Here is a 114,577-nt window from a genome sequence, read left to right on the forward strand (position 1 = left end):
CACCCCACAGGGGCCACCCGCACCCGACGACGAAAGCAGCACGGGTGGTGCGGGCGGGAACGAAACCCCGGCCGAAGGCGAAGCCGAGGCCGACCCCGACCCCGAGCCCGAGCCGGAAACCACGGTCGAGCCGGTGACCGAGCAGCCCGCCGTCCCCACCACCCTCACCACCGCCCACAAGGCAGCCGGCGCCACCCTCGAGCACCACGACCTCACCGGCACCCGCGCCAAGGTCTACCTCGTCCTCGACCGCTCCGCGAGCATGCGCCCGTACTACAAGGACGGCTCCGCCCAGGCCCTCGCCGAGCAGACCCTCGCCCTCGCCGCCCACCTCGACACCGAGGCCACCCTCCACGTCACGTTCTTCTCCACCGAACTGGACGGCACCGGCGAGCTGACCCTCACCGACCACGAGAACAAGATCGACGAGCTGCACGCCGGCCTCGGCCGCATGGGCCGTACCAGCTACCACGCGGCCGTCGAGGCCGTCCTCGCACGGCACGCCGAGGAGCCGGCCGGCACCCCCGCCCTGGTGGTCTTCCAGACGGACGGCGCACCGGACGCCAAGACCCCCGCCACCCAGGCCCTCACCGACGCGGCGAAGAACCACCCCGCCGTCTTCTTCTCCTTCGTCGCCTTCGGCGAGCACGACAACAAGGCCTTCGACTACCTCCGCAAGCTGAAGACGGGGAACACCTCCTTCTTCCACGCGGGCCCCACCCCCCTCGAGCTCACCGACAAGGAGCTCTACGAGGGCGTACTGGCGGCCTGGCGCCCGTAGGACCGGTCCCGCCGTCCAGGGCCGCCCCTTCCCGGCACGTAAAACGGGAAGCGGGCGGTCCTGCCGTTTCGGCTAGGATTTCAAGGTTCGTAGACGACCCGACAACCGACGATCGTCACCACGTACCGACCCGGGAGCAGCCCGCGATGGCTCGACATCTCATCACCAGCGCCCTTCCGTACATCAACGGGATCAAGCACCTGGGCAATATGGTGGGATCGATGCTCCCGGCGGACGTCTACTCCCGCTATCTCCGTCAGCGCGGTCACGAGGTCCTCTACATCTGCGCGACCGACGAGCACGGCACCCCCGCCGAGCTCGCCGCCAAGGAGCAGGGCGTCGCGGTCGACGAGTTCTGCGCCCAGGCGCACCACGCCCAGAAGACGGTCTACGACGGCTTCAGCCTGGCCTTCGACTACTTCGGACGCAGTTCCTCGCCGCAGAACCACGAGATCACGCAGGAGATCGCGCGGGAGCTGAAGGCGAACGGGTTCATCGAGGAGCGGTCGATCCGCCAGGTGTACTCGAACGCCGACGCCCGTTTCCTGCCCGACCGCTACATCATCGGCACCTGCCCGCACTGCGGCTACGACAAGGCCCGCGGCGACCAGTGCGAGAACTGCACCCGTGTCCTGGATCCGACGGACCTGATCGACGCCCGCTCGGCGATCAGCGGCAGCAGCGACCTCGAGGTCCGTGAGACCAAGCACCTCTTCCTCCTCCAGTCGGTCCTCGCCGGTGAGGTCGAGGCCTGGGTCGACGAGCGGGCCGACGACTGGCCCGTCCTCGCCTCCTCCATCGCGCGCAAGTGGCTCACGGAGGGGCTGCACGACCGGGCGATCACCCGTGACCTGGACTGGGGCGTGCCGGTCCCGGCGGACACCTGGCCGGACCTGGCCGCCGAGGGCAAGGTCTTCTACGTCTGGTTCGACGCCCCGATCGAGTACATCGGCGCCACGAAGGAGTGGGCGGACCAGGACCCGGAGAACCGCGACTGGCGTTCCTGGTGGTGGGAGTCGGACGCCGACGTTCACTACACGCAGTTCATGGGCAAGGACAACGTCCCCTTCCACAGCGTGATGTTCCCTGCGACCCTGCTGGGCACCCGCTCGCCGTGGAAGAAGGTCGACGTCATCAAGGCCTTCAACTGGCTGAACTACTACGGCGGGAAGTTCTCCACCTCACAGCGGCGCGGCGTCTTCACGCACGACGCGCTGGAGATCCTGCCCGCCGATTACTGGCGCTACTTCATGATGGCCAACGCCCCCGAGTCGGACGACTCGTCCTTCACGTGGGAGCACTTCACGGCCACCGTGAACAAAGATCTGGCGGACACGCTCGGCAACTTCGTCAACCGCGTCCTGTCCTTCTCCCGCAAGCGCTTCGGCGACGAGGTCCCGGCGGGCGCCGAGCCCGGTGAGGCGGAGTCGAGGCTCGGAGCGGAGATCGCCCGTCTCCTCGCCGAGTACGAGGAGCACATGGAGGCCATCCAGTTCCGCAAGGCGGCGGCGGCGCTGCGCGCCCTGTGGTCGGCCGGCAACTCCTATCTGGAGGAGAAGGCCCCCTGGCTGGAGATCAAGACGAACAAGGAGGGCGCGGCCCTCACGCTCCGCACGGCGATGAACCTCATCCACCTCTACGCGGTGGTCTCCGAGCCCTTCATTCCGGCCTCCGCGGCGGCGATGCGGTCGGCCTTCGCCCTGAAGGACGACACCGCGACCTGGGTGACCCCGGAGGAGGCCCGCGCCCTCACCGCCGTCCCGGCCGGTACGCCCTTCACGGTCCCCCAGGTCCTCTTCGCGAAAATCACCGAAGAGGACCTGGAGACCTACCGGGAGCGCTTCGGCGGCTCCGACCAGTAACGGTCGAACCACCCTCGCCGGCCTCACGGCCCAGGAGGCCGACAGACGCATCACGTACGTCCAGAGGCCCGGAAACGGCATGTTTCCGGGCCTCTGGGCAGTTGAAAGGATCAGCTTCCCGACGCGTGCGCCACGAAGTCGGCCCACGCCTGGCGCGCAAGCGCAAGCTGAGGGCCGCCTATGTGCTTGGAATCGCGGACGCGCACCACGCCAGGGGCCGTGGCGATCTCGATGCAGTCATTGCCGTCGCCACTGCTGCTGTAGCTGCTCTTGAACCAGACCAGCGCAGAAGCGTCGTGGCCGGTGGAGGTGCTGGTCATGTCTCTCCAAGCATCTGTTCGATGAGGGCCCGCGACTCTCGGGGCGTGAGAGCCTGCGCCCGGATCATGCCATAGCGCAGTTCAAGGATCCTGAGCTGCTTCGGGTCGGACACGGGGCGACCGCTGAACGCGCCCTCGGTGCGCCCCACCCCCGTGCCGTCCGGAAACTTGAGCACCTCGATCAGTCCGCCCGTGCCGAAGTGATCCTCGCAGTCAGTCGGCATCACCTGAATCGAGACGTTCCGCAACTGCCCAAGCTCCAAAAGGCGTTCGAGCTGCCGCCGCCAAACCATTCTGCCCCCGACCGGGCGCCGCAGCGTCACCTCTTCCTGGACAAAACTCAGCGTCGGCGCCGGTGACCGCTCGAAGATCGAACGGCGGGCCATCCGCGCGGCCACCATGCGCTCCGTTTCCTCATCCGAGTAGGCGGGAAGCCACGCTTCGAAGAGCGCCCGCATGTGCTCCTCGGTCTGCAACAGACCGTGGATGTTGTGGTTGCTGTACAGCGCAGCCTCAACCGCCTGCGCCTCCAGCTTCTCCAGCGCCCGAACACTCTTCGGGTACCGGACCTTCCGCACGTCCTCCCACGCCGCCGCGATGAGCCCGCCCGCGTCCAACACCTCGTCGGCCCTGCTCAGATACTCCTGTCGGGGAATCCGCTTCCCGCCCTCGATCTTGTAGACCAGGTCGTCCCCGTACTTGACCGCCGCCGCGAAGTCGACGACCCGCATGCCCATCGCCTCCCGCCGCAGCCTCAACTGCCGCCCCACCGTGGTGAGAACGGCCACCCCCCACTCGTCCTCCGGGTCCACCTCCCACCCCGGCTCGTCCTCCTCGGTCCCGGTCCGGAGCCGTACCGCCTCGCCGTCCACCGACATGCCGCACCCCTCTGTCGTACCGCCGTGCTGTGCAACGCCCTTACTCGTAGGCCGGTTTTTCCGACGGTTCGGACAGCGGCCGGCAAGCACCGATAGTCACCCTACGTACCGGTTCCGTCACTGTTCACGGTAAGCACGTCCGGCCACCGTTCCTAGTCAGTGAGCAGGAGTGAGTCTTGGACCCGGACCTGCGCATCTGGCGCATCCCGAACGGTTGTGGATGCACTGGTTGCCCGCGTTCGCTCCGCGTCCGGCGGCACGGATCGGGTCCGTGGTCCGGGAACGCGGGGGCGGGGTCCCTCACGCCCGGGAGTCTCCGGTCCGGCCTGGGCGGTCCGATGCCCGTGCACATCGCTCCGGTGTGCACGGGGCGGTGCCGCCCGACGCCGGAGGGGATGGCCCTGGGCGCGTCGTCCGATCGCGATGCTCGCCGCATCGTGCCGGGTGGTGGTGCGGGTGGGGCTGGTCAGGGGTTTCTGCCAGTGCTGGGCACCCCATTTGGAGGTGTAGGCGGGGTCGACGGCGATGACGGCGATGCCAGTGGCGTCGGCCATGGAGGTCAGGCGGGCGCGGAGCCGGCCGGTGGCCGAGGGCGCGGCACGACGCGCCGTCGAGGACGTCCTGGACATCCTGGAGGTGCGCGGCATCGACATCCCCGACGCGGTCCGGGAACGCGTCACCGGCTGCGGCGACCCCGAGATCCTGCGCCACTGGCACCGTCGTGCCGTCACGGCCCCGACGGCCGCGGAGATCTTCGAGGACGAGTAGTCACGGCTGCCGGAAGGGCCTCTCCACGCCGCCTGCCGGGGATGCACGTCCTCTCGGACCGTCCGGCGGACGCCGTGCGGTGTGGGTGCGCGAGGGCCGGGGGCTCGTGGTCTCCCGGCCCTCGCGCGTCTCGGGTGCTACTGGAGCACGCCCGCCCCCGTCGTCGTCGCCAGCGACGTCGGCAGGTCGCCCGCCGAGGCCTCCAGGCCCGCCGTGAGGGCCGGGGTCCAGTTGACCGTGGTCTTCAGGTCCTTGGACGAGGCGGCGTTGTAGGCGGCGACGAGGTCGGTCACCGTGCCGTTGACCATGTTGCCGCCGCCCGCGATCGCCCCGGTTCCGTCACCGCTGAGGACCTTGGCGGCCTTCGCGCCGGACGGCAGCTTCCAGTAGTTGTTCTCCGCGACGACCTGGGCCTTGGCGCGGGAGTTGATGCTGTACTGCGGCGCGTACCCGTTGAGGGGCGTGACGTCGTAGTAGTTGTTGTAGATGTGAATCTGGCCGATGCGGGCCAGCGGGGCACGCTGCATGATGCCCTTCCACACGTTGTGGTGGAGGGAGACGCGCAGCTTGCCGACGCTGTCGGTGTCGCTGCTGCCGATCAGCATCGTCTTGTCGTGGTTGGTGAACTGGTTGCGCGAGACGGTCACCAGGTCGGAACCCTTGGTGATGTCGAGGGCGCCGTCATGGATCTGGTACTCGCGACCGAAGTACTTCGGGTTGGCGTTGTCGAAGTGCGGCGCGTCGGTGAACGTGTTGTGGTCCGCCCACACGTGGGTCGCCCCGCGCAGGGACACCGAGTCGTAGTTGGAGTTCCAGTTGCCGTCGTCGCCGTCGGTCGGGTCCCACTGGGGGAAGCAGTCCTCGGTGGCGGCGAAGGTCAGGTTGCGGACGATGACGTTGTCCACGTTCTGGATCTGGAGCATGGCCCCGGTGAGGCCCGCGTTCGTGCCGGGCACGCCCACGATCGTCGTGTTGGCGGGGACCTTGAGGACGATGTTCTTGCCCTGCTTGGCCTGGGCGGCGGCGCGTGCCTTCTCCTGGGTGCCGGAGGGCAGCTTGGAGCGGCCGTAGGTGGCCGGGTCGTAGGCCTTGAGGTAGGCCGACAGCGAGTAGCCGGTGCCGGAGGCGTAGTCGGCGCAGGTCAGCTTCTTGCCGCTGTCATCGGTGTTGGCGTCGATCATGCCGCTGACCTTGATGATGCGGGGCGTGGTGTCGGACGCCGAGCCCAGTGCCTTCACGAGCTGCGCGCGGGTGGAGACGGTGAAGGTGTGGGCGGCGTCGGCCTTCGCGCCACCGGTGGTGCCCGTACCGGAGGACGCCCAGCCGTCCTTCGCGGCGAGCGTCTGGTGGTACAGGTCGACGGTCCCGGCATTGGCGTTCATCACGAAGGCACCGGCGCCGACGCCGGCGGCCACGACGGCCGCGCAGACGACGGCGGCACGACGGGAGCGGAGGGACCGGCGGTGGGAACGAGCAGCCACGGGGCTTCCTTACGGGGGAGAAACGGGGTTACGCCCTGTCAGTGGCCGCCGCCCGGCGAAGGGTTGCCGCGTGCGGAGATTTTTCCTCCCCTCCGCCTCCACGGTGCCCCACTCGGTTCCGCTCACCCCAGCTCACCGCGGGCGGCGAGTGCGGTGCGTCGGCGCCGCCGGGGACAGTGGACGTGGGGGTGTCCCGTCCGCCGGGTCGACGGGCGCCGAGGGCGCGGTCCTCTTCCCGCGTCCCGTGGAGACGCCGGCCGCGTAACGCGCTCGCTACAGCAGCGGCCCGGGGAAGGGCGAGCCCTTCTCCCGGGCGCCTCGCCTTGCGAGGATCGCGTGAAGGCGGCCGAGGCCCGGCCGTCATCACTCACGTGGGGGACCCGTCCATGGCACTCTTCGGCAACGCGCACACCGTCGACCCGGCCCAGGCGCAACAGGACTACGCCCGTCTGCTGGGCCACGGCGAGCAGGTGCACGCCGCGTTCCTGCTGATCCGCGACACCATCCTGTTCACCGACCGCCGCCTGATCATGGTCGACAAGCAGGGCATCACCGGCAAGAAGGTGGAGTACCACTCCGTCCCGTACCGCAGCATCACCCACTTCGCGGTGGAGACCGCCGGCACCTTCGACCTCGACGCCGAGCTGAAGATCTGGATCTCCGGCTCCCCCACCCCGGTGGAGAAGACCTTCACCAAGGGCGTCGACATCTACGAGGTCCAGGCCATCCTCACCCAGTTCGTGGCCCGCTGACTCGATCGGGTGATCGTTTCACATATGCCCGGCGCATAGACCATGAGCGCACCAGGCTTGCGCTCATGGTCACAGCGACACACGAGGCCTCCCACCGACTCTTCCAGGAGCATCCGGAGGCCCTCGCCCCCGTCTTCGAGGCACTGGGCCTGCCGCCGCCCGCGAAGACGGACTTCCACGAGCTCTCCACCGACGTCACCGAGATCCGTCCCGTGGAGCGCCGCGCGGACACGGTCCTCAAGTTCGAGCCCGACATGGGTGAGCACTTCGTCCTGGCCGTGGAAGCCCAGACGAAGAAGGACCCGGACAAAGCGAAGAACTGGTCGTACTACGTCGCGTACCTGCACGCGAAGTACGACCTGCCCGTACTGCTGGTCGTGGTCTGCCGCGACCGGTCCACCGCGTCCTGGGCGATGGGCCCCTTCGAATGCGCCGTCGATCCCTGGACGACCCAGGTCACCCGCCCGTTCGTGCTCGGCCCACAGACCGTGCCGGTGGTGACCGACGAGGCGGTGGTGGTCCGGCAACCGGCCCTGGCGGCCCTCTCGGCCATCGTGCACAGCGAAAGCCGGAGGGCGGCCGCCATACTGGAGACGGTCGCCCGCGGGCTCATGTCCTTTGAGCCCGACGTCACGAAGTACTGGTTCGAAGTGGTGGAAGTCGGTCTGGAGTCCACGCCGAGCAGGGAAAACTGGAGGAAGCTGATGCAGAACGTCGTCACCCACTTCCCGGGACACAGGACCCTCTTCGAGGAGAAGTACCTGAAGGGCGTGGCCGAGGGCAAAGCCGAGGGCAAGGCCGAGGACATCCTGCGCGTCCTGTCGGTACGTGGGCTCACGGTCTCCGACGACGACCGCGAACGCATCACCACCTGCACCGACCTCGAAGCGCTCACCACCTGGTTCGACCGCTCTTTGACGGCCATCACGACCGAGGACCTCTTCGCCGAGGAGCAGTCGGCTTCCTGAGCGGCACAACGGTGAAGGGGCCTGGAACCGGTGTCGACACCGGTTCCAGGCCCCTTCACTGCTGCCGGGGTTACTTCGGCTGCGGCTTGCGCACCGTCAGGTGCAGCTCCTTCAGCCGGGCCTCCTCCAGCTCCGTCGGCGCGCCCATCATCAGGTCCTGGGCGTTGCCGTTGAGCGGGAAGGCGATGGTCTCGCGGATGTTGGGCTCGTCGGCGAGGAGCATGACGATGCGGTCCACGCCGGGTGCGATGCCGCCGTGCGGCGGGGCGCCGAAGCGGAACGCGCGGAGCATGCCGGCGAACTTCTCCTCGACCGTCTCACGGTCGTAGCCCGCGATCTCGAACGCCTTGAGCATGATCTCCGGCTCGTGGTTCCGGATCGCGCCCGAGGACAGCTCGACGCCGTTGCAGACGATGTCGTACTGCCAGCCGAGGACGTCCAGCGGGTCCTGGGTCTCCAGGGCCTCCAGGCCGCCCTGCGGCATCGAGAACGGGTTGTGCGAGAAGTCGATCGCGCCGGTGTCCGGGTCCTTCTCGTACATCGGGAAGTCGACGATCCAGCAGAAGCGGAAGACGTCCTCCTCGAAGTGGCCGGCGCGCTTGGCGGCCTCGACCCGCACCGCGCCCATGATCTTCGAGACCTCGTCGAACTCGCCCGCGCCGAAGAACACCGCGTGACCGGGGGCCAGCGCGAGACGCTTGGTCAGCTCGGCGACGTTCTCCTCGGTGAGGAACTTCGCGATCGGACCGGTCAGCGAGCCGTCCTCGCCGACGCGCACCCACGCCAGGCCCTTCGCGCCCTGGGAGACCGCGTAGTCGCCGAGCTGGTCGAAGAACTTGCGGGGCTGGCCGGAGACGTCCGGCACCGGCAGCGCGCGCACGTGCTTGCCGGCGAACGCCTTGAACTCCGAGCCCTCGAAGACGTCCGTGATGTCGACGAGCTCCAGCTGCGCGCGCAGGTCCGGCTTGTCGGAGCCGTACTTGAGCATCGCCTCGCGGAACGGGATCCGCGGGAACGGCGACGTCACGTGACGGCCGTTGCCGAACTCCTCGAACAGCTCGGTCATGAGCTTCTCGATCGGCCGGAAGACGTCCTCCTGCTCGACGAAGCTCATCTCGACGTCGAGCTGGTAGAACTCGCCCGGCGAGCGGTCCGCGCGGGCGTCCTCGTCGCGGAAGCAGGGCGCGATCTGGAAGTAGCGGTCGAAGCCGGAGATCATCAGCAGCTGCTTGAACTGCTGCGGCGCCTGCGGCAGCGCGTAGAACTTGCCGGGGTTCAGGCGGGACGGGACCACGAAGTCGCGAGCGCCCTCGGGGGAGGTGGCGCTCAGGATCGGGGTCGCCATCTCGTTGAAGCCCAGCGCCGTCATCTTCTGGCGGATCGCCGAGATGACCGACGTGCGCAGCAGGATGTTGCGGTGCATGCGCTCGCGGCGCAGGTCCAGGAAGCGGTACTCCAGGCGCCGCTCCTCGTTGACGCCGTCCTCGGCGTTGATGGTGAAGGGGAGCGGGGCGGCGGCGCCCAGCACCTCGACCGTGGAGACCTCGACCTCGACCTCACCGGTCGGCAGCTCGGCGTTGACGTTCTCCGCACCGCGCGAGACGACCTCGCCGTCGATACGGACCACCGTCTCCTTGGAGAGCTTGTCCAGCGCGTCGTAGGCCTCGGTGCCCGGGCGGGCCACGAGCTGCGTGATGCCGTAGTGATCGCGCAGATCGATGAAGAGGATGCCGCCCAGGTCGCGCCGATTGTGCAGCCAGCCACTCAGCCGGACGTCGGTGCCGACGTCAGAGGCGCGGAGCTCGCCGCAGGTGTGGGACCTGTACCGATGCATCGTCGTTCATCCAGCCTTCGCGGATCGGGGTCGTTGTTTCACGTGAAACTCCCCCAAGCCTACCGGCCGGCCCGAGATCGCTTCTCCGTCGTCACGGGCCGGACGAGGTGGCAGTTTTCGCCTCCTTCTTCATAAAGTGGTGCAATGCGCACTGGTGAGCCCCTGCCCGCCCTGGGGGACGTCCTCGCCGCCCTCGACACCGGACTGTGGCACTGGGACACCGCGACCGGGCTGGTCACGGTCGACGCCGTGGCGGCACGGCTGCTCGGACTGCCCGCGGCACAGGTCACCCTCACGGAGGCGCAGATCCGGGCCCGCCTGCACCCCGTCGACTGGAACGAGATCACCGGAGTGGTCCAGCTCGCCGTCGCCGAGGGCACCCTCGCCGAGGTGCGGATCCGGATCATGGACGACCGGAACCGGGTCGCCCGGGTGGTGCGCAGCCGCTCCAAGCCCTCCTTCGACCGCGCACGCAGGGCGTACGTCCTCACCGGCATCCTCCAGGAGGTCGCCGAGCCCCGGCCGGGCACGCCCGCCGCGCGCAGCGCGGTCACCGGCGACTGGCGGCGCTCCCGGGAGGCGTTCCTGCTGGACGCCGGCCGGGCGCTGGCGGAGGCCCGGTCGACACAGGAGGTGCTGCGGGTCGCGGCCAACCTCTCGATGCCGGGCTTCTCACCGGACGGCTTCGCCGTGTTCGGCGTGGAGGGCGACCACCTCACGGTCATCGGCCACCACGGACACGAGCCCGGGTCCGAGCGCCCGTTCACCACCATGTCGCTGAACACGGACTACCCGGGCGCCGAGGTGGTGCGCACGGGCCGCGCGGTCTACCTCTCCTCCCCGGAGCAGTACGCGGCCCGCTACCCGCTCACCTGGCCGCTCGCCCAGCCCTTCGGACGGCAGTCCTGGGCGTACCTGCCGCTGACCGTGTCCGGCCGCACCATGGGCGCCTGGCTGGCGACCTTCGCCTACCCGGTCGCCTTCACCCCCGACGAGCGGTCCGTGCTGACCACGGTCGCCCGGATGCTGGCGCAGGCGCTGTCCCGGGCGGGCACCGCCGAGAGCGAGCGGGCGCTGAGCGAGGACCTGCAGCGCACGATGCTGCCGAAGCTCGGCCCGGGCATCCCCGGCATGAGCGTCGCCGCCCGCTACATCCCCACCGGCGGCGGGCTCCAGGTCGGCGGCGACTGGTACGACGTCGTCCCTCTGCCCGGGGGCGCCTCCCGGACGAAGCCCGGGGGAGGGCGGTTCGCCCTGGTCATCGGGGACGTCCAGGGCCACGACGTACGGGCGGCGGGGCTGATGGGCCAGCTGCGGACGGCGCTGCGGGCGTACGCCTCGGAGGGGCACCGCCCCGACGCCGTCCTGTCCCGCGCCTCCCGCTTCCTGCACGGGATCGGCGAGGCGGACCCCGCCGAGCTCCGCTTCGCGACCTGTCTGTACGTCGAGGTCGACCCGGCGAGCGGGATGCTGGAGGCCGCCCGCGCCGGACACCCGGAACCGGTGATCCGCATGGCCGACAAAACGGTGCTGGCCCGGCCGACGGCGGGCGGACCGCCGCTGGGCGTCGACCCGGACGCCGACTACCCGACCACCCGCTTCGTCCTGGAGTCCGGCGAGACCATGCTGATCTGCACGGACGGGCTGATCGAGACCGGCGGCCACGACCTGGAGACCGGCTGGCGGCGGCTGCGCACCGTCCTCGAGGAACACGAGGGCGACCAGGAGGAACTGGCCGACGCCCTGGTGCAGGCGGTGCACGGCCCCTCCTCGCACCACACCACCGGCCCGCTCGCCGACCGCCGCGAGGACGACATCGCCATGATGCTGCTGTCCCGGCAGGGCGAGGGCGGCGACGCGCGGACGGACCCGACGGCGCCGCCGAGGCGACGCACGGCGCTGACGGTGGCACAGGACGAGCCCGAGCGGATCTCGGTGGCCCGGCAGCAACTGCGCGAGCTGCTGCACGACTGGCCCTCGCCGGACCAGGTGGACTCGGCGGTGCTGCTGCTGTCGGAGCTGCTCACCAACGTCCTCGTGCACACCGACACCGACGCCCTGCTGCTCGCCGAGGTCACCGGCGGGCGGGAGGGCCGCCGGATGCGCATCGAGGTCACCGACGCCGGCGACGACCTGCCGCACGTGCGCAGACCGGGCGAGCTGGCGTCCTCCGGACGCGGTCTGGTCCTGATCGAGCTCCTCGCCCACACCTGGGGCGTCGCCCCGCGCGGCAGGGGCAAGAGCATCTGGTTCGAGCTGTACGAGACGGAGGGGGCCCGCCCCGGCTGAACCGGTGGCTCAGCCGGCCGGGGGACCGCCGTGCCCGGGAAGCCGGCCGCCCGGCGGCACGTACCGCACCCGGCCCGCCGGGTCCGTCACCGGTGTGAACCCGGCGGCCCGCAGGAGGGCGGCGTACCTGGTCCGGTAGCGACGGCGGACGGCGAGTCCGCCGGGGACGAGGGCCATCACCGCCGCCCAGAAGACGACGGTGAGGACGACGGCCGTGGCACCCGAGCCGAGCAGCAGGCCGAGCGGCAGGGCCGGCGGGACGGCGGCGACGCCGGCGAGCAGGATCATCTGCCGGTCGGTGTACATCGTGCTGATGTCGAACGTGATGCGGGCCTTGAGGAGCTCGACCGCCTCGGGCGCGAGGCGCGGCAGCTCGCCGCCGTGGGCGGCCCTCGGATAGCGCGCCCGGTTGCGCGCGGCCCGCTCGCGGGCCGCGGGGCCGGGGTCGGGCACGATCACGACCAGGTACTGGTCGCCCTTCGGCCCGCCGCCCTGCCGTACGTCCGCGTACTGGTATCCGAACTCCTGGGCCATGGCGGCGAACCGGGCGAGCTTCGTCGTGGTCGGCATGGCGCAGGTGACCCGTACGGGCTCCCCGCTCTCCATCCGCCGCAGCATCTTCCGTACCCGGCGCTCGCTCATCGGTGCCCCGCCCTCCCCTCGGCAGACCGGCCGTGCACGGACATCGTCGTGTCCGTGCACGGCCGGGATCACTGCCTGACGCGGGCAGTCTTCAGGCGCCGTCGTTGCCGACCGCCGGTCCGCCCTCGGACATGCCGTGCACCGCCGGGACCGTGCCGAGCCGTCCCTTCTGGAAGTCCTCGAAGGCCTGCTGGAGCTCGTCGCGGGTGTTCATCACGAACGGGCCGTAGTGGGCCATCGGCTCCCGGATCGGCCGGCCGCCGAGGAGGACGACCTCCAGGTCCGGGGTGTGGGAGTCCTGCCTCTCGTCCGCGCGCACGGTCAGCGAGGAGCCGGCCCCGAAGACCGCCGTCTGACCCAGGTGGATCGGACGCCGCTCGGCGCCGACCGCGCCCCTGCCCGCCATGACGTACACCAGGCCGTTGAAGTCCTCCCGCCAGGGCAGGGTGATCTCCGCACCCGGAGCCAGCGTCGCGTGCACCATCGTGATCGGCGTGTGCGTGACGCCGGGGCCCTCGTGGCCGTCCAGCTCACCGGCGATGACCCGCAGCAGCGCGCCGCCGTCGGGGGAGGCGAGCAGCTGGACGCTGCCACCGCGGATGTCCTGGTAGCGCGGCGCCATCATCTTGTCCTTGGCGGGCAGGTTCACCCACAGCTGGAGCCCGTGGAAGAGCCCGCCGGAGACGACGAGCTGCTCCGGCGGCGCCTCGATGTGGAGCAGGCCGCTGCCGGCCGTCATCCACTGGGTGTCGCCGTTGGTGATGGTGCCGCCACCGCCGTGGGAGTCCTGGTGGTCGAAGACCCCGTCGATGATGTAGGTGACGGTCTCGAAGCCGCGGTGCGGGTGCCAGGGCGTTCCCTTCGGCTCTCCCGGCGCGTACTCCACCTCACCCATCTGGTCCATCATGATGAACGGGTCGAGGTGGCGGTAGTTGATCCCGGCGAACGCCCGGCGCACCGGGAAGCCCTCGCCCTCGAAACCGCTCGGCGCGGTCGTGACGGTGAGCACGGGACGTGCCACGGCGTCGGCGGGCGCGGTCACGCGGGGCAGCGTCAACGGGTTCTCGACGGTCACTGCAGGCATGTCGGTACCTCCTTGGGTACGCCCACTTTAGTTGAGCGTTGAACTTCTTGCCACTCCGAACGACGAAGGCCCGGAGGACATTCCCTCCGGGCCCGGCATGGGTATCGCACGTGCCAGCCGTCCGCGCGGCGACGGCTTCAGCCGTACATCCGGCGCATCGCGAACTCGACCATCTGCTCCACGGCCTTGGCGTCGAACACCATCCGGTGCTCGCCCTCCATGTCGAGCACGAAGCCGTACCCCGTGGGCAGCAGGTCGATCACCTCGGCGCCGGTGATCACGAAGTACTTGGACTCCTTGCCCGCGTACCGCCGCAGCTCCTTGAGCGAGGTGAACATCGGGATCACCGGCTGCTGGGTGTTGTGCAGGGCGAGGAATCCGGGGTTGTCCCCGCGCGGGCAGTAGACCTTGGAGGTGGCGAAGATCTGCTGGAAGTCCTCGGCCGCCATCTGCCCCGTGGTGAACGCGCGCACCGCGTCGGCGAGCGAGGGCGCGGACGGCTCCGGATACAGCGGCGCCTGCTGCCCGTACCCGCCCTGCATCTGCTGCTGCGGCGGGACGTAACCCTGCTGTGCCCCTGCGCTCTGGTCGTAGCCGTACATGCCGCACAGACTACTGATCCGGCGGGAGGGCTGGGTCACAGATGTCCGGATCGGGGTTGCTTCTTATTACCGGCGGGTAGCATCATCGGAGCTACTTGCCGGTACGTGAATCAGTTGCGAGGAGTCAGCGCCTCGCCGATACCTCTCTAACGGAGCCGTCGCCATGGGGCACTACAAGTCGAATCTCCGCGACATCGAGTTCAACCTCTTCGAAGTACTCGGGCGCGACAAGCTGTACGGCACGGGCCCGTTCGAGGAGATGGACGTCGAGACCGCGAAGAGCATCCTGGAGGAGCTCACCCGCCTCTCGGAGAACGAACTGGCGGAGTCCTTCACCGACGCCGACCGCAACCCCCCGGTCTTCGACCCGGAGACCAGCACCGCGCCGGTCCCGGCGTCCTTCAGGAAGAGCTACCAGGCCTTCATGGACTCGGAGTACTGGCGCCTGGGCCTGCCCGAGGAGATCGGCGGCACCACCGCCCCCCGCTCCCTCATCTGGGCCTACGCCGAGCTCATCCTCGGCGCCAACCCGGCGGTGTGGATGTACTCCTCCGGCCCCGCCTTCGCCGGCATCCTCTTCGAGGAGGGCAACGAGGTCCAGAAGCACATCGCGAAGTTCGCCACCGAGAAGCAGTGGGGCTCCACGATGGTGCTCACCGAGCCGGACGCCGGCTCGGACGTGGGCGCCGGCCGCACCAAGGCCGTGCGGCAGGAGGACGGCTCCTGGCACATCGAGGGCGTGAAGCGGTTCATCACCTCCGGTGAGCACGACATGTCGGAGAACATCCTCCACTACGTGCTGGCCCGTCCCGAGGGCGCCGGACCCGGCACCAAGGGCCTGTCCCTCTTCCTCGTCCCGAAGTACCTCTTCGACTTCGAGACCGGCGAGCTGGGCGAGCGCAACGGCGTCTACGCCACCAACGTCGAGCACAAGATGGGCCTGAAGGCCTCCAACACCTGCGAGATGACGTTCGGCGACAAGCACCCCGCCAAGGGCTGGCTGATCGGCGACAAGCACGACGGCATCCGCCAGATGTTCCGCATCATCGAGTTCGCCCGCATGATGGTCGGCACGAAGGCGATCTCCACGCTCTCCACCGGCTACCTCAACGCGCTGGAGTACGCCAAGGAGCGCGTCCAGGGTCCCGACCTGGCCGAATTCATGGACAAGTCGGCCCCCAAGGTCACCATCACGCACCACCCGGACGTCCGCCGCTCCCTCATGACGCAGAAGGCCTACGCGGAGGGCATGCGCGCCCTGGTGATGTACACCGCCTCCGTCCAGGACGCCATCCAGGTCAAGGAGGCGAACGGCGAGGACGCCTCCACCGAGCACGCGCTGAACGACCTGCTCCTGCCGATCGTCAAGGGCTACGGCTCCGAGAAGGCCTACGAGCAGCTCGCCCAGTCGCTGCAGACCTTCGGCGGCTCCGGCTTCCTGCAGGAGTACCCGATCGAGCAGTACATCCGGGACTCCAAGATCGACACCCTGTACGAGGGCACCACCGCCATCCAGGGCCAGGACTTCTTCTTCCGGAAGATCGTCCGCAACCAGGGCGCGGCGCTGAACTCGCTGGCCGAGGACATCAAGAAGTTCCTGGCGCTCGGCGAGGGCGGCGAGGAGCTCGGCGCGGCCCGCGAGCACCTGGCCAAGGCGGCCGTCGAGCTGGAGGCCGTCGTCGGCCTGATGCTCACCGACCTCGCGGCCACCGAGCAGGACGTCAAGAACATCTACAAGGTGGGCCTGAACACCACCCGCCTGCTGATGGCCTCCGGTGACGTGATCGTCGGCTACCTGCTCCTCAAGGGCGCGGCGGTCGCTGCCGAGAAGCTCCGGACCGCCTCCACCAAGGACGTGGCCTTCTACACCGGCAAGATCGCGGCGGCGAAGTTCTTCGCGGCCAACGTCCTGCCCGGCGTCACCCTGGCCCGCAAGGTCGCCGAGGGCGTCGAGCTGGACCTGATGGAACTGGACGAGGCGGCCTTCTGAGCCCTTCCGGGACCCCCCGGACCTCCCCGGACAGACCCCACGAGATCCAGCCGGACCCCGCCCGAGGGCCCGCTCCCGCGCAGGGAAGCGGGCCCTCGGCCTCGTTAAGGTGAACCCATGAGCGCTCCCTCCCGCTTCGACCGCGGCCACACCGACGACCTGATGTCCTTCCTGGCGGCGAGTCCCACGCCGTACCACGCCGTGGCGAACGCCGCCGAGCGGCTGGAGAAGGCGGGCTTCCGTCAGGTCGCGGAGACGGACGCCTGGGACGGGTCGGCGGGCGGCAGGTACGTGCTGCGCGGCGGCGCGATCATCGCCTGGTACGTCCCCGAGGGCGCGGACGCGCACACCCCCTTCCGGATCGTCGGCGCCCACACCGACTCGCCCAACCTGCGCGTCAAGCCCCGGCCCGACAGCGGGGCGCACGGCTGGCGCCAGCTGGCCGTGGAGATCTACGGCGGACCGCTGCTCAACTCCTGGCTCGACCGCGACCTGGGGCTGGCCGGCCGGCTGTCCCTGCGCGACGGCTCCACCCGCCTGGTCGACGTCGACCGTCCCCTGCTGCGGGTCCCCCAGCTCGCCGTCCACCTGGACCGCTCCGTCAACTCCGACGGCCTCAAGCTCGACAAGCAGCGGCACATGCAGCCGGTGTGGGGCCTGGGCGACGACGTGCGCGACGGCGACCTGATCGCCTTCCTGGAGGAGACCGCCGGCATCCCGTCCGGCGAGGTCACCGGCTGGGACCTGATGGTCCACTCCGTCGAACCGCCCGCCTACCTGGGCCGCGACCGCGAGCTGGTGGCGGGCCCGCGCATGGACAACCTGCTCTCCGTGCACGCCGGCACGGCCGCGCTCGCCGCGGTGGCCGGCAAGGGCTCCGGCCTCTCCCACATCCCCGTCCTCGCCGCCTTCGACCACGAGGAGAACGGCTCCCAGTCCGACAGCGGCGCGGACGGCCCGCTGCTCGGCGGCGTCCTGGAGCGTTCGGTGTTCGCGCGCGGGGGGTCGTACGAGGACCGGGCCCGCGCCTTCGCCGGCACCGTCTGCCTCTCCTCCGACACCGGTCACGCCGTGCACCCCAACTACGCGGAGCGGCACGACCCGACGCACCACCCGCGCGTCGACGGCGGCCCCCTCCTCAAGGTCAACGTCAACAACCGGTACGCCACGGACGGATTCGGCCGGGCGGTCTTCGCGGCGGCCTGCGAGAAGGCGGGCGTGCCGTTCCAGTCCTTCGTCTCCAACAACGCGATGCCGTGCGGCACCACCATCGGCCCGATCACGGCGGCCCGGCACGGCATCAGGACCGTCGACATCGGCGTGGCCATCCTGTCGATGCACAGCGCCCGCGAACTGTGCGGCGCGAAGGACCCGTTCCTGCTGGCGAACGCCCTCGTCGCGTTCCTCGACGGGTAGTCAACTGCCGTACGGCGCATGGGTGACGCCCGCCCGGGTACCCGGTCCGCACCGGAAACACCGGACAGGGAGGCGACACTCATGGGCCTCGGCGGATGCATCATCCTCATCGCCGTGGGAGCAATCCTCACGTTCGCGACCGACTGGGACATGCAGGGTGTCAACCTTGACCTGGTCGGCATCATCTTCATGATCGTCGGTCTGATCGGCGTCGCGACGTTCAGCAGCATCGCCCGGCGTCGGCGGGTCGTCGTACCCCCCGCCACCCCGGTCGTCGAAGACCCGGCACGTCCCCACACCCGCGACGGCTACAGCGACGGGTACGGGGTCTGACCGGACGGTCACCGCAGGACGGGGCGCGGGGGACGGATTCCCGCGCCCTCGCCGTGCCCGGAGGGCGTCAGCCCCTCGGGCTAGCGTCCGCGTCGTGGGGGCGGGCGCGGGGAAGGGCTGGCGGCATGAGATTCCTCGTACGCGACCGGATCCTCGGGATCGGGGACGACTACTGGATCGAGGACGACCGCGGGAACAAGGTCTTCCTCGTCGACGGCAAGGCCATGCGGCTGCGGGACACCTTCGAGCTGAAGGACACCGAGGGCCGCGTCCTCATCGACATCCGCCAGAAGATGTTCGCCCTGCGGGACACCATGGTGATCGAGCGCGGCGGGCAGCCGCTGGCGACCGTCCGGCGCAAACGGCTGTCGCTACTGCGCAACCACTACCGGGTGGCGCTGGCGGACGGCTGCACCGAACTGGACGTCAGCGGGCGGATCCTCGACCGGGAGTTCGCCGTCGAGTACGACGGCGAACTGCTCGCCGTGATCTCCCGGCGGCTGCTGAGCCTGCGGGACACCTACGCCGTCGACGTGGTGCGCGAGGACGCGGACCCGGCGCTGCTGATCGCGGTGGCGGTGTGCGTGATCAACCTGGCGGAGAAGGAGCGGGAGGACTAGCAGGCCCCGGTCAGCGGCGGGGGCGGTCCAGACCGAGGACGCGGTCCTTGAGGGCCGGGAAGCGTTCGCGGGTGCCCGCGACCGTCGCCGGGTCGAAGTCGACGGTGAGGACCTCCTCGCCGGGGCCCGCCTCCGCCAGGACCTCGCCCCAGGGATCCACCACGATCGAGTGACCCGCCTGCGGAACCCCGGCGTGCGTCCCGGCCGTTCCACACGCGAGGACGAACGCCTGGTTCTCCACCGCCCGCGCGCGGGCCAGCAGCGTCCAGTGGGACCGGCGGCGCTCCGGCCAGCCCGCCGGGACGACGAGGGTCTCGGCGCCGGCGTCGACGAGACCGCGGAAGAGTTCGGGGAAACGGAGGTCGTAGCAGGTCGCCACACCGACGACGGTCTGCGGCAGCCGGACCGTCACCAGCGCGTCGCCCGCCCCCATCAGCACGGCCTCGCCCTTGTCGAAGCCGAAGCGGTGGATCTTGCGGTAGGCGGCGGCGAGGTCGCCGGAGGGGGAGAGGACGAGCGAGGTGTTGTAGAGGGGACCGTCCGGGTCGCGCTCGGGGATCGACCCCGCGTGCAGCCACACGCCCGCGTCGCTCGCGGCCTTGGCCATCGCCTCGAAGGTCGGCCCTTCGAGCGGTTCCGCCTCGCCGCCGAACTCCTCGTACGCGAACGCACCTGTGGTCCACAGCTCCGGCAGCACGACGAGATCGGCCCCGGCCTGATCCCGTACCAGCCCGGCGACCCGGCGTCGGCGCGATGCGACCGGTTCGTCCTCGTTCACCGCGACTTGGAGCAAGGAAGCGCGCACACTACCACCGTCCTGGCATTCGACCCGCGCACACGGGCCTACGATCGTCACACGAAAGCACTGCCGGGGTGCCTCACAGCAGCGTAACTTAGCGTTTCGAGACACCCGCCGAGTGCAGCCACCGCCCACTGGCACCGCCGCCACAACCTGCCCGTGTACCGACCGCCGAGGGGTCCCGTTCCGTGAGCCTGCATCCCACCCTCCAGCCCTACGCCGACGCCTGGTCCCACTCCATCGAGGCGATATCCGAGCTGGTGCAGCCGCTCCCGGAGGCCGACTGGAACCGGCGGACACCGTGCCCGGGCTGGTCGGTCCGCGATGTCGTCTCGCACGTCATCGGCCTGGACTCCGAGATGTACGGCGACCCCCGCCCCATCCACACGCTGCCGCGCGACCTGTTCCACGTCACCAACGACCACCAGCGGTACATGGAGATGCAGGTCGACGTGCGCCGCCACCACACGGCGCCGGAGATGACCTCCGAGCTGGAGCTCATGATCATCCGCCGCAACCGCCAGCTGCGGAACGAGAACCGCGCCCCCGGCGCCACGGTGCGCGGCCCGCTCGGCACGGAGCTGACGCTGGAGGAGTCCATGCGCCGGCACGCCTTCGCCGTGTGGGCGCACGAGCAGGACCTGCGCGCGGCCCTCGGCCACCCCGGCAACCTCGACTCCCCCGGCGCGCACGTCGCCCGCGATGTGCTGCTCGACGAGCTGCCGCGCGTGGTCGCCGAACTCGCGCAGGCGCCGCGCAGCTCGGCCTTCGTCATCGACGTCCACGGCCCGGTGGAGTTCCTCCGCACGATCCGCGTCGACATCCAGGGCCGCGGCACCCTGGAGACGGCCCCGGCCCTCGGCCCGGTCGCCGGTCTCTCCCTCGACTGGGAGACCTACGTCCGTCTGGCCTGCGGCCGGGTGACGGCGGAAGCGGTGAAGGACAGGGTGAAGACGGAGGGCGACCCGGACCTGGCGGCGGCGATCCTGAGGTACTTCGCTGTGACGCCCTAGCCGCGGGCAGTCGTGCCTCCCCCAGTGCCTTGAGGCCTGGGGGAGGCACCCCGGGGCGGCACGGGTGGGCGGTGGGGGTACCTCCCGCTCGAGCGCGGCCGAGAGCAAGGGAGGCCCCCGGCAAGCGCCGGCCGCGGGACCCACCCCCGCCCAGCAGCGACACCGGGCGCCGTCACACGGGCACGTGCACCGAACTCACCCGGCTCGCGACCGACCGCTCCCGCTCCCTGCGCACCGCCCGCCTCCGCAGCCGCAGGATCTGGGTGACCCCCAGCGCCTGCAGCACGAACACGGACGAGAAGGCCACGGCGTAGTCGTCCCCGGTCGCGTCCAGCAGCACACCGACCGCGAACAGCGTCGTCATGGAGGCGACGAAGCCCCCCATGTTGGTGATCCCCGACGCCGTCCCCTGCCGCTCGGGCGGATTCGCCGGCCGTGCGAAGTCGAACCCGATCATCGACGCCGGCCCGCAGGCTCCCAGCACCGCGCACAGCACCACCAGCAGCCACATCGGCGCCGTGTCCGCCGGATAGACCAGAGTGGCCGCCCACAGCACCGCCGTCGCGCCCACCGTCCCCAGCGCCAACGGCAGCCGCGCACCGTGGTGCCGGGCGATGACCTGGCCGTAGACCAGCCCGAAAGCCATGTTGGACAGCACGACGAGGGTGAGCAGCTCACCGGCGGTGGCCCGGGACAGCCCCTGCGCCTCCACCAGGAACGGCATCCCCCACAGCAGCAGGAACACCATCGCCGGGAACTGGGTGGTGAAGTGCACCCACAGCCCCAGCCGCGTCCCCGGCTCCCGCCAGGAGGCGGCGATCTGCCGGCGTACGTAGGCGGCGCCCTGGTGCGGGACGGGCGCCGGCCCCTGCCCCTCGGGATGGTCCTCGAGGAACAGCAGGAGCAGCACGAACACCACGAGGCCGGCCACCGCGCTGCCCGCGAACGCCGCCGTCCAGCCGATGCCGTGCAGCAGCCGGGACAGGACCAGCGTGGAGACGAGGTTGCCGGCCATGCCCGCCAGCCCGGCCATCTGCGCGACCAGCGGCCCGCGCCGGGCCGGGAACCACCGGGTGCCCAGCCGCAGCACGCTGATGAACGTCATCGCGTCACCGCAGCCGAGCAGGGCCCGCGAGGCGAGCGCCATGCCGTACGACGGGGAGAACGCGAAGCCGAGCTGCCCCGCCGTGAACAGCACGACGCCGATGCCCAGCACCTTCTTGGTGCCGAGCCGGTCGACCAGCAGCCCGACGGGTATCTGCATGCCCGCGTAGACCAGCAGCTGGAGGATGGAGAAGGTGGACAGGGCCGAGGCGCCCACGTCGAAGCGGTCGGCGGCGTCGAGGCCGGCCACACCGAGCGACGTACGGAAGATGACGGCGACGAAGTAGACCGAGACGCCGATCCCCCACACGGCGAGGGCGCGCCGTCCGCCTGGGGGCGCCCCCTCCGGGAGAGGATCCCCGGGCAGCGTGCCGCTCATCGCACCTCCCCCCGGGCCAGGTGGGAGAACCATCCGACGTGCCGGTGGACGACGTCGACGGCCGCCTCCGCGTCGCCGGAGCGCAGCGCCCGGAGGATCTCCCCGTGCTCGGCGAGGGTCTTGGCGATCCGGTCCGGGTGGGAGTGCATCACGGCGACGCCCATCCGCAGCTGGCGGTCGCGGAGCTGGTCGTAGAGGCGGGAGAGGATCTCGTTGCCGCCGCTGCGGACGATCTCGGCGTGGAAGCACCGGTCGGTGACGGAGGCCGCGGCGAAGTCGCCGGCGGCGGCCTGCTCCTTCTGCCGGGCGAGCAGCTCCTCCAGACGCTCGACGAGTGCGGGCGGCGCGGGTACGGCCTTCCTGGCGGCGTGCTCCTCGACGAGCAGCCGGGTCTCGACGACGTCGGCGATCTCCTGCGCGGAGACGGGCAGGACGAGGGCGCCCTTCTTCGGATAGAGCCTGATCAGTCCTTCGACCTCCAGCCGCAGCAGCGCCTCGCGCACGGGGGTCCGCGAGACCCCCACGGCCTCGGCCAGCTCGCCTTCGGTGAGCAGCGTCCCGCCCTCGTAACGGCGCTCCAGGACGCCCTGCTTGACGTGGGTGTAGACGCGGTCGGTGGCAGGTGGTTGCTTCGCTGCGGCCATGCTCATGCGGACAGGATAGATACAACACGCACGCATGGAAGAATCCATCCACGATGCGGACCCGGAGAAGTCGGAAGCGACCCCCGATTCACGTACAACCATCCGCACGCACCGCGCGTCAGAAAGACGCGGCCCCTTCATGGGCCGCACCTCAACTCGGCCGCAGGGTACGGCCATTCCAGGCAATCGGGGTATTCGACTTGAAGATCGACATTCAGGGCTTCCGTGTCCGCAGAGCCGTCGGCGTCGCCGTGACCACCGGCGCCCTGCTCGCCTCCGGAGCCCTCTACGCCGCGCCCGCGCAGGCCGCCGCCGCGCCGTCCATCGTCGCCAAGGGCGGCTTCGTGATGAACAACGCGAACGGCAAGTCGCTGTACACGAAGGCGGCGGACACGCGTCGTTCGACCGGCTCGACGACGAAGATCATGACCGCGAAGGTGGTGCTGGCGCAGAAGAACCTGAACCTCGACACCAAGGTCACGATCCAGAAGGCGTACAGCGACTACATCGTGTCGAAGAACGCCTCGTCGGCGCGGCTGATCGTCGGCGACAAGGTCACCGTGCGCCAGCTGCTGTACGGGCTGATGCTGCCGTCCGGCTGCGACGCCGCGTACGCGCTGGCGGACAAGTTCGGTTCGGGCTCGACGCGTGCGGCGCGCGTGAAGTCGTTCATCGGCAAGATGAACTCCGAGGCGACGAAACTGGGGCTGAAGAACACCCACTTCGACTCGTTCGACGGCATCGGGAGCGGCAAGAACTACTCGACGCCGCGCGATCTGACGAAGATCGCGAGCAGCGCGATGAAGAACTCCACGTTCCGCTCGATCGTGAAGACGAAGAAGTACACGGCGAAGACCACGACCAAGACGGGCAGCACCCGCACGATGGCGCCGTGGACCAACACCAACACGCTGCTCAGCAGCTACAGCGGCACGATCGGCGTGAAGACCGGCTCGGGCCCGGAGGCCAAGTACTGCCTGGTCTTCGCCGCGACCCGCAACGGCAAGACGGTCATCGGCACGGTCCTCGCCTCCTCCTCCGCCACCCAGCGCGAGAAGGACGCCAAGAGCCTCCTGGGCTACGGCTTCGGCAAGATCTGACCCACGCGGTCGCATGCGGAAGGGGCCCACCGGTACCGGTGGGCCCCTTCCGCATGCCTCGCTCCGACCTCCGCCCTGCACATGTCCGCCGGTCGACACAGCCGTTTCGGTCGGCTTCGCTCGCAATCGTGAACATCATCGGACCGGCTGGCATATGCGTTCCGACCCGCCCTACGTTCCGCAGCGGAGGTGGTTCACATGAACGAACCCAGCAAACGACAGAACTCCGCCGATCGGCACGAGGCGATCGACGTCAGCGACTTCGTGTACGCGGCGACCGGCGCCCGGGTGCGGAGGCTGACGATGCCGGACGGGACGCACTGGTTCCCGGCGGTGGACGTCTGCAAGGAACTCGGCCACACCAACTCCCGGAAGGCGCTCGCAGACCATGTTCCGGACGAGCACCGAGAGATTCTCGAGACCGTAACTGGAGGTTACGGTCTCAGCGTTCCCGCAGGTAGAGAGTGGCGTCGAGACTTGCAAGTCATCTCTCCGCAAGGTCTCATCCTTCTTGTCAACGCCTGCACCAAACAGGCCTGCGCCCCCTTCAAGCAATGGGTCGCCGAAGTGATCGAGACCGTTCAGCGTGAGGGCTCCTACTCCCTCGACGAGGCCGAGGTGCAGCCCTCCGAGCCCGGTGCCCCCATCGCCTACGCCATGCCGGAACAGGTCGCCGAGGCCATCGTCCGGCTCGAAGCACACCACCTTCAGTTGGACGAGGAGCTGGCGAACGGGCAGCGTGAATCGGTCGCGTTGCAAAGGGAGATGCCGGCCATGCAGCGGGAAACGCCGGTCACGCAACAGGCCACGCTCTCCGTCCAGCAGGCCACCCTCGCCGTGCAACAGGCCATGGTCCGGGCGACGGAACGCATCGCGGACCGGTTCGACACCCTCGTCCTCGCACGTCGGGCGCCCACGGCTCTCCTCACCGCGCGGCCCACCACCGAGTCGGTGCTCGTCGAGAAGGGTGAGCTGCGCGAGCCGCTGGGGTCGATCGCCGCCCGTACGGGCTTTCCGCGCGCCGCGTCAACGAGTGCCTGAGGCTGCTGCGCAGGCACGCCTGTATTCGCTCGCGGGGCGGGGCGGAGGACGCCGCTCCGGTGTACGTGCTCCCGTAGGGCCGGTACAGCAGGAGGGGCGTCGCAATCCGAAGTTGCGGCGCCCCTCCTGTCCCGTGAACCCAGCGGTTCACAGCCCTCATGCCCAGCTGATCAACCGCTTCGGCTGCTCCAGGATCGCCGCCACGTCGGCCAGCACCTTGGAGCCGAGCTCGCCGTCGACCAGGCGGTGGTCGAAGGAGAGGGCCAGGGTGGTGACCTGGCGGGGCTTGACCTTGCCCTTGTGGACCCACGGCTGGGGCTTGATCGCGCCGACCGCGAGGATCGCGGACTCGCCGGGGTTGAGGAGCGGCGTGCCCGTGTCGACGCCGAAGACGCCGACGTTGGTGATCGTGACCGTGCCCGCCTGCATCGCGGACGGGGAGGTCTTGCCCTCCCTGGCCGTGGACACCAGTTCGCCGAGGGACTCGGCCAGTTGCGGCAGCGTCTTGGCGTGGGCGTCCTTGATGTTCGGGACGATCAGGCCGCGCGGGGTGGCCGCCGCGATGCCCAGGTTGACGTAGTGCTTGACCACGATCTCCTGGGCCGCCTCGTCCCACGACGCGTTGATCTCCGGGTTCCGCTTGATCGCGACCAGCAGGGCCTTGGCGATCAGCAGCAGGGGGTTCACGCGCAGGCCCGTGAACTCCTTGTCCTGCTTGAGCTCCTCGACCAGCTTCATGGTGCGCGTCACGTCGACCGTCACGAACTCCGTGACGTGCGGCGCCGTGAACGCCGAGCCGACCATCGCCGCCGCCGTGGCCTTGCGGACCCCCTTGACCGGGATGCGGGTCTCGCGGGCCGTGTCGTACGACACCGGGGCGGCCGAGGCGGCCGGGGTGGCCGGAGCGGGTGCGGACACGGGGGCGGGCTGCTCCTGCGGGGCCTGGACCGCCGCCACCGCCGCGTGGACGTCCTCGCGGGTGATGACGCCGTCCGGGCCGGTCGGGACGACCGTCGTCAGGTCGACGCCCAGGTCCTTCGCCAGCTTGCGCACCGGCGGCTTCGCCAGCGGGCGCGACACGCCTTCGACGGGGGCCGGCGCGTGCCCGTTCAGCTCCTGCTGGACCGCTGCCGCCGCCTGCTGGACAGCGGCGTCCGGGGCCGGCGCCCTGCGGGGGCGGCGGCGCGTCGAGGACGTCGCCACGCCGTAGCCGACCAGGACCGGCTGGCGGGCCGCCGGCTTCTCCTCGGGCTCCGCGGCGGGAGCGGGGGCGGGGGCAGGGGCCTCCTCCGCCGCCGGGGCCGCACCGCCCGCGACGTCCACCGCGATGATGGACGTGCCCACGTCCACCGTGGTGCCCTCGGGGAAGTGCAGCTCGCGGACCACCCCGTCGTAGGGGATGGGCAGTTCGACGGCCGCCTTCGCCGTCTCGACCTCGCAGACCACCTGGCCGTCGGTGACCGTGTCACCCGGCTGGACGTACCACTTGAGGATCTCGGCCTCGGTGAGGCCCTCGCCCACGTCCGGCATCTTGAACTCGCGTACGGACGCGTTCGTCATCGTCGTCACGACCCTCTCCTCAGTACGCCAGCGAGCGGTCGACGGCGTCCAGCACCCGGTCCAGGTCCGGGAGGTAGGACTCCTCCAGGCGGGCCGGCGGGTACGGGGCGTGGTAGCCGCCCACCCGCAGCACCGGGGCCTCCAGGTGGTAGAAGCAGCGCTCCGTGATCCGGGCGGCGATCTCCGCGCCGGAGCCGAAGAACACCGGCGCCTCGTGGACGACGACCAGCCGGCGGGTCTTCTCCACCGACGCCTGGATCGAGTCGAAGTCGAGCGGGGAGACCGAGCGCAGGTCCAGCACCTCCAGGGAGCGGCCCTCCTCGGCCGCCGCGTCGGCGACCTCCTGGCAGAGCTTCACCATCGGGCCGTACGCCACGAGCGTGAGGTCCGTGCCCTCGCGCACCACCCGCGCGGTGTGCAGCGGGCCCGGGATCGCCTCGGTGTCGACCTCGGCCTTGTCCCAGTAGCGCCGCTTGGGCTCGAAGAAGATCACCGGGTCGTCGCTCTGGATGGCCTGCTGCATCATCCAGTAGGCGTCCGACGCGTTCGACGGCGACACGATCTTCAGACCGGCCACGTGCGCGAACAGCGACTCCGGGGACTCCGAGTGGTGCTCCACCGCGCCGATGCCGCCGCCGTACGGGATGCGCACGACGACGGGGAGCTTGACCTTGCCCAGCGAGCGGGCGTGCATCTTCGCGAGCTGCGTGACGATCTGGTCGTACGCCGGGAAGACGAAGCCGTCGAACTGGATCTCCACCACCGGCCGGTAACCGCGCAGGGCCAGGCCGATCGCGGTGCCGACGATGCCCGACTCGGCGAGCGGGGTGTCGATGACACGGCTGTCGCCGAAGTCCTTCTGCAGCCCGTCCGTCACCCGGAACACGCCGCCGAGCTTGCCGACGTCCTCGCCCATGACGAGGACCTTGGGGTCCGCGTCCAGGGCGTGCCGCAACGACTCGTTGATCGCCTTGGCCAGGGCCATGTTCTTGGATGTCACGGTCTCCGCCATGTCACTTACCCCCGTCCGCGTCCGCGAACGACGCCTGGTAGGCGGCGAACTGCGCACGCTCCTCGTCCACGAGCGCGTGTCCGTCCGCGTACACGTTCTCGAAGATGGCGAAGTGGTCCGGGTCCGGCATGGCACGGACCGCTTCGCGCACTCGTTTGCCCAACGCCTCGCTCTCGGTCTCCAGTTCCGCGAAGAATCCCTCGTCCGCGTGGTTTGAGGACTCCAGATAGCGGCGAAGGCGCAGGATCGGGTCCTTGGCCTCCCAGGCCAGGCGCTCCTCGTCGCCCCGGTAGCGGGTCGGGTCGTCGGAGGTGGTGTGCGCGCCCATGCGGTACGTGAACGCCTCGACCAGCGTCGGACCCTCACCGGCGCGCGCCCGCTCCAGGGCCCACTTGGTGACGGCCAGGTTCGCCAGCACGTCGTTGCCGTCCACCCGGACGCCCGGGAAACCGAAGCCCTGCGCGCGCTGGTACAGCGGCACGCGGGACTGCTTCTCGGTCGGCTCGGAGATCGCCCACTGGTTGTTCTGGCAGAAGAACACCACCGGGGCGTTGTAGACCGCGGAGAAGGTGAACGCCTCGGCCACGTCGCCCTGGCTGGACGCGCCGTCGCCGAAGTAGGCGATGACCGCGCTGTCCGCGCCGTCCTTGGTGACGCCCATCGCGTAGCCCGTGGCGTGCAGGGCCTGCGAGCCGATGACGATCGTGTACAGGTGGAAGTTGTTGCCGTTCGGGTCCCAGCCGCCGTTGTTCACGCCGCGGAACATGCCGAGCAGGTTGGTCGGGTCCACCCCGCGGCACCACGCGACGCCGTGCTCGCGGTAGGTGGGGAAGACGTAGTCGTCGTCGCGCAGCGCCCGGCCGGAACCGATCTGCGCCGCCTCCTGTCCGAGCAGCGAGGCCCACAGGCCCAGCTCGCCCTGGCGCTGCAGGGAGGTGGCCTCGGCGTCGAAGCGGCGGGTGAGCACCATGTCGCGGTACAGGCCACGCAGGTCGTCGGCGGTGACGCCGGCGACGTACTGGTCGAACTCGGCGTTCTTGACGCGCTTGCCCTCGGGCGTCAGCAGCTGGACGAGGGCGGGCTCGGCGCTCTTCCCGGCGCCGGCGGCCTTCTTGGTGGTGCGGGTGGTGCGCTTGGTGCCGGTGGTGCCGGCCTTGCTTCCGGCGCTGCGTCGCGGTGTGCGCGCGGCAGTGCTCTCCACGGTCACGTGTGCTCCTCCGTCGGTCCGGCCCCCGGGGTTGCCGGTAGGCCAGTGCGGCTCACCTGTTCTCGACCACCGGGCACGGGGTGGGTGCCACTCGACCGGGAACAGGCGTGACAGGTGCCCCGGCGAGCGCCCTGCAAGAGGAACGTTACCCAGTGCTCCACATCTCTGTGAAACCCCTCTGACCTGCGATTTTGCTTGGATTTCCAAGTAAATCGGGGAAGGTGCCGAAGGTGCGCTGGTCACAGCCTCGCAGGAGGCCGGAGCAACGGCACGTTATCCCGGCCACCCCGGACACGGGAAGGGTCGAGTTTCGCGCCCGGAAGTGGTACGCGGCGCGGGGTGAGCGGGGGTGCGGCCGGAGCCGGCCGGGGTCAGCCGGCGGTCACACCCTCGACGCTGCCCGTGCCGGCGTTCTCGGTGCCGGCGTCCCCGGTGCCGCCGTCTCCGGTACCACCGTCCCCGGTACCACCGTCCCCGGTGCCACCGTCCCCGGTGCCACCGTCCCCGGTACCGCCGTCCCCGGTGCCGCCCGACTGGGTCGGCTGCGAGGACGTCGGCGGGTCGGCCGGCGCCTCGGTCTCCGTCTCCGTCTGCGGCGCCGACGGCGTCACGGGCGGCGTGTACGGCTGGTTCCAGTTCCCGCCGGAGCCCGTGCCCGGGTCGGTCTCGGTCTCCGTGCCCGGGTCGGTGGTCTCCTCGGTCGCCTCGTCGCTCGGGCTCTCGCTGGCCTTCTCGTCCTCGGTGCTCTGCGTCACGGACGGAGACGTGTCGGTCTTGCCGCCGCCCCCACCGCCACCGCTGTTGTTCATCGCCAGCGCCACGCCCGCCGCGACGGCGATCACCGCGAGCACCGCGAGGATCCACAGCTTGCCGCGACCGCTGCCCTTGTTGCCGTGGCCCTCGAAGCCGCCGTCGTCCCCGCCGCCGTACCCGGTGGGCAGGATGGGCTGCGGGATCGCCGCCGTGCCGGAGACGTCCGGGTGCGGCATCGCGGTCGTGCCCGCGAAGCCGGCCGCCGGGGTGCGCGGGCCCTCGTGCATCTCCACCGGGCCGGTGTTCCAGGTGCCGGTGTGGCCGCCCTGCTCGTAGAGCATCTGCAGCGCGTACTGGATCAGCCCGCGCATCTCCTCGGCCGTCTGGAAACGGTCGTCGGGCTCCTTGGCGAGGGAGCGCATGACCAGCCCGTCCAGCTCCGGCGGGCAGGCGTCCGAGGCCTCCGACGGGGGCGTGGGGATGTCCTGGACGTGCTGGTAGACCACCGACAGCGGTGTCTCCCCCGTGAAGGGGGGCCGCAGCGCCAGCAGTTCGTACATCAGGCAGCCGGTGGCGTACAGGTCGGACCGGTGGTCGACGGCCTTGCCGAGGGCCTGCTCCGGCGAGAGGTACTGCGGGGTGCCCATGACCATGCCGGTCTGGGTCATCGTCGTGGACGCGCCGTGCAGCGCGCGGGCGATGCCGAAGTCCATCACCTTCACGGCGCCGTTGTGGGTGATGATGACGTTGGCCGGCTTGATGTCGCGGTGCACGATGCCGTGCTGGTGCGAGTAGGCGAGCGCCTCCAGGACGCCGGAGACGATGATCAGCGCCTGCTCGGGGCCCGGGGCCTCGGCGTTCATCAGCAGGTCGCGGATGGTGCGGCCCTCGACCAGCTCCATCACGATGTACGGCACCGACTGGCCGCCGACGACGTCCTCGCCGGAGTCGTACACGGCGACGATCGCGTGGTGGTTGAGACCGGCCACCGACTGCGCCTCGCGCGTGAAGCGCGCCTTGGAGACGGGGTCCTCGGCGAGGTCGGCGCGCAACAGTTTGACGGCGACGGTGCGCCCGAGGCGTACGTCCTCCGCGGCGAACACCTCGGCCATGCCGCCCCGGCCGAGCCGGTGGGTGAGCCGGTACCGGCCGTCGCCGACGAGCCCGCCGTTGCCCCAGTTGTCCGGCGCGTCCGAGATGCCGCCGCCAGTCGCCTCGGGGTCGGACGGGCCCTGAGCGCGCTGCTGCTGTGCCATCAGTCCTCGCCGTCGTTTCTGCCCGCGGTGCGCGCGGTGTTGTCACGGTCTTCGTCGGCCACGCTACAGCCTCAGCGTGTGCCCCCGGTCCGGGACGGGCTGCCAGGACCGCCACGAGACGGACCGGTCATGAAACCCTCACTCCGTACTGTCGTGCAAATTCCGTGGACCGGCAGTAGGCCCCCTGTAACGCTTCCGCGACGCTTCGTCCGCGTACGGTCACGGAACGGGCACCGCGCTTGACGTGTCCGTGGCCTGGGGCAGACTTGGCCGGGAATGGTGCATCGGACCCACGACGGATCGGTCACCGAAGACGGCGCCGGAGAGGCTACGGGGGAAGCGGAACATGAGCCAGCACGGCGCACAGGGCCGAGGCGCGGGGCGGGCGCTCGCCGGCGGACGCTACCAACTGCGGGACCTGCTCGGCCAGGGCGGCATGGCCTCGGTCCACCTCGCCTACGACAGCGTGCTCGACCGTCAGGTCGCCATCAAGACGTTGCACACGGAACTCGGCCGGGAACAGGCCTTCCGCGAGCGCTTCCGCCGCGAGGCCCAGTCCGTGGCGAAGCTCACGCACACCAACATCGTCTCGGTCTTCGACACCGGCGAGGACGACGTGGACGGCATGACGACGCCGTACATCGTCATGGAGTACGTCGAGGGCCGCCCGCTGGGGTCCGTGCTCGACGAGGACGTGCGGCAGCAGGGCGCGATGCCCGCCGACAAGGCGCTGAAGATCACCGCGGACGTCCTGGCGGCCCTGGAGATCAGTCACGAGATGGGGCTGGTCCACCGCGACATCAAGCCGGGCAACGTGATGACGACCAAGCGCGGTGTGGTCAAGGTCATGGACTTCGGCATCGCCCGCGCCATGCAGTCCGGCGTGACGTCGATGACGCAGACCGGCATGGTCGTCGGCACCCCGCAGTACCTCTCCCCGGAGCAAGCGCTCGGCCGGGGCGTGGACGCCCGTTCCGACCTGTACTCGGTCGGCATCATGCTGTTCCAGCTGGTCACCGGGCGGCTGCCGTTCGACGCGGACTCGCCGCTGGCCATCGCGTACGCGCACGTGCAGGAGGAGCCGCCGGTCGCGTCCTCGGTCAACCGTTCGCTGCCGCCGGCCGTGGACGCGCTGATCGCCCGCGCGCTGAAGAAGAACCCGAACGAACGTTTCCCCAGCGCGGAGTCCATGCGCGCGGAGTGCCTGCGGGTCGCGCAGTCCTTCCACGCGGCCCCGCCGAGCATCGTCCCCGGTGCGCAGGCGCAGAGCGGCGCGGGCGTCGGTTCCGCGGTGTTCCCGCCGGTCGACCAGGCGACCCCGGCGCCCACGGGCACCGTGCAGACGCCGTACCAGCCGGCGCCGGCGCCCCACCCGTACGGCACACCGGCGCCGCCCGCGCCCTCCCCGGCGTACGGCTACCCGCAGCAGGGCGGCTACCAGGCGCCCGTACCGTCGCCCTACGCGCCGCAGCCGGGGCCGCAGACCCCGCCGCCGTACGACCTCACGCCCCAGGCGTCCGGCCCGGGCGGCGGCCGGAACAAGCCGGTGATCATCGGGTCGGTCGTCGTCTCGCTCGTCGCCGTCGGCGGCCTGATCACGACGCTGCTGATGAACGGCGGCGAGGATGATCCGCAGGCCGGCGGCGGAGGCGGCGCTTCGGCCTCGGCGTCGGCGTCGGCGGCCAAGGCGGAGGGCTACCGCGGGCCGGACACGTCGAAGAAGATCGACAAGGAGGAGTGCGAGGAGCCGGAGGAGTCGTACAACGACCCCGACAAGGTCCGGCTGCCGAACTTCAAGTACAAGTACATCGGGTCCGTGAAGGAGTGCTTCCAGGCCGCCGGCTGGAGCGACATCAAGATCCTCAAGGTGGACGAGAACACCTACGGCGAGGGCTCCGTCCGGGAGCAGTACCCGCCGGCGGGCTCGGACGTCGACCCCGAGGACATGCCGCAGATCACGCTCAAGGTCTCCACGGGCAACCCTCCGTCCTGATCCCGGCCGTACGCGGCACGGCGAAGGGGCCCGGCATCCGATGCCGGGCCCCTTCGCGTCGTCCGTGTCGTTCTTCTCGTCCGGGCGGGGAGGGTGGGGCGGTTACAGGTACGGGCCGCCCGAGCGGCCGCCCGGGTGCGGGTCCTCCAGGCCGTCGCCGACACCCGGCGGGAGGGCGCGGCGCATCTGCTCCAGCTGGGCGCGCGCGGCCATCTGCTGGGCGAACAGCGTGGTCTGAATGCCGTGGAACAGGCCCTCCAGCCAGCCCACCAGCTGGGCCTGCGCGATCCGCAGTTCGGCGTCGCTCGGGGTGTTCTCGTCCGTGAAGGGCAGGGAGAGCCGCTCCAGCTCCTCGACCAGCTCCGGGGCCAGACCGTCCTCCAGCTCCTTCACCGAACTGGCGTGGATCTCCTTGAGGCGGACCCGGCTGGCCTCGTCCAGGGGAGCCGCGCGCACCTCTTCCAGCAGCTGCTTGATCATGCTGCCGATCCGCATGACCTTCGCCGGCTGCTCCACCTGCTCCGTGAGCGGGGTCTCGCGCGAGTCCTCGTCCCCGGTGCCGCCGCCGAGCGCCATGCCGTCCTGGCCGACGACCAGGATCTGCGGATTCTCCGGTGATCGTTCGTTCCTCGGCATCTCCATGCCGCCATTGTCGCGCACGCCCGTACCCCGCTCGGGCGGTGCCCCCGGAAGCGGGGCTCTTCCGTGGGGGTCCACCCGACGGCCGTATCCGGAATGCCGGGAGCATCCGGGAATGACAGGCTGTTGGGCGTCCATCCGGCCCATCTTGCCGACGGTGTGACCGAGCACCGGTCGGCGCGGGAGGTCACGGTCGTGACTTCATGGCTGCGTGTAGCGGGGGCGACGGTCGTTCTGGCGGCGGGGGCGGCGGTGATGCCGTACGGCCCTGTCGCGGCGCCCCCGGCGTACGGGATCGACGGCGCCGCCCCCACGTCCCCGTTCCCCTCGTCGACGCCCTGGGCGTCCCCTTCTCCACACTCCTCGCCGCCCTCTTCGTCGCACTCCGGGGAGCCGCCGCGGGCCGGGGACCGGCCGGCTGGGGGCCACGACCGGCCGGGCGAGGACCACGACCGGCCGGGCGAGGACCACGACCGGCCGGATGAGGGCCACGACCGGCCGGATGAGGGCCACGACCGGCCGGGGCGGCACGAGGCGGCCGAGAGGGAGTCGCGGGAGCGTGAGCACCGCGACCGGGACGGAGCGGGCGACGGGGACGCCGGTGCCGTACCGCGGAGGCACGGGCACGCCGAAGGCGTGGGCGACCGGCCCGACGCGGCCGGCGTGCCGCGCCCGGGGGACGCCGGGGCCGGGTCCCGGGCGCCCGGCGGGGACGGCACCGTCCCGCGGACACCGGCGTCGCCGGCAACGGTCCCGACGCCCTCCGCGACCTCACGGGAGGCGGAGTCGCCGAACGCGGCCGCCTCCACCGGGCCCGTCCTGCGCATCCTGCCGCTCGGCAGCGGGCTGATGCTCATCGGACTCGGCTTCGGCCTCGCCGTCGTGGCCCTGCGCATGCGCCAGGGGCGCGGCACTCCCTGAACACCGGGCGGAGCCCCGCCGGGAACCTCCCGACGGGCCACCGGGGCACGCGCACGGCGGTGCCGTCCCCGGTGGGCCGGAAACGGGGACGGACCCCGGCCCGCCGGATTCAGTTCGGCGTGACCAGCAGGACCTTGCCGATGTGGCCGCTCTCCTCCACGACCCGGTGGGCGGTGGCCGCGTCCGGCATCGGGATCTCACGGTCGATGACGGGGCGGACCCGGCCGCCGGCGACGAGCGGCCAGACGTGTTCGCGTACGGCCGCCACGATCGCCGCCTTCTCCTCCTGGGGCCGGGCGCGCAGCGAGGTCGCGCTGACGGCGGCGCGCTTGCCGAGGAGGGCGCCGATGTTCAGCTCGCCCTTCGCACCGCCCTGCATGCCGATGATGGCGAGCCGGCCGTTGACGGCGAGGGCCTGGACGTTGCGGTCCAGGTACTTGGCGCCCATGTTGTCGAGGATGACGTCCGCGCCGGCGCCGTCGGTGGCCTTCTTCAGCTCGGCGACGAAGTCCTGCTCGCGGTAGTTGATCAGGATGTCGGCGCCGAGTTCGGCGCAGCGCTCCAGCTTCTCCGTGGTGCCCGCGGTGACGGCGACCCGCGCGCCGACGGCCTTGGCGAGCTGGATCGCCATGGTGCCGATGCCGCTGGAGCCGCCGTGCACGAGGAGGGTCTCGCCGGGACGGAGGTGGGCGACCATGAAGACGTTGGACCAGACCGTGCAGACGACCTCCGGGAGCGCGGCGGCCTGGTCGACGGTGAGCCCCTGCGGGACGGGCAGCAGCTGCCCGGCCGGAACGGCGACCTTCTCCGCGTAGCCGCCGCCGGCGAGCAGCGCGCAGACCTCGTCGCCGACGGCCCATCCGCTCACCCCCTCGCCGAGCGCGGCGATCCGTCCGGAGCATTCGAGACCGGGGTGGGGGGAGGCGCCGGGCGGGGGGTCGTAGAAGCCCTGCCGCTGGAGGATGTCGGCCCGGTTGACGGCGCCGGCCACCACCTCGACCAGGACCTCGCCGGGACCGGCCACGGGGTCGGGGACCTCGTCCCACACCAGCGCCTCGGGCCCACCGGGTTCGGGAATCGTGATCGCATACATGAAGGGACGGTACCCCTGGGGCGGGAGTGCGTGCCGGATCGAGCCGTTCGGAAATCCGTGTGCGGGAGCGATGAGTCTGCGCGACCGTAGAAGTCTGTCCCCGCGTAGCCCGAGCACGCGGAAGGACCCGAAGCATGAGCACGCAGACGTCCGGCCCGGCGATCGAGACCGCCGGCCCGGTCAAGACCTTCGGTGAGACACGGGCCGTCGACGGCGCCGATCTCGTGGTGCCGGCCGGCACGGTGTACGGGGTCCTCGGACCGAACGGCGCCAGCAGGACCACCACCGTGAAGATGCTCGCCACCCTCCTGCGGCCCGACGGCGGCGAGGCCCACGTCTTCGGTCACGACATCGTGCGCGAGGCCGACGAGGTGCGCGGCCGGGTGAGCCCCACCGGCCAGTACGCGGCCGTGCGGGCGCAGGCAGCCGACCTCAGCCGCGGAACGGGCGGATGTCGGGCGCGATCTGCGTGCCCGGCGTCGCCCGCACGATCGTGATCAGCCGGTCCGTCAGCTCCAGCGTCCCGACGTCCTGATCGTCGTAGCCGAGCACCCGGTGCCCGCGTACGACGCTCACCACCAGGTCGCCGATCTCGCGGGGCACCTTGCCCACCTCGGCCTTTATGACCGGCCGCTCGACGATGTCGAGCCCGGAGCCCTGCTGGATGAGGTCCTCCATGACCATGCCGGCCGAAGGGCTGAGCACGGACAGGCCGAGCAGCCGTCCGGCCGCGCTGGCGCTGGTGATGACCGCGTCGGCGCCCGACTGCTTCAGCAGCGGGGCGTTCTCCTCCTCGCGCACCGCGGCCACGATCTTCGCGCCCCGGTTGAGCTGTCGTGCCGTCAGTGTCACGAGGACCGCCGTGTCGTCGCGCTGTGTCGCGATGATGATCTGCCGGGCCCGCTGCACCTCGGCCCGCTTCAGCACCTCGCTGCGCGTGGCGTCCCCTATGACACCCGCGTAGCCGTCCGCCGTGGCCGCGTCGATCGCCTTCTCGCTGGGGTCGACGACCACGACCTGTTCCTTCCTGAGCCCGGTCGCGCAGACGGTCTTGATCGCGGACCTGCCCTTGGTGCCGAACCCGACGACGACGGTGTGATCGCGCAAGGCGGACCTCCAGCGGTTCAGTCGCCACTCCTCCCGCGTGCGTTCGGTGAGGGCCTCGAGGGTGGTGCCGACCAGGATGATCAGGAACAGCACGCGCAGCGGCGTGATGACGAAGATGTTGGTGAGCCGGGCGCCGTCGCTGACCGGCGTGATGTCGCCGTACCCGGTGGTGGAGAGGGTGACGGTCGCGTAGTAGAACGCGTCGAGGAGATCGATGGACCCGTCGGAGTTGTCGTTGTAACCACCGCGGTCGGCGTACACGACGAACGCCGTCACCACCAGCACCGCCAGGGCCCACGACAGCCGTTTGGCGACCTGGCGGACCGGGTGCTCCACCAGTTTCCTCGGGAGTTTCACCCGATGGGTCACCAGGTGTTCGTCCGCCTGGCGAGCGATGACGTCCTGGCCCGGAAGTTTCACGTGAAACACACCCCGATCCCCCCGGACGTCCAGGGCAGGTCGAGCAGTTCCGTCTCCTGGCCGGGCCGTGCTCCGCCGGGAGGCACGATGGCGAGCGCGTCGGCCGCCGCGATGCCGCGCAGCATGGCCGGGCCGTTGTAGAGCAGCGGCAGCGCCCGGTCACCGTGCAGGGCGACGGGGACCAGCCGGGTGTCGTGCGGGTGCCCCTGCACCCCGTCCCGCAGCGGCAGTGTGTACGGCTCGGGGGCGGGGCGGGCCGCGAGGGTGCGCAGCAGGGGTTCGGCGAGGGTGAGCAGGCCGGACACGGCGGCGAGGGGGTTGCCGGGCAGACCGACGAGGTGCCGGCCGTCCTGGGTGCGGGCCAGGAGCATGGGGTGGCCGGGGCGCACCTTGACGCCGTCCACGAGGAGTTCGGCGCCGATGCGGCGCAGCGCGGGATGCACGTGGTCGACCGGGCCCGCGGCGGTGCCGCCGGTGGTGACGACGACATCGGCGTCGGACGCCGTGATGGCCTCGTACAGCGCCTGTTCGGTGTCGCCGATCCGGCGTACGGCGGTCACCTCCGCGCCGAGTGCGCGCAGCCAGGGCGGCAGCAGCGGGCCGAGCGCGTCCCGGATCAGCCCGTCGTGCGGCAACCCCTCGCCGAGCAGTTCGTCGCCGAGGACGAACACGTCGGCGCGGGGGCGGGGGACGGCGGTGAGCGTGTCGTATCCGGCGGCGGCGGCCATGCCCAGGACGGGCGGGGTCACCGGGGTGCCCACGGGCAGCAGCTGGTCGCCGCTGCGGCACTCCTGGCCGCGGGGGCGGATGTCCTGGCCGTGGGTGACCGTGTGCGGCGGCCGGGCGGCGGCGGTGACGTGCAGCCGGCCCTTGTCGTCGGTACGGCCGTGTTCGCTGCGGAGCACGGCGGTGGTGTCCGGGGGGATACGGGCGCCGGTGGCGATGCGGACGGCCTCGCCGTCGGTGAGCGGCGCGTGCGCGGTGTGCCCGGCGAGGACGCCCTCGTCCCGCACGGACCAGGGGCCGGGGCCGGACACCGCCCAGCCGTCCATCGCGGAGGTGTCGAAGGAGGGCAGATCGGTGAGGGCGGTGAGGGGGGCGGCGAGGGTGAGACCCAGGGCGGAGGCCAGGGGGACGGCGACCGGGGTCAGGCAGCCGGTGCGACCGCCGTGGCGCGGGGCGCGTTCGGCGATGGCGCGGGCGTCGGGCCAGGCAGTGGCGTCGTGGTGCGGGTGGCGGGGGGTGTCCGTGGTGCCGCCGGGGTGCTTCCTCACGAGGGCGAGCGCCTCCTCGACGTCGAGGTCGTCGGCGTTCTTGTCGGCCCGGGCGGCGCGCGGGGTCATCAGGCGTCCGGCCGGGTGTCGGGGGTTTCGGGGGTGGCGTCGGGGGTTTCGGGGGTTTCCTCGTCGGCCCAGCGCAGGGCGAGTGCCGCGGCCTTGCGGGCCGCCTCGGCGACGGCCTCCCGGTCGCCGCCCGCCCGTGCGGCCGCGTAACCGACGAGGAAGGTGGTCAGCGGCGCGGCGGGCCGGGCCACCCCGTGGGCGGCGTCGCGGGCGAGGTCGAGCAGTACACCGGTGTCGACGTCCAGGTCGATGCCCAGCTCGTCCTTGACCGCGGAGATCCATTCATCCAACACGTGTCCATGCTCCCTGATGCGTGCCCTGGCGGTGGCGATGTCGTCCCAGGTGTCGCAGTCGAAGGACGCCACCGGGTCGGAGATACGGGTGAGGTCGAGCGAACCGGTCAGCCGGCGCAGGGGCAGCCCGGTCAGCTCGCCGTGCCGACCGGTGAGCGCGGCCAGTCCGCGGCGCAGGGATCCGGTCCGGTACGCGGCGACGAGCGGCTGGTCCCGGCCGTCGGAGTCGGTCAGCAGCACGCCGTCGGCGGCGCCGTGGCGAAGGGGCGTCAACAGCCCCCGTACCGTGCGGTGACCGAGGAACGGCAGGTCTGCGGAGAGCACGACGACCTGGTCGGCCGTGGTGTGCCGGAGCCCGGCGGCGAGCGCGGCCAGGGGTCCGCCGCCGGGGGGTTCCTCCCGGGCCCAGACCACGGGCCGGACGGTGGGGCGGGGGTCGGCGACGACCACCGTGGTCCGGGCGTCGGCGCAGGCCGTGAGCACCCGGTCGAGCAGCGACCGTCCGCCCACCCGCACCCCGGGCTTGTCCGAGCCGCCGAGCCGCCGTGCGGCGCCGCCGGCGAGTACGACGGCGTCGTACACGGAGCCGGGGTCGCCGAAGAGGCCCCCGGAGGGACCGTCGGGAGGTTCACCGGAGGGACCGCCGGGTGGCTGATGCTCGGTCACCCTCCGAGTATGCGTCTCCCCCGCGATCACAGGGAACGCGGGGGCACCGGGACGCGACCGGGGAGACCGGCGGCTCGAAGCGGACTCACAGCGTCCGCAGCAGCACCGCCGGTTGTTCGACGCAGTCCGCCACGTACCGCAGGAAGCCTCCCGCGGTACCGCCGTCGCAGACCCGGTGGTCGAAGGTGAGCGAGAGCTGCACGACCTGCCGCACCGCCAGCTCGCCCTCGTGCACCCAGGGCCTGGGGACGATGCGGCCGATGCCGAGCATGGCGGCCTCGGGGTGGTTGATGATCGGTGTGGAGCCGTCGACGCCGAACACCCCGTAGTTGTTCAACGTGAAGGTGCCGCCCGTGAGCTCCGCGGGCGTCAGCGTGCCGGACCGGGCCGCCCCGGTCAGCCGGGCGAACTCGGCCGTGAGCGACTCGGCGTCCCGCGTGTGCGCGTCCCGGACGACGGGGACGACCAGTCCCCGGTCGGTCTGCGCGGCGAAGCCGAGGTGCACGTCCGCGTACCGGACGATCTCCCTGGCCCCGGTGTTCACCGAGGAGTTGAGCTCGGGGAAGCGGGCGAGCGCGGCGGTGCAGATCCGGGCCAGCAGGGCGATGACGGATACCTTCGGCCCGCCGGCCGCGTTCATGGCGGCCCGCGTGCGCATCAGTTCGGTCGCGTCGGCGTCCACCCAGCAGGTCGCGTCGGGGATCTCGGCGCGGCTGCGGGAGAGCTTGTCGGCGACGGTTCCGCGGATGCCCTTGAGGGGGACGCGGGTGACGCCCGGGGATTCCGCGCCCGGTGCCGGCCCGCTCGCCCGGTCGGTCCGCGGACCCGGTTCACCGGCCGCCGCGCCCGGACGGCCCTGGGCGGCCGCGGCGCGCAGGGCGTACTCCACGTCCGCGCGGAGGATCAGCCCGTCGGGTCCGGAGCCGGTCATCTCCCGCAGGTCCAGGCCGTTCTGCCGGGCCAGCCTGCGCACCAGGGGCGAGATCACGGGGACGGGACCGTCCACCGCGCCCGGGGCGCGGGTCCGTGCGGCGGCGGGCTCCGCGGTCCTGACCTGCCCGTTCGTCGCGGGTGCGGCGGGTGCGGCGGATGCGGCAGGGGGCGCGGGGGGCGCGGGGGCCGCCTGCGGCGGACGGACGCGGCGGCGCCGGGCCGGCGCCTCCGCGGTGCCGTAGCCGACCAGGACGTTGCCGGAGCCCTCGGTGGCCGGGGTCCGGCCGCGCGCGCCACCGGATTCGGCGGGGCCCGCGGCGGCGGCCGGGCCGCCGTCGGCCGGCTCGCCCACCGCCACCGTCAGCAGCGGGGCGCCGACCGGCAGTTCCGTGCCCTCCGCGCCGAAGCGGGCCGTGACGACACCGCTGTACGGACAGGGCACGTCCACCATCGCCTTGGCCGTCTCGACCTCGACGACCGGCTGGTCCACGGCGACGACGTCACCGACCTCGACCAGCCAGCGCACGATCTCCGCCTCGGTGAGCCCCTCCCCGAGGTCGGGCAGCTTGAACTCCAGCACCTGTGCCATCAGCTCTCGGCCTCCCACTGCAGACGCCCCACGGCGTCCAGGATCCGGTCCACGCCGGGCAGGTGGTGGCGCTCCAGCATCGGCGGCGGGTACGGCAGGTCGAACCCGGCCACACGCAGCACCGGCGCCTCCAGGTGGTGGAAGCAGCGCTCCGTGACCCGGGCCGCGATCTCCCCGCCCGGGCCGCCGAAGCCACCCGACTCGTGGACGACGACCGCGCGTCCCGTCCGCCGTACCGAGGCGCACACCGTCTCGTCGTCGAACGGCACCAGGGAGCGCAGATCGACCACTTCGAGGTCCCAGCCCTCGGCCCGGGCCGCCTCGGCCGCCTCCATGCAGACGGGCAGCGACGGCCCGTACGTGATGAGCGTGGCGCTCCGCCCCGAGCGCCGCACCACCGCACGGCCTATCGGTTCGACGGCCGTCGGTTCCTCGGGGTTCCAGGCGTCCTTCGACCAGTAGAGCCGCTTGGGCTCCAGGAAGACGACCGGGTCGTCGGAGGCGATGGCGGCGCGCAGCAGCCCGTAGGCGTCGGCGACGGTGGCGGGCGTGACGACATGGAGCCCCGGAGTCGCCATGTAGTACGCCTCGGAGGAGTCGCTGTGGTGCTCGACGCCGCCGATGCCGCCGCCGTAGGGGACGCGGACGGTGAGCGGCAGGGGCATCCTCCCGCGCGTGCGGTTGCGCGTCTTCGCGACGTGCGAGACGAGCTGCTCGAACGCCGGGTAGGCGAACGCGTCGAACTGCATCTCCACGACCGGGCGCAGCCCGTACATGGCCATGCCGACGGCCGTGCCGAGGATGCCCGCCTCGGCCAGCGGGGTGTCCGTGCAGCGGTCCGCGCCGAACTCCTCGGCGAGTCCGTCGGTGACCCGGAAGACACCGCCGAGGGTGCCGACGTCCTCGCCCATGACGTGCACGGACGGGTCGGCGGCCATGGCGTCGCGCAGGGCGCGCGTGAGGGCCTGCGCCATGGTGGCCGGCTTGACGGCGACGGTGGTCATCGCTGCGCCCCTTCCGGCTCGGCCTCGGCCGCCAGCTCGGCCCGCAGCTGCTCCCGCTGCTCCAGGAGCTGGGGGGTGGGCTCGGCGTAGACGTGGGTGAAGAGGTCCATGGGGTCCAGGGCCGGGTCCTCGTTCATGCGGGCGCGCAAGGAGGCGGCCAGGGTCTCGGCGTCCTGGCGGGCGGCCTCGACGCCGGCCTCGTCGAGCAGGCCGCGCCCGGTCAGTTCGCGCTCCAGCAGGACGATCGGGTCGTGCTGCTTCCAGGCCTCGACCTCGGCGTCGCCGCGGTAGCGGGTGGCGTCGTCGGCGTTGGTGTGGGCCTCCACGCGGTACGTGATCGCCTCGACCAGGGTCGGGCCGCCGCCCGCGCGGGCGCGGCGTACGGCGGCGGCGAGGACCTCGTGCACGGCGGCGGCGTCGTTGCCGTCCACCAGGCGGCCGGGCATGCCGTAGCCGACGGCCTTGTGGGCCAGCGACGGGGCGGCGGTCTGCTTGGCGAGCGGTACGGAGATCGCGAAGCCGTTGTTCTGGACGAGGAAGACCACCGGGGCCTGCCAGACGGCCGCGAAGTTCAGCGCCTCGTGGAAGTCTCCCTCGCTGGTGCCGCCGTCGCCGACCATGGCGAGCGCGACCACGTCGTCGCCCTTGAGGCGGGCGGCGTGCGCCAGCCCGACGGCGTGCGGCAGCTGGGTGGCGAGCGGGGTGCTGAGCGGGGCCACGCGGTGCTCGTGGGGGTCGTAGCCGGTGTGCCAGTCGCCGCGCAGCAGGGTGAGGGCCTCGACGGGGTCCACCCCGCGCGCGATCACCGCGAGGGTGTCGCGGTAGCTCGGGAAGAGCCAGTCGTGCTCCTCGAGGACGAGCGCGGCGGCGACCTCGCAGGCCTCCTGGCCGGTGCTGGAGGGGTAGACCGCGAGACGGCCCTGCTTGGTGAGGGCGGTGGCCTGCGCGTTGTAGCGGCGGCCCTTCACCAGCTCCGCGTACAGCCGGCGCAGCAGCTCCGGGTCGGCCTCGGCGGCCTTCTCGGTGCCGAGCACGCGGTACGGCTCCGCGTCGGGCAGCAGCGGCACGGGGTCGGTACGGGGCTGCCAGGCGGGCGGCGGGGTCGGCCGGTAGGCCCCCCGCTGCTCCGTGACCGTCATGACGGCACCTCCTCGTGGGATGTCGGAGGCACGGCGTCTGTGACGTGCCTCACCAACCGATTGTTCGGTCGTCGGCGCATTTTGGCTACGGGTGGCACCAGGCTGTGGACAAACGGTTCTCCACAACCTGAGATGGGTGCAGGACGTCCACGGCGGAGAGGTGGGGGCAGGTGGCATCTGAACAAATGGCCGAGGGCCGGGAGGGGGGCGGGCCGCTCGCTCCCGCGCGGCCCCTGGACGCCATCGACCAGGACATCCTGCGGATGCTCCAGGCGGACGGCCGCGCGTCCGTACGCTCGGTCGCCGAGCGGGTCCACGTCTCCCGCGCGAACGCGTACGCGCGGATCAACCGGCTGGTCGAGGACGGTGTCATCCGCGGTTTCGGGGCCCGCGTCAACCATGAGCGGGCCGGTCACGGGACGTCCGCGTACATCACCCTGAAGATCGTCCAGAACAGCTGGCGCACGGTCCGCGAGCAGCTCCGGCGGCTTCCGGGCGCCTCGCACATCGCGCTGGTGGGAGGCGATTTCGACGTGCTGCTGCTGGTGCACACCCCCGACAACCGGGCGCTGCGCGAGCTGGTGCTCACCCGGCTCCAGGCGATCCCCGAGGTGCTGAGCACGCGCACCCTGCTGGTGTTCGAGGAGGAGGACCTGGAACCGCAGGGGTGAGCGGCCGGGGCCGAAGAGCCCCGGGGCGGGTTCAGGACGCCTTGCGCAGCCCTCCGAAGGCCAGCTGGGCCACCGCGTCGGCCACCTCGCGCTCGCTCATGCCGCGCCCGTCCGGCCGGTACCACTCCACGATCGAGTTGATCATGCCGAAGACCAGCCGGGTCACCAGGCGCACCTCTATGTCCTCGCGCACGTCCCCGTCGGCCGCCGCGGCCTTCAGCAGCGCCGCGACCCGGTGGTCGAACTCGCGCCGCCGCTCCAGCGCCCACCGCTCGGTGTCCGTGTTGCCGCGCACCCGCAGCAGCAGCGTCACGTACGGCAGCTCGGCGATCAGCACCTCGACCATGCGCCGTACGACGTACTCCAGCCGCTCGGCGGCGCGTCCCACGCGCGCGTGCTCCTCGTCGAGGATGGCGAAGAGCCCGTCCAGGGCCCGGCTCACCGCGCGGCGCAGCAGTTCCTCCTTGCCGGCCACGTGGTGGTAGATCGACGACTTGGAGATGCCGGCGGCCCTGGAGAGGTGCTCCATGGAGGTGCCGTCGTAGCCGCGCTCGTTGAACACCTGGACGGCGACGGACAGCAGCGTCTCCGGGGTGTACGTGTCGCGCCTGGCGGTGGTCACGGGGTGTCCTCCCTCTCGCCGGTGGCGCACGCGTACTGGTAGAGCGCGAGGGAGGGCGCGTAGCGGCCGGACTGGTCGATCTCGTGCATCTCGTCCAGCAGGGCGCCGGCCCAGCCGCGGCCGAGGCGGCGGCTCCACTCGAAGGGCCCCAGGGGGTAGTTCACACCCAGCCGCATCGCGGTGTCGACGTCCTCCTCGGTGGCGACGCCCTTGGCGACGGCCTCGACCGCGAGGTCGATGATCCGGGCCACCGTCCGCGCGACGATCATTCCGGGGACGTCCCCGATGACGCTGACCTTCTTGCCGAGCGCCTGGAACAGCCCGGTGGCCTCGGCGACGGTCCGCGCGGAAGTGTCCTGGCAGTGGGACAGGGCGATGCGGGTGGCCGCGCGGTAGTCGAGGGCGAGGTCGAAGTAAACGACGTCGCTGAACTCCACGGAGGCCTGGCCGTCGGCGAGGACCAGCTGGCCGCCGCCGGGCAGCACCAGACGGGTGCCGTCGTCCTCGTCCTTCTCGCGCACCTCGACGCCCGCCTCGCGGATCAGGGCGAGGAGCTCCGAGGCGGGCCCCAGATCGCCCTCGGCGACCACGTACGCGGGCGGTTCGGCGGGCTCCGCGGTGTGCGGCTCGGGGCGCTCGGCGCCCTCCCGGTGGTCGTACCAGCCGTGGCCGGTCTTGCGGCCCAGGCGGCCGGACTCGACCAGGCGGCGCTGGGCGAGCGAGGGGGTGAAGCGGACGTCCTGGAAGAAGGACCGCCACACCGAGTGGGTGACGGACTCGTTGACGTCCTGCCCGATGAGGTCGGTCAGTTCGAAGGCGCCCATCCGGAAGCCCCCGGACTCGCGCAGCACCGCGTCGACGGTGGCCGGGTCGGCGCCCTGGGACTCGTACACCGCGAAGGCCTCGGCGTAGAAGGGCCGGGCGACGCGGTTGACGATGAAGCCGGGGGTGTCGGCGCAGGCGACGGGCGTCTTGCCCCAGGCGCGGGCCGTCTCGTACGCGCGCGTGGCGTACGAGACGTCGGTGGCGAAGCCGGAGACGACCTCGACCAGCGGCAGCAGTGGCGCGGGGTTGAAGAAGTGCAGGCCCACGAAGCGGCCGGGCACGCGCAGGGCGCCGCCGATCGCGGTGACCGACAGGGAGGAGGTGTTGGTGGCGAGCAGGCAGTCGTCGGAGACGACGTCCTCCAGCGCGCGCAGCAGCTCCTGCTTGACGTCCAGGCGCTCCAGGACGGCCTCGACGACCAGGGCGCAGTCGGCGAGCGCGGCGAGTTCGCCGACGGGCCGCAGACGGGCACGGGCCGCGTCCCGCTCGGCGGCGGTGAGGCGCTCCTTCTCCACCAGCCGGTCGAGCCGGGCGCCGATCGCGTCGGCCGCCTGGCGGGCCCGGCCGTCGACGGCGTCGTACAGCCGCACGGGATGGCCCGCGACCAGCGCGACCTGGGCGATTCCCTGCCCCATGGTGCCGGTGCCGACCACGGCCACGGGACTGCTGAGGTCGAGTGCTGTCATGTGCGCGATCCTCCCGCACGGGGTTTTCCACAGATGCGGCGGACCCCCTTGTCCCGACCGATCGTTCGGTTACTCTAACTCTGACCGCCCGTTCTGACTACGTTTCCGCACAGGTCCATGAGCTCGACGAAGAGTTCCTGAGACGAGGAGTTGGTCCCCCATGGCCGCCGCACTCACGGCGCACGAGCTGATCACCCGGCACCGTCCCACCCTGGACCAGGCGCTGGAGACGATCCGCACGCGCGCGTACTGGTCCCCGCATCCCGAGCACCCCAAGGCGTACGGGGAGCACGGCAGCCTGGACACGGCGGCGGGCAAGGCCGCCTTCGACGCCCTGCTCGGCACCCGCCTCGACCTCGGCCAGCCCGGCACGGACGGCTGGGTGGACGGCGAGACCTCCCCGTACGGCATCGAGCTGGGCGTGAGCTACCCGCACGCGGACCCCGACGCGCTGCTGCCCGCCATGCGGGCCGGGATGCGGGCCTGGCGCGACGCGGGCGCGGAGACCCGCGCGGTGGTCTGCCTGGAGATCCTCAAGCGGATCAGCGACCGGACGATGGAGTTCGCCCAGGCGGTCATGCACACCTCCGGCCAGGCGTTCATGATGGCGTTCCAGGCCGGCGGCCCGCACGCGCAGGACCGCGGCATGGAGGCGGTGGCCTACGCGTACGCGGAGCAGGTCCGCACGCCCGGCACGGCGGAGTGGACCAAGCCGCAGGGCAAGCGCGACCCGCTCGCGCTCACCAAGGAGTTCGTCCCGGTCCCCAGGGGCGTCGCCCTGGTCATCGGCTGCAACACCTTCCCGACGTGGAACGGCTACCCGGGCCTGTTCGCCTCCCTGGCCACCGGCAACGCGGTCCTGGTCAAGCCGCACCCCCGCGCGGTGCTGCCGCTCGCGCTCACCGTCCAGGTCGCCCGCCAGGCGCTCACCGACGCCGGCTTCGACCCGAACCTGGTGGCGCTCGCCGCCGAGCGGCCCGGCGAGGGCATCGCCAAGACCCTCGCCACCCGCCCCGAGATCCGGATCATCGACTACACCGGCTCCACCGGGTTCGGCGACTGGCTGGAGGGCAACGCGCGCCAGGCGCAGGTGTACACCGAGAAGGCCGGCGTCAACTCGGTGCTCGTGGAGTCGACCGCCGACTACCGGGGGATGCTGGCCAACCTGGCGTTCTCCCTGTCGCTGTACAGCGGCCAGATGTGCACCACCCCGCAGAACCTGCTGATCCCGCGCGACGGCATCACCACCGACCAGGGCCCCAAGTCCTTCGACGAGGTCGCCGCCGACCTCGCGAAGGCGGTCGACGGCCTGCTCGGCGACGACGCGCGCGCGAACGCGCTGCTGGGCGCGATCGTCAACCCGGACGTCAAGGCCCGCCTGGAGGCCGCCGCCGGTCTCGGCGAGGTCGCCCTCGCCTCCCGGGAGATCGCCAACCCGGAGTTCCCCGGCGCGGTGGTGCGCACGCCGGTGATCGTGAAGCTCGACGGCGCCAAGCCGGACGCCGAGGCCGCCTACCTGAGCGAGTGCTTCGGCCCGGTCTCCTTCGCCGTCGCCGTCGACTCGGCCGACGACGCGGTGGAGCTGCTGCGGCGCACCATCCGCGAGAAGGGCGCCATGACGGTCGGCGCGTACACGACCTCCCCGGAGGTCGAGGAAGCCGTGCGGGAGGTCTGCCTGGAGGAGGCCGCCCAGCTCTCCCTGAACCTCACCGGCGGGGTGTACGTGAACCAGACGGCCGCCTTCTCCGACTTCCACGGCTCCGGCGGCAACCCGGCGGCCAACGCGGCCCTGTGCGACGGCGCGTTCGTGGCCAACCGGTTCCGGGTGGTCGAGGTGCGCCGGGAGTTCTAGGAGGCGTGCGGTGCGCCCCCGGTGGCGCTCCAGTGGTACAGCGTCATGGCCACACTGGTCGCGAGGTTGTAGCTGGAGACCTGGGGGCGCATCGGCAGCGCCACCAGGTGGTCGGCCCGCGCGCGGAGCTCCGCCGACAGTCCGCTGCGCTCGGAGCCGAAGGCGAGCAGCGCGTCGTCCGGCAGCTTCAGCGAGCGGATGTCCTCGCCCTCCGGGTCGAGCGCGAAGACCGGCCCGGGCGGCAGCTCCTCCACGGTCAGCCGCTCCACGGCGGTGGCGAAGTGCAGCCCCGCCCCGCCGCGCACGACGGTGGGGTGCCAGGGGTCGAGCGTGCCGGTGGTGACGACCCCGGTCGCCCCGAAACCGGCGGCCAGCCGGATCACCGCGCCCGCGTTGCCGAGGTTGCGCGGATCGTCCAGGACCACCACGGGCGCGGTGCGCGGGGTACGGGCCAGCTCCTGGAGGTTGTCCGCGCGGGAGGGACGTACGGCCAGGGCGGCCACGGCGGTGGGGTGCGGGCGCGGCACGAGGGCGGCGTACGTCTCGTGGGGCACCTCGATCAGCAGCTCCGCCAGCGTGTCCCGCACGTCCCCGGCCAGCTCGTCGGCGAGCGCGAGCGCGCCGGCCCGGTCCGCGGTGAGCGCGAGCCGGATCCCGGCCCCGAAACGCACGGCGTGCTTGAGGGCGTGGAAACCGTCGAGCAGCACGGCGGCGCCGGCCAGACGGCGCCAGGCGGAGACGGGGTCGGCCGGGGTCTCGGGAGCGGGGTCGGTCATGGCGTGCAGCCTACGTGTGCGGCCTTGGCGCTCCGCCCGGTGCCGGGGCGGTCTCCACCGGTTCCTTTCCGGCCGGGCGGTCGGCCGGGGGCCGCGGCCGCTGAAGCGGCGTCCCGCGCGGGCGCAGCCGCCCGCGCGCGCGTGCCGCGAGGTTCCCGAGGCGGCGCAGGAAGGCCGTCGGCAGGAAGACCGCGTCCGCCGCGATCATCGCCAGGGAGAAGAAGGGCAGTCCGAGCACGACGGCGATCACCGCGTGCTCCGTGATCATGAGGGCCAGCAGGACGTTCTTGACCCGCCGGTTGAACAGCGTGAACGGGAAGGCGACCTGCACGGCGACCGTCCCGTAGGTCACCAGCATCACCATCGTGCCGCTGGCCGACAGCAGGTCCGCGAGGGCCGGCCAGGGGGAGAAGTACTCCAGGTGCAACGGGTAGTAGACGGCGGTGCCGTCCTGCCAGCGGGAGCCCTGGACCTTGTACCAGCCGGCCGTGGCGTAGATCAGACACGCCTCGGCCATGATCACCAACAGCGCGCCGTTGTGCACGACGTTCGCGACGACGTCCAGCAGGATCCGCGGCTGCCCGGTCCCCGCGCGGCGCCCGGTCAGCCACCACAGCGCCTGCGTCAGCCACACGGCCCACAGCAGTGCCGGTATGAACCGGTCGCCGTCCATCCGGCCCGCCAGCGTCACCAGGAGCAGCAGGAGGCCCAGCACACCCCACAGCAGTGGGCCGACCCGGTCGCGCGGCCACTCGCCACGCGCGCGCTCCCCGGCCGCGCGGCGCGCACGCCGCGCGTCCAGGGACCAGACCCGACCACAGCGCGTGAAGACCAGGTAGATCGACATCAGGTGCAGGACGTTGTCGCCGCCGTCCCCCATGAAGACGCTGCGGTTCTGCAGCGCCAGCACGCCCACCATGAACAGCACCGACATGGTGCGGGTGCGCCAGCCGAGCAGCAGGAGGAGGCTCCACAGCACGGCGAGCGCGTAGACGGCCTCGAACCAGACCTGACCGTCCGACCACAGCAGCGGGGTGAAGGCGCCGTTCACCGCGACCAGCTGATCGGCGAGGTCCCAGCTCCAGGGTCCGTCGGGGCCGTACAGCTCCTGACGGTGGGGGAACTCGCGCAACAGGAACAGCAGCCAGGTCAGGCTGAAGCCGATGCGGATCACGGCGGTCTGGTGGGGGCCGAGCGCGGCGTCGGTGACGCGGGTGACCGCGCGGGACAGGGCCGGCGAACAGCGGTTCATCCCACGCCTCCCCGGGTCTCGCCCTCGGGCGGCGACCACCAGGACAGCGTGCGGTACACGGGTGTGGTGGACATCTTCTCCCCGCTCCACTCGGGCGGCGGCACCTGGGTGGTCCGTGAGCGGATCTGGACGCGCTCGACGACGCCGCCCGGACCGGCGGCGTCCGCGCGGTCGAGACGCAGCACCGCGATCCGGCGCAGATACGTCTCGGACAGCGCCCCGCGCAGGCCCACCGGCCGGTTGTCGTCGTCGTGCGTGGCGACGAAGAAGTCCCAGGCGCGGCGCAGCTCGTTCTGCTGGGTGTGGCTGGGCAGGAGGTTGCCGTCGATGGCGCGGCCGTCCTGTGCGGACAGGTCGTACCAGCCGGTGGTCCGCGTCCCTCCGCGTGCCGTGCGGATCTCGGCACGCACCTGGACGGCGATGTCCTGCTGCAACGGGTTCGGCGCGAACAGCTTCCAGTTCTGCTCGAACTCCGGGTAGATCCAGTTCTCGACCGTCTCGCCGTGCTCCTTGCTGACCGTGTTCGCCGGCGCGACGTGCAGGAACGTCATGCCGAGGTGCGCGCAGACCACGCCCGCGACGACCACGAGCGCCACCGCGGCGCCGATCCGATAGCGCAGGGAGAGCACGGCCGTCCCGGCGGGCGGGTCGGCGGGGGAGCCCGGTACGGGCGGGCCGTCCCCCGTCGCCGCGGGGCCGGGCAGGGCGGGGCACGGGTCGGGCACACCCTGCCCGGCCGGCCCGTGCCGGGCGTCCGAGCCCTTGTCGTACGCGTTCATCCCGCCCCGATCCACCGATCCCGGTCCGTCACCGCTTCCGCCCCGTCGCGGGGCCCGGCACCGCGCCGCCGCGTCGCATGGAACGGTACTCAGCACCGGCCCCCCGGGCACAGTCCCGCCGGGACCCCGTTCCCCGCCCGTCGCCGCACCGCGGCCCGAGCCCCGTTGTCCACGAGCGGCCCCCGCAGGTTATCCACAGTGGTTGACACCTCGCGGCGCCCGTCTCACCATGGAATCGCACGAACCGAACGATCGGTCGGGAGCGTGCTCCGGGAAGCATCCAGTCGAGGGGGACCTCATGGCGACAGCAGCCGCCCGCGATACGGCCGGCAGCCAGGCGTACGACGCACCGGCCGGCGCCGACGACACCGCCGGCCACGCGCGCGCCTTCGACGCGGCCGTCGCCGCCGACGAGCGGATCGAGCCGCGCGACTGGATGCCGGACGCCTACCGGGCCACGCTCGTCCGGCAGATCGCCCAGCACGCGCACTCCGAGATCATCGGCATGCAGCCGGAGGCCAACTGGATCACCCGCGCGCCCTCGCTGCGCCGCAAGGCGATCCTGATGGCCAAGGTGCAGGACGAGGCCGGGCACGGCCTGTATCTGTACAGCGCCGCCGAGACCCTCGGCGCCAGCCGCGACGAGCTGCTCGACAAGCTCCACTCCGGCCGCCAGAAGTACTCCTCGATCTTCAACTACCCGACGTTGACCTGGGCGGACGTCGGCGCCATCGGCTGGCTGGTGGACGGAGCGGCGATCACCAACCAGGTGCCCCTGTGCCGCTGCTCCTACGGCCCCTACGCGCGCGCGATGGTCCGCGTCTGCAAGGAGGAGTCCTTCCACCAGCGCCAGGGCTACGAGCTGCTGCTGGCCCTCAGCAAGGGCACACCGGAGCAGCACGCGATGGCGCAGGACGCGGTGGACCGCTGGTGGTGGCCGTCACTGATGATGTTCGGCCCGCCCGACGACGAGTCCCAGCACTCCGCGCAGTCGATGGCCTGGAAGATCAAGCGGCACTCCAACGACGAGCTGCGCCAGCGCTTCGTCGACATCTGCGTCCCCCAGGCCGAGTCGCTCGGCCTGACGCTTCCCGACCCGGACCTGAAGTGGAACGAGGAGCGCGGGCACCACGACTTCGGCGCGATCGACTGGTCGGAGTTCTGGGACGTCCTCAAGGGCAACGGGCCGTGCAACGAACAGCGGCTGACCCGGCGCAGGCAGGCCCACGAGGAGGGCGCCTGGGTCAGGGAGGCCGCGGCGGCCCACGCCGCCAAGCACACGAACGGCGAGACAGGAGCGGTACGAGCATGACCCACACCGACTGGCCCCTGTGGGAGGTCTTCGTGCGCTCACGCCGCGGACTGTCCCACACCCACGCCGGCAGCCTGCACGCGCCGGACGCGGAGCTCGCCCTGCGCAATGCCCGCGATCTGTACACCCGGCGCGGCGAGGGCGTCTCGATCTGGGTCGTCCCGTCGTCCGCGGTCACCGCCTCCTCACCCGACGAGAAGGACCCGTTCTTCGAACCGGCCGCCGACAAGCCCTACCGGCACCCGACGTTCTACGAGATCCCCGAGGGGGTGCGGCACCTGTGACGACGACCCCCGCCAAGGGCGCCGCCGCCCACACGGCCGCCGCGCTCGCCCTCGGCGACGACGCGCTGGTGCTCTCCCACCGTCTGGGCGAGTGGGCCGGTCACGCCCCCGTGCTGGAGGAGGAGCTCGCCCTCGCCAACATCGCGCTGGACCTGCTGGGCCAGGCCCGGGTGCTGCTGTCGATGGTGGGCGACGAGGACGAACTGGCCTATCTGCGCGAGGAGCGCGCCTTCCGCAACCTCCAGCTGGTGGAACAGCCGAACGGCGACTTCGCCCACACCATCGCCCGCCAGCTGTACTTCTCCGCCCACCAGTACCTCCTCTACGGCGAACTGGCCTCCGGCGACGGCCCGTTCGCGCCGCTGGCCGGCAAGGCGGTCAAGGAGACCGCCTACCACCGCGACCACGCCGAGCAGTGGACGCTGCGGCTCGGCGACGGCACGGACGAGAGCCGTGCGCGGATGCAGCGGGCCGTGGACGCGCTGTGGCGCCACACCGGCGAGATGTTCCAGCCCGTCGAGGGCCTGGACGTCGACTGGCCCGGCCTGGAGGCGGCCTGGCTGGAGCGGATCGGCGAGGTGCTGCGCCGGGCCACCCTCACGGTGCCCGAGGGCCCGCGCACGGGAGCGTGGGCGGCCGGTGCGGGCCGTCAGGGCCTGCACACCGAGTCCTTCGGCCGGATGCTCGCCGAGATGCAGCATCTGCACCGCAGCCATCCGGGGGCGACATGGTGACCACCCTCACCCCGCTGGAGGCCGAACTCCTGGAGCTCGCCGGCTCGGTACCCGATCCCGAACTGCCCGTGCTGACCCTGCGCGAGCTGGGCGTCGTGCGCGCCGTGCACGCGCACGGCACGGACGCCGTCGAGGTCGAGCTGACCCCGACGTACACCGGCTGCCCGGCCGTCGAGGCGATGAGCCTGGACATCGAGCGGGTGCTGCGCGAGCACGGGGTGCGCGAGGTCACCGTGCGCAGGGTGCTCGCGCCCGCCTGGTCGACCGACGACATCACGGACGAAGGGCGCCGCAAACTGAGGGAGTTCGGCATCGCCCCGCCGCGCGCACGCACGGCCTCCGGCCCGGTCGGGGTGGAGCTGGGCCCGACGCGCACCCGCGCGACCCGGCCGGGGGACGAGCCGCTGCCCGTCCGCTGCCCGCACTGCGGCTCCGCCGAGACCGAACTGCTCAGCCGCTTCTCGTCCACCGCGTGCAAGGCACTGCGCCGCTGCCTGGCCTGCCGTGAACCGTTCGACCACTTCAAGGAGTTGTGATGGCCCGCTTCCACCGGCTCCGGGTGGCCGCGGTCGACCGGCTCACCGACGACTCCGTCGCCCTCACCCTCACCGTCCCCCCGCACCTGGCCGAGGAGTACCGGTACGCCCCCGGCCAGCACCTGGCCCTGCGGCGCGTCGCGGACGGCGAGGACATCCGGCGCACCTACTCCATCTGCTCCCCCGCGCCCGAGGGCAAGGCGCCGAGCACCCTCCGGGTCGGCGTGCGGCTGGTCGAGGGCGGCGCCTTCTCCACGTACGCGCTCAAGGAGATCGCCCTCGGCGACGAGCTGGAGGTGATGACCCCGGCCGGCCGCTTCACCCTCCCTCCCGCGCCCGGCCGGTACGCGGCGATCGTCGGCGGCAGCGGCATCACGCCGGTGCTGTCGATCGTCTCGACCCTCCTCGCGCGCGAGCCGCGGGCCCGGTTCTGCCTGATCCGCAGCGACCGGACGACCGCCTCGACGATGTTCCTGGAGGAGGTCGCCGACCTGAAGGACCGCTACCCCGAGCGGCTCCAGCTGGTGACGGTGCTCTCCCGGGAGGAGCAGCAGGCGGGACTGCCGTCCGGCCGGCTGGACCAGGAGCGGCTGACCGGGCTGCTGCCGGTCCTGCTGCCCGTGGGAGAGGTGGACGGCTGGTTCCTGTGCGGGCCGTACGGACTGGTCGAAGGAGCCGAGCGGGCGCTGCGCGGGCTGGGTGTGGCGCGCTCCCGCATCCACCAGGAGATCTTCCACGTGGACGCCGGTACGACGACCGTCGCCACGGCGCCCGCGCCCGCGAACGGCACGGTCACCGCCCGGCTCGACGGACGCGGCGGGACCTGGCCCGTCCAGGACGGGGAGTCCCTGCTGGACACGGTGCTGCGCAACCGGCCCGACGCGCCCTACGCCTGCAAGGGCGGGGTGTGCGGCACCTGCCGCGCCTTCCTCGTCTCGGGCGAGGTGCGGATGGACCGCAACTTCGCGCTGGAGTCGGAGGAGACGCAGGCGGGCTATGTCCTGGCCTGCCAGTCGCATCCGGTGACGGAGCGGGTGGAGCTGGACTTCGACCGGTAGGAGCCCCGGCCCGCATCGCCCGCCCCGGCCGACGTCCGGCGGGCCGGGGCCACGCGGAACCCACCCGGGCCCCTCGCCCGGTGGGACGGCGGGCGGCGGATGTTCGCCGGGGTGTTACAGCACGTGCCCCGGCGTCCCGTCGTCGGTGACGACGGGACGTCCGGAGGCCTCCCACACCTGCATGCCGCCGTCCACGTTCACGGCGTCGACGCCCTGCTGGGCCAGATACATGGTGACCTGCGCCGACCGTCCGCCGGAGCGGCAGATGACGTGCACCCGGCCGTCTTGCGGGGCGGCCTCGGTCAGCTCGCCGTAGCGGGCCACGAACTCGCTGATGGGGATGTGCAGCGCCCCCGCGGCGTGACCGGCCTTCCACTCGTCGTCCTCGCGGACGTCCAGCAGGAAGTCGCCGTCCTTAAGGTCCGCGACCCGGACCGTGGGCACACCAGCTCCAAAACTCATGCCCCCGACGCTACCCGACCGGGCGGGTACCGGCTCAGACCAGCAGCGCCGCCAGCTCCGCCTCGCGTTCGGTCACCTGGGTCCACAGCCGCTCGGCGATCTCCTCGAGCAGCCGGTCGGGGTCGTCGGGGGCGAGGCGAAGCATCGAACCGATGGCGCCCTCCTCCAGTTCCCTGGCGACCAGCGTGAGCAGTTCCTTGCGCCGGGCAAGCCATTCGAGGCGGGCGTAGAGCTCCTCGCCGGCGCTCGGGACGCGCTTCAGCTCCGGTCCCGCGGCCCACCCCTCGGCGAGTTCACGCAGCTCGGCCTCGCTGCCGCGGGCGTAGGCGGCATTGACGCGGGTGATGAACTCCTCGCGGCGCGCGCGTTCCTTGTCCTCCTGCGCCAGGTCCGGGTGGGCCTTGCGGGCGAGGTCGCGGTAGAGCTTGCGGGCCTCCTCGCTGGGCCGCACCCGCTGCGGGGGCCGCACCGGCTGGTCGGTGAGCATGGCGGTGGCCTCGGGGAAGAGACCGTCGCCGTCCATCCAGCCGTTGAGCAGTTCCTCGACGCCGGGGATGGGCATCAGCCGGGCGCGCGCCTCGTCGGCCCGGCGCCGGTCCTCGGGGTCGTCGCTGCGGGCGGCCCTGGCCTCCAGGATCCGGGCGTCCAGTTCCTCGAGCCGGGCGTACACCGGGCCGAGCTTCTGTTCGTGCAGCCGGGAGAAGTTCTCGACCTCGACGCGGAAGGTCTCCACGGCGATCTCGAACTCGATCAGCGCCTGCTCGGCCGCGCGCACGGCCTGCTCCAGCCGCTCCTCGGGCCGCGCCGCACCACCGCCGCCGGGGGTCTGCTCCGCGCCGGCGCCGCCACTCTGCTCACCTTCCGAGGTCGTCACCCGGACAGCGTAGGCCACCCGCCGGACGGCACGCCCCGCCGCGGCGGCGCGCTCCCCGGCCGAAGACGCGCGCCGGCCCCGGAGACCCGCTCACACCCCCGTCTCCGCCGCGATCCGTCCCGACCGCACCGCGGTCACCAGGTCCGTGTGGTCCGCCTCGGTGCGGTCGGCGTAGGCGACGGCGAAGGCCGCCACCGCCTCGTCCAGTTCGTCGTTCTTGCCGCAGTAGCCGGCGATCAGACGGGGGTCGGCGCTGTGGGAGTGCGCGCGGGCCAGCAGGGCGCCGGTCATCCGGGCGTAGTCGTCGACCTGGTCGGCGGCCAGCGCGGCCGGGTCGACGCTGCCCTTGCGGTTGCGGAACTGGCGCACCTGGTAGGGGCGGCCGTCGACCGTCGTCCAGCCCAGCAGGCTGTCGCTCACGACCTGCATCCGCTTCTGGCCGTGGACCACCCGCATGCCCTCGTGGCCCGCCTCGGGGACGTCGAACCCCACCGCCGCCAGATGCGGCGCCAGCGCCGAGGGGCGGGCCTCCTTCACCTGGAGGACCAGGGGCTCGCCCCGGTGGTCGAGGAGCAGCACCACGTACGAGCGGGTGCCCACACTGCCGGTGCCGACGATGCGGAACGCCACGTCGTGCACCGCGTGCCGGGCCAGCAGCGGGTGGCGGTCCGGCGGGAGCGTGCCGAGGTACCGCTCCAGCGAGGCGGCCACCGCGGCGGCCTCGCCGTCCGGTATGCGGCGCAGCACCGGCGGCGCGTCGACGAAGCGGCGTCCGCCGTCCCCGGTCGCCTCGGTGGACTTGGCCGCGAACCGGCCGCTGGTGTTCGCGCGGGCCTTCTCGGAGACCCGCTCCAGGGTGCCCAGCAGGTCGTGGGCGTCGGTGTGGGAGACCAGCTCCTCGTCCGCGATGGCGTTCCAGGCGTCCAGCGCCGGCAGCCTGGACAGCAGCCGCATCGTACGGCGGTAGGCGCCCACGGTGTCGTGGGCCGCGGCGCGGCAGGTGGCCTCGTCCGCGCCGGCCTCGCGCCCGGCGAGCACCAGGGAGGTGGCGAGCCGCTTGAGGTCCCATTCCCAAGGGCCGTGCACCGTCTCGTCGAAGTCGTTCAGGTCGATGACCAGTCCGCCGCGCGCGTCGCCGTAGAGACCGAAGTTCGCCGCGTGGGCGTCGCCGCAGATCTGGGCGCCGATGCGGGTGATCGGCGTGCGGGCCAGGTCGTACGCCATCAGGCCCGCCGATCCGCGCAGGAAGGCGAACGGTGTCGCCGCCATCCTGCCCACCCGGATCGGTGCGAGCTCGGGCAGCCGGCCCCGGCTGGACTCCTCGACGGCGCTCACGGCGTCGGGGCGGGAGGCGTCCGGGCCGAGGGTGGCGTGCGCCGCGCGGGGCACCTGCCCGCGCAGGGCCTTGCCCTCCCTCCTGGGGCTGCCCCCGGTGGGCCACTCGGCGAATCCCGGGACCCGCGGCAGCCGCCGCACCGGGTCCGTGCCGCCGGTCCCGGCCGTACCGCCCGTACCCGTCACACCACCGGTTCCGGCCACGCCGGAGGACTCGCGAGTCCCGGACGTCCCGGCAACGACTTCGGCCACGGCGACCGCCTCCCCGTACCCCTACGTGCCGTACACACGCGTCGACATCGATCGTGCCGACCGTACAGCCGGTGGCCGAAAAGCGTCAGGTCCTGTGGACGACTCACCCGGTGTGGAGAAGTCCAGGCCCTAGCCGGCTTCCGCCACCTCGCCCGCCGTCGGCAGCAGCCGCTCCTCGGCGAGCAGCCGCCCGGCGCGGTCGTGGGAGATGTCCAGCCGGGCCAGCACGGCCGGCACGGCCACGCCCGGCAGCATGTGATGGAACAGCACGGCGGCCCGGTGCTCCAGGTCCTGCCGCTGGCAGCGCAACTGCGACAGGAGCTGCACCCCGGAGAAGCTCGCGACCAGCAGTTCCGCCGTCTCCGTCGGGTCGACGTGCGGCAGCAGTTCGCCTCCCGCCTTCGCCTCGGCCAGGGTCCGGGTGGTCCGGTCGATCCACATGCCGAACGCCGGAGTGCGGTCCAGCCCCAGCGCCCCCTGGTCCAGGGCCAGTCCGACACTGGCCCGCACCAGCGGCTCGGTCCGCAGCCGCAGCGCCAGCACCAGGCCGGAGTCGACGAGTTCCTGCAGTTTGCTGGACTGGGCCGGCAGGGAGATCGCCAGCTGCTCCTCGAACACGCCGAGCGCCAGCTCCTCCTTGGAGCCGAAGTGGAAGTACAGCGCGCCCTTGGTGACCCCGGCCCGCTCCAGGATCTCCCCGATGGTCGCCGAGGTGTAGCCGCGTTCGTCGAAGACGGCCGCCGCCGCCTCCAGGATGGTCCGCCGGGTGCGGATCGCGCGCTCCTGTCGCGCCATCGGGTGCCTCCTGATCTGGGTGGATCTCATGGAACTCTCGGTTCGCACCAGGCGGTCGGCGTGGGGCCGCCGTGCAGCCGCCGCGCGGTCTGTCATGCGGTCCGTCGTGCTGGTGCGGGCGCGTGGGCTCGTCTCCGGCGATGTGGATCACCCTTGGAAAAAAAACCAACTCGTCCGTATCTTAGTGCGAACCGACCGGGGGTTCGATCGTCGTTCCCGGGGGTTCCTCACGCCGCAGCCGGATTCCTGGAGCGCACTCATGGAGGATCAGACCGGACAGCGGGGCTCGCCCGCAAACACCGCCGGCGGACCCGGTGCCCGCACCCGCGTCACGACGGAGCTCGCCCACCGTCCCCGCGCGGCGGACGTCTTCCCGGTCGAGTGGGTCCGGCTCTCGGACGTCCGCTTCCGCGTCACCGCCCGCTGGCCCGCCGACCACTCCTTCTTCGGCCCCGTCGACGACCGCCGCCAGGATCCGATGATCATCGGTGAAACGTTGCGTCAGGCCTCGATGGCCCTCGCCCACGCGGAGTTCGGCGCCCCCGCCGACACCCACTTCGTCATGCGGGACCTGGACATCTCCACCGACCCGGACCGGCTGCTGCTCGCGGACGCGGACGAGCCGGTCACCGTCGACGTCGTCTGCTCCGAGGTCCGCCGCCGGGGCCGGGGCCTGGGCGGCATGCGCACGACGATGGAGTTCCGCCGCGCGGGACGTCTCGTCGCCCGGGGCACCGGCAGCACCGGCTGCACCTCCCCGGCCGCCTACCGCCGTCTGCGGGAACGCCAACTGGCCCTCCGGGGAGCCCGAATACCGCTGCCGGAACCGGTGTCGCCCGAACTGGTGGGCCGCCGCCGCGCGGAGGACGTCGTCCTCGCCCCCGCGGACCGGCCCGGCTCCTGGCTGCTGCGCGCGCACACCGGTCACCCGGTCCTCTTCCCGCGCCCCAACGACCACGTCCCCGGCATGGTCCTGTTCGAGGCGGCCCGCCAGGCCGCGACCGCGGCCTCGGGCCGGCTGCCCTTCCTGCCGTCCGAACTGACCGTCTCCTTCAGCCGCTACGCCGAACTGGACAGCCCCTGCCGGATCTACACCGAAGTGCTCGACAAGGGCGCGGACGAGGTGACGGTGCGGGTGTCGGGCGCACAGACCGGCCGGCCCGTCTTCGCCGCCACCCTCATCTGCGCGCCCACACCCCCGATACGGTCCCTGGCATGACCGTCGATCTCCTGATCACCGGCGCGACGGGCTTCATCGGCGGCCGGGTCGCGGCAGCGGCCCGCGGACGCCCCGGCGTCCGCGTCCGCGTGCTGTCCCGCCGTACGCCGACCGGACGGCCGGACTCCGGGACGGTGCCCGGCGACCTCGCCGACCCGCGCACCCTGCGCGGCGGTTGCGCCGGCGTCGACGTCCTCGTCCACTGCGCCTCCCAGGTGGGCGGCGCCCCGGAGTCCGCCGCCGCGGTCAACGACCTCGGCACCAAGGCCCTGGTGGAGGAGGCCGTGCGCGGCGGAGTGCGCCGGATCGTCTACGTGAGCACCGCCGCCGTCCACGGCCGGGGCCCCTTCCGGGGGGTACGGCCCGGCGAGGCCCCGATCGCACCCGTCTCCGCCACCAGCCGCACCCGCGCGGCGGCCGAACGGCACGTCCTCGACGCGGGCGGCCTGGTGCTGCGCCCGCACCTGGTCCACGGTGCGGGCGACCGCTGGGTGATCCCCGGGCTGGTGGGGCTGCTGCGGGAGTTGTCCGCGACCGTGTCCGGCTGCGGGGCGCTCCAGTCGATGATCGACGTCGACACCCTGGGCCGGGCGGTCGTCGCCGCGGCGCTGTCCCCCCACCACGGCCCCGGCGCCCACTACGTGGCCCACCCGGAGCCCGTCCCCGCCTCGGAGTTGCTCGCGGCCGTGTGCGAGCGGGTGGAACGGCCCGGCGACGGCGCCCGGGTGGACATGGCCACCGCCCGCGTCCGGGCCGCGGGGTCCCCGCGCGCCCTGCACCACCTGGACATGCTCGCCGTGGACCACTGGTTCGCGGACGACGGCTTCTGGAAGGACCTGGACTGCTCACCGGGTGAGGGCTTCGCCCGTGCGTTCGCGCGGTCGGCGCCCTGGTACCGGTCGCATATGACGACCGGCCGGTGAGAAAACCGCATGGCCGGTTTGCGCGGTCACGCCCGCAGATAGGCCAGCACCGCGAGGACCCGCCGATGCGTCCCGTCCGTCACCGGCAGGTCCAGCTTCGTGAAGATGCCGCCGACGTGCTTGCCGACGGCGGCCTCCGACACCACCAGCTCACGGGCGATCGCACCGTTGGACCTGCCCTGCGCTATCAGCTCCAGCACCTCCCGCTCCCGCGGGGACAGCCGCTCCAGCGGGTCACGGCGGTGGCGCAGCAACTGCCGCACGACCTCGGGGTCGACCACCGTGCCGCCGTCCGCGACCTGGCTCAGCGCGGTCACGAACTCCTCGACCTGGCCGACCCGGTCCTTGAGCAGATAACCGACGCCGGTGCCGTCGCCGGAGTCCAGCAGGTCGGAGGCGTACCGGCGCTGCACGTACTGGCTGAGCACCACAACGGGCAGCGTGGGCCGCTCGGCACGCAGCCGCACGGCCGCGCGCAGGCCCTCGTCCTGGAAGCCCGGGGGCATCCTGACGTCCGTCACCACGACGTCGGGTGCGTGCCCGCCGACCTCGGCGACCAGCGCCTCGGCGTCGCCGACCGCCGCGACGACCTCGTGCCCGCACCGCTGGAGCAGCCCGATCAGGCCCTCCCGCAGCAGCACGCTGTCCTCGGCCAGCACCACGCGCAGTGGCCGGCCGTCCGTCAGGGGGAGCAAGGGGCGCAAGGGATCTCCACACGCAGCAGGGTGGGTCCACCCACCGGGCTGGACAGGGTGAGTCTGCCATCGAGCACCGACACCCGGTCGGCGAGTCCGGTCAGCCCGCTGCCCGCCCCGGCCCGTGCGCCGCCCCGTCCGTCGTCACGGACCTCCAGCAGCAGCCGCCCGTCGCGGTGCCCGCCGTCCACCCGCGCGCGGCTCGCCCCGCTGTGCCGGGCGACGTTGGCGAGCGCCTCGCACACCACGAAGTACGCGGCGGCCTCGACCGGCGTGGGCAGCCGGCCGGGGAGCTCCAGGTCCACGTCCACGGGTACGGCGGACCGGTCGGCGGCGTCGGCGACCGCGGCCCCGAGCCCGTAGTCGGCGAGGACCTGGGGGTGGATGCCGTGGATGAGCTCCCGCAGCTCCCGCAGCGCCCGGCCCGCCTCGTCATGGGCCCTGGCGAGCCGGTCGGCGAGCGGTCCGGGCGGCGCGTCCAGGCGGGCCAGGCCCAGCGTCATCGTCAGGGCGACCAGACGCTGCTGGGCCCCGTCGTGCAGATCGCGCTCGATGCGCCGCCGTTCCGCCTCGAAGGCCTCCACCAGCCGCACCCGGGACCGGGTCAGTTCGGTCACCCTGGCCTCCAGACCGGTCTCGCGCGGGGCGATCAGCAGCCGGGTCAGCCCCGCGCGGGCGCCCGCCGCGACCCCCAGCAGGTAGGCGCCCAGGGCGAACAGGACGATCCCGAGCAGGGCGGCGGCCACCGCCGCCGGCCAGGTGGTGACCGTCCACAGTTTGAGGACCTTCGCCTCCCTGCCGTCCCCGGCCGTGGCCATCAGCAACGGGGTGGCGGTCACGGCCGCCGGGAGGAGCAGGCCGGCCGTGAGCGCGAGGGCGTCGACCGGCCACAGCAGGCCCGCGCACAGCAGGGCGTGACCGAGCTCCCGCCAGGTGGCCCGCTCCCGCAGCCGGGCGGTCAGCCAGACCCGCAGGCCTGGGGCGGCGGGCGGCAGGTGCGGGTCGGGCGCCGGATCGCGGTCGACCAGCCGCAGCCGCCACCGCTCCAGCCGGGCCACCGGTATGCCCGCGAGGGCGGTGCCGAGCAGCAGCACGAACCCCACCAGGACGAGCGCGAGCACCCCGCCGGCCACCACCGACACCACGATGCCCACGAGCACGACCGCGCCGGTCACCGCGCCGGTGAGCAGGTATCCGGCCGAGCGCCATGGCCACGGCGACAGCGCGTAACCGGGACGGGACATGGCCTGCCAGGGATTCCGGGGCTGCATGCGGATCACCGTAGAAGCCCGCGCCGCGCCGGGCCATCGGCCTGGGCGGAGGTTTCGGGGTATGCCTGGCCCCACCTTTTCTCTCGCCCCTGCCGCACTGCGCCGACCGGCTCCCGGACGGTTTCGTCTCCCTCGGACGACCAGCCCGGCGACGACCGGGCCCGGACAGGGGAGTGGGGCACATGAGCCAGAGGAACGGCGACGCGGTCGCCTTGCGTCGGGTGAGCCGGCGGTACGGGTCGGGCGACGGCGCGGTGAACGCGCTGGACGAGGTCTCCCTCGCCTTCCCGCGCGGGAGCTTCACCGCCGTGATGGGCCCGTCCGGCTCCGGCAAGTCGACGCTGCTGCAGTGCGCCGCCGGGCTCGACCGGCCCACCTCGGGCTCGGTCACCGTCGGCGGCACCGAGCTGACCGGGCTCGGTGAGAGACGGCTGACCCTGCTGCGCCGGGACCGGATCGGCTTCGTCTTCCAGGCGTTCAACCTGCTGCCGGCGCTGACCGCCGAGCAGAACGTCGCCCTCCCGCTGCGGCTGGCCGGCCGGCGCGTGCCGCGGGCCCGGATCCGTGAGGCGCTCCACCGGGTCGGCCTCGGCGACCGCGCCCGGCACCGGCCGGCCGAGCTGTCCGGCGGGCAGCAGCAACGCATAGCGCTGGCCCGCGCCCTGATCACCCGCCCCGACGTGCTGTTCGCCGACGAACCGACCGGCGCGCTGGACTCCCGCACCGGCCACGAGGTGCTCACGCTGCTGCGCGGCATGGCCGACCACGAGGGGCAAACGGTCGTCATGGTGACCCACGACCCGGTGGCCGCCTCCCGCGCCGACCGCGTGGTCTTCCTGGTCGACGGCCGCGTCCACGGCGAGCCGGCCGGGGCGGACGCCGACGCCGTCGCCACGCGGATGACCGGTCTGGAGGCCCCGCCGTGCTGAGCCTCGCCCTGCACACCCTGCGCGCCCGGTGGACCGCCTTCGCCGGCGGCTTCACCGCCCTCGCGCTGGGCGTGGCCCTCCTCACCGTCATGGGACTCGCCCTCGCCTCCTCCCAGGAGGCCCCCACGCGAAGGCCGGAGCGGTTCGCCGCCGCCCCGGTCGTGGTCAAGGGCGCGGACACCCTGCGCGTACCGACCCCGAACGGCGACCGGACCGAGGAACTGGCGCACCCGCGCCCGGTGCCGGCGGCGACCGTCGCGAAGCTGCGCCGGCTCGGCACGGTCGTCGAGGACCGCTCCTACCCCGTCCGCGCGGAGGGCGGCCCCGGCGACCTCACCGGCCACCCCTGGTCCACCGCCGCGTTCGCCCCGTACGAGATCGAGACGGGCCGTGCGCCCCGCACGGACGACGAGGTCGTCGTCAGCGGCGACTGGGCGCGGCCCGGCGCCCGGGTGCGCACGGAACACGGCGCCGTACGGGTCGTGGGCACCGTGGCCGACCGCGGCTTCGAGCACGCCGTCTTCCACACCGACGCGCGCGCCGCCGCGCTCTCCCCGGCCGTCGTCCAGCTGGTCGTGGACGCCGACCCGGCGGCCGTACGGGAGACGGTGCGCGAGGCCGCGGGCGTCCGGGTCCTCACCGGGGACGACCGCCGGTACGCCGACGCCGATCCCGGGCGCGACAGCGAGACGCTGACCGCGATGAACGCCCTGTTCGGCACGGCGGGCGGCGTCTCCGCCTTCGTCTCGGTGTTCGTGGTGGCGTCCACCTTCGCCTTCACGGTCGACCGGCGGCGCCGCGAGTTCGGGCTGCTGCGCTCCGCGGGGGCCACCCCGGGCCGGCTGCGGCGCACGGTGCTCTGCGAGGCCCTGCTGGTCGGGGCGCTCGCCTCGGCCGCCGGCTGCGCGCTCGGCGGGTGCGCGGCGCCCGCACTGGCCGCGTGGGTGGTCGACGTGGAGCTGGCGCCGGGCTGGTTCGCCATCGGCGACGCGCGCTGGCCGTACCACCTGGCGTTCTGGACGGGGCTCCTCGTCGCCCTGAGCGGCGCCGTCGCGGCCTCCTGGCGGGCGGGACGCACGAGCCCCGTCCAGGCGCTGCGCGAGGCGTCCGCCGACGGCGGGGGCATGACGCGGGGGCGGTGGCTGTGCGGCACGGCCCTGCTGCTGACCGCCGGGGCGACGCTCGCCGTGGCGCTGCTCGACGATCCGGGCGACCTGCTGCACCGCAAGACCTACGTCAGCCGGCCCATGCTGCTGATCACGGCCGCCGCGCTGCTCGCCCCTGCGGTGACGCGCCCGCTGACCCGGCTCCTCGCCCGGCTCCCGGCCCGGCTGCCGGGGGCGGTCGGCATGCTGGTGCGCGAGAACACGGCCGCCGGGGCACGCCGTACCGCCGCGGTCGCGGCGCCCGTGCTGGTCATGGTCGCCCTCGCGGGCTCGCTGCTCGGCGCCACCGCCACCCTGGAGCGGGCCGGGGCCGCCGAGACGCGGGAGCGGACCACCGCGGCGTTCGTCGTCACGGCCGCGGGGGACGGGGCCTTCGACGCGCGGACCCTGGACCGGCTGCGCGCGGTGCCCGGCGCGCGGGTGTCGGCGAGCGCGCCGAGCGCGGTGTACGTCCTGGAGGAGGGCACGGCGCTGATCAGGTCCGAGGCCCGGGCCGTCGACCCCGGGGCGCTGGCGGCCACCGCGCGGCTGCCGCTCACCGCGGGCAAGGTCACCGGCCTCGACGACGGCTCGGTCGTCGTCAACGAGGAGTGGGAGCGGCACACGGTCGGGCAGCGCGTGCGGGTGTGGCTCGGGGACGGCACGGAGCGGACGCTGCGGATCGCCGCGGTGATGGCCACCGGCACCGGCGACAACGGCGTCTACGTCACCCCGGCCAACGCGCCGGGCGCGCGCGTGGACCGGGTGGACGTCGCCCTCGCGGACGGCGCCGACGCGCGCGCGGTGGCCGCCGGCCTGGAGCGTGCGGTGCGGCCCGCCGGCGGCCGGGTCCGCACCGGGGACCGGTGGGCGGCCGCCCCGGACCCCGGGAGCGAAGGCGCCACCCGTCACGGCCTCCTGCTGGTCCTCGGCATCGCCCTGCTCTACACGGGCGTCTCCCTGGCCGACACCATGGCCATGGCGGTCTCCGACCGGGTGCGCGAGTTCGCGGTCCTGCGGCTGGCCGGGGCCACGCGGTGGCAGGTGCTGCGCATGGTGGCCGCGGAGTCGCTGACGGTGGTCGCGGCCGGCGCGGTGCTGGGCCTGGCCGTGGCCGCGCTCAACCTGGCCGGCATGGGGGGAGCGCTGGCCCTGCTCTCGGCCCCCGCCGCGATCGCTCTCCCCTGGCCCGCCCTGGCCGCCGTCACGGCCGCCTGCGCCGTCCTCGCCACGGCCTCCGCGGTCGTCCCCACCGCCCTCGCCCTGCGCCGGCCCGCACTGGAATCGGCGGCCGTCCGCGAATGAGCCCCGCGAAGCCCGCACCGGAACCGGCGGGCATCCGCGAATGAGCCCCGCGAAGCCCGCACCGGAACCGGCGGGCATCCGCGAATGAGCCGGCGAGGCCCGTTCCGGGTGTCCGCCGACGCTCTCCCCGCGCCCTTCCGAGGGCCTCCCCGCACCCTTCCTGGGGCATCCCGGAGGCCCTCGCCCCATGTCCCGGAGACGGCCGGCACACCACTCCACGACGAAAAGGATCATGAGATGTTCCTCACACGCCGCCCCGCCGCCGCACCCGCCCCGAGCACGCGAAACGGGCGGCATCCGATGGATGCCGCCCGTTCGACGGTGTGCGCGAGGGGGGAGTTGAACCCCCACGCCCTTGCGGGCACTGGAACCTGAATCCAGCGCGTCTGCCTATTCCGCCACCCGCGCATTGGGTGTGTCTTCCGCGCCCTGCCCCTTGGGGCCCTGCGCCTTCCGACACCCAGAACATTAGCACGCTGGTCGGGATGGATTCACATCCCTTTCCCCGCGACCGCCCCACCGCCCGCCACCGGCCCCGACGAGCCCGGATCCCCCGGGCCGGCCTCCCCGCGGCCTCCGGTGTCGCGAGGGTGACCGCTTCACGTATCAACCTCGTACCGGTAGCACCCGTCTGTCCAGGAGCCGGACGGAGTCCACAGCCGGGTGCGGGACACTGGTCTTCGGCCCCCTCTACGATCCATGGCAGAACGACGCGCACGAGCACGGCCGAAGGAGTTCGAAGAGGGGCTCCGGAGGGAACTTCGTCAGGCGTCGACACCCGTCGACCGGGCCGACAGGGGGAACCAGCCGATCGACCGGCGCGTGGATACGATCAGTAAGCAGTACCAGGTAGGCGGCGCACGAAACGGTGCGCCGGGCAGTGCACAGGACGGCAGCGACGGAGGAGGTGCCCCATGGGAGTCCTGAAGAAGTTCGAGCAGCGTCTCGAAGGTCTGGTCAACGGCACCTTCGCCAAGGTGTTCAAGTCCGAGGTGCAGCCCGTGGAGATCGCGGGAGCGCTCCAGCGGGAGTGCGACAACAACGCCACCATCTGGAACCGCGACCGCACCGTCGTACCCAACGACTTCATCGTCGAACTGAGCACCCCGGACTTCGAGCGGCTCAGCCCGTACTCCGGCCAGCTCGGCGACGAGCTCGCCGGCATGGTGCGCGACTACGCCAAGCAGCAGCGCTACACCTTCATGGGCCCCATCAAGGTGCACCTGGAGAAGGCGGAGGACCTCGACACCGGCCTGTACCGGGTCCGCAGCCGCACGCTCGCCTCCTCCTCCGGCCAGACCCCCGGGGCCCCCGGCGGCGCACCGCCGGCCGGCCGGCCCGGCGGCTACGGCTACCCGCCGGCCGGCGCCGCGGGCGCCCCGCCCATGCCGGCCGCACCGCCGCCCGGCGGCGGTTACGGCTACCCGCAGCCGGCGGGCGGCCAGCGGCCCCCCGCCGCCCCCGCGGCCGGCGGACGCACCCGCTACTGGATCGAGATCAACGGCACCCGCCACCAAATCTCCCGCCCCACCCTCGTGATGGGCCGCAGCACCGAAGCCGACGTGCGGATCGACGACCCCGGCGTCTCCCGCCGGCACTGCGAGATCCGGACCGGAACGCCCTCGACGATCCAGGATCTCGGATCCACCAACGGCATCGTGGTGGACGGGCAGCACACCACCCGCGCTACGCTCCGCGACGGCTCGCGGATCGTCGTGGGCAGCACCACCGTTATCTATAGGCAAGCCGAAGGGTGAAGCGGGGGCAATGTCAGAGCTGACCCTCACGGTCATGCGGCTGGGGTTCCTGGCCGTACTGTGGCTGTTCGTGATCGTGGCCGTGCAGGTCATCCGGAGTGACCTGTTCGGCACTCGTGTCACCCAGCGCGGATCACGGCGGGACGCCGGCCGGGCGCAGCAGGCCGCCGCCCGCCAGGCGCCGCCGCCGCAGCGCCAGCAGTCCGGCGGCGGACGCCGCGGCCGCAACACTCCCACCAAGCTGGTCGTGACCGAGGGCACCCTCACCGGCACCACCGTCGCCCTCCAGGGCCAGACCATCACCCTGGGCCGGGCGCACGACAGCACGATCGTGCTGGACGACGACTACGCCTCCAGCCGCCATGCCAGGATCTACCCGGACCGCGACGGCCAGTGGATCGTCGAGGACCTGGGCTCCACCAACGGCACCTACCTGGACCGGACCCGGCTGACGACCCCCACGCCGATTTCGCTGGGCGCACCGATCCGCATCGGCAAGACCGTCATCGAGCTGCGGAAGTAGTGCTACACCAATGAATGAGCGCGAGCGGAGCGAGCACGCGGCGGGGGGCCCCAACCAGGGTCCCGGCGCGCTCCCGACCGGAGGGTGGGCAGTGTGGCTCGACACGACCGGCTGTACCCGGAGCCGACGGGCGAGGTGCGCATGAGTCTCTCTCTGCGCTTCGCCGCCGGATCGCACAAAGGCATGATCCGGGAGGGCAACGAGGACTCCGGTTACGCCGGTCCGCGGCTGCTCGCCATCGCCGACGGCATGGGCGGCGCCGCCGCCGGCGAGGTCGCCTCCTCCGAGGCGATCTCCACCATCGTCGCCCTCGACGACGACGTCCCCGGCTCCGACCTGCTCACCTCGCTCGGCACCGCCGTCCAGCGCGCCAACGACCAGCTGCGCATGATGGTCGAGGAGGACCCCCAGCTCGAGGGCATGGGCACCACCCTGACCGCCCTGCTGTGGACCGGCCAGCGCCTCGGCATGGTGCACGTCGGCGACTCCCGCGCCTACCTCCTGCGCGACGGCGTCCTCACCCAGATCACCCAGGACCACACCTGGGTGCAGCGTCTGGTCGACGAGGGCCGCATCACCGAGGAGGAGGCCACCACCCACCCGCAGCGCTCCCTGCTCATGCGGGCCCTCGGCAGCGGCGAACACGTCGAACCCGACCTGTCCATCCGCGAGGTCCGGGCCGGCGACCGGTACCTGATCTGCTCCGACGGCCTGTCCGGCGTGGTCTCCCACCAGACCCTCGAGGAGGCCCTGGCCGGCTACCAGGGACCCGAGGAGACCGTCCAGAACCTGATCGAGCTGGCCCTGCGCGGCGGCGGCCCCGACAACATCACCGTGATCGTCGCCGACGTCCTGGACCTCGACACCGGCGACACCCTCGCCGGGCAGCTGTCCGACACCCCGGTCGTGGTCGGCGCCGTGGCCGAGAACCAGAACCAGCCGAACGACAACGGCATCATGCAGACCCCCGCCGGCCGCGCCTCCGGCCTCGGCCGCCGGCGCCAGGAGGGCGGCGGGGGCGAGTTCGGCCCGCCCGGCAGCGGCGACATCACCGGCTTCATCCCCACCGACGGCTTCGCCTACGGCGACGACGACTTCGTCAAACCCCGCAAGAACCGCCGCTGGCTCAAGCGGTCCGTCTACAGCCTGCTCACGCTCGCCGTCCTCGGCGGCGGCCTGTACGGCGGCTGGCGCTGGACCCAGACGCAGTACTACGTCGGCGCCGAGGGCGAGCACGTCGCGCTGTACCGGGGCATCAACCAGGACCTGGCCTGGGTCTCCCTCTCCAAGATCGAGAAGGACCACCCCGAGATCGAACTCAAGTACCTGCCGCCCTACCAGCGGAAGCTGGTCGAGGCGACCATCGCCGAAGGCGACCTCTACGGCGCCCGCGCGAAGATCGAGGAACTGTCGGTACAGGCCTCCGCGTGCAAGAAGCAGGTCGAACGGCGCGCGGCCGAGAGCGAGAAGAACGCGAAGACCGGCGAGGGCGAGGCCGGAGGCACCGCGGGAACCACACCCGCCTCCTTCACGTCCAAGGCCTCGCCGACGCCGAACCCCTCGGGCTCGGCGGAGGCCCCGGAGCAGTCCACGCCCCCGTCCACGACCGCCGCACCCACCCCCAGCCCCGGCCCCAGCCTCTCGGAGGAGGAGCAGAAGGTCGTCTCGCTGTGCGGTAAGCAGTAGGCAAGCCGTGAGAGGCCCTGTCACACGATGAGCAGTACTACCAACCCGTCGACGCAGCACACGTCCACGATCGGCGCGATCGGCGCGCCCAGCCGCCGCAACACCGAGCTCGCGCTCCTGGTGTTCGCCGTCGTCATCCCGGTCTTCGCCTACGCCAACGTAGGGCTGGCCATCAACGACGAGATGCCCACCGGGCTGCTGAGCTACGGCATCGGTCTCGGCCTGATGGCGGGCGTCGGTCACCTCGCCGTACGGAAGTTCGCGCCCTACGCGGACCCGCTGATGCTGCCGCTGGCCACCCTGCTCAACGGCATCGGCCTGGTCGCCATCTGGCGCCTGGACCAGTCGAAGCGACTGCAGGCGCACAGCACGTTCGTCGAGGCGGCGCCGCGCCAGCTGATGTACTCCGCGCTCGGCGTCGGCCTGTTCGTGGCCGTGGTGTTCTTCCTCAAGGACCACCGCGTCCTGCAGCGCTACACCTACATCTCCATGGCCGGCGCGCTGGTCCTGCTGCTCCTGCCGCTGGTACCGGGTATCGGCCACGACAACTTCGGCGCCAAGATCTGGATCAAGATCCCCGGTCTCGGCACCCTCCAGCCCGGCGAGTTCGCCAAGATCGTCCTCGCGGTCTTCTTCGCGGGTTACCTCATGGTCAAACGCGACGCCCTCGCCCTCGCCAGCCGCCGCTTCATGGGGCTCTACCTGCCCCGCGGACGCGACCTCGGCCCGATCATCGTCGTCTGGATCATCTCCATCCTGATCCTGGTCTTCGAGACCGACCTCGGCACCTCGCTGCTGTTCTTCGGCATGTTCGTGATCATGCTGTACGTCGCCACCGAGCGGACCAGCTGGATCGTCTTCGGCCTGCTGATGTCCGCGGTCGGCGCCGTCGGCGTGGCGAGCTTCGAGCCGCACATCCAGACGCGTGTGCAGGCCTGGCTCGACCCGATGCACGAGTTCGAGCTCAGCCGCGCCGGGGTCCAGGACGGCATCCTCCACTCCGAGCAGGCCATGCAGGCCCTGTGGGCCTTCGGCTCCGGCGGCACCCTCGGCACCGGCTGGGGCCAGGGCAACTCCGACCTCATCGGCTTCGCCGCCAACTCCGACTTCATCCTCGCCACCTTCGGCGAGGAACTGGGCCTGGCCGGCGTCATGGCGCTGCTCCTGCTCTACGCGCTGATCGTGGAGCGCGGCGTGCGCACCTCCCTCGCCGCCCGCGACCCGTTCGGCAAGCTGCTCGCCATCGGCCTGTCCGGCGCCTTCGCGCTCCAGGTCTTCGTCGTCGCCGGCGGCGTCATGGGCCTGATCCCGCTGACCGGTATGACGATGCCGTTCCTGGCGTACGGCGGCTCCTCCGTCATCGCCAACTGGGCACTGATCGGCATCCTGCTCAGGATCAGCGACACCGCCCGCCGCCCGGCGCCCGCCCCCGCCACCAACCCCGACGTCGAGATGACCCAGGTGGTCCGCCCGTGAACAAGCCCCTGCGCCGGGTCGCGATCTTCTGCGGCCTCCTCATCCTCGCCCTGCTCGTCCGGGGCAACTGGCTGCAGTACGTCCAGGCCGACGAGCTGGCCTCCGACGACGACAACCGCCGCGTCAGCATCGAGCGCTACGCCACCCCGCGCGGCAACATCATCGTCGACGGCAAGGCCATCACCGAGTCCGTCGAGTCCAAGAGCGGCGACTACAAGTTCAAGCGCACCTGGACCGACGGCGCCATGTGGGCGCCCGTCACCGGCTACTCCTCCCAGGCCTTCGGCTCCACCCAGCTGGAGAAGCTGGAGGACGGCATCCTCACCGGCAACGACGACCGGCTCTTCTTCCGCAACACCCTCGACATGATCACGGGCAAGCCGAAGGAGGGCGGCAGCGTCGTCACCACCCTCAGCGCCGCCGCGCAGAAGGCCGCGTACAACGGCCTCGGCGACAAGAAGGGCGCCGTCGCCGCGATCGACCCGACGACCGGCAAGATCCTGGCGCTGGCCTCCACGCCGTCGTACGACCCGTCGAAGTTCGCCGGGGCCTCCAACGAGGACGCCAAGGCCTGGCAGGAAGTCCAGAAGAAGAACAACCCCGACGACCCGATGCTGAACCGGGCACTGCGCGAGACCTACTCGCCGGGCTCCACCTTCAAGGTGGTCACCGCCGCGGCGGCGCTGGAGGAGGGCTTGGTCGACGACATCGACGCCAAGACCGACACGCCGGAACCGTGGATCATGCCGGACACCACCACGCCCCTGCGGAACCACGGAAGCATCCAATGTGAGAACGCCTCCCTGCGCGAGGCCCTCAGGGTCTCCTGCAACAGCGTCTTCGGCAAGCTCAGCCACGAGGTCGGCAACGAGAAGATGATCGAGTACGCGGAGAAGTTCGGCTACAACAACCCCGAGCTGGACACCCCCGTCCGCGCCGCCGAGAGCGTCTTCCCCGAGGACAACAGGTCGCAGAACGCCATGGCCGGCATCGGCCAGGCGTCCAACCGCGCCACCCCGCTCCAGATGGCCATGATCACCGCCGCCATCGCCAACGACGGCAAGCTGATGAAGCCGTACATGGTCGACCAGCTCAAGGCCGCGAACCTGGACACCATCGAGACGACCGAACCGCAGGAGCTGTCCCAGCCCCTCTCCTCGGAGAACGCCCAGAAGATCCAGGAGATGATGGAGACCGTCGTCGAGGAGGGCACCGGAGGCAACGCCAAGATCGACGGCGTCACCGTCGGCGGCAAGACCGGTACCGCCGAGCGCGGCGTCAACAACAGCGGCACGCCCTACGCCTGGTTCATCTCGTACGCCAAGACCGACGGGGGCTCCCCGGTCGCCGTCGCCGTCGTCGTCGAGGACAGCAACGCGACCGGCGCCGACATCTCCGGCGGCGGCCTGGCCGCACCGATCGCCAAGGCCGTCATGGAGGCGGTCCTCAAGGGCAAGCAGTGACCCCGGTCACGTCCGCTTCACATCGGTGCACGTTGCGGTACCGGTCCCGTATCGGCTGACGTACTTGGCCAGGTCACACAAAAAGAGCCGGGTACGGTAGGCCCGGACGGCAGCCTCCGGCGGCACGAGTGTGCCGCCCGGGACCGACGGAGAGGGCTGGTAGTAGCTATGGAAGAGCCGCGTCGCCTCGGCGGCCGGTACGAGCTGGGCCCGGTGCTCGGCCGTGGTGGCATGGCGGAGGTTTATCACGCGCATGACACCAGGCTCGGGCGCCAGGTGGCGGTGAAGACGCTGCGCGCGGACCTCGCGCGCGACCCGTCCTTCCAGGCCCGGTTCCGCCGGGAGGCCCAGTCGGCCGCCTCGCTCAACCATCCCGCGATCGTCGCGGTCTACGACACGGGCGAGGACTACATCGACAACGTGTCGATCCCGTACATCGTCATGGAGTACGTCGACGGCTCCACGCTCCGCGAGCTCCTGCACAGCGGCCGCAAGCTGCTGCCGGAGCGGACGCTGGAGATGACCATCGGCATCCTCCAGGCCCTGGAGTACTCCCACCGGGCCGGCATCGTCCACCGCGACATCAAGCCGGCCAACGTCATGCTGACGCGCAACGGCCAGGTCAAGGTCATGGACTTCGGCATCGCCCGCGCGATGGGCGACTCCGGCATGACGATGACCCAGACCGCGGCCGTCATCGGCACCGCGCAGTACCTCTCGCCGGAGCAGGCCAAGGGCGAACAGGTCGACGCCCGGTCCGACCTGTACTCCACCGGCTGCCTGCTGTACGAGCTGCTGACCGTCCGGCCGCCCTTCGTGGGCGACTCCCCGGTCGCGGTCGCCTACCAGCACGTACGGGAGGAACCGCAGCCACCGAGCGTCTTCGACCCCGAGATCACGCCCGAGATGGACGCGATCGTGCTGAAGGCGCTGGTCAAGGACCCCGACTACCGGTACCAGTCGGCCGACGAAATGCGCGCCGACATCGAGGCCTGCCTCGACGGCCAGCCCGTCGCGGCGACCGCCGCCCTGGGCGCGGTCGGCTACGGCGGCTACCCCGACGAACAGCCGACGACGGCCCTGCGCCAGGACGCCGGCGCCGGGGCGGCCACCTCGATGCTGCCGCCCATGAACCCGGACGACGGCGGCTTCGGCTACGACGACCGCCAGAGCCGGCGACGCCAGCCGCAGAAGAACAACACCTCGACGATATTGCTGGTCGTGGCGGGCGTCCTGGTCCTCATCGGCGCCATCCTGATCGGCCGCTGGGCCATCAGCGGCAGCGGCGGTGTGGACAACGGCAAGGTCGAGACCCCGAACTTCATCGGCGCGACCAAAGCGGACGCCGAACAACAAGCCGTCAACGGCGACTTGCAGCTCACCTTCAAAGAGGAGCCCTGCGAGGACCAGAGCAAGGGCAAGATCTGCGACCAGGACCCCAAGGCGGGCACCGAGGTCGACAAGGACTCCACCGTCACCCTGACGGTCTCCACCGGCGCGCCGAAGGTCGAGGTCCCGGACGTCGAGGGCCTCGCCTTCGACGCCGCGGAGGAAACCCTGAAGGAGAAGGGCTTCGAGGTCGAGCAGAAGACCGAGGAGTCCACCCAGACGCCGGACACGGTGCTCTCCCAGGACCCCGCGGGCGGCACCTCGAAGGAGAAGGGGTCCACGGTCACGCTCACCGTCGCCAAGGAGACGGCCCAGGTGACCGTCCCCAGCCTCCTGGGCAAGACCCCCGACGTGGCCAAGCAGCTGCTGGAGTCGAAGGGGCTGGTGCTCGGAGCCCAGACGGAGGAGGAGTCCACGGCCCAGGCCGAGGGCACCGTCTTCGAGCAGAGCTTCGCCCCGGGCACGGACATCGACCGCGGCAGCACCGTCACGATCAAGATCGCCAAGGCGCCGAAGAACGAGACGTTCGCCATGCCGAAGGTCACCGGGATGCCGGTCGCCCAGGCCAAGCAGGTCCTCGCCCAGGCGGGTCTGCAGCTCGAGAAAATCGAGGGCGGGGGCGACGACAACGCCACGGTGTTCCGGAGCAGCCCGTCGGAGGGCCAGCAGGTCAAGAAGGGCGACAAGGTCACCCTGTTCGCCTTCGGCGGCCAGCAGGGCGGCAACAACGGGGGCAACGACGGCGGCGGCGGCTTCTTCGGCGGCCTCACCGGCGGCGAGGGCGACTGACACCCGGCACCCGCACGCCAGGAGCCCCGGCCCTCTTCGGAGAGGGCCGGGGCTTCCTTCGTGAACCCGCTCCGCACACGCGTCCCCGCTTCGCTCGTGCCTTCGCGTGCCACCACTCGTTGATCGGGTGGGGCGGGACGTCTGGAGTTCCGCCCCGACCACGAGAACGAAAGGGGCAGAAGATGATCAATGAATCCGCACTGCTGGAGTCGAAGACCCTGCGCAGCAGCGTGCTGGACCGGACGGACGTCCTCGACCGGGTCAAGGCCCTGTCGCTGTTGCCGGACGGGATGCATGTGACGACGGCGATGGTGGCGGCGTACTTCGACGTCACCACTGAGGCAATCCGTCAGCTCAAGGCACGGCATCGCGAGGAGCTCTCGTGCAACGGAATGACCACACTCCAAGGCCCTGAGCTCGCACGATTTAAGCGTGACATCCTGTCACTCTTTCCTGGAAGTTATCCACAGCCTCGGTCGAGTCTCACCCTCTACTCCCGACGAGCCGTCCTCAACGTCGCCATGCTCCTCCGCGACAGCCACGTCGCCCGCCAGGTGCGCACGTACCTGCTCGACATGGAGCACCTGGCCCGTACACAGCCTGTGGAAAACTTTTCGCGACCCGACTCCACCCCTCTCGACGACCGCATCGACCAGCGGATCACCCACATCCTCGGCACGACGGTCGTGCCGATGTTCAACGCCCTGATCGCCACGTCCGGTGAACACCGCCGCGAACTCATCGAGCTCCGCGAGGACATCGAGAACGTCGAGCGCACGCTGTGCCGGCACCACCGACGGATCAGCGGTCCGGAGGGAGAGATTCCGGCAGACCGGGTCAGGGACTCCATCGCGGCCATGACCTGGCAGGCGTTCGAACGTCATGTGGCCGCTCTGCTGCGCCGGGACGGCTGCGGCGACGTCGTCGTACGACAGACCAACATCGACCGGGGCATCGACATCACCGCACGCACGGCCGACGGCCGTACCGTCGCCGTCCAGTGCAAGAACCGGGCGGGACACCGCCCCGTGCCGAGCTCGGACATGCAGAGGTTCGCCGGCGCCGCACGGGCCGTCGAACGCGTCGACGTCGCCCTGTTCGTCACCACGTCCTACTTCAGCCACGAGGCGAGGGCGATCGCCGACCTGAGCGGGGTCCTCACCGTGGACCGTGCGGAACTGGAGGCGTGGAGCGCCGGAGCGCGGCTGAAGGCGCTGCGCTAGGCCCGGAAGAAGAAGGCCCGAAGTCGCAAAGGGAAGTTGCGGCTTCGGGCCTTCGTCATGTTAGGCAACCAGCTCCTCGGGCAGGAGGATTCAGCGCAACTCCTCCGGTGGTGTCCGCTCCTCGTCCACCTTCTCCGTGCGGACCAGCTCACCCCACACGACGTACCGGTACGTGCTGGTGTACACCGGCGTGCAGGTCGTCAGCGTGATGTAGTGGCCGGCCTTCTTCCTGCCGGACTCCTCCGGGATCTTCCCGATGACGTCGACGTTGTACTTCGAGGTCTCGGGGAGGATGCCGTAGACCTTGTAGACGTACCACGTGTCCTTCGTCTCGAAGACGATCGGGTCGCCCTTCTCGATCTTGTGAATGCCGTGGAACTTCGCGCCGTGCCCGTCCCGGTGAGCGGCGAGGGAGAAGTTGCCCTTCTTGCCGGAGGTCGGCAGGGTCGCCTTCACGGGGTCGGTGTAGTAGCCGGCGACGCCGTCGTTGAGGACCTTCATCGACGTGCCCTTCTCGACGAGGATCTCGTCACCGCTCATCGCGGGCACGTGCAGGAAGCCGATGCCGTCCTTGCTGTCGAAGGAGGCGGGACCGCCGCTGCCGCCACCACCGCCGTCGGACTCCCGGGACCAGGAGTCGCGGATCTTGTCCGCCTGCCGGCCCGCCGCGCGGTCGGCGACGACGTTCGTCCACCACAGCGAGTAGACGACGAACAGGCCGAGCACCAGGCCCACGGTGATGAGGAGCTCCCCGAAGAAGCTGACGACCATCGCCACCGGCCCCATGCGTCGGCGCCCCGGAGGGGGCGGGGACGCGGGCGCGTCGGCGTGCTCTTCGGTGTCGTCGGTGGTCGGTGCCACGTTCCCTCTGCCCTTAACTGACGAGCGCATCCGGCTTGCCCTTGCTGCGCGGCCGTTCCTCGACCATCTTGCCCCAGACGATCAAGCGGTACTTGCTGGTGAACTCCGGTGTGCACGTGGTCAGCGTGATGTAGCGGCCGGGCCCGGTGAAGCCCGAGCCCTTCGGCACCGGCTCGAGGACGCTCACGTTGCTCGGCGGCGTCACCGGCAGGATCGACGCCATCTTGTAGACGAAGTACTCGTCCCGCGTCTCGACGACGATCGGGTCGCCCGGCTCCAGCCGGTTGATGTACCGGAACGGCTCCCCGTGCGTGTTGCGGTGGCCCGCGAGTCCGAAGTTGCCGGTCTTCGCGTCCGGCATCGCCGTCTTCAGCGCGCCCTCCGCGTAGTGCCCCACCATGCCGCGGTCGAGCACCTTCTTGCTGCTGATGCCCTCCGCGATCGGCACCACCACGTCCAGCTTGGGGATGTGCAGCAGCGCGAAGCCCTGCCCCGGCTCGAACGCCCCCGGCTCGCGCTCGCCGCTCTCCCAGTCCTTCTGGAGGTCGCTGGCCTCCTGGCCGGCCTGGGCCTGCGCCCGCACGTTCGTCCACCACAGCTGGTAGGTCACGAAGAGCAGCATCAGCACACCGCAGGTGATGAACACCTCGCCGATCGCCCGGCTCGCGACGACCGCCGGACTCGCCTTGCGCTCCCGTGCCCGCCGACGCGCCTCCACCCGCGACAACGGCGCCCGTGACGCCCCCTCGGACGCCCCTGACGCCCCTTCCGGGCCCGCGCCCGCGCCGAGGCCCTCCACGGCCTTGTGGGAGCCTCCACGGCGCCCGTGACGCTTCCTGGCGGCCTTCCTGCGGGCCGCACGCCCGCCCGGTGCCGCTAAAGCCGACGCGGACTCCTCACGCTCCGCCCGCTCCGGCGGCTCGGGGATCCGCAGCGCCACCGTCTCCTCGTCGACCGGCGGCAGGTACGCGGTGTTCCCGGAAGCGCCGCCGGAGGAGTCGGACGCCGCGTCGTCGTACCAGCCGACCCCGTACGCACCCGGCTCCCCGTACGGCTGCCCGCCGTACGGGGTGCCCTGTTCGCCGGCGCCGTCGTAGGCGTCGGCGCCGGACTCGCGCTCGGGGCGCAGCGCGGTCACGCCGAGGACCTGCCCACCACCGGGGCGAGCCCCGCCGACCTCGCCACCGCGCCGTCGTCGCCGCACTCCACCAGCCAGTTGGCCAGCATCCGGTGGCCGTGCTCGGTCAGCACCGACTCGGGATGGAACTGCACTCCCTCGACCAGGAGTTCACGGTGCCTCAGCCCCATCACTATGCCGTCCGGCGTCCTGGCCGTGACCTCCAGCTCCGCCGGCACCGTGGCCGGCTCGGCGGCCAGCGAGTGATAGCGGGTCGCCGTGAACGGGGAGGGCAGGCCCGCGAAGACGCCCTTGCCCCCGTGCTCCACCGGCGAGGTCTTGCCGTGCAGCAACTCGGGCGCCCGGCCCACCACACCGCCGTACGCCACCTGCATCGACTGCATGCCGAGGCAGACGCCGAACACCGGCACCCCGGTGGACGCGCAGTGCCGCACCATGTCCACACAGACGCCGGCCTCCTCGGGAGTGCCGGGGCCCGGCGACAGCAGCACCCCGTCGAAACCGTCCTGGGCGTGCGCCGTCGACACCTCGTCGTTGCGCAGGACCTCGCACTCGGCGCCCAGCTGGTACAGGTACTGGACCAGGTTGAAGACGAAACTGTCGTAGTTGTCGACGACGAGAATGCGCGCGCTCACTGGTTGTCCACCGTCACATCGTTGAAGGGCAGCAGCGGCTCGGCCCACGGAAAGACGTACTGGAAGAGGACGTAGACCACGGCGACGATCAGCACCAGCGAAATGAGCGCCCGCACCCATCCGTTGCCCGGCAGATGCCGCCAGATCCAGCTGTACATGCCGTCCCTTCCGTCGTACCACGGCACCAGACCCACGCCGTACGCCAACAGACTAACGGCGCGACCCCTCCGGTTTCCCGGCCTCCGGAGGCTGTGGGATCAGGACGGGCCCGGCCGTGTGCACCCACGAGTACGCGGATCGGAGCCGATCGCCTCGATGTCCGGGCATGTTCCACGTGAAACCGGGACGGGCCGCTACTCCACGGGCTTCGCGTAGTGCAGGTCCACCGTGCCCGAGTAGCCGGGCAGGGTCACGGTCCCGTCGTCCTCGACCTGCCAGCCGAGCCCGTAGACGTTGACGTACACCATGTAGTTCTGGATCGCCGGCGAGGCGCTGAGCGCCTTCTTCAGCTTCCCGGGATCACCGACCGCCGTGATCTTGTACGGCGGTGAGTAGACGCGGCCCTGCAGGATCAGGGTGTTGCCCACACAGCGCACCGCGCTGGTGGAGATCAACCGCTGGTCCATGACCTTGATGCCCTCGGCGCCGCCCTCCCACAGCGCGTTGACCACGGCCTGCAGATCCTGCTGGTGGATGACCAGGTAGTCGGGCTGCGGCTCGGGATAACCGGGAAGCTTGGCGGTGGCGTCCGGCGGCGCGTCGTCGAGGGTGACCGTGATCGCCTCACCCTTGAGCTCCTGCGTGCCGGCGCGCTTCTCCAGGTCGGCGAGCTTGTCGTCCTCCGCCTTGGTGCTGCCGTCGTCACGCTCGGCGAGGGACTCCACGTCATCGCGCAGCGCGCCGTTGGACTCCCCCAGCTCACCGTTCTTGCGGCTGCGCTCGTGGATCAGGTCGGAGAGCTTCAGCAGCGAGGCGTCCGTGCGGATGTTGGTGCCCCGGGCCGTGTCGAAGCTGGTGAAGAAGAGGAGTCCCGCCAGGGCGAAGACGCCCGCGGTGAGGATCCGCACGGGCCTTGGACGGCGTCGGCGGACAGGACTGGATTCCTTCCCGGGGAAGTCGGCAGAATTGCTCAACGTACCCTTATCTCCTTCGGCGCCGCGGAAGCACTACGCTAACGGACGCCCGGGGGAGCGCTCAGAGTCCCCTTGTACTCTGCTCCGAGCCCGACCCAGTTCCCTGCGCGGCCACGCAGCGCATCGACAGGAGAGACCCTCGTGCCGAAGTCACGTATCCGCAAGAAGGCCGACTACACGCCGCCGCCGGCGAAGCAGACGACAGCGATCAAGCTGACCAACCGCGCTTGGGTCGCGCCGGTGATGCTGGCCCTGTTCCTCGTCGGGCTGGCCTGGATCGTCGTTTTCTACGTCACCGACGGCTCGCTGCCCATCGACGCCCTGGGCAACTGGAACATCGTGGTGGGCTTCGGGTTCATCGCCGCCGGATTCGGCGTCTCCACCCAGTGGAAGTAACGCTCGCCGCACGGTGAGCGCCCCCTCTGCCCAGAGCTGCCGAACAGCTCTGGGCAGGGTTGTCCTCCGAGTTATCCACAACCCTTGTCCACATGTGGATAGCAGGGCTGATCTGTGGATAACTTTCGGGACGTTGACGCCGGTGTGACAGAAATACCGGTAACCGAAAATCTGTTCGCCCCTCGCCTGACCTGTGGAAACGTCGGCCGATCCCCTGGCATGGGCCTCCCCCCACACCCTGTGCACAAGATCCGCCACTGACTGTGGACAAACTCGGTGCTCAGGTAAGCTGCGCCGTCCTCAACAGGGTCATCAGGACGACCACGGCCAGCACCAGCGCACACGTGCCGTACTGCACCAGCGCCCGCCGCTCCCGCGGGGCGTGCACCATGGCGTACCCGATCACGACACCGGCGACGAGCCCGCCCACATGAGCCTGCCAGGCGATGTTGAAGCCCGGGCTGAAGGTGAAGATCAGGTTGATCACCAGCAGGGCGATGATCGGCCGCATGTCGTAGTTGAGCCGGCGCATCAGTACGGCGGTCGCTCCGAACAGCCCGAAGACGGCACCGGACGCGCCCAGCGAGCCTTGGTTCGGAGCGGTGATCACATACGTGAGCGCGCTGCCCGCGAGTCCGGACACCAGGTAGAGGGCGAGGTAACGGGCCCGGCCGAGCGCCTCTTCCAGGGGGCCGCCGATCCACCACAGGCTGAGCATGTTGAAGATGATGTGGATGGCGCTGCCATGCAGGAACATCGCTGTCAGCAGCCGGTACCACTGCCCCTCCGCGATGCCTTCGACCGAGCCGAGGAGGGGGATGTATGCACGGCCGATCAGCTGGAAGTGGTCGGTGAAGCGATCGCCGAGCGACAACTGGACCAGGAAGACGGCGAGGCAGGTCCCGACCAGAATCTTGGTGATCAGCCGGGGGTCCGCGGCGACGGCTCCGCCGGCGAGCGTGCGGGGCGCGGAGGCCGTGGGCGCGTGCCCCGTGCCCGAGCCTGTGCGGACGCACTCCGGGCACTGGAACCCGACTGCGGCGTCGACCATGCACTCGGGGCAGATCGGACGCTCGCACCGGGTGCAGCGAACACCGGTCTCACGGTCCGGGTGGCGATAGCAGACGGGGACGCGCTGGGCGTCCTGTGGGCTGCCGGCAGCCTGGTCGTCCATGGGATCCCCTAGGTCGTGTGGAAAAGCCCCGCCCCGCCCATCCTTACGGATGGGCGGGGCGATTGGTTCCCTACGAGGGCTTTCGCGCTCCGGGGGACGAGGGCTCAGCCCTCGTGGATCTCGACGGACTCGATCACCACGTCGTTCACCGGACGGTCGGTGCGCGGGTTGGTCGGCGCGGACGCGATGGCGTCGATGACCTTCTGGCTTGCGGCGTCGGTGACCTCTCCGAAGATGGTGTGCTTGCGGTTCAGCCAGGCCGTCGGGGCGACGGTGATGAAGAACTGCGAGCCGTTGGTGCCCGGGCCGGCGTTGGCCATCGCCAGCAGGTAGGGCTTGTCGAAGCGCAGGTCCGGGTGGAACTCGTCCTCGAACTGGTAGCCGGGACCACCGGTGCCGTTGCCCAGCGGGTCTCCGCCCTGGATCATGAAACCGCTGATCACCCGGTGGAAGACCGTGCCGTCGTAGAGCTTGTCCGTGGACTTCGCACCGGTCTGCGGGTGGGTCCACTCCCGCTCGCCCTTGGCGAGCTCGACGAAGTTCTTGACCGTGATCGGCGCCTGGTTCGGGAAGAGCCGGACCTGGATGTCGCCGTGATTGGTCTTCAGGGTGGCGTTGAGCTGCTCAGCCACGATGTGCCTTCCGTTGTCTTTCCGTGACTCCCTGATCCTCGCACGGACGGGGCGCGCAGTCGCCCGGCGCCTGTTCACAGGGGGACGACCAGGCCGTTCCGCTTGCGGAAAACCGGGTGGGTGGTGCCGTGTCGGGGGCGCGGGACGACGATCCGTGGCATCGTCGACGCTAAGTTCCCATTGCTCCGTATTCATCCGCTATCGCATTCCATATCACCATCGATCGTGTTCGTCGGCACCCGGATGCCCGTCCGCGCATGCCGCGCGGCGACCCGGCAGGCATGATCCGTAAAAGGGTGGAAAGTCGAAATACCGTACGCCACCGAGGAGGAGGAACCCGTGACCCGCATCGACAGCGTGCGCGCCGCGACCGGTTCGGCGAAGGACAGCGTGCTGCACGCCGCGGAAGTGGTGGCGCCCTACGCCGACACGGCCAAGGTCAGGGCCGCACACTACGCACAGGAAGCCCGCGTACGGCTCGCGCCCGTGGTGACGCAGGCCGCCGGCCAAGCCCGCGTCCAGTACGGCGCCCATGTGCAGCCTTATCTGGAACAGGCCCGGACGCATGTGCCGCCGAAGGTCGACCAGGCCGCTCACCAGGCTGCCGACCGCACCCGCAAGGCCGCCCGGCAGGCGGCGGAGTACTCCCGCCCGAGGATCGAGCAGGTGGTGGCCGTCGCCGGTCCCGCGAAGGACGAGGCCGCGGCCCGCGGTGCGGCCGCGCTGGTCGCGCTGCGCGGTCAGGTCTCGGCACAGCAGATCCAGAAGCTGGTCCGCAAACAGCGGCGGCGGGCGAAGGCCGGCCGTGCCGCGAAGACGGTCCTGATTCTGGGTGCCGTGGCGGGCGGCGCCGTCGCCGCATGGAAGTGGTGGGACAAGCAGGCCAACCCGGACTGGCTGGTGGAGCCGCCGGCCGCGACGGATGTGTCGTCGGGGTCGACGAAGCTGACGTCGGTGGACGGCAGCGGCGGGGCCACGCTCGACCCGGCGGTCGAGGCCAAGGAGGCCGAGGAGGAAGCCGCCCGGCGCGACGACCAGGCCTGACGCGCGAGGACGCCAACGGCGCGGTGGGACAGGAGACTTGGGCGCCTCCTGTCCCACCGCGCCGTTTCACGTGAAACAAAGGACCCCTCCCACCGCGTTTCCGCAGGTGGGAGGGGTCCGCATGTGGAGCCTAGGGGAGTCGAACCCCTGACATCTGCCATGCAAAGACAGCGCTCTACCAACTGAGCTAAGGCCCCGGAGGGAAGCGTCCACCTGCGAGAACCGCATTCCGGTGGGCGCCTGGGACCAGAGTACCGGGTCCCCCCGGGGATTCCGCAAAAAGATGGGGGTCCCCGTGACCGACCACTCTCCGTAAGATGCTCGGACATGGTTCGCTACAGCGAACCATGGTTCTCGGGGAAGCGATGGGGAGACGCAATGGACGCCGCACAGCAGGAAGCCACCGCAAGAGCGCGGGAACTGCAGCGGAACTGGTACGGGGAGCCGCTGGGGGCGCTCTTCCGTAGGCTCATAGACGATCTGGGCCTGAACCAGGCTCGTCTCGCGGGGGTTCTGGGACTGTCCGCACCGATGCTGTCGCAGTTGATGAGCGGCCAGCGGGCGAAGATCGGGAATCCCGCCGTGGTGCAGCGGGTGCAACTGCTGCAGGACCTGGCGGGGCAGGTCGCGGACGGCAGTGTGAGCGCGGCCGAGGCCACCGAGCGCATGGACGAGATCAGGAAGTCACAGGGGGGCTCGGTGCTCAGCAACACCACGCAGACGACGAGTAGTTCGGGGGCGCCCACGGTCAAGCGGGTGGTCCGTGAGATCCAGTCCCTGCTGCGTTCGGTCGCCGCTGCCGGCGACATCATCGAGGCCGCCGACACCCTCGCCCCCACGCACCCCGAACTGGCAGAGTTCCTCCGGGTCTACGGCGCGGGCCGCACCTCCGACGCGGTCACGCACTACCAGTCCCACCAGAACTGATTCCCCGCCCGGTGGCCGAAGGGGCCGGCTGCCGGGGACGCGCGGAAAACGGGGGGACACCGCAGGGGAGGGGCGACGCACAGCGATGGGTGAGGTCTTCGCCGGCCGGTACGAACTGGTCGACCCGATCGGGCGCGGGGGTGTCGGCGCCGTCTGGCGCGCCTGGGACCACCGCCGCCGCCGTTATGTGGCCGCCAAGGTCCTGCTGCAGAGCGACGCCCACTCCCTGCTCCGTTTCGTGCGCGAGCAGGCGCTGCGGATCGACCACCCCCACGTCCTGGCGCCCACCAGCTGGGCCGCCGACGACGACAAGGTCCTGTTCACCATGGACCTGGTGGCCGGCGGTTCGCTGGTCCACCTGGTCGGCGACTACGGTCCGCTGCCGCCGGCCTTCGTCTGCACCCTGCTCGACCAGTTACTGGCGGGGCTCGCCGCGGTGCACGCGGAGGACGTCGTGCACCGTGACATCAAGCCCGCCAACGTGCTCCTGGAAGCCACCGGCACGGGCAGGCCGCGGCTGCGGCTGTCGGACTTCGGCATCGCGATGCGGCTGGGCGAGCCCCGGCTGACCGAGACCAACCTGGTGGTGGGCACGCCGGGTTATCTCGCGCCGGAGCAGCTGATGGGCTCCGAACCGGACTTCCCCGCCGACCTGTTCGCCGTGGGCCTGGTGGCGCTGTACCTGCTGGAGGGTGCCAAACCGGACGCCAAGGCCCTCATCCAGTTCTTCGCCGACCACGGGACACCCGGCGCGCCCCAGGGCATTCCCGAGCCGCTGTGGCAGGTGGTGGCCTCGCTGCTCCAGCCGGATCCGCAGGCGCGGTTCCGCACGGCCACGGGGGCGCGCAAGGCTCTCGCGGCTGCCGCGGAGCTCCTTCCGGAGCCCGGCCCCGACGACGAACTGATCGAGATCTTCGACCAACTGGGTCCCCTGCCCCCGGGGTTCGCCCCGGACGGTCCGCTGAAGCGGGCCTCGGGCGCGGAGCGTACGGCCCCGGAGGAGGAACGTGGCGCTCTGCCCGGAGCCGGGTCCGGGTCCGGATCCGGCCGGGGCACGGGCGGCGCGGACGCCTCCGGCGGCACGGGCGATCACGGATCCGTCCGGCCGGCCACGACAGCGGGTTCCGGCACCGGTTCCGGTTCCGGCGCCGGAACCGGCTGGAGGGCGATCGGAACGGGCCCGGACAGGGGCGGAGGCGTCGTCCCCACCGATCCACGTCCGGGCACCGCGTCCGGCGCCGCCCCGCGGTCTCCCGGCATGTCGGACACCGGAAGCTTCCTCCTGCCGCCGCCCCGGGCCACGATCACCTCCTCCCCCGTGCCCCCTCCGCCGCCGCCCGGACAGGCCCCCCGGGCGCCGGTACAGCACCGGCCGGCCGGCCCCCTCCCCTTCGCCGCCCCCCACGACCCCACTCATCGGCTGCGCTCCCCCCTGTCGCGGCAGGCCGCGCATCCCGACGTCTCCACCGCGGAGTACACCGCCCAGGACCCGCAGGACCCGCAGGCTCCGCCTCCGGGCGGGGCACTGCCGCAGCACGGGTCCGCCGCCCCCCGGTCCCACCGCCGGCGCAGCCGCCGCCCCGGCCCTCCGGCACGGGTGGTCGTCCCCCTGCTGCTCCTGGCCCTGGCCTGCTATGCCGTGGGGTTCTGGGCCCTCACGCGCGTCTGACCGCCGCTGCCGGCGGCGCCCACGGCTTACGGGACGGTCCGCCGCCGAGCCGCCAGCGCCCACACACCGAGCCCTGCCAGCAAGGCGGTACCGGTGCCGATGCCGCCCACCGCGAGCGCCCGGAAGGCGGCGTCGCCGCCCGCGTCCTCGCCCTCGGCAGCCGCCTCCCGGTCCCCCTCCGTGACCGTGAAGACGTCCGACGGCACGGACTCCCCCGCGTATCCGGGTCCGTCCTGTGGCGCGCCGCTCAGCCGCACCCGCAGCGTCAGCGGAACGGGCCCGTCGCCGAAGGCGTCCGCCACCGCGGCCGAGAGGTGCGCGACGAGGTAGTAGGAGCCGGCGAACCGCATCGCCCCGACCTGGCGGACGGCGGCGTGCCGGTTCACGTACGCGACCGGCGGGAGAGGCACGAGGCTCCCCGCCTTCCGGACGCCGTCGTAGCCGACGCCCACGTCCACGACGCGCCCGCGTACGGGGTTGTAGAGGTCCAGGTCCAGCGCGGCGGCGGTGTAGCGGCCTTTGCCCGTGCTCGAACCGCCCAGTTCGGCGGTGACGTGGAGCTGTTGGCCCCAGTCCACGGGGACCTTGTAGAAGAGCGTCCGGCCGGGGCGGATGTCGTCCCGCCAGACTCCCTGGCCGACGGGGGCGGCCCGGGTGAAGCCCGAGCCTCCGGAGCGCCGTTCGGGTTGTCCCGTGAAGGGCTGGGGCGGGGCGGAGTTCCACTCCTTCGGCGCACTCGTCGCACCGGCCCTCGCGGGAGGGGGCTCCGACACCGTGGTGAGCTCCATCTCCCAGGGGCCGGGGGAGGAGCCCTCCCCGTCCGGGTCGACGCGTTCGACGCTCAGGTAGTACGTACCGGACTCCTGGCAGAGGGACTTCCTGGGGGAGATCTCCCGCATGGCCCACGCGGCGACCGGGTGCGGGCTGCCGGCGGTGCCGAAGCTCGCCGTGTCCACGTCACAGGAACGGCCCTCGCCGTCCTGTACGGCCACCTTGACCCCGTCGATGACGGAGGCGGTGCGGCCGGCCGGAGGTACGGCGGTGGCGGAGGCGTAGGTGCTCGTGACGCCGTCGAGCTCCAGGCGGTAGTAGACCGTGCCGCTCGCCGGGAGGGTGCTCCGGTAGGTGCGGCCGGGCTCCAGTCGTTCCACGGCGTCCGCGGTGCTCACGGCGCCGTCGACGCTCCGCGCGTCCTCGGCGAAGGCGTAGGCCCCGGCGTCCCCGGCGGCCTCGTCAGCGACGGCCGTCCGCCCCGGCAGCACACCGGCCGGCGCCAGCGCCATCACGGACGCCAGCGTCACCGCGCCCACGCGTCCGCCGGCCGAGGGCCCGCTGCGTCCAGCCCGGCCCCTGCCCCACCGTCCCCTCACGCGCCACCCCTCGTCGTCGCCCGGACGTCGCACCGCGCCCATCCTGCCCCGCGGACGAGGCCCGCCGACACGTCCCCGCCCACACAAAACCCCGACCGCGCAGGCGGCCGGGGTCTGTTCAGCGTCGGATGTCGGTACTCACGAACCCGTGGGCACGGAGTCAGTCGCCTCCGTCCACAGATCCTGCTCGGCGCGATCCGCCTGGATCTGGCGGTACACGAGGAGCCCGCCGATGGCGGCCAGTGCGACCAGGAGAAGCTTCTTCACCGCGCGACCTCGTCTTTCCTTGACGTAGGGGACCTCTGCCGCCCGACTATACACACCGGTCGATACCGATCGGTGACCTGTGTCGCCCCTCCAACTGCCCTGCGGTACGGCGCAGTAGAAGCGGAGCACGGCAATCCGACCAGAGCGTGACCACGCCCGCACGGACGGTAGCTTTTGCGGCTTCTCCGCCACCTCCGCATCTTTTCACCGCTTATACACCCATCCGTGTGGTGTTCATCTGAACATCCCCGCGCCACGAGCGTCGGTCCACCACTTCGCGACCCCCTTACACATCATGAGGAAAGTACGCAAATCGCCCAACCCGAAAGTGAGGGGCCATGGCCCGGAACAAGGTCATGAAGCTGTGGAACGCCATCGTCACCGCCTTCCTCGCGCTGTGCACGGCGCTCGGACTCATCACCACGACCGCCTCCGCGGCCGTACCGCAGACCGACGAGACACGCAACAGCGACAGCGCCCCGAACGCGTCGGCGCCGACGACGCCCCTCTGGTCCTGGTCACTGGTCAGGGCCCTGCCGCCCACGATGAAACAGCGCATCCACGCCGAGGCCCACGGCAAGTCTCCCAGTTGCCGGCACCGCCCGCTCTCGGACACGACGGCGGAGTCCGACTCCGCGGACTGCTCCGACGACACGACGTCCGCCCGCGCGGAACCCGTCACCGGCCGCATCCCCCTCCAGCGCTGACCGCGGGGCCCCCTCCCGCCCCTCCTCGTGCCGTCACCGCTCCCCCGAGTCCTGGCGAACTCGCGTACAGCACCACGGCCCGAGCCGACACCGGAAGACCCCCAGCCGCCACCGGCCGGGGGTCTTCTCGCCGGTGGGGCCACCAGGATGCGCACCTGGGGCTCCCTCCTCATCAAGGCGGTCGAGGGCGGTCGCCGACCCGGCACACGCCACCCCGGACTTCCCCCGGCCGCACCCGGACGTTCGGCTCGTGCGCCGTCCGGTGCCGGGCACCCTGCCCGACGTGATCCTCGGAGCGGCCATCCGCGCGTTCGCCCTCCCCCGGCCCGGAGGTCTTCCACCTCCTGGTCGCCGCTTCGACGCCGCCCCTCGGCGCCCGGCTCGTCGCTCGGACGCTCCGCCCCGGGCCACAGGAACCCCGACGCCCCGGACCGGCACCACCCACGATCACCGGTCCGGCTCTCGCGGTCGACGTGCCGCCGGCCTGTCTCCTTCCCCCACCGCCCCCGGCTCCCGCTTCGCGCACGCCCCTACGTGCCCGCAGCCGGCGGGAGTGAGCGGGAAACGGTCGGCGTGCTCGCCGAGCCGCCCAAGGAGCCGCTCATCGGCTGATGTCGGCCATGCATACAGAAGACCCCCAGCCGATATCGACTGGGGGCCTTCTCGCTGGTGGGGCTAACAGGATTTGAACCTGTGGCCTCATCCTTATCAGGGATGCGCTCTAACCAACTGAGCTATAGCCCCGCCGCGCTCTGCGGTGTATGTCCCGCGCGCTGACTCCTGAAGATTAGCGCACGACCGGGGCAGTCCCAAAATCGGTTGTCCGGCGGCTGCCGGACGAGCCGGGAAAACGGCTGTGAGCAGCTCACTCGTCCTCGGCCAGCGTCAGCTCGACACCGCCCACGAAACCCGCGGAGAGGTTGTAGATGAACGCGCCGAGCGTCGCCAGCGCCGTCGCCAGGACGACGTCGATGACCGCGATGATCGTCGTGAACATCAGGACGTTGGGCAGCGACAGGAACGACTGGAGGTCGAAACCGTTCGACTCGTTGGAGCCGGTCGCCTCGGCGATCGTGCCGCCGACCGTCGAGAACACGCCCATGGCGTCCATGACCATCCACAGCACCGCGGACGCGACGATGGTGCAGATGCCGAGCGCGATGGAGAGCAGGAAGCTGACCTTCATCACCGACCACGGGTCGGCCTTCGACACCCGCAGACGCGCCTTGCGCACGCGCGGGGTGGTGCGCGCCCCCGTGCGGGGACGTCGTACCGCGCCGGTCTGACCGGCCGCCGTACCGGCCTGCGCCGGGTAGGCCTGCGGCGGGTGGTACGGGCCCGCCTGCTGCTGCGACTGCCGTTCCCCCGGCAGCGGTGAGGCCGTCTGAGCGGCGGCGCCCTGGTCGGGCGCGGCCTGCTGCGGGCCTCGGGTGTCCGTCACGGTCCCCCCCTGGGATCCCTGCCTGCTGGACGAGGAGGCGCCCTTGGCGGGCGCCTTGATCGCTTTGAGATTGGTCGTATGCGGATCAGCCGCCCGCGCGGCGGAGCCACGGCCGCCGCCGTCCGTTCCCCTGCTGGTACCGGCCGGTCCGGCGCCCGTGGCTCCGCTCACGCTGACTCACTCCTCGTCCTACTCGGACGAGGGCGCCTCACCCTCGTCCGTGCCGGCGGTCGCGTCCCCGTCGGTGGTGTCGTCCACGGCCACGTCGCCGTCGACTTCCTCCGCCTCGCGTCCAGCCTCGGCGTTACGGGCGATGCCGACCACGGCATCGCGCTTGCCCAGATTGATCAGTTGGACGCCCATGGTGTCACGTCCGGTTTCCCTGATCTCGTTGACTCGCGTACGAATCACACCACCCGACAGCGTGATGGCGAGGATCTCGTCGGTCTCCTCGACCACCAGCGCGCCGACGAGGGTGCCGCGGTCCTCGACAATCTTGGCAGCCTTGATGCCGAGGCCGCCGCGACCCTGGACGCGGTACTCGTCGACGGCGGTCCGCTTCGCGTACCCGCCGTCTGTGGCAGTGAACACGAACGTACCGGGTCGAACAACATTCATCGAGAGCAGCTCGTCCCCCTCGCGGAAACTCATGCCCTTGACACCCGAGGTCGCACGGCCCATGGGACGGAGCGTGTCGTCGGTCGCCGTGAACCTGATCGACTGCGCCTTCTTGCTGATCAGCAGCAGGTCGTCCTCGGCCGAGACGAGTTCGGCGCCGATCAGTTCGTCGTCGGAACCGTCCTCCTGCTCCCGCAGGTTGATCGCGATCACACCGCCCGAACGCGGGGAGTCGTAGTCCTTCAGCGGCGTCTTCTTCACCAGGCCCGCCTTGGTGGCCAGGACCAGGTAGGGCACCGCCTCGTAGTCCCGGATCGCGCGGATCTGGGCGATCGTCTCGTCCGGCTGGAAGGCCAGCAGGTTCGCCACGTGCTGCCCGCGCGCGTCCCGGCCGGCGTCGGGCAGCTCGTAGGCCTTCACCCGGTAGACCCGGCCCTTGTTGGTGAAGAACAGCAGCCAGTGGTGGGTGGTGGACACGAAGAAGTGGTTGACGATGTCGTCTTCCTTGAGCTTCGCGCCGCGCACCCCCTTGCCGCCGCGCTTCTGGGCCCGGTAGTCGTCGGTCTTGGTGCGCTTGATGTAGCCGCCGCGCGTGACCGTGACGACGATGTCCTCCTCGGCGATCAGGTCCTCGATGGACATGTCGCCCTCGTAGGGGATCAGCTTCGTCTTGCGGTCGTCGCCGTACTTCTCGACGAGCGCGGCCAGCTCCTGGCTGACGATGCCGCGCTGGCGGACCGGGGAGGCGAGGATCTCGTTGTACTCGCTGATCTTCGCCTGGAGTTCGTCGTGCTCCTGGACGATCTTCTGGCGCTCCAGGGCGGCCAGGCGGCGCAGCTGCATCTCGAGGATGGCGTTGGCCTGGATGTCGTCGATCTCCAGGAGGTCCATCAGGCCCCCGCGCGCGATCTCCACGGTGTCACTGCGCCGGATCAGCGCGATGACCTCGTCGATGGCGTCCAGGGCCTTCAGCAGGCCGCGCAGGATGTGCGCCCGCTCCTCGGCCTTGCGCAGCCGGAAGCGCGTACGACGGACGATGACCTCGATCTGGTGGTTCACCCAGTGCCGGATGAACGCGTCCAGGGAGAGCGTGCGCGGCACCCCGTCGACCAGCGCCAGCATGTTGGCGCCGAAGTTGGTCTGCAGGTCGGTGTGCTTGTAGAGGTTGTTCAGGACGACCTTGGCGACCGCGTCCCGCTTCAGCACGATGACCAGGCGCTGCCCCGTACGGGAGCTCGTCTCGTCGCGGACGTCGGCGATGCCGCCGATCTTGCCGTCCTTCACCAGGTCGGCGATCTTCTGCGCGAGGTTGTCGGGGTTGGTCTGGTAGGGCAGCTCCGTGACCACCAGGCACTGGCGGTTCTGGATTTCCTCCACCTCGACCACCGCGCGCATGGTGATCGAGCCGCGGCCCGTGCGGTACGCCTCCTCGATGCCCTTGCGGCCGACCACGAGGGCGCCGGTCGGGAAGTCGGGGCCCTTGATGCGCTCGATGAGCGCGTCCAGCAGCTCCTCGTGCGAGGACTCGAAGTTCTCCAGGTACCACTGGGCGCCGGCCGCCACCTCGCGCAGGTTGTGCGGCGGGATGTTGGTCGCCATGCCGACCGCGATACCGGCCGAGCCGTTGATCAGCAGGTTTGGGAAGCGGGCCGGCAGGACGGTCGGCTCCTGGGAGCGGCCGTCGTAGTTGTCCGTGAAGTCGACGGTCTCCTCGTCGATGTCGCGGACCATCTCCATGGCCAGCGGCGCCATCTTCGACTCGGTGTACCGCATGGCCGCCGCCGGGTCGTTGCCCGGCGAGCCGAAGTTGCCGTTGGAGTCGACGAGCGGCATCCGCATCGACCAGGGCTGGGCGAGGCGCACCAGGGCGTCGTAGATGGAGGTGTCGCCGTGCGGGTGATAGTTGCCCATGACGTCGCCGACGACGCGGGCGCACTTGTAGAAGCCGCGCTCGGGACGGTAACCGCCGTCGTACATGGCGTACAGCACGCGGCGGTGCACGGGCTTGAGGCCGTCACGGACGTCCGGCAGCGCACGCGAGACGATGACGGACATCGCGTAGTCGAGGTAGGAGCGCTGCATCTCCGTCTCGAGCCCGACGGGCTCGACACGCATCGCCAGGGCGTCGCCCTCGGGCGTCGTCACAGGAGTGTTCTCGTCGGTCATTGCTGGTGAAGATCCTTCCTGGTGCGGTCAGCTGAGACCGACTCAGATGTCGAGGAAGCGGACGTCCTTGGCGTTGCGCTGGATGAACGCGCGGCGGGCTTCGACGTCCTCGCCCATGAGGACCGAGAACAGGTCGTCGGCCTGGGCGGCGTCGTCCAGGGTGACCTGGCCGAGGACCCGGTGCTCCTGGTCCATCGTGGTGACGCGCAGCTCCTCGGCGTTCATCTCACCGAGACCCTTGAAGCGCTGGACGGAGTCCTCGCGGATGCGCTTGCCGGCGCTGCGGCCCATCTCGATCAGCGCGTCGCGCTCGCGGTCGGAGTACGCGTACTCGAAGTCGTCCCGGCCCCACTTGATCTTGTAGAGCGGCGGACGGGACAGGTACACGTGCCCGGCCTCGACCAGCGGCCGCATGAAGCGGAACAGGAACGTCAGCAGCAGGGTGTTGATGTGCTGGCCGTCGACGTCGGCGTCCGCCATCAGGATGATCTTGTGATAGCGGAGCTTCTCGATGTCGAAGTCCTCGTGCACACCCGTGCCGAACGCGGAGATCATCGCCTGGATCTCCTGGTTCTGCAGGATCCGGTCGATGCGCGCCTTCTCGACGTTGAGGATCTTGCCGCGGATCGGGAGGATCGCCTGGTACTGCGGGTTGCGGCCGGACTTGGCCGAACCGCCGGCGGAGTCACCCTCGACGATGAAGATCTCGCACTTGGTGGGGTCGTTCGACTGGCAGTCGGACAGCTTGCCCGGCAGCGACGCCGACTCCAGCAGGCCCTTGCGACGGGTCAGGTCGCGCGCCTTGCGGGCCGCCACGCGCGCGGTGGCCGCCGCGATGCCCTTGCGGATGATGTCCGCGGCCTCGTTGGGGTTGCGGTCCAGCCAGTCGTTGAGGTGCTCGTAGACGACCTTCTGGACGAAGGTCTTCACCTCGGTGTTGCCCAGCTTGGTCTTGGTCTGGCCCTCGAACTGCGGCTCGCTCAGCTTGACCGAGATGATCGCGGTCAGACCCTCGCGGATGTCGTCGCCCGTGAGGTTGTCGTCCTTGTCGCGCAGCAGCTTCTTGTCCCGCGCGTACTTGTTGATGAGCGAGGTGAGCGCCGCGCGGAAGCCCTCTTCGTGCGTACCGCCCTCATGGGTGTGGATGATGTTGGCGAACGAGTACACGCCCTCGGTGTAACCGCCGTTCCACTGCATCGCGACCTCGAGGGACAGGTGCCTGTCCTTGTCCTCGGCCTCCAGGTCGATCACGGTGGGGTGCACCACCTCTCCCTTGCGGGAGTTGAGGTACTTCACGAAGTCGATGATGCCGCCCTCGTAGTGGTACGAGACGGCCTTGACCTCGTGCTTCTCGTCCTCGCCCGCCTCGTCCGCGCCAGCGGTGGCCTTCGCCGACTCGCGCTCGTCGGCGAGGTTGATGCGCAGGCCCTTGTTCAGGAACGCCATCTCCTGGAAGCGCCGGGAGAGCGTCTCGAAGGAGTAGTCGGTGGTCTCGAAGATGTCGCCGTCGGCCCAGAAGGTGACCGACGTCCCGGTCTCCTCGGTGGCCTCGTGCTTGGCGAGGGGCGCGGTGGGGACACCCAGCTTGTAGTCCTGCGTCCAGCGGTGGCCGTCGGTCTTGACCTCGACGGCGACCCGCGTCGACAGCGCGTTGACCACGGAGACGCCCACGCCGTGCAGACCGCCGGAGACCGCGTAGCCGCCGCCACCGAACTTGCCGCCCGCGTGCAGCACGGTCAGGACGACCTCGAGGGCGGGCTTGCCCTCGGAGGGGACGATGCCCACCGGGATGCCGCGGCCGTTGTCGACGACACGGACGCCGCCGTCCGCCAGGATCGTGACGTCGATGGTGTCCGCGTGACCGGCCAGCGCCTCGTCGACCGAGTTGTCGACGACCTCCTGCACCAGGTGGTGCAGTCCCCGCTCGCCGGTCGACCCGATGTACATACCGGGTCGCTTGCGGACCGCGTCCAGGCCCTCGAGGACGGTGATGGCACTGGCGTCGTACGACGTGGCGCCCTCGCCGGTCGGGGCGCTCGCCGCGTCGTTGACGCCGGTGTCGGTGGACGGGATGTTCTCGTTGGGGTTGCCGGAATCGGCCACGAAGCGCCCTTTCTGGCACAGCACGAGCCGGGCTCGTCGGCAGGTTGCCGGAGCGGCTGCGGCATGTTGCGTTGGTAAGCCTTGATCAGCGTTGCTCAGCTTTTCCCGGGCGGTCCCCACGTTCGGGGCGGGATTGTCTTCCATTCTACCGGTAGCACTGACATCGATGGGGGTTTGCAGGCACCTGAGTCCGCATGTGCCGCCCTCAACCGGTCTCGTCCGACTCCCGATATGCGGATGGGGGCTCCAAGAGCCCCACGAGGGCACTCAGCGCTTCGAGCCGTCAACCCTTGGCTACTTAGGAGTCAGGTGGCGATTCGCAACCGTGTGCGACGCCCCGCCGAAACGGTCACCGGCGCCAGGACGGCGCCACCGGGAGCCCTTTTGTGATGTCCATCACATAGGGGCGAAGGGCCCGAAACGGGCGCCGGATCACCCGTACGTGTCCCCGGGACCCGTGCTCCCGGGAGCACGCAGAGGCCCGAAACGACGGGCGGGACCGCCAGGACCGACGACCTTGATCAGCCGCACGGTGCCGTGCCCGAGATCCTCGTTCAGACGCGCCACCAGAGTCGGCGCGAGCAGCCGCAGATTCGTCGCCCACGCCGTGGAGTCACAGCGCACGACCAGCACCCGCTCGTCCTCGTCGTACCGCTCCGGCTCACAGTGCTTGGCCACGTCCTCGCCGACGATTTCCGGCCAGCGCCCCATCACCCCGCCCACCGCGGCCGGGGCCTCCCAGCCGCGCTCCGTGAGCAGCCGGTTGATCGCCGGACCCAGCGCCATCGGGTCACGCCGGTCGGCGCGCGCCCCGGAGCGCAGACCGCCGCGCCGCGCCTGCTTCCGCTGCTGCACCGCGTCCCCACGCGCGCGTGCCGCCTCCTTGGCCGCACGCAACGCCACACGCGCCAAGTCGACACCGGACGGCTCGGGAGCCGTCCCGCCGCCCGCGGGCGTGTCCGGCCCGCTCATACGCGCTCCACCGCCCCCTCCGCCACGGCGAACCGCGCACCCGCCAGCACATGGGGGACGTCGTCGTCGACCGCCGCGGTCACCAGGACCTGCTCACCGGGCGCCACCAGCTCGGCCAGACGCTCACGCCGCCGCGCATCCAACTCGGCGAAGACGTCGTCGAGCACCAGCACCGGCTCGTTGCCCTCCGCCCGCAGCAGGTCGTAGGAGGCCAGACGCAGCGCCAGCGCGTACGACCAGGACTCACCGTGGGAGGCATAGCCCTTGGCGGGCAACTGGCCCAGCTTGAGCAACAGGTCGTCGCGGTGCGGACCGACCAGGGTCACACCCCGCTCGATCTCCGGCTTGCGCGCCTGCGCCAGGGCCGCCATCAGCTGCTCGAACAGATCCTCGCGCGTATGCGCCTCGCCGGGCGCGGACGGCCTGTACTCCAGCGCGACCGGCCCCCCGCCGGGCGCGAGCTGCTCGTACGCCTTGTCGGCCAGCGGCTGGAGTGCACCGATCAGATCCAGCCGCTGCGCCAGGAGCTCGGCACCCGCACGCGCGAGGTGCTGGTCCCACACGTCGAGCGTGGACAGGTCCAGGGTGCGGCCGCCGTGCCGGCGCGCCAGCGCGGCCGACTTCAACAGCGTGTTGCGCTGCTTGAGCACCCGGTCGTAGTCGGAGCGGACACCGGCCATGCGCGGGGAGCGCGCGGTGATCAGTTCGTCCAGGAACCGGCGCCGTTCACCGGGATCACCTTTGATCAGGGCCAGGTCCTCGGGCGCGAACAGCACCGTGCGGACGATCCCCAGCACGTCCCGGGGCCTGACCTGCGAGGACCTGTTGATACGGGCACGATTGGCGCGGCCCGGATTCAGCTCCAGCTCGATCAGCTGCTGCCGCTCGCCCTGCCGCACCTGGGCCCGGACGATCGCACGGTCGGCGCCCATCCGGACCAGCGGGGCGTCGGAGGAGACCCGGTGGCTGCCGAGGGTGGCGAGGTAGCCGACCGCCTCGACCAGGTTCGTCTTGCCCTGCCCGTTGGGCCCGACGAAGGCCGTCACCCCCGGATCGAGCGGGACCTCGACCCGGGGGTAGGACCGGAAGTCGGCCAGCGACAGATGCGTGACGTGCATGGTCGTTCCGCCGACCTCCCCGGCGTCGTGGACCGCCGCGCGGTCCTGTGGATACGGGACGTGCCCTGTGGACTACTTCTTCTCGACCGCGTGACCGCCGAACTGGTTCCGCAGCGCCGCGATCATCTTCATCTGCGGCGAGTCCTCCTGGCGCGAGGCGAACCGCGCGAACAGCGAGGCGGTGATCGCCGGCAGCGGGACCGCGTGGTCGATGGCGGCCTCCACGGTCCAGCGTCCCTCACCGGAGTCCTGCGCGAAACCCCGGAGCCCGTCCAGGTGCTCGTCCTCGTCCAGGGCGTTCACCGCCAGGTCGAGCAGCCAGGAACGGACGACGGTGCCCTCCTGCCAGGAGCGGAACACCTCACGGACGTCGGTCACCGAGTCGACCTTCTCCAGCAGTTCCCAGCCCTCGGCGTAGGCCTGCATCATGGCGTACTCGATGCCGTTGTGGACCATCTTCGCGAAGTGGCCCGCACCGACCTTGCCCGCGTGCACCGACCCGAAGTCGCCCTCCGGCTTGAGGGCGTCGAACACCGGCTGCACCTTGGCGACGTCCTCCGTGGAGCCGCCGTACATCAGCGCGTAGCCGTTCTCCAGGCCCCAGACGCCGCCCGAGACGCCGCAGTCGACGAAGCCTATGCCCTTGGCCGCCAGCTCCCCGGCGTGCTTCTCGTCGTCCGTCCAGCGGGAGTTGCCGCCGTCCACGACGACGTCGCCGGGCTCCAGCAGCCCGGCGAGCTCGTCGATCGTGGACTGGGTCGGCTCGCCCGCCGGAACCATCACCCACACCACACGGGGGCCGCTGAGCTTGTCCACAAGCTCCCGCAGGCTGTGGACGTCGGCGAGGTCCGGGTTGCGGTCGTATCCGAAGACGGTGTGACCCGCGCGGCGAATCCGCTCGCGCATGTTGCCGCCCATCTTGCCGAGGCCGACGAGACCGAGCTCCATCAGTTGTGATCCTTAGGTATGCGACGTGGCGTGACGGCACGTACGTGCCGGCGTCCGAGCCTAAACCCGGACGGTCGCGCACATCTGTGGGCATACGCGCTCATGCGCAGCCCTCACCTTCGGCCTCCCTCGGGACGGCGGTCAGCCGGTGTGCCGCACCGGCATGCCGCGATCCCGTGGGGCTGCCCCCACACCCCCGGCAGTCGCCGCGGCGGGCGCACCTCAGCCGCTGAGCCGCACCGGCATGATCAGGTACTTGTAGGCCTCGTCCGCCTCCGCGTCCACCGCCGGACGGCCGCTGAGCAGCGCCGGCTTGGTGGACGTGGTGAAGGACAGCTGGGCCACCGGGGAGTCGATGGCGCTCAGACCGTCCAGCAGGAACGTCGGGTTGAAGGCGATCGAGATGTCGTCCCCCTCCAACTGGGCGTCGACCCTTTCCACAGCCTGTGCGTCGTCGCTGGAACCGGCCTCCAGGATGAGCACGCCCTGCTCGAAGCTCAGCCGCACCGGGGTGTTGCGCTCGGCGACCAGGGCCACGCGCTTGACGGCCTCCACGAAGGGGGCGGTCTCGATCACGGCGACGCTGTTGAACTCGGTCGGGAACAGCGTGCGGTACTTCGGGAGGTCGCCCTCCAGCAGGCGCGTGGTGGTACGGCGGCCGGCGCCCTCGAAGCCGATCAGGCCCTCGCCCGCGCCCGAACCGGACAGCGCCAGGATCACCTGGTCACCGCTGGTCAGCGCCTTGGCGGTGTCCTGGAGCGTCTTGGCGGGCACCAGGGCGACCGCGGAGACCTCCGGGTTCTCCGGCTTCCACAGGAACTCGCGGACCGCGAAGCGGTAGCGGTCGGTGGAGGCGAGCGTGACGGTGTCGCCCTCGATCTCGATGCGCACGCCGGTGAGGACGGGCAGCGTGTCGTCACGGCCGGCCGCGATGGCGACCTGCTGCACGGCGGAGGCGAAGACCTCGCCGGGGACCGTGCCCGTCGCGTTCGGCATCTGCGGCAGGGCCGGGTACTCCTCCACAGGCAGGGTGTGGAGCGTGAACCGCGAGGAGCCGCACACCACCGTCGCCCGTACACCGTCTGTGGAGATCTCCACCGGCCGGTTGGGGAGGGCGCGGGAGATGTCGGCCAGCAGACGGCCCGAGACGAGGACCGTGCCCTCCTCCTCGACCTCCGCCTCCACCGACACCCGCGCGGAGACCTCGTAGTCGAAGCTGGACAGGCTCAGCTGGCCGTCCTCGGCCTTCAGGAGCAGGCCGGCGAGGACAGGGGCCGGCGGACGGGCCGGGAGGCTGCGCGCCGCCCAGGCCACTGCCTCCGCGAGTACGTCGCGTTCCACCCGGATCTTCACTGTTGCCGCCTCCTGCTGTTGCCGGCGCTTCTCGCCCTGCCTGGCTTTGTTGTCTGACTCGGTGTCGTCGGCCCCTGGGAGGGGAAGGACACCGGGGACCAGTCTGACGCACCGCACTGACAGTAGGTGCCCCTCGGGGTCAAGTCGTGACGAGTGGCGGTCGGGGCCGAGACAGCGAGTTGTGCACAGGGCCCCCTTCGAAACGGATTCCTCGCTCTCTCTAGTTGGGAGTAGTAGTAGGGCCTGTGGATACCGTGGATAACCCTGTTTTCGCAGGTCAGGGTGGGAATTTTGTCCACGGACCCTGTGGGCGGAGCCCGTGGACAACTAGGCGTCTCTGTGGAGAACGGAAAGTTCTGCACATCCCGTGCACAGGGAGGGGCGAGTTCTCCCCAGCTCCGTCCCCAGGTTTGCGGGTCTTTCCCACAGGCCCCTGCGACAGCCTGATGTGACGCCTTTCACTCGCCTCGGTGAAGAAGCGCGTCACGTTGCCGAACAGTGGACAGCCATGTGGAGAACCGGGTGATCACTGGGGACAACCGCCTCCAGCCTGTGGGTCGCCCGTGGACAACTCGATGCACAGGCGGTGGGCCTCTAAGTTGTCCACAGCCTGTGGAGATTGCTTGTCCACGTATCCACACCCCATTGACCTGGGTCGATGATCCCTCGGCAGGCTGCCCTGTGGACAAGATCGGGACAACTTCTCGGTCCCCAGGATGTGGACGGGAAAAAGTCACTGAATCTGTGGACGAAGGCCGTAACCCGGCATCGGAATCGAACAGTCCCTGGCTGCGCGGCACGGAGGCGAGGCGGCCGAGGTACGAGGAAGGGCGCCCCCGGATCGCTCAGGAGGCGCCCTCGACGACGGAGCCGTCCGGTCCGTGGGCCGTTCAGCCGGCCTTGATGCGGTTGGTGAGCTCGGTGACCTGGTTGTAGATGGAGCGCCGCTCGGCCATCAGATTGCGGATCTTCCGGTCGGCGTGCATCACCGTGGTGTGGTCGCGGCCGCCGAACAGCGCGCCGATCTTCGGCAGCGACAGGTCCGTCAGCTCACGGCACAGGTACATGGCGATCTGGCGGGCCGTCACCAGCTGCCGGCCCCGGGAGCTGCCGCACAGGTCCTCGACCGTGAGGCCGAAGTAGTCGGCCGTGGCGCCCATGATGGCCGTCGAGGTGATCTCCGGCGTCGAGTCGTCGCCGCCGGGCATCAGGTCCTTGAGGACGATCTCCGTCAGGCCCAGGTCCACCGGCTGCCGGTTGAGCGAGGCGAACGCCGTCACCCGGATCAGCGCGCCCTCCAGCTCACGGATGTTCCGCGAGATCCGGGAGGCGATGAACTCCAGCACCTCCGGCGGGGCGTTGAGCTGCTCCTGGACCGCCTTCTTGCGCAGGATCGCGATGCGCGTCTCCAGCTCCGGCGGCTGGACGTCGGTGATCAGGCCCCACTCGAAACGGTTCCGCAGCCGGTCCTCCAGGGTGACCAGCTGCTTGGGCGGCCGGTCGCTGGAGAGGACGATCTGCTTGTTGGCGTTGTGGAGCGTGTTGAAGGTGTGGAAGAACTCCTCCTGCGTCGACTCCTTGTCCGCCAGGAACTGGATGTCGTCGACGAGCAGGATGTCCATCTCGCGGTAGCGCTTGCGGAAGCTGTCGCCCTTGCCGTCGCGGATGGAGTTGATGAACTCGTTGGTGAACTCCTCCGAACTCACGTACCGCACGCGCGTGCCGGGGTACAGGCTCCGCGCGTAGTGTCCGATCGCGTGCAGCAGGTGGGTCTTGCCGAGCCCGGACTCCCCGTAGATGAACAGCGGGTTGTAGGCCTTCGCCGGCGCCTCGGCGACGGCGACCGCGGCCGCGTGCGCGAAGCGGTTGGACGCGCCGATGACGAACGTGTCGAAGAGGTACTTCGGGTTCAGCCGCGCGGTCGGCTCGCCGGGGCCGGTCGCCGGTGCGGGCTGTGCCGCCAGCGGGCCGGGTGCGCCGGTGGTGGGCAGGTTGGGGCCCACGGGGCCGCCGCGGTGGACGCGCCCGGATCCGGAAGGTGGATCGGGCAGTTCGCGGCGCATGGCGTCGCGCTGGTCGTAGTCGCCGCGTGCCGTCTCGTAGTCGGGACGCGGCTCGTAGGACGGCCGGTCCACGGGCTGGGGGCGGTAGTCCGGTACGGACGAGCCTCCGCCGTAGCCGTCCTGCGGGCCGTACGCGTCCTGCGGGGGTGTGGCGTACGGGTCCCGCTCCGGGAAGCCGAGGCGCTGCTGCTGCCAGCCGTATTCCTCCTGCGCCGGCCGCGGCCAGGCGCCGGGCTCCGGGCGCTGGTACTCCGACGGGTAGGCGGGGCGGGCGGTGGGCAGCTGGTCGCCGGAGGGGCCCTGCTGCTGGTCGGTGCGGCGGCGGCCGTATCCCTCGTAGCCGTCGTACGGTTCGCGCTCCTGCCGGTCGGGGCGGTCCTGGCGGACGGCCGGGAGCTCGGGTTCCTCGTAGCGCGACTGGGGGCGGGGCGCCGGTGGGGGCTCGCCGACGGTGTCGTCGACGGTGATCGCGATGCGGATCGGACGTCCGCACTCGCGGCTCAGGGTCTCGCTGACGACAGGGGCGAGGCGGCCCTCGAGCACGCCCTTCGCGAACTCGTTGGGTACGGCGAGCAGCGCGGTGTCGGCGACGAGTGCCAGGGGCTGGCAGCGCCGGATCCAGTGCTCGTCCTTGACCTCGACTCCTTGTCCGCGGCCTTCTCCGAGGAGTTGCTCCAGTACGCGTGGCCACACTGCGGCAAGATCGGCAGGTACGTCAGCCACAGGGCACGCTCTCTCACAGGTCCTCCGATCGTGTGATGCGAAGGACGGGTCGGGATGTAAATCGGGTGGTGGAGGGTCGAGGGAAGGAATCGTCAAGGGAACGAGTGGGAGTCCAGCCACGGTAGTCAGCGCGGCCGGTACGGTTCAAGTTGTTGTCCCCAGGCTGTGGACAAGTGTCTCCCAGTCGTCGCCGGTTTGACCGAATGGCGCAGCCGCGCGTACCGTGACCAGGTCGAGTTGTCGATGGCTGCTGCCGCCTGCCTCCGATGGGCACAGATCACGCAAGGTGATCGGTCAGCGGTGCACTCGGGCGTAACGCGAGCTACTCGTGGGCGCACGGTGACAGCCAGGACGGCACCCCGCAAACACCGAGTCTTTCTGGAGCCCCCGAGTGAGCAAGCGCACCTTCCAGCCGAACAACCGTCGTCGCGCCAAGACCCACGGCTTCCGGCTGCGTATGCGCACCCGTGCCGGCCGCGCGATTCTCGCGTCCCGCCGTAGCAAGGGTCGCGCCCGTCTGTCCGCCTGATCCCGGTCAGGTCATGCCGTCGTGCTGCCCACCGAGAACCGGCTGAGGCGGCGCGAGGATTTCGCGACCGCGGTACGACGAGGGCGCCGGGCAGGAAGCCGGCATCTCGTCGTCCATCTTCGTAGCGGTGCCACGGACCCGCATGCGCCTGGGGAGAGCGCTCCCCCGTCGCGTGCGGGTTTCGTCGTGAGCAAGGCCGTGGGTGGTGCGGTGGTGCGCAACAAGGTGAAGCGCAGGCTTCGCCATCTGATGCGCGAGCGAGTCGGCGGGCTGCCCCCCGGTAGCCTGGTAGTCGTACGAGCGCTGCCCGGTGCGGGCGACGCCGACCATGTACAACTGGCCCGAGACCTGGATGCCGCCCTGCGGCGGCTGCTGGGAGGGGGCGCGCGATGAAGTACCCGCTGCTGGCTCTGATCAAGATCTATCAGTGGACGATCAGTCCGCTGTTGGGGCCGGTGTGCAAGTACTACCCGTCGTGTTCCCACTACGGCTACACGGCCATCGACCGGCACGGTGCCATCAAGGGCACGGCGCTCACGGCCTGGCGCATCCTCCGGTGCAATCCGTGGTCGCTGGGTGGTGTGGACCATGTCCCTCCGCGCAAGCGTCCGCGGTGGCACGAAATGTTGCGTGACGCCTGGCGTGCACGTAGGGGCGGGACCTCCGCCGCCGAACCGGCCACCGAGGGGCGGACCTCTCCCACAGGCCCGACGGGCCCTTCGAGCCCGGCCGCAGAGACCTCGTCCCATGCCCAAGGAGCATGATTAGTGGACACGATTGCCAGCCTCTTCAGCTTCATCACGACACCTGTCTCCTGGGTCATCGTCCAGTTCCACAAGGTGTACGGGGCCATTTTCGGCCCTGACACCGGGTGGGCCTGGGGCCTGTCGATCGTGTCCCTGGTGATTCTGATCCGTATTTGCCTGATCCCGCTCTTCGTGAAGCAGATCAAGGCGACGCGCGCGATGCAGACGCTCCAGCCGGAGATGAAGAAGATCCAGGAGCGTTACAAGAACGACCGGCAGCGCCAGTCCGAAGAGATGATGAAGCTGTACAAGGAGACGGGTACCAACCCGCTCTCCTCGTGCCTTCCCATCCTGGCGCAGTCGCCGTTCTTCTTCGCCCTGTACCACGTGCTCAACAGCATCGCGTCGAACGACACCATCGGTGTGATCAATGAGCGTCTGTTGGAGAGCGCGCAGAAGGCCCACATCTTCGGCGCCCCGCTCGCGGCGAAGTTCACGGACAGCTCGGACAAGGTCGAGGCGCTCAACTCCTCGCTGACCGATGTCCGCGTCGTCACGGCCATCATGATCGTTCTGATGTCGCTGTCGCAGTTCTACACGCAGCGCCAGCTGATGACGAAGAACGTCGACACCACGGTGAAGACGCCGTTCATGCAGCAGCAGAAGATGCTGATGTACGTCTTCCCGGTCATCTTCGCCGTCTTCGGCATCAACTTCCCGGTCGGTGTCCTCGTCTACTGGCTGACCACCAACGTGTGGACCATGGGCCAGCAGATGTACGTCATCCACAACAACCCCACGCCGGGTTCCAAGGCCCAGGCCGCGTACCTGGAGCGCCTCTCCAAGAACGTCTCCAAGCACGGCAGGACCCGCGGCCGCGGTGAGCGCACCATCGTCAAGGCCATCGTCGCCAAGGGCCGGGACCGCAACGAGTACGAGCGCAAGTTCGTCAACGGTCTGAACAAGGCGGGCCTCGCGGCCCAGCCCGACGGCACGGTGATCAAGAGCGAGAGCACGGCCGCCGCCCAGGCCGAGGACGCGGCCGTCGCCAAGCGGCAGCAGCCCAAGCGGCAGACCAAGTCCCAGCGCCAGTCCGGTACGGCCAAGGCGGCCGGTGAGCCCACTTCGCTGACCAAGTCCGAGGAACCCGAGGACGCCAAGCCCGCCGACCCTGGCAAGAAGGACAACGCCAAGCCCGCCGGCAATACCCGCAGCAGGGCCCAGTCCGGGCAGCGCAAGGGGCCGCAGCGGCCCAAGTCCCCGTCCAAGAAGTAAGAAGGAGTCCATCCCGTGACGGAAGGCACCACCTCCGCCGCTGCCGAGGGCGCAGACACCCTGACCCGCCTGGAGCAGGAGGGTGAGATCGCGGCGGACTATCTGGAGGGTCTGCTCGACATCGCCGACCTCGACGGCGACATCGACATGGACGTCGAGGCCGACCGCGCCTCCGTTTCGATCATCAGCGACGCGGGCAGCCGCGATCTGCAGAAGCTGGTGGGGCGTGACGGTGAGGTGCTGGAGGCGCTCCAGGAGCTCACGCGTCTGGCTGTGCACCGGGAGACCGGGGACCGTAGCCGTCTCATGCTCGACATCGCCGGTTACCGGGCCCAGAAGCGGACCGAGCTGTCCGAGCTGGGCGCCAAGGCCGCTGCCGAGGCCAAGAGCAGCGGCGAGGCCGTGAGGCTGGATCCGATGACGCCGTTCGAGCGCAAGGTCGTGCACGACGCGGTCAAGGCGGCCGGCCTGCGCAGCGAGTCCGAGGGCGAGGAGCCGCAGCGCTTCGTCGTCGTGCTTCCCGCCTGATCGGCTCTACGTTCCACCGGCCCCGTCTGTTGCGCAGGCGGGGCCGAACTTTGTCAGCCTGATAGTTCTGTGGTTCTGGTGTCGGCGCCCGGTGTCGGCACGGTACGGAAGGACGGTCCCCCGTGACGGAGGCAGCGGAGCTTCCCCCCGCGCCCGAGCAGGCACGCGAGGTGTTCGGCGATCGCTTCGAGGACGCGGTCCGGTACGCGGAGCTGCTCGCCGAGGCGGGCGTGCAGCGCGGCTTGATTGGGCCGCGCGAGGTTCCCCGACTGTGGGAGCGGCATCTGTTGAACTGTGCGGTGCTCTCGGAGGTCGTGCCCGAAGGCGTGATGGTGTGTGACGTGGGCTCGGGGGCCGGCCTGCCGGGCATTCCCCTGGCGCTGGTCCGGGAGGACCTCAAGATCACTCTGTTGGAGCCGCTGCTCCGGCGCACCAACTTCCTGACCGAGGTCGTCGAGCTGCTCGGACTGGACCATGTGACGGTCGTGCGCGGCCGAGCCGAGGAGGTCATGGGGAAGCTGCCTCCGGTGCACGTGGTGACCGCGCGCGCCGTGGCTCCGCTCGACCGCCTGGCCACCTGGGGCATTCCTCTGCTGCGGCCCTACGGCGAGATGCTGGCGCTCAAGGGCGACACCGCCGAGGAGGAGCTGAAGAGCGCGGCGACGGCGCTGAGCAAGCTCGGCGCCGTGGAGACGTCCATCGTGCAGGTGGGCGAGGGCGTGGTGGATCCGATGTCCACGGTGGTGCGGGTCGAGGTCGGGGAGAGCCCGGGCGGTGTGCGGTTCGCGGCGAAGCGCGCGAAGGCTGCTCGTACGGGGCGGGCTCGGCGTCGACGCTGAGGGGCCGACGTACTCCACACAAGCTGTCGAGTCCGTGCGTGCCGGAGTGTCGCGGCAGTGCCGCCTCGGCTGCTATGCATCGTGTTTCACGTGAAACGTCGCTCACTGCTGCACGACATCATCAGTCGGGGGCGCGCTGCGGCCGAACCCCGTGGCCGAAGGCCTCTCGGTTCGCTCGGAGAGGCTCCGTTTCCCGAGGAGGCATCCGCCTCCTCAAGGGGTGTGGAGTTGTCCACAGAGGTGGTTTTCTCCACAGAACGTCAGGGCTCACTGGTTCATGACCCCCAAGGCATGGGAGTCTCTGTTCATAGCGAGCCTGAAGTCGAGGAGAGTGAATCCTTGCGGTCCGACGCCAACATCGCGGGACCGATGACCGATCCGGTCCCCGGTCCCCGTACCGAGTCGACGGGGGCGGATGTTTCACGTGAAACACCGCCTCCGATGGACGACACTCCCATCGGTCGTGCTGCCCAACTGGCGGTGGAGGCTCTGGGGCGAGCCGGTGAGGGCCTGCCACGGCCCGAGCGGACCCGCGTCATCGTGGTCGCCAACCAGAAGGGCGGTGTCGGCAAGACGACGACCACCGTCAATCTTGCCGCGTCGCTCGCTCTGCACGGCAGCCGTGTCCTGGTGATCGACCTCGACCCTCAGGGCAATGCGTCCACGGCCCTGGGCATCGACCACCATGCGGAGGTCCCCTCCATCTATGACGTCCTGGTGGAGAGCAGACCGCTCGCGGAGGTCGTCCAGCCGGTCCCCGATGTCGAGGGGCTCTTCTGTGCGCCTGCCACGATCGATCTCGCCGGTGCGGAGATCGAGCTGGTGTCCCTGGTGGCGCGGGAAAGCCGGCTGCAGCGGGCGATCCAGGCGTATGAGCAGCCGCTGGACTACATCCTCATCGACTGCCCGCCCTCGCTCGGCCTGCTGACGGTCAACGCGATGGTGGCCGGCCAGGAGGTCCTGATCCCGATCCAGTGTGAGTACTACGCACTGGAGGGGCTGGGGCAGTTGCTGCGCAATGTCGACCTGGTGCGGGGACACCTCAACCCCACCCTGCACGTATCGACGATCCTGCTCACCATGTACGACGGCCGGACGCGGCTCGCGTCGCAGGTCGCGGACGAGGTGCGCGCCCACTTCGGTGACGAGGTGCTGCGGACGAGCATTCCCCGCTCCGTCCGTATCTCGGAGGCGCCGAGCTACGGGCAGACGGTGTTGACTTACGATCCTGGATCAAGTGGTGCCCTCTCCTACTTCGAGGCGGCACGAGAGATTGCGTTGAGGGGTGTCGGCGTCAGCTATGACGCGTCGCAGGCCCACCTCGGCGTACGGCAGAACGATCCGAGCATGGTGGAGGGCGTCAAGTGAGCGAGCGACGGAGGGGGCTGGGTCGTGGTCTCGGCGCGCTGATCCCTACTGCACCGACGGAGAAGACGGTGGCACCGGCCGCGCTGGGCGGCGCTGTTTCCCCGTCTCCTTCGGTGATGCCGATACTGCCGAACGGGCGAGGGGTGGCTGCTGCGGAGGTGGCCACGCTGTCGAATGTTTCACGTGAAACGGAAGAGGGCGCTGCGATCCTGCCCGCGCCACCCATGGGTGCGCACTTCGCCGAGATCCCTCTCGATGCCATTACGCCGAACCCCCGGCAGCCGCGCGAGGTCTTCGACGAGGACGCGCTGTCCGAGCTGGTCACCTCCATCAAGGAGGTCGGTCTCCTCCAGCCGGTCGTCGTACGGCAGGTGGATCCCGCGCGCTATGAGCTCATCATGGGTGAGCGGCGGTGGCGGGCCTGCCATGAGGCGGGGCTCGAGGCGATCCCGGCAATCGTGCGGGCCACTGAGGACGAGAAGCTCCTCCTGGACGCGCTGCTGGAGAACCTGCACCGTGCTCAGCTGAACCCGCTGGAAGAGGCCGCCGCCTATGACCAGCTGCTGAAGGACTTCAATTGCACGCATGACCAGCTGGCGGACCGCATCGGTCGGTCCCGGCCGCAGGTGTCCAACACGCTGCGTCTGCTGAAGCTCTCCCCGAGCGTTCAGCGCAAGGTCGCCGCCGGTGTGCTGTCCGCCGGACACGCACGCGCGCTGCTGTCCGTCGAGGACGCCGAGGAGCAGGACCGGCTGGCCCACCGGATCGTGGCCGAAGGGCTTTCGGTGCGGGCGGTCGAGGAGATCGTGACCCTGATGGGTTCAGGTCCTCAGAAGGCTCAGCGGTCCAAGGGGCCGCGCGCCGGAGCTCTTGTCTCCCCCGCGCTGACGGATCTGGCGACGCGTCTCTCGGATCGCTTCGAGACGCGGGTGAAGGTCGATCTGGGTCAGAAGAAGGGCAAGATCACCGTGGAGTTCGCCTCCATGGAGGACCTTGAGCGCATCCTCGGTACCCTCGCTCCGGGGGAGGGTCCTGTTCTGGAGAGGAGTCTGGTGGACGACCACTCCGTGGAGACCGAGTCCTGATCCTTCGGCGGAGCCGGCCGTGCGGCCGACCGGGTGACCAGGGACGGACTGTGTCCGGTGTGTACCGGAACACGGTCCGTCCTTTGCTTTTTGGCGGTATCGATGGAATCGCTTCATGGATACGATGCGTGTGGACAGGGCGCATCCACCCGGTAGTACCTCTGGGAGCAAGGCAGGGGCCATGCGAATGACGAGCCGCACCGGACTGGTGAGCGCGGGGCTGGGGGTGGGCGCCGTCAGCGGCTTCATCGGCAGCCTGCTCAGGGAACGGAGCGCTCTGACAGCCGCCCGCGAGGCAGCGGGGGAAGGAAGCGAGGAACAGCCTTCATGGGCCGTCGGCTCGTACCGCTCACGTTGGACAACCTTCCGGATCTCCCCCAGCGCTGTCGCTCGTGCGTCTTCTGGGAACTCGACCCCGTCAGCGGTGAGGCAGCGGTAAAGGCGGGAACCCCCTCGGTCGAGAAGGAGGCGTGGATCTCGGCCGTCCTCCTGGACTGGGGATCCTGCGGAAGGATCGTCTACGTCGATGACGTCCCCGTGGGTTTCGTCCTCTACGCTCCACCCGCTTATGTGCCGCGCTCCACGGCGTTTCCCACCAGCCCCGTGTCGCCCGATGCGGTGCAGTTGATGACCGCGTTCATCATGCCGGGGTATCAGGGGCAAGGGCTGGGTCGGGTGATGGTGCAGACGGTGGCCAAGGACTTGCTGCGCCGTGGCTTCAAAGCGATCGAGGCCTTCGGTGACGCCCGCTGGAAGGAGCCGGCCTGTGTCCTGCCCGCGGACCATCTGCTCGCCGTGGGCTTCAAGACGGTCCGCCAGCACCCCACCTACCCCAGGCTGAGGCTGGAGCTGAGGACGACGCTCTCCTGGAAGGAAGACGTCGAGATGGCACTGGACCGGCTGCTCGGGGCGGTGCAGAAGGAGCCGGCGCTGCGGCCCCTCTGATGCTCCTCGCACGAAGGGGCCGACCCAGGTGGGCCGGCCCCTTCGTGTTCCACGTGAAACATGTGCCGCCGGTGAGGCGGTCGGCGCTTTTACTCGGCGATGAAGTCCTCGAGGTCGCGGACGATCGCAGCCTTCGGCTTGGCGCCGACGATGGTCTTGGCGACCTCGCCGCCCTGGTAGACGTTCAGGGTCGGGATGGACATGACGCCGTACTTGGCGGCCGTGGCCGGGTTCTCGTCGATGTTCAGCTTGACGATCTCGATCTTGTCCCCGTACTCGGCGGCGATCGCCTCGAGGGAGGGGGCGATCTGACGGCACGGACCGCACCAGGCGGCCCAGAAGTCCACCAGGACGGGCTTGTCGCTCTTGAGGACGTCCTGCTCGAAGGAGTCGTCGGTCACATGCTTCAGGGTGCCGGCCACAGCGGGCTCCTTAACTGGTTGGTGCGTGGGACGGATGGGAGTCAGACAGCGGTCTTCTCGGGCTCGGCCTTGTCCTCGTCCGAGAGGGCGGCGAGGAAGCGCTCGGCGTCGAGGGCGGCGGAACAGCCCGTACCGGCCGCGGTGATCGCCTGACGGTAGGTGTGGTCGACCACGTCGCCGGCCCCGAAGACACCGGTGAGGTTCGTGCGCGTCGAAGGTGCCTCAACCTTCAGGTAGCCCTCCTCGTCCAGCTCCAGCTGGCCCTTGAAGAGCTCGGTGCGCGGGTCGTGGCCGATCGCGATGAACAGACCGGTCACCGCCAGGTCGGAGAGCTCGCCGGTCTTGACGTTGCGCAGCTTCAGACCCGAGAGCTTCTGGTCGCCCTGGACCTCGGCGACCTCGCTGTCCCAGACGAACGAGATCTTCGGGTCGGCGAAGGCGCGTTCCTGCATCGCCTTGGAGGCGCGCAGGGTGTCACGGCGGTGGACGATCGTCACGGACTTGGCGAAGCGGGAGAGGAAGGTGGCCTCCTCCATCGCGGTGTCGCCACCACCGATCACGGCGATGTCGTGGTCCTTGAAGAAGAACCCGTCACACGTGGCGCACCACGAGACGCCGCGGCCGGAGAGGGCGTCCTCGTTGGGCAGGCCGAGCTTGCGGTGCTGCGATCCGGTGGTGACGATGACGGCCTTCGCCTTGTGGACCGTGCCGGCGGTGTCCGTGACGGTCTTGATCTCACCGGTCAGGTCGACGGCGATCACGTCGTCCGGAACGAGCTCGGCGCCGAAGCGCTCCGCCTGGGCCCGCATGTTGTCCATGAGCTCGGGGCCCATGATGCCGTCCTGGAAGCCGGGGAAGTTCTCGACCTCGGTGGTGTTCATCAGCGCGCCACCGGCGGTGACGGCGCCCTCGAACACCAAGGGCTTCAGCGACGCACGGGCGGTGTAGAGCGCCGCCGTGTAGCCGGCGGGCCCCGAACCGATGATGATCACGTTACGGACGTCGCTCACGGCTTGATTCCTCGTCTCTGGTCTGCGTCGGTCGACCGGGGGGAGCTTCTTTCAGAACTCTCACCCCACCCAACGGATCCTAAGGGGCGCGCATTCCCGCGGTGTCCGGGCACACGGACACCGCTCACTGCCGGCACGGAGAAGCCGCACTCCGTACGGGATACCACGCAGGAGGGAGACGAAGCGTCGGTTGTCAGGGGCGTGTGTAGGAGTGCTTCAGCAGAACCTTCGCCGTGGCGGCCGTGGACGGGTTGTCCACACAGGTCGCCTCGACGATGTACGCGGTCACACGAGTGTCGTCCGAGGCGTCGGGAAGCACGACGAGTATCGCTTCCCTCCCCTTGTACGTGCCCTTCTCGGTGGCGAGAGCGGCGTCGTTGCGACCGATGCCGTCGCTGACGCATGTCGGCACCGCGGAGTCCTTGAGGACCCTGGGGCGGACGGCGTCGGACTCCGACTGCGACCCGAAGGTGTCCGCGGTGCCGGAGCCCTTCGCCTTCCCTTGGCTCTGTGCGAGGAGATCGGTGACCTGCTTCTCCAGCTTCCCCTCGGAGAAGGTGTCCGAGACGGCCGCCCGGGGGCCCTCGTTCTGTCCGGTGCCGTCGTTCATGGAGGACAGCACCACCGACCCCAGTCCCAGTGCGGCAACCGTGAACACGGTCCCCAGGACGGCGACCCGGCGACGCCCGCCGCGCGGACGGCCCTTGCGTCCCGGTCCGGTCGTGGTGGAACGGGGGCGCCCGGCGGGCCGGCCCTGAGGCGCCGATGTTTCACGTGAAACGTGCACGGGCTCGTCGTCGGAGGGTGCGGGAGAAGTACCGGCGGGTTCCTCGACAGCCTCGGGCTCCGGCGCCGTGGCATGCAGCAGGGCTTCCGCGGCCAGCGCGGCGTCGATGCGGCCCGCCACCTCGGCGGGCATGCGGGGCGGTCCCGGCGCCGTGCCGAGCAGGTCGCGGATCTCCTCGAGCGAGGCATGGACGTCCGCGCAGAGCACGCACGCGTTCAGGTGCCGGCGTACATCGGCGCTCCGGGTGGACGGGAGGATCCCTTCGGCCAGGTCGGAGATCTCCGTGACGTCCGGGTGCTCCGCCATGTCTGTCGTCGACGTCACGCTCGCCCACCTCCGCCCTTCACTACAGCCGGGTCGTTCGATCCTGGGTCCGGCGGATCCGCTCGCCGCGGGTCCGCTGCGGGTGGGACGGGCGCCCCCTGTGTACGGTTCCGTCCCCCGCCCTGTTTCCTGCCCTCACCGGGGCCCTCCGGCCGTAGATGGGCGAGCAGGGGCAGGAGTCTGGCTCTGCCCCGCGCGCAGCGGCTCTTCACCGTGCCGGTGGGCACGTCGAGGATGCGTGCGGCTTCGGCGACCGGATAGCCCTGCATGTCCACGAGGACGAGCGCCGCCCGCTGATCGGGTGGGAGGGTGCCCATGGCCTCGATGAGCTGGCGGTGCAGATCGTTGCGCTCAGCGGGGGCGGAGGCGGACTCGTGGGGTTCGAGCAACTGCTCCAGGCGCTCGGTGTCGTCGACCGGAGCGGTCTTGCGCGAGGCCGCTTTGCGGGCACGGTCCAGGCAGGCGTTCACCGTGATCCGGTGCAGCCACGTCGTGACGGCCGACTGGCCGCGGAAGGTGTGGGCGGCCCGATAGGCGGAGACGAGGGCGTCCTGAACGGCGTCAGCGGCCTCCTCGCGATCACCGAGCGTCCGGAGTGCCACGGCCCACAGCCGGTCACGGTGCCGGCGCACGAGCTCACCGAAGGCGTCGGGGTCGCCTTCGACATGGCGGGCGAGGAGGTCCTGATCGCTGACGTGGCCATAGGCGCTGTCGTCTGCCACCGGACCTCCCCCCTTCGGCTTCGTGGGCCCTCAGCCCTTGAACGTCACTTCGGTGATGGCCTGCTTGTAGCCTGCGCCGCTGTAACCGTCGGAGGGAGCGTTCGGCACAGCGGTGATCCACACCAGGACGTACTGGGTCTTGAGCGACTTGGCCGCCTTGACCGTGAGCGACGTCTCACTGGTGGTCTCGGTACCGATCTCCTTCATTCCCTCGATCCCCGTCGAGGGCGACAGCGAGTCGGCGGCGTAGAGGTGCACGGTCGTGTGATCACCGGCGTACCGGAGGCTCATCGACGCGGTGGACAGTTCCTGAGGCGAACCGAGGTCGTAGACGATGCCGACGCCGGGCTTGTACGGCGCGAGGGTCGGGCCGGCGTTGTACTTCTTCGTGCGCCAGTAGGTGGAGTCGTCGCCGTCGTAGGTGTTGGCCACATCCTCCGGTGCCTGCGCTTCACCCGCGGCGACGTACTCCTGGGCGCCCTCGACACCGAGCGGCTTGACCGGCTTGGGTTTGTTGTTGTCCTTGTCGTCGCCGTCCGTCGTCTGGGTCTTGTTCGTGTCGTCCGCCTTGCCGCCCTGCTCCATGAGCGCGTCCGCGAGCTGCCAGCTGCCCAGGCCCAGTGCGGCGATCAGCAGGGCCGAGACGGCCCACTTCAGGGTCTTGCCCGTGCGGCTCTGCAGCGGGGGAGGCGGGGACGGCACGGGCTGGGTGACGCCCGGGTGAGGCGCCGGGCGGCCGTAGGTGCCCTGCTGGTACGTCGTGCGCTGGTAGTCGGGCGGGGTGGTGAACGCGGGCTCCGGCGGGCGGATGCGGGGCATCTCCCCGATCGCCTTCACCAGTTCCTCGGGCGTGGTGCACGCCGACTCGTGGCGCGAGGCGGTGGCACCGTCGTTGGCCAGCGCGCGCATGGCCAGCTCGGACAGCCCGCGGTGGACACCGGCGCGCACCTGGTCGGGCGGGATCAGCCCGATGTCCTTCGGCAGCCCGGACATGCCGTAGGCGTCGTTCTCGTACGGCCAGCGCTGGGTGAGCGCCGCGTAGAGCAGGGCGCCGATGGACTCGGTGTCGGTGCGCTGCGGGGTGTCGGAGCCGACGCCCCGCAGCGCCGCGTTCACCGCGAGGCCGCGGATGCGCCACTGGCCGGTCGAGGTGCGCAGGACGGCATTGGGGTTCAGACGCAGATGGGCGAGGCCCTCGCGGTGGGCCGCGGCCATGGCGGCGGAGACCTGGCTGACCATCTGGTAGGCGTCGTACACCTCCAGCGGACCGGCCGCCAGAAGCGTCGTCAGTTCGGTGGCGTCGGGGAGCCACTCGTGCACGACGTAGACGACGTCGTTCTCCTCCACGGCGTCCAGGACCTGGACGAAGCGCGGGTCGCCCAGCAGGGCGGAGGAGCGGGCCGCGGCCAGGACCGACCGGGCGCGCGCGTGATCCGCGGGCAGGATGTGCACGCCGACGGCGCGGCGGAGCTTCTCGTCCACGGCACGCCAGCTGCTGAACCCGTCCAGACGGGTGACGCACTCCTCGAGGCGGTAGCGCCTGGCGAGCTTGTGACCGCTGTGCAGTTCGGGTGGCGAGGTCATCGCGGAACCTCCGGGCCCGGTGCTCTCCTGTGCCTCGTCGCTGTCCGTGTCCCGCTCCCGGTTCTGGGCCACCCCGTCGGCCGTGGACTGGTCCGCCTGCGCGGTCAGCGGCTGCTCGCCACTGTCGTCTGCCACGTCGACGGCAGCTGTGCTCCGTTCGGCCACCGTCGTTCCCTGCCTCCCCATCCCATGCGCGTCGGCCGGCGTCCGTCGCGCGCCGTTCGACGCCGAGACCAATTGTGCCCACAGTCCGCCGCTATGCACGACACACAGTGGCCGACGATGGTTGTGCGCCTACCCCCTGGCTCAGCGTCCAAGGCGTCCGCGCACCATACCGACCAGCGAGTTGACCTCCTCGATCCGCATCCGGCGGGCGGCCACGAAAAAGACTCCGAACAGCACGGCCCCACCGGCCAGCAGCGCGGCGAACGAGCCCAGGACGTCCTGGCCGAGCGTCTGCACGATCCCGTAGCAGGCCGCGCCGCTGAGCAGTGCGGCGGGAACGGAGGCGATGCACAGCCGCGCGTAGGTCCGCAGCACCCTGGAGCCGTCCAGGTCCCCGCCCAGCCGCTTGCGCAGCCGGCTCCAGGCCACGCCGACACCGATCACGTAGGCCAGACCGTACGAGGCGGCCATGCCGACCACGGCCCAGCGGGCCGGGAGCACGAAGTAGCAGATGCCCGAGGCGATCGCGTTGCCCGCGGCCACGATGACCGTGTTGTAGAAGGGGGTTCGGGTGTCTTCGTACGCGTAGAAGGCGCGCAGGACGACGTACTGCACGGAGTAGGGGATCAGGCCGAGGCCGAAGGCCATCAGCATGTAGCCCATGTTGGTGGCCGCTCCGGTACCCGAGGAGCCGAACATCAGCGTGCACATCGGGATGCCGAGCGAGACGAAGCCGAAGGCGACCGGCACGATGGCGACTGCCGTGGTGCGCAGGCCCTGGGAGATGTCGTCCCGGACGGCACCGGCGTCGTCCTCGGCCGCTGAGCGGGAGATGCGCGGCAGCAGGGCCGCCATCAAGGAGACGGTGATGATGGCCTGGGGCAGGCCCCAGATCAGCTGGGCGTTGGCGTAGGCGGCGAAGCCGGTGCCCTTCACATCGGAATCCAGGCCCGCAGCGGTGGACAGCTGACTCACCACCAGAGCGCCTGCCTGGTTGGCGAGGACGAACAGGATGGTCCACTTGGCCAGCATCGCCGCCTTGCCCAGTCCGTGCCCCTTCCAGTCGAAGCGCGGACGGATGCGGAACCCGGTCTCGCGGAGATACGGGATCATCGCCAGAGCCTGGACGACGAGACCGAGCAGGACGCCGATGCCGAGGAGCCGCTGACCCTCCGGAGGGATGTTCGCGACCTCCATCTGCGAGTCCGCGGCGGTGCCGTAGACCCAGATGAAGGTGCCGAGGGTGACGATGATGACGATGTTG

The 114,577-nt window shown here is 71.0% G+C and carries 102 protein-coding genes, 3 tRNA genes and 3 pseudogenes (1 of these 108 cut by a window edge); 48 read left to right on the forward strand and 60 right to left on the reverse strand.

The window, feature by feature from the left end:
- On the forward strand, positions 1-781 hold a 781-nt coding region (locus tag ADK41_RS28665; protein WP_159043993.1), incomplete at its 5' end, for a VWA domain-containing protein.
- 146 nt (positions 782-927) lie between these two features.
- The gene (gene metG, locus ADK41_RS28670) at positions 928-2,643 is read left to right on the forward strand and encodes a methionine--tRNA ligase (RefSeq protein ID WP_030819914.1); all 1,716 of its coding nucleotides are present in this window, start codon (positions 928-930) and stop codon (positions 2,641-2,643) included.
- A 110-nt stretch (positions 2,644-2,753) separates the two neighbouring features.
- On the opposite strand, the gene ADK41_RS28675 is transcribed toward metG, so the two are convergent.
- The 3 genes and pseudogenes from ADK41_RS28675 to ADK41_RS43530 all read right to left on the reverse strand — a co-directional run.
- Positions 2,754-2,963, reverse strand: a complete 210-nt coding sequence (locus tag ADK41_RS28675; RefSeq protein ID WP_030819916.1) for a DUF397 domain-containing protein — start codon at positions 2,961-2,963, stop codon at positions 2,754-2,756.
- Positions 2,960-3,841, reverse strand: a complete 882-nt coding sequence (locus tag ADK41_RS28680) for a helix-turn-helix domain-containing protein (protein WP_030819919.1) — start codon at positions 3,839-3,841, stop codon at positions 2,960-2,962. Before ADK41_RS28680 ends, ADK41_RS28675 begins: the two co-directional genes overlap by 4 nt.
- Positions 3,842-3,993: 152 nt before the next feature.
- A pseudogene (locus tag ADK41_RS43530) lies at positions 3,994-4,425 on the reverse strand (IS200/IS605 family accessory protein TnpB-related protein); the annotation flags it as partial.
- On the opposite strand from ADK41_RS43530, the gene ADK41_RS28685 reads away from it, so the two are divergent.
- Positions 4,367-4,609, forward strand: a complete 243-nt coding sequence (locus tag ADK41_RS28685; protein ID WP_167353490.1) for a hypothetical protein — start codon at positions 4,367-4,369, stop codon at positions 4,607-4,609. The pseudogene ADK41_RS43530 and the gene ADK41_RS28685 overlap by 59 nt on opposite strands.
- 137 nt (positions 4,610-4,746) lie before the next feature.
- On the opposite strand, the gene ADK41_RS28690 is transcribed toward ADK41_RS28685, so the two are convergent.
- Positions 4,747-6,090 (reverse strand): pectate lyase family protein, encoded by a 1,344-nt coding sequence (locus ADK41_RS28690; RefSeq protein WP_030819923.1) that lies wholly within the window; start codon positions 6,088-6,090, stop codon positions 4,747-4,749.
- A gap of 386 nt (positions 6,091-6,476) precedes the next feature.
- Here ADK41_RS28690 and ADK41_RS28695 point away from each other — a divergent pair, with 386 nt between their 5' ends.
- Positions 6,477-6,842 carry a PH domain-containing protein gene (locus ADK41_RS28695; protein ID WP_030819926.1) on the forward strand — a complete coding sequence of 122 codons (366 nt, stop codon included), beginning with the start codon at positions 6,477-6,479 and terminating at the stop codon, positions 6,840-6,842.
- A 65-nt stretch (positions 6,843-6,907) separates the two neighbouring features.
- Positions 6,908-7,810, forward strand: coding sequence for a hypothetical protein (locus ADK41_RS28700; protein WP_030819929.1), 903 nt, complete (start codon positions 6,908-6,910; stop codon positions 7,808-7,810).
- 70 nt (positions 7,811-7,880) lie between these two features.
- On the opposite strand, the gene aspS is transcribed toward ADK41_RS28700, so the two are convergent.
- Positions 7,881-9,644, reverse strand: a complete 1,764-nt coding sequence (aspS, locus tag ADK41_RS28705; RefSeq protein WP_030819932.1) for an aspartate--tRNA ligase — start codon at positions 9,642-9,644, stop codon at positions 7,881-7,883.
- A 144-nt stretch (positions 9,645-9,788) separates the two neighbouring features.
- On the opposite strand from aspS, the gene ADK41_RS28710 reads away from it, so the two are divergent.
- On the forward strand, positions 9,789-11,933 hold the full coding sequence (locus tag ADK41_RS28710; protein ID WP_030819934.1) for a SpoIIE family protein phosphatase: 2,145 nt from the start codon (positions 9,789-9,791) through the stop codon (positions 11,931-11,933).
- Positions 11,934-11,942: 9 nt separating this feature from the next.
- Here ADK41_RS28710 and ADK41_RS28715 read toward each other — a convergent pair whose 3' ends face one another.
- From ADK41_RS28715 to ADK41_RS28725, 3 genes are all read right to left on the reverse strand, one after another.
- Positions 11,943-12,575, reverse strand: coding sequence for a hypothetical protein (locus ADK41_RS28715; protein WP_051842940.1), 633 nt, complete (start codon positions 12,573-12,575; stop codon positions 11,943-11,945).
- A gap of 91 nt (positions 12,576-12,666) precedes the next feature.
- Entirely contained in the window at positions 12,667-13,659 is a 993-nt protein-coding gene (locus tag ADK41_RS28720; protein WP_030819937.1) for a pirin family protein, read from the reverse strand.
- Between the two features lie 137 nt (positions 13,660-13,796).
- Positions 13,797-14,261, reverse strand: a complete 465-nt coding sequence (locus ADK41_RS28725; RefSeq protein WP_030819938.1) for an SseB family protein — start codon at positions 14,259-14,261, stop codon at positions 13,797-13,799.
- A gap of 163 nt (positions 14,262-14,424) precedes the next feature.
- On the opposite strand from ADK41_RS28725, the gene ADK41_RS28730 reads away from it, so the two are divergent.
- The 4 genes from ADK41_RS28730 to ADK41_RS28745 all read left to right on the forward strand — a co-directional run bounded on the left by ADK41_RS28730 (position 14,425) and on the right by ADK41_RS28745 (position 18,620).
- A complete protein-coding gene (locus tag ADK41_RS28730) occupies positions 14,425-16,251 on the forward strand; it encodes an acyl-CoA dehydrogenase (protein WP_030819940.1) in 1,827 nt (608 codons plus the stop codon).
- 117 nt (positions 16,252-16,368) lie between these two features.
- Positions 16,369-17,667: a M18 family aminopeptidase gene (locus tag ADK41_RS28735; protein WP_030819942.1), complete on the forward strand. Its 1,299-nt coding sequence runs from the start codon at positions 16,369-16,371 to the stop codon at positions 17,665-17,667.
- A gap of 81 nt (positions 17,668-17,748) precedes the next feature.
- Positions 17,749-18,000: a DUF6458 family protein gene (locus tag ADK41_RS28740; protein WP_030819944.1), complete on the forward strand. Its 252-nt coding sequence runs from the start codon at positions 17,749-17,751 to the stop codon at positions 17,998-18,000.
- Between the two features lie 125 nt (positions 18,001-18,125).
- Complete coding sequence (locus ADK41_RS28745; protein ID WP_030819947.1) at positions 18,126-18,620, forward strand: LURP-one-related/scramblase family protein; 495 nt, start codon at positions 18,126-18,128, stop codon at positions 18,618-18,620.
- Positions 18,621-18,630: 10 nt separating this feature from the next.
- On the opposite strand, the gene ADK41_RS28750 is transcribed toward ADK41_RS28745, so the two are convergent.
- On the reverse strand, positions 18,631-19,425 hold the full coding sequence (locus tag ADK41_RS28750) for a carbon-nitrogen family hydrolase (protein ID WP_030819949.1): 795 nt from the start codon (positions 19,423-19,425) through the stop codon (positions 18,631-18,633).
- 182 nt (positions 19,426-19,607) lie between these two features.
- Between ADK41_RS28750 and ADK41_RS28755 the strand changes: the two genes are divergently transcribed.
- The gene (locus ADK41_RS28755) at positions 19,608-20,432 is read left to right on the forward strand and encodes a maleylpyruvate isomerase family mycothiol-dependent enzyme (RefSeq protein WP_030819951.1); all 825 of its coding nucleotides are present in this window, start codon (positions 19,608-19,610) and stop codon (positions 20,430-20,432) included.
- A gap of 172 nt (positions 20,433-20,604) precedes the next feature.
- Here ADK41_RS28755 and ADK41_RS28760 read toward each other — a convergent pair whose 3' ends face one another.
- Both ADK41_RS28760 and ADK41_RS28765 read right to left on the reverse strand, forming a co-directional pair.
- Positions 20,605-21,915 (reverse strand): MFS transporter, encoded by a 1,311-nt coding sequence (locus ADK41_RS28760; RefSeq protein WP_030819955.1) that lies wholly within the window; start codon positions 21,913-21,915, stop codon positions 20,605-20,607.
- A complete protein-coding gene (locus ADK41_RS28765; RefSeq protein WP_030819961.1) occupies positions 21,912-22,565 on the reverse strand; it encodes a GntR family transcriptional regulator in 654 nt (217 codons plus the stop codon). Before ADK41_RS28765 ends, ADK41_RS28760 begins: the two co-directional genes overlap by 4 nt.
- Positions 22,566-22,759: 194 nt before the next feature.
- Between ADK41_RS28765 and ADK41_RS28770 the strand changes: the two genes are divergently transcribed.
- Positions 22,760-23,659: a D-alanyl-D-alanine carboxypeptidase family protein gene (locus tag ADK41_RS28770; protein WP_030819962.1), complete on the forward strand. Its 900-nt coding sequence runs from the start codon at positions 22,760-22,762 to the stop codon at positions 23,657-23,659.
- Positions 23,660-23,857: 198 nt separating this feature from the next.
- Positions 23,858-24,777, forward strand: a pseudogene (locus tag ADK41_RS28775) (BRO-N domain-containing protein).
- A 79-nt stretch (positions 24,778-24,856) separates the two neighbouring features.
- Here the strand turns inward: ADK41_RS28775 and ADK41_RS28780 are convergent.
- From ADK41_RS28780 to ADK41_RS28795, 4 genes are all read right to left on the reverse strand, one after another.
- Positions 24,857-26,269 (reverse strand): dihydrolipoamide acetyltransferase family protein, encoded by a 1,413-nt coding sequence (locus tag ADK41_RS28780; protein ID WP_030819963.1) that lies wholly within the window; start codon positions 26,267-26,269, stop codon positions 24,857-24,859.
- A gap of 10 nt (positions 26,270-26,279) precedes the next feature.
- Positions 26,280-27,272, reverse strand: a complete 993-nt coding sequence (locus ADK41_RS28785) for an alpha-ketoacid dehydrogenase subunit beta (protein ID WP_030819965.1) — start codon at positions 27,270-27,272, stop codon at positions 26,280-26,282.
- Between the two features lies 1 nt (position 27,273).
- Positions 27,274-28,479, reverse strand: a complete 1,206-nt coding sequence (gene pdhA / locus ADK41_RS28790; protein ID WP_030819966.1) for a pyruvate dehydrogenase (acetyl-transferring) E1 component subunit alpha — start codon at positions 28,477-28,479, stop codon at positions 27,274-27,276.
- A gap of 371 nt (positions 28,480-28,850) precedes the next feature.
- A complete protein-coding gene (locus ADK41_RS28795; RefSeq protein WP_030819968.1) occupies positions 28,851-30,488 on the reverse strand; it encodes a protein kinase domain-containing protein in 1,638 nt (545 codons plus the stop codon).
- Between the two features lie 346 nt (positions 30,489-30,834).
- On the opposite strand from ADK41_RS28795, the gene ADK41_RS28800 reads away from it, so the two are divergent.
- Positions 30,835-32,481 carry a protein kinase domain-containing protein gene (locus tag ADK41_RS28800; RefSeq protein WP_030819970.1) on the forward strand — a complete coding sequence of 549 codons (1,647 nt, stop codon included), beginning with the start codon at positions 30,835-30,837 and terminating at the stop codon, positions 32,479-32,481.
- 102 nt (positions 32,482-32,583) lie between these two features.
- Here the strand turns inward: ADK41_RS28800 and ADK41_RS28805 are convergent, their stop codons facing one another.
- Complete coding sequence (locus ADK41_RS28805; RefSeq protein WP_030819972.1) at positions 32,584-33,123, reverse strand: bacterial proteasome activator family protein; 540 nt, start codon at positions 33,121-33,123, stop codon at positions 32,584-32,586.
- 192 nt (positions 33,124-33,315) lie between these two features.
- On the opposite strand from ADK41_RS28805, the gene ADK41_RS41830 reads away from it, so the two are divergent.
- A complete protein-coding gene (locus tag ADK41_RS41830; protein ID WP_159043994.1) occupies positions 33,316-34,041 on the forward strand; it encodes a hypothetical protein in 726 nt (241 codons plus the stop codon).
- A gap of 109 nt (positions 34,042-34,150) precedes the next feature.
- Here ADK41_RS41830 and ADK41_RS28815 read toward each other — a convergent pair whose 3' ends face one another.
- The gene (locus ADK41_RS28815; RefSeq protein WP_030819974.1) at positions 34,151-35,134 is read right to left on the reverse strand and encodes an NAD(P)H-quinone oxidoreductase; all 984 of its coding nucleotides are present in this window, start codon (positions 35,132-35,134) and stop codon (positions 34,151-34,153) included.
- A 134-nt stretch (positions 35,135-35,268) separates the two neighbouring features.
- Here ADK41_RS28815 and ADK41_RS28820 point away from each other — a divergent pair.
- A pseudogene (locus tag ADK41_RS28820) lies at positions 35,269-35,547 on the forward strand (ATP-binding cassette domain-containing protein); the annotation flags it as partial.
- A 19-nt stretch (positions 35,548-35,566) separates the two neighbouring features.
- On the opposite strand, the gene ADK41_RS28825 reads toward ADK41_RS28820, so the two are convergent.
- From ADK41_RS28825 to pdhA (ADK41_RS28850), 6 genes are all read right to left on the reverse strand, one after another.
- Entirely contained in the window at positions 35,567-36,661 is a 1,095-nt protein-coding gene (locus ADK41_RS28825) for a potassium channel family protein (RefSeq protein WP_030819979.1), read from the reverse strand.
- Positions 36,658-38,004 (reverse strand): molybdopterin molybdotransferase MoeA, encoded by a 1,347-nt coding sequence (locus ADK41_RS28830; protein ID WP_030819981.1) that lies wholly within the window; start codon positions 38,002-38,004, stop codon positions 36,658-36,660. The genes ADK41_RS28825 and ADK41_RS28830 overlap by 4 nt, the downstream gene beginning before the upstream one ends.
- Entirely contained in the window at positions 38,004-38,963 is a 960-nt protein-coding gene (locus tag ADK41_RS28835) for an NTP transferase domain-containing protein (protein ID WP_030819983.1), read from the reverse strand. The genes ADK41_RS28830 and ADK41_RS28835 overlap by 1 nt, the downstream gene beginning before the upstream one ends.
- An 85-nt stretch (positions 38,964-39,048) precedes the next feature.
- The gene (locus ADK41_RS28840) at positions 39,049-40,485 is read right to left on the reverse strand and encodes a dihydrolipoamide acetyltransferase family protein (protein WP_030819985.1); all 1,437 of its coding nucleotides are present in this window, start codon (positions 40,483-40,485) and stop codon (positions 39,049-39,051) included.
- Positions 40,485-41,489, reverse strand: a complete 1,005-nt coding sequence (locus ADK41_RS28845) for an alpha-ketoacid dehydrogenase subunit beta (RefSeq protein ID WP_030819987.1) — start codon at positions 41,487-41,489, stop codon at positions 40,485-40,487. Before ADK41_RS28845 ends, ADK41_RS28840 begins: the two co-directional genes overlap by 1 nt.
- On the reverse strand, positions 41,486-42,628 hold the full coding sequence (pdhA, locus tag ADK41_RS28850) for a pyruvate dehydrogenase (acetyl-transferring) E1 component subunit alpha (protein ID WP_030819990.1): 1,143 nt from the start codon (positions 42,626-42,628) through the stop codon (positions 41,486-41,488). Before pdhA (ADK41_RS28850) ends, ADK41_RS28845 begins: the two co-directional genes overlap by 4 nt.
- A gap of 185 nt (positions 42,629-42,813) precedes the next feature.
- Here pdhA (ADK41_RS28850) and ADK41_RS28855 point away from each other — a divergent pair, with 185 nt between their 5' ends.
- Positions 42,814-43,299 (forward strand): Lrp/AsnC family transcriptional regulator, encoded by a 486-nt coding sequence (locus ADK41_RS28855; protein WP_030819992.1) that lies wholly within the window; start codon positions 42,814-42,816, stop codon positions 43,297-43,299.
- A gap of 31 nt (positions 43,300-43,330) precedes the next feature.
- On the opposite strand, the gene ADK41_RS28860 is transcribed toward ADK41_RS28855, so the two are convergent.
- Together ADK41_RS28860 and ADK41_RS28865 are read right to left on the reverse strand one after the other, a co-directional pair.
- Positions 43,331-43,921 (reverse strand): TetR/AcrR family transcriptional regulator, encoded by a 591-nt coding sequence (locus tag ADK41_RS28860; RefSeq protein ID WP_030819994.1) that lies wholly within the window; start codon positions 43,919-43,921, stop codon positions 43,331-43,333.
- Positions 43,918-45,432 (reverse strand): 3-hydroxyacyl-CoA dehydrogenase, encoded by a 1,515-nt coding sequence (locus tag ADK41_RS28865; protein ID WP_030819996.1) that lies wholly within the window; start codon positions 45,430-45,432, stop codon positions 43,918-43,920. Before ADK41_RS28865 ends, ADK41_RS28860 begins: the two co-directional genes overlap by 4 nt.
- 160 nt (positions 45,433-45,592) lie before the next feature.
- On the opposite strand from ADK41_RS28865, the gene paaN reads away from it, so the two are divergent.
- On the forward strand, positions 45,593-47,284 hold the full coding sequence (gene paaN, locus ADK41_RS28870; RefSeq protein WP_030819998.1) for a phenylacetic acid degradation protein PaaN: 1,692 nt from the start codon (positions 45,593-45,595) through the stop codon (positions 47,282-47,284).
- Here paaN and ADK41_RS28875 read toward each other — a convergent pair.
- Genes ADK41_RS28875 through ADK41_RS28885 form a run of 3 tightly spaced genes read right to left on the reverse strand, consistent with a single transcriptional unit; the run spans position 47,281 to position 50,091 of the window.
- Positions 47,281-48,060 (reverse strand): TrmH family RNA methyltransferase, encoded by a 780-nt coding sequence (locus ADK41_RS28875; protein WP_030820000.1) that lies wholly within the window; start codon positions 48,058-48,060, stop codon positions 47,281-47,283. The two genes, paaN and ADK41_RS28875, sit on opposite strands and share 4 nt — an antisense overlap.
- Before the next feature lie 10 nt (positions 48,061-48,070).
- Positions 48,071-49,312, reverse strand: a complete 1,242-nt coding sequence (locus ADK41_RS28880; protein ID WP_030820002.1) for an HTTM domain-containing protein — start codon at positions 49,310-49,312, stop codon at positions 48,071-48,073.
- Positions 49,309-50,091: a DUF5819 family protein gene (locus ADK41_RS28885; RefSeq protein ID WP_030820004.1), complete on the reverse strand. Its 783-nt coding sequence runs from the start codon at positions 50,089-50,091 to the stop codon at positions 49,309-49,311. Before ADK41_RS28885 ends, ADK41_RS28880 begins: the two co-directional genes overlap by 4 nt.
- 298 nt (positions 50,092-50,389) lie before the next feature.
- Between ADK41_RS28885 and paaA the strand changes: the two genes are divergently transcribed.
- Genes paaA through paaE form a run of 5 tightly spaced genes read left to right on the forward strand, consistent with a single transcriptional unit; the run spans position 50,390 to position 54,015 of the window.
- Positions 50,390-51,403, forward strand: a complete 1,014-nt coding sequence (gene paaA, locus ADK41_RS28890) for a 1,2-phenylacetyl-CoA epoxidase subunit PaaA (RefSeq protein ID WP_030820006.1) — start codon at positions 50,390-50,392, stop codon at positions 51,401-51,403.
- The gene (gene paaB / locus ADK41_RS28895) at positions 51,400-51,687 is read left to right on the forward strand and encodes a 1,2-phenylacetyl-CoA epoxidase subunit PaaB (RefSeq protein WP_030820009.1); all 288 of its coding nucleotides are present in this window, start codon (positions 51,400-51,402) and stop codon (positions 51,685-51,687) included. The genes paaA and paaB overlap by 4 nt, the downstream gene beginning before the upstream one ends.
- Positions 51,684-52,421 carry a 1,2-phenylacetyl-CoA epoxidase subunit PaaC gene (gene paaC / locus ADK41_RS28900; RefSeq protein ID WP_030820011.1) on the forward strand — a complete coding sequence of 246 codons (738 nt, stop codon included), beginning with the start codon at positions 51,684-51,686 and terminating at the stop codon, positions 52,419-52,421. The genes paaB and paaC overlap by 4 nt, the downstream gene beginning before the upstream one ends.
- Positions 52,415-52,957, forward strand: coding sequence for a 1,2-phenylacetyl-CoA epoxidase subunit PaaD (gene paaD / locus ADK41_RS28905; protein ID WP_030820013.1), 543 nt, complete (start codon positions 52,415-52,417; stop codon positions 52,955-52,957). Before paaC ends, paaD begins: the two co-directional genes overlap by 7 nt.
- Complete coding sequence (gene paaE / locus ADK41_RS28910; protein WP_030820015.1) at positions 52,957-54,015, forward strand: 1,2-phenylacetyl-CoA epoxidase subunit PaaE; 1,059 nt, start codon at positions 52,957-52,959, stop codon at positions 54,013-54,015. Before paaD ends, paaE begins: the two co-directional genes overlap by 1 nt.
- Before the next feature lie 114 nt (positions 54,016-54,129).
- Here paaE and ADK41_RS28915 read toward each other — a convergent pair whose 3' ends face one another.
- From ADK41_RS28915 to ADK41_RS28930, 4 genes are all read right to left on the reverse strand, one after another.
- Entirely contained in the window at positions 54,130-54,459 is a 330-nt protein-coding gene (locus ADK41_RS28915) for a rhodanese-like domain-containing protein (RefSeq protein WP_030820017.1), read from the reverse strand.
- A gap of 52 nt (positions 54,460-54,511) precedes the next feature.
- Positions 54,512-55,351, reverse strand: a complete 840-nt coding sequence (locus ADK41_RS28920) for a J domain-containing protein (RefSeq protein ID WP_030820019.1) — start codon at positions 55,349-55,351, stop codon at positions 54,512-54,514.
- A 90-nt stretch (positions 55,352-55,441) separates the two neighbouring features.
- Entirely contained in the window at positions 55,442-56,938 is a 1,497-nt protein-coding gene (locus ADK41_RS28925) for a DUF2252 domain-containing protein (RefSeq protein ID WP_030820021.1), read from the reverse strand.
- A gap of 129 nt (positions 56,939-57,067) precedes the next feature.
- On the reverse strand, positions 57,068-57,733 hold the full coding sequence (locus ADK41_RS28930) for a ScbR family autoregulator-binding transcription factor (RefSeq protein WP_030820024.1): 666 nt from the start codon (positions 57,731-57,733) through the stop codon (positions 57,068-57,070).
- Between the two features lie 259 nt (positions 57,734-57,992).
- Between ADK41_RS28930 and ADK41_RS28935 the strand changes: the two genes are divergently transcribed.
- Together ADK41_RS28935 and ADK41_RS28940 are read left to right on the forward strand one after the other, a co-directional pair.
- On the forward strand, positions 57,993-58,952 hold the full coding sequence (locus ADK41_RS28935; RefSeq protein ID WP_030820026.1) for a ScbA/BarX family gamma-butyrolactone biosynthesis protein: 960 nt from the start codon (positions 57,993-57,995) through the stop codon (positions 58,950-58,952).
- Positions 58,949-59,875, forward strand: a complete 927-nt coding sequence (locus tag ADK41_RS28940) for an NAD-dependent epimerase/dehydratase family protein (RefSeq protein ID WP_030820028.1) — start codon at positions 58,949-58,951, stop codon at positions 59,873-59,875. Before ADK41_RS28935 ends, ADK41_RS28940 begins: the two co-directional genes overlap by 4 nt.
- Before the next feature lie 26 nt (positions 59,876-59,901).
- On the opposite strand, the gene ADK41_RS28945 is transcribed toward ADK41_RS28940, so the two are convergent.
- Complete coding sequence (locus tag ADK41_RS28945; protein WP_030820030.1) at positions 59,902-60,534, reverse strand: response regulator transcription factor; 633 nt, start codon at positions 60,532-60,534, stop codon at positions 59,902-59,904.
- 23 nt (positions 60,535-60,557) lie between these two features.
- A complete protein-coding gene (locus ADK41_RS28950) occupies positions 60,558-61,841 on the reverse strand; it encodes a sensor histidine kinase (protein WP_234318588.1) in 1,284 nt (427 codons plus the stop codon).
- A 182-nt stretch (positions 61,842-62,023) separates the two neighbouring features.
- Here ADK41_RS28950 and ADK41_RS28955 point away from each other — a divergent pair, with 182 nt between their 5' ends.
- Positions 62,024-62,770 (forward strand): ABC transporter ATP-binding protein, encoded by a 747-nt coding sequence (locus ADK41_RS28955; protein WP_030820033.1) that lies wholly within the window; start codon positions 62,024-62,026, stop codon positions 62,768-62,770.
- Positions 62,764-65,220, forward strand: coding sequence for an ABC transporter permease (locus ADK41_RS28960; protein ID WP_030820034.1), 2,457 nt, complete (start codon positions 62,764-62,766; stop codon positions 65,218-65,220). The genes ADK41_RS28955 and ADK41_RS28960 overlap by 7 nt, the downstream gene beginning before the upstream one ends.
- A 324-nt stretch (positions 65,221-65,544) precedes the next feature.
- Here the strand turns inward: ADK41_RS28960 and ADK41_RS28965 are convergent.
- Positions 65,545-65,628 (reverse strand) — tRNA-Leu (locus tag ADK41_RS28965).
- 506 nt (positions 65,629-66,134) lie between these two features.
- Between ADK41_RS28965 and ADK41_RS28970 the strand changes: the two genes are divergently transcribed.
- The 7 genes from ADK41_RS28970 to ADK41_RS29005 all read left to right on the forward strand — a co-directional run bounded on the left by ADK41_RS28970 (position 66,135) and on the right by ADK41_RS29005 (position 75,526).
- A complete protein-coding gene (locus tag ADK41_RS28970; protein ID WP_030820035.1) occupies positions 66,135-66,977 on the forward strand; it encodes an FhaA domain-containing protein in 843 nt (280 codons plus the stop codon).
- Positions 66,978-66,987: 10 nt separating this feature from the next.
- Complete coding sequence (locus ADK41_RS28975) at positions 66,988-67,500, forward strand: FHA domain-containing protein FhaB/FipA (protein WP_030820039.1); 513 nt, start codon at positions 66,988-66,990, stop codon at positions 67,498-67,500.
- A 141-nt stretch (positions 67,501-67,641) separates the two neighbouring features.
- Complete coding sequence (locus ADK41_RS28980) at positions 67,642-69,186, forward strand: Stp1/IreP family PP2C-type Ser/Thr phosphatase (protein WP_037803525.1); 1,545 nt, start codon at positions 67,642-67,644, stop codon at positions 69,184-69,186.
- A 27-nt stretch (positions 69,187-69,213) separates the two neighbouring features.
- Complete coding sequence (locus tag ADK41_RS28985) at positions 69,214-70,662, forward strand: FtsW/RodA/SpoVE family cell cycle protein (RefSeq protein WP_030820042.1); 1,449 nt, start codon at positions 69,214-69,216, stop codon at positions 70,660-70,662.
- The gene (locus ADK41_RS28990) at positions 70,659-72,125 is read left to right on the forward strand and encodes a peptidoglycan D,D-transpeptidase FtsI family protein (RefSeq protein ID WP_030820043.1); all 1,467 of its coding nucleotides are present in this window, start codon (positions 70,659-70,661) and stop codon (positions 72,123-72,125) included. Before ADK41_RS28985 ends, ADK41_RS28990 begins: the two co-directional genes overlap by 4 nt.
- Before the next feature lie 168 nt (positions 72,126-72,293).
- Entirely contained in the window at positions 72,294-74,303 is a 2,010-nt protein-coding gene (gene pknB / locus ADK41_RS29000) for a Stk1 family PASTA domain-containing Ser/Thr kinase (RefSeq protein WP_030820044.1), read from the forward strand.
- Positions 74,304-74,485: 182 nt separating this feature from the next.
- Positions 74,486-75,526 carry a restriction endonuclease gene (locus tag ADK41_RS29005; protein WP_037803479.1) on the forward strand — a complete coding sequence of 347 codons (1,041 nt, stop codon included), beginning with the start codon at positions 74,486-74,488 and terminating at the stop codon, positions 75,524-75,526.
- A 90-nt stretch (positions 75,527-75,616) separates the two neighbouring features.
- On the opposite strand, the gene ADK41_RS29010 is transcribed toward ADK41_RS29005, so the two are convergent.
- From ADK41_RS29010 to ADK41_RS29030, 5 genes are all read right to left on the reverse strand, one after another.
- Positions 75,617-76,387: a class E sortase gene (locus ADK41_RS29010; protein WP_030820048.1), complete on the reverse strand. Its 771-nt coding sequence runs from the start codon at positions 76,385-76,387 to the stop codon at positions 75,617-75,619.
- Between the two features lie 13 nt (positions 76,388-76,400).
- Entirely contained in the window at positions 76,401-77,525 is a 1,125-nt protein-coding gene (locus tag ADK41_RS29015) for a class E sortase (RefSeq protein ID WP_030820050.1), read from the reverse strand.
- Positions 77,522-78,160: an aminodeoxychorismate/anthranilate synthase component II gene (locus ADK41_RS29020; protein ID WP_030820051.1), complete on the reverse strand. Its 639-nt coding sequence runs from the start codon at positions 78,158-78,160 to the stop codon at positions 77,522-77,524. Before ADK41_RS29020 ends, ADK41_RS29015 begins: the two co-directional genes overlap by 4 nt.
- Positions 78,157-78,318 (reverse strand): hypothetical protein, encoded by a 162-nt coding sequence (locus ADK41_RS29025; protein WP_185931086.1) that lies wholly within the window; start codon positions 78,316-78,318, stop codon positions 78,157-78,159. The genes ADK41_RS29020 and ADK41_RS29025 overlap by 4 nt, the downstream gene beginning before the upstream one ends.
- 195 nt (positions 78,319-78,513) lie before the next feature.
- Positions 78,514-79,293, reverse strand: a complete 780-nt coding sequence (locus tag ADK41_RS29030) for a DUF881 domain-containing protein (protein WP_037803486.1) — start codon at positions 79,291-79,293, stop codon at positions 78,514-78,516.
- Between the two features lie 141 nt (positions 79,294-79,434).
- Here ADK41_RS29030 and crgA point away from each other — a divergent pair, with 141 nt between their 5' ends.
- Positions 79,435-79,689: a cell division protein CrgA gene (gene crgA, locus ADK41_RS29035; protein WP_030820059.1), complete on the forward strand. Its 255-nt coding sequence runs from the start codon at positions 79,435-79,437 to the stop codon at positions 79,687-79,689.
- 280 nt (positions 79,690-79,969) lie between these two features.
- Here crgA and ADK41_RS29040 read toward each other — a convergent pair whose 3' ends face one another.
- Both ADK41_RS29040 and ADK41_RS29045 read right to left on the reverse strand, forming a co-directional pair.
- On the reverse strand, positions 79,970-80,863 hold the full coding sequence (locus ADK41_RS29040) for a rhomboid family intramembrane serine protease (protein ID WP_030820061.1): 894 nt from the start codon (positions 80,861-80,863) through the stop codon (positions 79,970-79,972).
- A gap of 104 nt (positions 80,864-80,967) precedes the next feature.
- Entirely contained in the window at positions 80,968-81,495 is a 528-nt protein-coding gene (locus ADK41_RS29045) for a peptidylprolyl isomerase (protein ID WP_030820063.1), read from the reverse strand.
- Positions 81,496-81,834: 339 nt separating this feature from the next.
- Between ADK41_RS29045 and ADK41_RS29050 the strand changes: the two genes are divergently transcribed.
- Positions 81,835-82,539 carry a DUF5324 family protein gene (locus tag ADK41_RS29050; RefSeq protein ID WP_030820066.1) on the forward strand — a complete coding sequence of 235 codons (705 nt, stop codon included), beginning with the start codon at positions 81,835-81,837 and terminating at the stop codon, positions 82,537-82,539.
- Positions 82,540-82,663: 124 nt separating this feature from the next.
- Here the strand turns inward: ADK41_RS29050 and ADK41_RS29055 are convergent.
- Positions 82,664-82,736: transfer RNA gene (locus tag ADK41_RS29055), tRNA-Ala, on the reverse strand.
- Positions 82,737-82,917: 181 nt separating this feature from the next.
- On the opposite strand from ADK41_RS29055, the gene ADK41_RS29060 reads away from it, so the two are divergent.
- Positions 82,918-83,466, forward strand: coding sequence for a helix-turn-helix domain-containing protein (locus ADK41_RS29060; protein ID WP_030820070.1), 549 nt, complete (start codon positions 82,918-82,920; stop codon positions 83,464-83,466).
- A gap of 85 nt (positions 83,467-83,551) precedes the next feature.
- Positions 83,552-85,135 carry a serine/threonine-protein kinase gene (locus tag ADK41_RS29065; RefSeq protein ID WP_030820071.1) on the forward strand — a complete coding sequence of 528 codons (1,584 nt, stop codon included), beginning with the start codon at positions 83,552-83,554 and terminating at the stop codon, positions 85,133-85,135.
- A 26-nt stretch (positions 85,136-85,161) separates the two neighbouring features.
- Here the strand turns inward: ADK41_RS29065 and ADK41_RS29070 are convergent, their stop codons facing one another.
- Positions 85,162-86,547: a hypothetical protein gene (locus tag ADK41_RS29070; protein WP_078661796.1), complete on the reverse strand. Its 1,386-nt coding sequence runs from the start codon at positions 86,545-86,547 to the stop codon at positions 85,162-85,164.
- A 96-nt stretch (positions 86,548-86,643) separates the two neighbouring features.
- Complete coding sequence (locus ADK41_RS42580; protein WP_003999697.1) at positions 86,644-86,772, reverse strand: DLW-39 family protein; 129 nt, start codon at positions 86,770-86,772, stop codon at positions 86,644-86,646.
- A gap of 338 nt (positions 86,773-87,110) precedes the next feature.
- Between ADK41_RS42580 and ADK41_RS29075 the strand changes: the two genes are divergently transcribed.
- Positions 87,111-87,479: a DUF6344 domain-containing protein gene (locus tag ADK41_RS29075; RefSeq protein WP_030820076.1), complete on the forward strand. Its 369-nt coding sequence runs from the start codon at positions 87,111-87,113 to the stop codon at positions 87,477-87,479.
- Between the two features lie 667 nt (positions 87,480-88,146).
- Here the strand turns inward: ADK41_RS29075 and ADK41_RS29080 are convergent.
- From ADK41_RS29080 to dnaA, 9 genes are all read right to left on the reverse strand, one after another.
- Positions 88,147-88,223, reverse strand: a tRNA-Ile gene (locus ADK41_RS29080).
- Between the two features lie 121 nt (positions 88,224-88,344).
- Positions 88,345-89,091: a DUF3566 domain-containing protein gene (locus tag ADK41_RS29085; RefSeq protein WP_078661798.1), complete on the reverse strand. Its 747-nt coding sequence runs from the start codon at positions 89,089-89,091 to the stop codon at positions 88,345-88,347.
- 18 nt (positions 89,092-89,109) lie between these two features.
- Entirely contained in the window at positions 89,110-91,704 is a 2,595-nt protein-coding gene (gene gyrA, locus ADK41_RS29090; RefSeq protein WP_030820079.1) for a DNA gyrase subunit A, read from the reverse strand.
- Positions 91,705-91,746: 42 nt separating this feature from the next.
- Positions 91,747-93,807, reverse strand: coding sequence for a DNA topoisomerase (ATP-hydrolyzing) subunit B (gene gyrB, locus ADK41_RS29095; protein WP_199821836.1), 2,061 nt, complete (start codon positions 93,805-93,807; stop codon positions 91,747-91,749).
- 432 nt (positions 93,808-94,239) lie between these two features.
- Positions 94,240-94,779 (reverse strand): DUF721 domain-containing protein, encoded by a 540-nt coding sequence (locus ADK41_RS29100; protein ID WP_030820085.1) that lies wholly within the window; start codon positions 94,777-94,779, stop codon positions 94,240-94,242.
- Positions 94,776-95,897: a DNA replication/repair protein RecF gene (gene recF / locus ADK41_RS29105; protein WP_030820087.1), complete on the reverse strand. Its 1,122-nt coding sequence runs from the start codon at positions 95,895-95,897 to the stop codon at positions 94,776-94,778. The genes ADK41_RS29100 and recF overlap by 4 nt, the downstream gene beginning before the upstream one ends.
- A 72-nt stretch (positions 95,898-95,969) precedes the next feature.
- Positions 95,970-96,845, reverse strand: a complete 876-nt coding sequence (gnd, locus tag ADK41_RS29110; protein ID WP_030820089.1) for a phosphogluconate dehydrogenase (NAD(+)-dependent, decarboxylating) — start codon at positions 96,843-96,845, stop codon at positions 95,970-95,972.
- 222 nt (positions 96,846-97,067) lie between these two features.
- Complete coding sequence (dnaN, locus tag ADK41_RS29115) at positions 97,068-98,198, reverse strand: DNA polymerase III subunit beta (protein WP_030820091.1); 1,131 nt, start codon at positions 98,196-98,198, stop codon at positions 97,068-97,070.
- 890 nt (positions 98,199-99,088) lie between these two features.
- On the reverse strand, positions 99,089-100,984 hold the full coding sequence (gene dnaA / locus ADK41_RS29120) for a chromosomal replication initiator protein DnaA (protein ID WP_037803487.1): 1,896 nt from the start codon (positions 100,982-100,984) through the stop codon (positions 99,089-99,091).
- Between the two features lie 391 nt (positions 100,985-101,375).
- Between dnaA and rpmH the strand changes: the two genes are divergently transcribed.
- The 9 genes from rpmH (at position 101,376) to ADK41_RS29155 (ending at position 108,299) form a co-directional block, all read left to right on the forward strand.
- Complete coding sequence (gene rpmH / locus ADK41_RS39970) at positions 101,376-101,513, forward strand: 50S ribosomal protein L34 (RefSeq protein ID WP_003956500.1); 138 nt, start codon at positions 101,376-101,378, stop codon at positions 101,511-101,513.
- 21 nt (positions 101,514-101,534) lie between these two features.
- Positions 101,535-101,906 carry a ribonuclease P protein component gene (rnpA, locus tag ADK41_RS39975; RefSeq protein WP_078661799.1) on the forward strand — a complete coding sequence of 124 codons (372 nt, stop codon included), beginning with the start codon at positions 101,535-101,537 and terminating at the stop codon, positions 101,904-101,906.
- Positions 101,903-102,277 carry a membrane protein insertion efficiency factor YidD gene (gene yidD, locus ADK41_RS39980; protein WP_078661800.1) on the forward strand — a complete coding sequence of 125 codons (375 nt, stop codon included), beginning with the start codon at positions 101,903-101,905 and terminating at the stop codon, positions 102,275-102,277. Before rnpA ends, yidD begins: the two co-directional genes overlap by 4 nt.
- Positions 102,278-102,280: 3 nt before the next feature.
- Entirely contained in the window at positions 102,281-103,534 is a 1,254-nt protein-coding gene (gene yidC, locus ADK41_RS29130) for a membrane protein insertase YidC (protein ID WP_030820097.1), read from the forward strand.
- 15 nt (positions 103,535-103,549) lie between these two features.
- The gene (locus ADK41_RS29135) at positions 103,550-104,062 is read left to right on the forward strand and encodes a protein jag (protein ID WP_030820099.1); all 513 of its coding nucleotides are present in this window, start codon (positions 103,550-103,552) and stop codon (positions 104,060-104,062) included.
- 122 nt (positions 104,063-104,184) lie between these two features.
- Positions 104,185-104,901 (forward strand): 16S rRNA (guanine(527)-N(7))-methyltransferase RsmG, encoded by a 717-nt coding sequence (gene rsmG, locus ADK41_RS29140; RefSeq protein WP_030820101.1) that lies wholly within the window; start codon positions 104,185-104,187, stop codon positions 104,899-104,901.
- Positions 104,902-105,192: 291 nt separating this feature from the next.
- A complete protein-coding gene (locus ADK41_RS29145) occupies positions 105,193-106,269 on the forward strand; it encodes a ParA family protein (RefSeq protein WP_078661801.1) in 1,077 nt (358 codons plus the stop codon).
- Positions 106,266-107,354 carry a ParB/RepB/Spo0J family partition protein gene (locus ADK41_RS29150; RefSeq protein WP_030820110.1) on the forward strand — a complete coding sequence of 363 codons (1,089 nt, stop codon included), beginning with the start codon at positions 106,266-106,268 and terminating at the stop codon, positions 107,352-107,354. The genes ADK41_RS29145 and ADK41_RS29150 overlap by 4 nt, the downstream gene beginning before the upstream one ends.
- A 327-nt stretch (positions 107,355-107,681) precedes the next feature.
- A complete protein-coding gene (locus ADK41_RS29155) occupies positions 107,682-108,299 on the forward strand; it encodes a GNAT family N-acetyltransferase (protein WP_030820112.1) in 618 nt (205 codons plus the stop codon).
- Positions 108,300-108,388: 89 nt separating this feature from the next.
- On the opposite strand, the gene trxA is transcribed toward ADK41_RS29155, so the two are convergent.
- The 6 genes from trxA to murJ form a co-directional block, all read right to left on the reverse strand.
- A complete protein-coding gene (gene trxA / locus ADK41_RS29160; RefSeq protein ID WP_030820114.1) occupies positions 108,389-108,721 on the reverse strand; it encodes a thioredoxin in 333 nt (110 codons plus the stop codon).
- A 41-nt stretch (positions 108,722-108,762) separates the two neighbouring features.
- A complete protein-coding gene (gene trxB, locus ADK41_RS29165; RefSeq protein WP_030820116.1) occupies positions 108,763-109,731 on the reverse strand; it encodes a thioredoxin-disulfide reductase in 969 nt (322 codons plus the stop codon).
- Positions 109,732-109,924: 193 nt separating this feature from the next.
- Positions 109,925-110,842, reverse strand: coding sequence for an anti-sigma factor family protein (locus ADK41_RS29170; protein ID WP_030820118.1), 918 nt, complete (start codon positions 110,840-110,842; stop codon positions 109,925-109,927).
- Entirely contained in the window at positions 110,839-111,564 is a 726-nt protein-coding gene (gene sigM, locus ADK41_RS29175; protein ID WP_030820120.1) for an RNA polymerase sigma factor SigM, read from the reverse strand. The genes ADK41_RS29170 and sigM overlap by 4 nt, the downstream gene beginning before the upstream one ends.
- Positions 111,565-111,594: 30 nt before the next feature.
- Positions 111,595-113,313 carry a protein kinase family protein gene (locus ADK41_RS29180; RefSeq protein ID WP_030820122.1) on the reverse strand — a complete coding sequence of 573 codons (1,719 nt, stop codon included), beginning with the start codon at positions 113,311-113,313 and terminating at the stop codon, positions 111,595-111,597.
- A gap of 141 nt (positions 113,314-113,454) precedes the next feature.
- Positions 113,455-114,577: the final stretch of a murein biosynthesis integral membrane protein MurJ gene (gene murJ, locus ADK41_RS29185; protein WP_030820124.1), read on the reverse strand. The gene runs 1,196 nt beyond the window's last position; 1,123 of the gene's 2,319 nt are visible here — the last part of the coding sequence; the start codon falls outside the window, past its right edge — the gene reads right to left on this strand; the stop codon is at positions 113,455-113,457.

Source organism: Streptomyces caelestis (genome assembly GCF_001279005.1).
Classification (GTDB): Bacteria; Actinomycetota; Actinomycetes; order Streptomycetales; family Streptomycetaceae; genus Streptomyces; species Streptomyces heliomycini.

Bases quoted from the DNA above. Each gene is read 5' to 3' on its own strand.
- metG (WP_030819914.1), top strand. From the start codon at position 928: ATGGCTCGACATCTCATCACCAGCGCCCTTCCGTACATCAACGGGATC.
- ADK41_RS28675 (WP_030819916.1), bottom strand. From the start codon at position 2,963: ATGACCAGCACCTCCACCGGCCACGACGCTTCTGCGCTGGTCTGGTTC.
- ADK41_RS28680 (WP_030819919.1), bottom strand. From the start codon at position 3,841: ATGTCGGTGGACGGCGAGGCGGTACGGCTCCGGACCGGGACCGAGGAG.
- ADK41_RS28685 (WP_167353490.1), top strand. From the start codon at position 4,367: ATGACGGCGATGCCAGTGGCGTCGGCCATGGAGGTCAGGCGGGCGCGG.
- ADK41_RS28695 (WP_030819926.1), top strand. From the start codon at position 6,477: ATGGCACTCTTCGGCAACGCGCACACCGTCGACCCGGCCCAGGCGCAA.
- ADK41_RS28700 (WP_030819929.1), top strand. From the start codon at position 6,908: ATGGTCACAGCGACACACGAGGCCTCCCACCGACTCTTCCAGGAGCAT.
- aspS (WP_030819932.1), bottom strand. From the start codon at position 9,644: ATGCATCGGTACAGGTCCCACACCTGCGGCGAGCTCCGCGCCTCTGAC.
- ADK41_RS28710 (WP_030819934.1), top strand. From the start codon at position 9,789: ATGCGCACTGGTGAGCCCCTGCCCGCCCTGGGGGACGTCCTCGCCGCC.
- ADK41_RS28715 (WP_051842940.1), bottom strand. From the start codon at position 12,575: ATGAGCGAGCGCCGGGTACGGAAGATGCTGCGGCGGATGGAGAGCGGG.
- ADK41_RS28720 (WP_030819937.1), bottom strand. From the start codon at position 13,659: ATGCCTGCAGTGACCGTCGAGAACCCGTTGACGCTGCCCCGCGTGACC.
- ADK41_RS28725 (WP_030819938.1), bottom strand. From the start codon at position 14,261: ATGTACGGCTACGACCAGAGCGCAGGGGCACAGCAGGGTTACGTCCCG.
- ADK41_RS28730 (WP_030819940.1), top strand. From the start codon at position 14,425: ATGGGGCACTACAAGTCGAATCTCCGCGACATCGAGTTCAACCTCTTC.
- ADK41_RS28735 (WP_030819942.1), top strand. From the start codon at position 16,369: ATGAGCGCTCCCTCCCGCTTCGACCGCGGCCACACCGACGACCTGATG.
- ADK41_RS28740 (WP_030819944.1), top strand. From the start codon at position 17,749: ATGGGCCTCGGCGGATGCATCATCCTCATCGCCGTGGGAGCAATCCTC.
- ADK41_RS28745 (WP_030819947.1), top strand. From the start codon at position 18,126: ATGAGATTCCTCGTACGCGACCGGATCCTCGGGATCGGGGACGACTAC.
- ADK41_RS28760 (WP_030819955.1), bottom strand. From the start codon at position 21,915: ATGAGCGGCACGCTGCCCGGGGATCCTCTCCCGGAGGGGGCGCCCCCA.
- ADK41_RS28765 (WP_030819961.1), bottom strand. From the start codon at position 22,565: ATGAGCATGGCCGCAGCGAAGCAACCACCTGCCACCGACCGCGTCTAC.
- ADK41_RS28785 (WP_030819965.1), bottom strand. From the start codon at position 27,272: ATGGCGGAGACCGTGACATCCAAGAACATGGCCCTGGCCAAGGCGATC.
- ADK41_RS28795 (WP_030819968.1), bottom strand. From the start codon at position 30,488: ATGGCACAGCAGCAGCGCGCTCAGGGCCCGTCCGACCCCGAGGCGACT.
- ADK41_RS28800 (WP_030819970.1), top strand. From the start codon at position 30,835: ATGAGCCAGCACGGCGCACAGGGCCGAGGCGCGGGGCGGGCGCTCGCC.
- ADK41_RS28805 (WP_030819972.1), bottom strand. From the start codon at position 33,123: ATGGAGATGCCGAGGAACGAACGATCACCGGAGAATCCGCAGATCCTG.
- ADK41_RS28815 (WP_030819974.1), bottom strand. From the start codon at position 35,134: ATGTATGCGATCACGATTCCCGAACCCGGTGGGCCCGAGGCGCTGGTG.
- ADK41_RS28830 (WP_030819981.1), bottom strand. From the start codon at position 38,004: ATGACCCCGCGCGCCGCCCGGGCCGACAAGAACGCCGACGACCTCGAC.
- ADK41_RS28840 (WP_030819985.1), bottom strand. From the start codon at position 40,485: ATGGCACAGGTGCTGGAGTTCAAGCTGCCCGACCTCGGGGAGGGGCTC.
- ADK41_RS28845 (WP_030819987.1), bottom strand. From the start codon at position 41,489: ATGACCACCGTCGCCGTCAAGCCGGCCACCATGGCGCAGGCCCTCACG.
- pdhA (WP_030819990.1), bottom strand. From the start codon at position 42,628: ATGACGGTCACGGAGCAGCGGGGGGCCTACCGGCCGACCCCGCCGCCC.
- ADK41_RS28855 (WP_030819992.1), top strand. From the start codon at position 42,814: ATGGCCGAGGGCCGGGAGGGGGGCGGGCCGCTCGCTCCCGCGCGGCCC.
- ADK41_RS28865 (WP_030819996.1), bottom strand. From the start codon at position 45,432: ATGACAGCACTCGACCTCAGCAGTCCCGTGGCCGTGGTCGGCACCGGC.
- paaN (WP_030819998.1), top strand. From the start codon at position 45,593: ATGGCCGCCGCACTCACGGCGCACGAGCTGATCACCCGGCACCGTCCC.
- ADK41_RS28875 (WP_030820000.1), bottom strand. From the start codon at position 48,060: ATGACCGACCCCGCTCCCGAGACCCCGGCCGACCCCGTCTCCGCCTGG.
- ADK41_RS28880 (WP_030820002.1), bottom strand. From the start codon at position 49,312: ATGAACCGCTGTTCGCCGGCCCTGTCCCGCGCGGTCACCCGCGTCACC.
- ADK41_RS28885 (WP_030820004.1), bottom strand. From the start codon at position 50,091: ATGAACGCGTACGACAAGGGCTCGGACGCCCGGCACGGGCCGGCCGGG.
- paaA (WP_030820006.1), top strand. From the start codon at position 50,390: ATGGCGACAGCAGCCGCCCGCGATACGGCCGGCAGCCAGGCGTACGAC.
- paaB (WP_030820009.1), top strand. From the start codon at position 51,400: ATGACCCACACCGACTGGCCCCTGTGGGAGGTCTTCGTGCGCTCACGC.
- paaD (WP_030820013.1), top strand. From the start codon at position 52,415: ATGGTGACCACCCTCACCCCGCTGGAGGCCGAACTCCTGGAGCTCGCC.
- paaE (WP_030820015.1), top strand. From the start codon at position 52,957: ATGGCCCGCTTCCACCGGCTCCGGGTGGCCGCGGTCGACCGGCTCACC.
- ADK41_RS28930 (WP_030820024.1), bottom strand. From the start codon at position 57,733: ATGGCGCGACAGGAGCGCGCGATCCGCACCCGGCGGACCATCCTGGAG.
- ADK41_RS28935 (WP_030820026.1), top strand. From the start codon at position 57,993: ATGGAGGATCAGACCGGACAGCGGGGCTCGCCCGCAAACACCGCCGGC.
- ADK41_RS28940 (WP_030820028.1), top strand. From the start codon at position 58,949: ATGACCGTCGATCTCCTGATCACCGGCGCGACGGGCTTCATCGGCGGC.
- ADK41_RS28950 (WP_234318588.1), bottom strand. From the start codon at position 61,841: ATGCAGCCCCGGAATCCCTGGCAGGCCATGTCCCGTCCCGGTTACGCG.
- ADK41_RS28955 (WP_030820033.1), top strand. From the start codon at position 62,024: ATGAGCCAGAGGAACGGCGACGCGGTCGCCTTGCGTCGGGTGAGCCGG.
- ADK41_RS28970 (WP_030820035.1), top strand. From the start codon at position 66,135: ATGGGAGTCCTGAAGAAGTTCGAGCAGCGTCTCGAAGGTCTGGTCAAC.
- ADK41_RS28975 (WP_030820039.1), top strand. From the start codon at position 66,988: ATGTCAGAGCTGACCCTCACGGTCATGCGGCTGGGGTTCCTGGCCGTA.
- ADK41_RS28980 (WP_037803525.1), top strand. From the start codon at position 67,642: ATGAGTCTCTCTCTGCGCTTCGCCGCCGGATCGCACAAAGGCATGATC.
- ADK41_RS28985 (WP_030820042.1), top strand. From the start codon at position 69,214: ATGAGCAGTACTACCAACCCGTCGACGCAGCACACGTCCACGATCGGC.
- pknB (WP_030820044.1), top strand. From the start codon at position 72,294: ATGGAAGAGCCGCGTCGCCTCGGCGGCCGGTACGAGCTGGGCCCGGTG.
- ADK41_RS29005 (WP_037803479.1), top strand. From the start codon at position 74,486: ATGATCAATGAATCCGCACTGCTGGAGTCGAAGACCCTGCGCAGCAGC.
- ADK41_RS29025 (WP_185931086.1), bottom strand. From the start codon at position 78,318: ATGTACAGCTGGATCTGGCGGCATCTGCCGGGCAACGGATGGGTGCGG.
- ADK41_RS29040 (WP_030820061.1), bottom strand. From the start codon at position 80,863: ATGGACGACCAGGCTGCCGGCAGCCCACAGGACGCCCAGCGCGTCCCC.
- ADK41_RS29060 (WP_030820070.1), top strand. From the start codon at position 82,918: ATGGACGCCGCACAGCAGGAAGCCACCGCAAGAGCGCGGGAACTGCAG.
- ADK41_RS29065 (WP_030820071.1), top strand. From the start codon at position 83,552: ATGGGTGAGGTCTTCGCCGGCCGGTACGAACTGGTCGACCCGATCGGG.
- ADK41_RS29070 (WP_078661796.1), bottom strand. From the start codon at position 86,547: ATGGGCGCGGTGCGACGTCCGGGCGACGACGAGGGGTGGCGCGTGAGG.
- ADK41_RS29075 (WP_030820076.1), top strand. From the start codon at position 87,111: ATGGCCCGGAACAAGGTCATGAAGCTGTGGAACGCCATCGTCACCGCC.
- gyrA (WP_030820079.1), bottom strand. From the start codon at position 91,704: ATGACCGACGAGAACACTCCTGTGACGACGCCCGAGGGCGACGCCCTG.
- ADK41_RS29100 (WP_030820085.1), bottom strand. From the start codon at position 94,779: ATGAGCGGGCCGGACACGCCCGCGGGCGGCGGGACGGCTCCCGAGCCG.
- recF (WP_030820087.1), bottom strand. From the start codon at position 95,897: ATGCACGTCACGCATCTGTCGCTGGCCGACTTCCGGTCCTACCCCCGG.
- gnd (WP_030820089.1), bottom strand. From the start codon at position 96,845: ATGGAGCTCGGTCTCGTCGGCCTCGGCAAGATGGGCGGCAACATGCGC.
- yidD (WP_078661800.1), top strand. From the start codon at position 101,903: ATGAAGTACCCGCTGCTGGCTCTGATCAAGATCTATCAGTGGACGATC.
- ADK41_RS29145 (WP_078661801.1), top strand. From the start codon at position 105,193: ATGGGAGTCTCTGTTCATAGCGAGCCTGAAGTCGAGGAGAGTGAATCC.
- ADK41_RS29155 (WP_030820112.1), top strand. From the start codon at position 107,682: ATGGGCCGTCGGCTCGTACCGCTCACGTTGGACAACCTTCCGGATCTC.